Origin of the sequence: Nonomuraea sp. NPDC050383, from assembly GCF_044459125.1 — a bacterium.
Taxonomy (GTDB): Bacteria; Actinomycetota; Actinomycetes; order Streptosporangiales; family Streptosporangiaceae; genus Nonomuraea.
Genome location: NZ_JBITIP010000002.1, coordinates 510894 through 625403, shown reverse-complemented (window position 1 = coordinate 625403; position 114510 = coordinate 510894). Strand labels below are relative to the sequence as shown.

Genomic DNA, 114510 nt, shown 5'->3' with positions numbered 1-114510 from the left:
GCGCTGCACGACATCGACCCGGAGCGGCTGGAGGTGGCCGAGGCGGTGGCCCGGCGCATCGCCGCCGCCCGCGGCGCCCGCCCCGAGATCACCGCGAGCCTCGACCGGCGGGCCGCGCTCGACGGCGCCGACTTCGTGATCAACATGATCCAGGTGGGCGGGCACGACGCGACCGTCACCGACTTCGAGATCCCCGCCCGCTACGGCCTGCGCCAGACGATCGCCGACACGATCGGCGTGGGCGGCGTCTTCCGCGCCCTGCGCACGTTCCCCGTGCTGGACGCGCTGGCCACCGACATCGGCGCCGTCTGCCCGGACGCCCTGCTGCTCAACTACACCAACCCGATGGCCATGAACGTCTGGTACCTGGCGAGCAGGGTGCGGCGCGTGGTCGGCCTCTGCCACTCGGTGTACTGGACGATGCACGACCTGGCCGAGCTGCTGAAGGTGCCGTACGAGGAGATCACCTACCTGGCGGCGGGCGTCAACCACCAGGCGTGGGTGCTGCGGTTCGAGCACGAGGGCGCCGACCTGTACCGGCGGCTCGACGCGGCGGTGGAGGCCGATCCTCAGCTGCGCCGGCGGGTCCGGGTGGAGATGTACCGGCGGCTCGGGCACTACCCGACCGAGACGAGCGAGCACTCCTCCGAGTACGTGCCGTGGCTGCTGCACCACGACGCCGAGATCGACCGGCTGCGCATCCCGGTCGGCGCGTACGTCGGCATCAGCGAGGAGAACATCCGCGAGTACAAGCGCACCCGCGACACCGTGCGCCACGGCGGGGAGCTGTCCGTCGAGGGCACCGGCGAGTACGCGCCGCAGATCATCCACAGCCTGGTGACCGGCGTGCCGCGCGTGGTGTACGGCAACGTGGTCAACGACGGCCTCATCTCGAACCTGCCGCCCGGCTGCGTGGTCGAGGTGCCCTGCGCCGTGGACTCCTCGGGGGTCATGCCGACCCGGGTGGGCGCGCTGCCGCCGCAGTGCGCGGCGCTCAACCGGTCGTACGTGAACGTCAACGAGCTGACCGTGCGGGCGGCCGAGGAGGGCCGGCCGGAGCACGTGCGGCACGCGGTGATGGCCGACCCGAACGCCTCGGCCACGCTGTCGCTGGACGCGATCTGGCGGATGTGCGACGACCTGACGCTCGCCCACGGCGACCTGCTGCCGGAGTCCCTGCGCGTCACGCTCGCGGACTGACACCACCTCGCCCGGTCCACGCCCACCCAGCGCGCCCGCCCGGACAACCGGGCGGGCGTTCGCGCGTCAGCCGACGAGATCCACCTTGAGGCCGCGCTCGCGCAGGACCGCCACCACCGACGCGTCCGCGGACTCGCCGGTGATGAGCAGGTCCACCTCGGACAGCGGGCAGACCGGCGCCATCTCCACCTTGCCGAGCTTGGAGGAGTCGGCGACCACCACGCGGCGGCCGGCGGCGCGCAGCATCCGCTGCTTCATCTCGGCGTCGGGCAGGTTGACGTTCGTGACGCCGGCCTCCGGGTGGACGCCGCCGCAGCCGAGGAACACGGTGTCGGCCCGGATGCCCTCCAGGATGCGGGTGCCGAGCGGGTCGACCAGGGAGTGCTGCTGGCGGCGGAGGCTGCCGCCGGTGACGACGACGGCGAAGCGGGGCAGCGCCGGCTCCAGCTCCAGGGCCGTGCGCAGCCCGTTGGTGAAGACCGTGACCTCGGTGAGGTCGGCGCGGGCGACCAGCTCCCTGGCCACGTACGCGGTGGTCGTGCCGGCCCCCATGAGCACGCTCTCGCCCGAGGCGACCAGCCGCGCCGCCGCCTTGCCGATCAGCGCCTTCTCCACGGCGGCGGTGCCGAGCGACAGCTCGAACGACGGCTCGACGCGCGGCGGCGACCCGGCCGCGACCGCTCCCCCGCGCACCCGGCGCACCCGGCCCTGCTCCTCCAGCGCGTCGAGGTCGGCCCGGACGGTCACGGTGGACACGCCGAACGCCTCCGCGAGCTCGGCCACCCGGGCGAACTCCTGCTCCATGAGCATGCCCAGCATGCGCTCACGGCGCACCTCGGTCGGCATCGACTCCATCATCGGCGGATCGCCTCCGGCAGCAACTCCCCGTGCGCGTCGATCAGCTCGTCGCACATCGCCTCGATGGCGGGCAGCGGCAGCGTCGCCGCGGTGTTCGGGTCGAGCATCGCCGCGTGGTGGACGTGCCGCCGGTCGCCGTCGAGCACGGCGCGCACGGTCAGCTCCACGACGTTGAGGAACGTCCGGTGCAGCGCCACGAGCTGGATCGGCAGGTCGCCCACCGGCCGGGGGTGGATGCCCATGGCGTCGACCGTGGCGGGCACCTCGACGCAGCAGCCCTCCGGCAGGTTGCCGATCAGGCCGCGGTTGCGGACGTTGACGTAGACCTCCTTCTCCCGGCCGGTCAGCGTGGCGAGGATCGCGGCGGCGGCCGGCTCCTGGTGCTGCCACCTGATCAGCTGCGGCCGGCCGGCCGACAGCGCGCGGCGCGTCTCCTCGTACGCGTGCATGTCCTGGCCGAGGCGGCGCAGGTACTCCTCCATCTGCACGCCGAGGCGCTCTGTCTCCTCGGCGTGCCGCATGAACCACGGGACGTACTCGGCGGCGTGCTCGCTGGACTGCGTCGGGTAGTGGCCGAAGCGGCGGTACATCTCGGTCCGGACGTGCCGCCCCAGGTCGGGGTCGGCGGCCAGCAGCGCGTCGAGCTCCGGGTAGAGCGAGCGGCCCCCGGCCTCGAACCGCAGCACGAACGACTGGTGGTTGAGGCCGGCGCTGAGGAACGTCACCTCGTCCAGGTCGCGGCCGACGAGGTCGGCCAGGTAGGCGTGGGTGTCGCAGACGGCGTGGCACACCCCGGCGAAGCGCTCGAACGTGGTGGCCTCCTCCACCGCCCAGCCGATCATGGCCATGGGGTCGCTGCAGCTCAGCAGCCACGCGTCCGGGCACAGCTCGGCCATCTCGCGGCCCAGCTCGACGAAGAAGGGGATGGCGCGCAGGCCGCGGAAGATGCCGCCGACGCCGATGGTGTCACCGATCGTCTGGCGCAGGCCGTACCTGCGGGGGATCTCGAAGTCGCGCAGCGAGGCCGTGAACCCGCCCCGGTCGACGTAGCTGATCACGAAGTCGGCGCCGTCGAGGGCGCGGCGCCGGTCGGGGCAGGCGGTGACCACGGCCGCCGAGCCGGCCTCGGCGTCGAGCGCGCGCACCAGCGCCTCGGCCGTGGCCAGGTGGGCGGGGTCGTCGTCATGCAGCACGACCTCCAGGCGCCCCCGCAGCGAGGAGGCGAGGAACAGGTCGGAGAGCACCCTGCGCACGAGTTCGACGTTGCCGGCGCCGACGAAGACGATGCGCGCCATCCTCACCTCCCGCCGCTCGTGCGCGAAGTCCTGCGAAGACCCGCGAAGACCGAAGATCCGCGAAGACCTGAGACTCGCGAACACTACGGCACACCGGGCGGACGCGCACACCACACCTTACGGGCTGCCGCCGAGCCCGAGGCCGCTCGCGCGGGCCGCGTGTTCTCGCTCACATGGGATGATCGCCTGCCCAGGGCCCCGGAGTGCCGGTTTCGGCGGTGGAGCCGGGCCTCACACGTCCTCTACCAGGGACAAGAGCGACCCGGAATGTGAATGCTCTGTTTCCGAGACGTTATCGCACACCGTTGACAGGCAAATTGTTAGCGATAACACTCATGGCCTTAGGCACGTTGTCCTCAACGGCGATCAACGCAGGCGGGGTGTCACGAAATGCCACAAACCGGGCTTATCCTACCGCAGGTCGGTCCACGGCACGTGGGTTTCGGACCATTCCATCGGAGCGCCCACCTGGACGTTCCCGTGCCGGGGACACGACGACCCACCGCTCCCGCCGCGCCACTCGCGGGAGAGGTACCCCCCGCTGTGGCCGGAGGTCCGGCGGACCCTTCGCGTACGCGCAACCCCGCAAGGAGACACACACATGAGATTCGGACGGATCGCGACGGTCGTCTCAGCCCTCGCACTCACCGCCACCGTCGCGGCGTGCGGATCGAGTGAGAAGACCGTCGACAAGCAGGCGTCCTCCGGCACCACCAGCGGGGCCCTGATCGGCGTGACCATGCCGACCAGGTCCTCCGAGCGGTGGATCCACGACGGGGACAACGTCAAGTCCAGCCTGGAGAAGCTCGGCTACAAGGTCGACCTCCAGTACGCGGAGAACGACATCCCCACCCAGGTCAACCAGATCGAGAACCAGATCACCAAGGGCGCCAAGCTCCTGATCATCGCCTCGATCGACGGCACCGCCCTGACCACGCAGCTCCAGCAGGCCGCCGACAACAAGATCCCGGTCATCTCCTACGACCGCCTGATCCGCAACAGCCCGAACGTCGACTACTACACGACCTTCGACAACTTCAAGGTCGGCGTCCAGCAGGCCACCTCCCTGCTCGTCGGCCTCAAGGTGCTCAACGCCGACGGCTCCGAGGGCAGCGCCAAGGGCCCGTTCAACGTCGAGCTGTTCGCCGGCTCCCCCGACGACAACAACGCCACGTTCTTCTTCAACGGCGCCATGTCCGTGCTGAAGCCGTACATCGACAAGGGCACGATCAAGGTCAAGAGCGGTCAGACCGACTTCAAGACCGTCGCCATCCTGCGCTGGGACCCGGCCACCGCGCAGAAGCGCATGGAGGACATCCTCACCAAGACCTACTCCGGCGACAGCAAGGTCGACGGCGTGCTCTCCCCGTACGACGGCCTGTCCATCGGCATCCTGTCGGCGCTCAAGAGCAACGGCTACGGCACCGCCGGCCAGCCCTACCCGATCGTGACCGGCCAGGACGCCGAGCTGGCCTCCGTCAAGTCGATCATCGCGGGCGAGCAGTACTCCACCATCTTCAAGGACACCCGCGAGCTGGCCAAGATCACGGTCACCATGGCCGACACCGTCCTCAAGGGCGGCAAGCCCGCGGTCAACAACACCAAGGACTACGACAACGGCAACAAGGTCGTCCCGGCCCAGCTCCTCGACCCGATGATCGTCGACAAGAGCAACTACCAGAAGGCCCTGGTGGACACGAACTACTACACCGCCGCCCAGCTCGGCTGACCTCCACCGGTAAGGACCTTCGATGACCGATGACATCCTGCACATGCGGGGCATCACCAAGACGTTTCCCGGAGTGCGCGCGCTCCACGAGGTGAGCCTCTCCGTCCGCCGGGGCGAGATCCACGCCATCTGCGGCGAGAACGGCGCCGGCAAGTCGACGCTGATGAAGGTGCTGTCCGGGGTCTACCCGTTCGGCAGCTACGAGGGGCGGATCGAGTTCGACGGCGAGCTGTGCCGGTTCGGCGGCATCAAGGACAGCGAGGACGCCGGTATCGTCATCATCCACCAGGAGCTGGCGCTGTGCCCGCAGCTGTCCATCGCCGAGAACATCTTCCTCGGCAACGAGCGGGCCAGCCGCGGGCTCGTGGACTGGAACCGCACCAACCACCAGGCCGGCGAGCTGCTGCGGCGCGTCGGCCTGGAGGAGAACCCGGTCACGCAGGTGGCCGACATCGGCGTGGGCAAGCAGCAGCTCGTGGAGATCGCCAAGGCGCTGTCGAAGAAGGTGAAGCTGCTCATCCTGGACGAGCCCACCGCGGCGCTCAACGACCAGGACTCGGCGCACCTGCTCGACCTGCTGCGCGGCCTGCGCGACGAGGGCATCACCTGCGTGATCATCTCGCACAAGCTGAACGAGATCATCGACATCGCCGACTCGATCACGATCATCCGTGACGGGCAGACGATCGAGACCCTGGAGATGGCGAGCGGCCAGGTGACCGAGGACCGGATCATCTCCGGCATGGTCGGCCGCGACCTGGACAACCGCTTCCCGCCGCACGAGTCGCACATCGGCGAGGAGGTCCTGCGGGTCGAGGACTGGACGGTGCACAGCCCGTCGCAGCCCGACCGGCAGGTCGTCTCCAAGGCCAGCCTCACGCTGCGCCGGGGCGAGATCGTCGGCCTGGCCGGGCTCATGGGCGCCGGCCGTACCGAGCTGGCGATGAGCCTGTTCGGCCGCACCTACGGCGTCGGCATCTCCGGCCGCGTCTTCAAGGAGGGCCGCGAGGTGCACATCCGCAACGTGCAGGACGCGGTGCGGCTCGGCATCGCGTACGCCACCGAGGACCGCAAGCGGTACGGCCTCAACCTCATCGAGGACATCAAGCGGAACATCTCCTCGGCGAGCCTCGGCACCCGGCTCAGCAAGCGCGGCTGGGTCAACGAGAACGAGGAGTACAAGGTCGCCGAGGAGTTCCGCCGCAGCATGAACATCAAGGCGCCCAGCGTGCAGAGCATCGTGGGCAAGCTGAGCGGCGGCAACCAGCAGAAGGTCGTGCTGTCGAAGTGGATCTACACGGATCCCGACGTGCTCATCCTCGACGAGCCCACCCGCGGCATCGACGTCGGCGCCAAGTACGAGATCTACACGATCATCAACCAGCTCGCCGACGAGGGGAAGGCGGTGCTCGTCATCTCCTCGGAGCTGCCGGAGCTGCTCGGCCTGTGCGACCGCATCTACACGCTGTCGCAGGGCCGGGTCACCGGTGAGCTGCCCCGCGAGGAGGCGACGCAGGAACGCCTGATGCATCACATGACCATGGGACAGGAGTAAGTCCGGATGAGCAGCAGTACGACCCCCGCCGACCTCCAGGCGGGTTCGGGACGGGACGACAAGGGCGAGCAGAGCCCGCCCGGGCGGCTGAAGCTCGGCGGCCTGTCCATCAACATCCGCCAGAGCGGCATCTACATCGCGTTCGCGCTGATCGTGGTGCTGTTCTCGGTGCTGACCGACGGCGCCCTGCTCCAGCCGCAGAACATCTCCAACATCGTCGTCCAGAACTCCTACATCCTGATCCTGGCCATCGGCATGATCCTGATCATCATCGCCGGGCACATCGACCTGTCGGTCGGCTCGGTGGTGGCGGTCACGGGCGCCGTGTCGGCCGTGCTGATGGTGAACTACGGGGTTCCCTGGCCGATCGCGCTGGTGCTCACCCTGGTGGTGGGCGGCCTGATCGGGGCCTGGCAGGGCTACTGGATCGCCTACTTCGGCATCCCGTCGTTCATCGTGACGCTCGCCGGCATGCTGCTGTTCCGGGCGCTCACGCTGACCGTGCTCGGCAACCAGGGCATCGGCCCGTTCCCCGACGCGGTGCGGACCCTGTCGAACGGCTTCACCGACAGCTACCTGGGCAACGTCGGGCTCGGCCCGCTCGGCGGCGCCGACCTGTTCAGCCTGCTGATCGGCGTGCTGGCCATCGTCGGCATGGCCAGCGCCCAGTGGCGCACGCGCACCGCCCGCGCCGGCTACGGCCAGAGCGTCGACCCGCTGCCGGTCTTCGCCCTGAAGATCGTCGCCGCGGCCGTCCTCATCATGGCCGTGGTGGTGCAGCTCGCGCGCTTCCGCAACCTGCCGTGGGTGCTGGTGCTGCTGGCCCTGCTGGTGCTCGGCTACTCGCTGCTGGCCAACCGGTCGGTGTTCGGCCGCCGGATCTACGCGGTGGGCGGCAACCTCCAGGCGGCGGTCCTGTCGGGCATCAAGGTCAAGTCCGTGGTGTTCTGGATCTTCGTCAACATGGGCGTGCTGGCGTCCGTGGCCGGCATCATCTTCGCCGGCCGGCTCAACCAGGCCGGTCCGACGGCCGGCAACTCGTTCGAGCTGGACGCGATCGCCGCGGCCTTCATCGGCGGCGCGGCCGTCCAGGGCGGCGTCGGCAAGGTCGTCGGCGCCATCACCGGCGGCCTGATCATGGGTGTGATCAACAACGGCATGTCGCTCATCGGCTCGCCGAGCGAGCGCGTCATGCTGGTCAAGGGCATCGTCCTGCTCGCGGCGGTCGCCTTCGACGTGTGGACGAAGCGGCGGGCGGGCGCGGCCGCGCGCTGACCTGTCGCACCGGGTGAGGGGCGGGCCGGACGGCCCGCCCTTTCCCATGCCCGCCGTCACTTGACCGCGCCGCCGGTGATGCCGGAGATGATGCGCCGCTGGGCCACCGCGAACACCACCAGCAGGGGCAGGCTCATGAGGATGATGTACGCGAAGATCAGGTGCCAGTTGTTGAGGTAGAGGCCGGCGTTGGCCACCTGGAACAGGTTCAGCGGCAGTGTGTCGAGCCGGCCCCCGACGACGAAGAAGGCGTAGAAGACGTCGTTCCAGACGTACAGGCAGATGAGGATCGTGGCGGTCGCGAGCACGGGCCGCAGCATCGGCAGGATGACGGAGAAGAACACGCGCGCCGGGCCGGCCCCGTCCATGCGGGCCGCCTCCTCGATCGACAGCGGCACCGTGCGCACGAACCCGGTGACGAAGAAGATCACCGTGGACAGGTAGATGCCGACGTAGACGCCGACCATGCCGACGGCGCTGCCGGCCAGGCCGAGCTGCCGCAGCAGCAGCACGATCGTCACCACGGCCGGGGGCAGCACGATGCCGCTGATCGCGAACGCGTACAGGACGGCGTTGAGGCGGGTGGCCCGCCGGGCCAGCACCCACGACGCCATGGAGCCGAACGTCAGCACCAGCGCGACCGACGGCGCGACGACCAGCACGCTGCCGAGGAACGCCTTCGGCACGTCGCCCTGCTGCCACACCTGCGCCAGGTTCTCCCAGAGCAGCCACCGGGACGGCAGGGACAGGTCCGGCGACAGGGCCTCGCCCTGGGACTTGGCCGCCGTCACGACGACCAGCCACAGCGGCAGGCCCATGACGAGCACGACGAGGGCGACGACGGCCGGCGGCCGCAGCCGCGCCGCGACGCCCCGGGCGGGGGATGTCACAGGATCTCCTCCCTCTTGCGCAGGACGCGGATGACCGGGAAGGCCAGCAGCGCGACCATCAGGAACAGCACCAGGCTCATCGTGGTGGCCTGCGCGAACAGGCCCTGGCCGAAGGTGCGGTAGATGAAGATGTTCAGGATCTCGGTGCTGCGGGCGGGGCCGCCGCCCGTCGTGGCCTGGACGATGTCGAAGCCGTTCATGGAGCCCAGCAGCGCGGTGGCCACGTTGAAGGTGACCGCCGGCGCCAGCAGCGGGAAGCGGACCGACCAGAACGCCTGCCGGCCGGTGGCGCCGTCGATGCGGGCCGCCTCCGTGACGTCCTCGGGGATCGTCTTCAGCCCGGCCAGGTAGATGAGCATGGACAGGCCCATCCACTTCCAGGCGTGGATGACCGCGACGACGACCAGGGTCCAGGTGGTGTCGCCCAGCCACGGGATCGTCACCGGCGTGCCGAGCAGGCCGCCGAGCAGGTCGTTCAGGCTGCCGTCGGGCTTGAGCAGCGCCTGGAAGACGTAGCCGACCGCCAGCGCCGACATGAGCACCGGGATGAGGAACACCAGGCGCGCGGCCCGGTTGAGCCAGGTGTCGCGCTCCAGGAGGACGGCCAGGCCGAAGCCGAACAGGTTCTGGAACACCGCGACCAGGACGGCGTAGACCAGCGTGACGCGCAGCGCGCCGTACATGGTGCCGTCCGAGAGCAGGTCGGCGAAGTTGTCCCAGCCGACCGGGCGGATGTCGCTCTTGAAGCTGGACCAGTCGGTGAAGGCGTAGACGAAGTTGAACAGGGTCGGCAGGAAGAAGAAGACGAACAGGATCGCGAAGGCGGGCGCCAGGAACCACATGGGGTGGGTACGGCGTCCCGCTCCGGCGGGGGTGGCCCGCCGGCTCGGGCGCGCCTGGCGGGCGGGCACGGGCCGGGCGGCGGTGTCGGGTGCGCGCGTCTCGGTCGGCACGGGTCGCTCCTCGCCTGGGGGATGGGGGGTCAGAAGCCGGAGGCGCCGGCCGCCTTGGCGAGCTGGGCGAACTGCTTCTGCGTGGCCGCCGCCACCTGCTCGGGCGTGAGGCTGCCGGTGATCATGTCGGCCAGGTTGAGGTACAGGTCGGGGTTGGCCACGGCGAGCGCCTGCATCGAGCCGACCGCGCCGCCCAGCGACTTGTGCACGTCGAGCAGCGCCTGCGGCACGCCGGCCGGGGTGGGCACGTCGGTCTTCAGCGACACGGTCCTGCGCGCGGTGACGAACTCCTGGTAGCCGGGGCCCATCCAGTACGCGAGGAGCTGGCGGGCGGCGGCCTCGCGCTTGGCGTCGCCGGTCCTGAACGCGACCAGGGCGTTGGACTGGTCGGGGATGAAGGTGCCGACGTTGCCGGACGGGGAGATCGGGAAGAAGCCGATCTTCTTGTCCAGTGTCGCCGTGTCGGCCTTGGCCTGGAGCTGGCCGAAGAACGAGTTGACCTGGACGGCCATGGCCGCCTTGCCGGACAGCAGCGCCGCGCCCTGGTCCTCGAAGGTGGCGGTCTTGATGTCGGGGTTGAACAGTCCCTCGCCGATCAACGCCTTGTACTTCTTGATCGCGTCCAGGATGGTCTTGTCCTCGAACGTCTCCTTGCCGGTGTTGACCCGGTCCCAGAGGCCGTCGCGGGCCGCGTCGGCGAGCTGGACCTGCACCCACCACTGGGTCGCCCACTTGTCGCCGGCCATCTCGAAGAAGGGGGTGACGCCCTTGCCCTTGAGCGTGCGAGCGACCTGGAGCATCTCGTCGAAGCTCTTCGGCGTCTCCTTGACGCCGGCCGCGGCGAAGACCTCCTTGTTGTAGTAGACGCCCTCGACGGCCGGGCTGGTGACGAGCGCGGCGTAGCGGGTCTTGTCCAGCAGCCCCGTGATGTCGCGCAGTTCGGGCGACAGCGACGGCAGCCAGGGGGCGTCATCGAGGGGCTGGAGGTTGGCGCGGGCGTTCAGGGCGGTCAGCATGGACGCGGTGGGCTGCCAGAAGGCCAGGTCGGGCTTGTCGCCGGTGGCCACCTTGGTCTGCACGCCCTGCTCGTACGGGTCGGGGATGGTGACGACGTCGACCTTGGCGCCGGTGGCCTTGGAGAAGGCGGCCGTCACCTGCTCGGGGACGGTGGTGCTGTTCTGCGCGGCCCAGATGGTGAGGGTGACCCCGTCGAGCCGGCCCGTCGGGGAGGGCCAGGCCGCGGCGGTCGCGCCCGCCGCCGCGGGCGCAGGCCCGGAGGCGGGATCGCTGCACGCGGTGAGGGCGAGCAGTGCGGTGGCCGCGACGGTGGCGGCGGTGGTGACGCGCGGTGCCAGTTTCACGGTTTGGTTCCTTTGTCCGTGTCCGCCACTATCGTGCCGGACAATCCCATTGGGGGGCAGATGGGGTCTTACTGAGAAGAGAGCTCGCGGAGCTCCAGGACGCGGGCGGTCGGGGCGGCGACGGCGCAGGTCAGGGTCAGCTCGCCGGTCGCGGGGTTCCAGGAGTGCTCCCAGCCCGTCGCCTGGCGGGGGTAGGCGATGCGCACCGCAACCTGCCGGCCGGCGAGGTGCGGGAACGACAGGACGGCGCCCTCGTCCGCGCCCGGCCTCCGCCAGACGCCGACGTGTGTGACGTCGCCGGCGCGCAGGCCCAGCGCCAGCCACGGGTCCTCCCAGCCGGGCAGCCCGAGCGGCCAGCAGGGCGCCGACGCGACCAGGTCGGCCCGCAGCGCCTGGTGCAGCCGCACCCCCTCGCGCACGAGCGCCAGCCGCTCCGGGCCCATCGCGTCCAGGTGGCCCGACAGGTAGAGCCGGCCGAGGATGCCGGTGCACATCGTGAACGCGACCTCCTCGTCCGTCATGTCCGGCTGCGGGTACGCCCAGTTGGCCGCCTGCTCGGGTGTCATCGCCAGCGGCGCGGCCACGGCGATCGGCGGGTAGCGCAGGAAGTCCTCCTGGTCGCTGGTGGACTGGAGGTTCAGCCGCGACAGCATCGCGAAGTCCATCCGCATCGCGCCCGACGCGCAGTTCTCCAGCACCAGCCCCGGATGCCGGTCCAGGACGCCGTCGATCCAGGCCAGGTGGGCGCGGTTGTGGGCGAGCAGGCCCGCGCCGGCGCTGGTGGCGTCCACGTCGGTGCCCGCGCCCGGGTTGATGTTGTAGTCGAGCTTGAAGTAGCCGACGCCCAGCTCCCCCACCAGCCGGTCTACCACGCCGTCGAGGTGCTCGACGGCGGCGGGGTGGCGCAGGTCCAGGTGGTAACGGCCGTGCTCGGCCAACCGCTCGCCGCCGCGCTGCAGGAACGCCTCCTTGGGCAGCTCGTCGGCCATCGGGCTGCGCACGCCGATCACCTCCGGCTCCAGCCACAGACCGGGCGTCATGCCGTGGGCCCGGATGTGCCCGAGCACCTCCTCGACGCCGCCCGGGAACCGGGTCCGGGACGGCCGCCAGGCGCCGACGCTGTCCCACCAGCCGCCGTCCTCGTCGTACCAGCCGGCGTCCACGCAGAAGACCTCGGCCCCGGCGGAGGCGGCGGCCTCGACCAGCGGGAGCAGCCTGGCGGTGGTGGGGTCGCCCATGAGGGTGTTCATGTAGTCGTTGAAGACGACGGGCAGCGTGTCGCGGTCGGGGTGCGGGCGGCGCAGCGCGCGGCGGTGCGCGGTCAGCGCGGCGACCGCCTCCTCCAGCGGGTCCCCCTCCTCCGGGCCGGCGCCGTTCCCCGCCGCGACGGCCACCGAGACGGGGACCGTGGTGAACGACTCGCCGGGGGCCAGGGTCTGGCTCCACTGGTGGTCGAGGTCGGTGGGTCCGCTCACGGCGACGTACACGCCGTCCTGCCGGGCGCCCGTCTCCCAGCGCCACGCGCCGTTGTGCTCGATCTGCCACACCCACGTCTGGCCGGTGCCCCGGTCCACCAGGCCGCCCATCGGCACGTGCCGGCCGCTCGACCACGTGCCCGAGCTGGTCAGCGCGAACGCGCCCCGGCCGTGCTGACCGTGGCCCTCCAGCCCCAGGGCCGGGACCAGCTCGCCGAGGGGGCGCCGGGTCCAGCGGCTCTCCCCCAGCCACTCGCTGTCGGCGTACAGGACGTCGAGGTCGCCGGCGTGGCGGCCCAGGAAGCCCGCCGCGAACGAGGTGACGGCCAGCAGCAGCACCGGGGCCGTCCCCTGGTTGGTCACCCGGACCTGGGCCTGGCAGGCGGACACGCCCTCGTACGAGCGGAGCGTCAGCTCGGCGGCCAGGCCGGAGGCGTCGTCGCGCATCGCGAGCCGCAGCACGTGCCAGCCGCCCTCGCGGGACTGCTCGGCCCCCGCGTACCTCAGGCGGCAGCCCACGGCGGTCTCCGACAACCGCTGCGACGCCCGCGCCCGGCCCGCGCCCGGGAGCAGCACCTCCACCAGCGGCTGCGCCGGAGCCTCCGCGGGCCCGGCCGCCCCGCCCGGCGCCAGCCGCCGCAACGCCACCGCCCGGTCAGGGTGGATCTCCACCACCGCCGTCAGGGCGTCATGGCCCCAGCGCAAGGTCTGGATCACGTCAGCGGGCATCACACATCTCCTCGGATACGGTCCATGTGACCGGTCACATCACTCCCGTGGCGTAAGTGTGAGCGGTAACACGAACAAAGAGGAACCCTTCTTTGCCGGATTGTTACCACCGCGTTTCCGAGGCCGCAGCGGCTCCGGACGCGGAGCGGCGGAGGGGAGCGGTGGAGGCGGCGGAGGGGCGGAGCGGCGGAGGCGGCGGAGGCGGCGGAGGGGTGGAGGCGGCGGACGGGGGCCGTGGTCGCGGGTCAGGGGCTGCCGGTGGCGCCGGTCAGCGGAGCGGGCGTGGCGGGGCCGTGGACTCGCGGATGATCAGGCGGGGCGGGGTCAGCGTGAGGGTCGGCTGGGGCTGGGCCAGGAGCTCGGCCACCGCGGCGCGGAAGCACGCCTTGCCCAGCCCCGCGAAGTCCATCCGCACCGTCGTCAGCGCCGGCGTCCAGAAGGCCGAGCCGGGGATGTCGTCGAAGCCGACGATGCTCACGTCCCCGGGCACGTCCCTGCCCGCGTCGTACAGGGCCCGGCGTACGCCCTGGGCGATGTCGTCGTTGCCGCACAGCACGGCCGTCACCTCCGGGTCCGCGGCCAGGCGCCGTCCGGCCTGGTAGGCGCCGGCGACGTCCCAGCCGCAGTCGATCACGTCCGGCACCGGCGCGCCCGCCTGCCGCAGCGCGTCGTGCCAGCCGGTGTGCCGGCCGCCGGAGCGGCCCTCCGAGGGGATCGCGACGTGGTGGACGGTACGGTGCCCGAGCCCGAGCAGGTGGCCGGTGGCCTCGGCGGCGGCGCCGCGATCGTCCAGGGCGATGGCGACCCGGCCCGTGTCGGGGGCGGCCGGCTCGGTGGCGGCGACCGCGGGGATGTGCCGGGGCAGCGCCTCCAGCACCGCCGCACCGGACGGGTCGAACGCGATGACCACCACGGCCCCCGCGCTGGGGTCGCTGACGTAGTCGACGGTCTGCTTGACGTCGCCGGGCGCCTCCGACTCGACCACCCGCACCCCCACGGCCATGCCCTCCACCCGGGCCGCCTCCTCGATGCCCTGCAGCGTCGAGGCGTAGCCGTACAGCATGGTGTCGGACATGACGACGGTCACGCCGTGGGCGCGGCCGAGGCCGAGGGCGCGCGCGGCGCGGTTGGGGCGGAACCCGAGCCGGTCGATGGCCGCGAGCACGGCGGCGCGGGTGTCGGCGCTCACCCGGGGCGAGTCGTTGAGGACCCGGGAGACGGTCTGGTGGGACACGCCCGCGGCGGCGGCGACGTCGCGGATGCTGGGGACGGCGCCGCCACGGGAGGCCGCGCGTGCCTCGCGCCGGGGGCTGCTGGTCACGATCACATCGTAGGCCGCCGGGCACCGCGCCGCCGACCATCCCCGCCAGTCACTTTCACCCCTTCCGTCCAGCCAATATCTGAAAGTTCAGGACACGGGTGTCAGATGCCGACAGAATGCGGAGTCCATCCAGCCTTACCGCAAAACTGGAGGGAAACCCCATATGCGTAGACCCCTAGGGGTACTCGCCGGCCTCGTCAGCGTCGCGGCCCTGTCCGCGCCCGTGGCCACCGCTCACGCCGAGTCGGCGACCCTGGCCGCCTGCCGACTGACCGTGAACCAGCCCGCCCTCACCGCCGCCGGCCGGATCCAGGCGTCCGCCGCCCGGCTGGAGTGCACCCGTCCCGGGCTGGTCCGCGTCCGCATCCTGCGCGCCGTGCCGGGAGACGACCGGGTCGTCAAGAGCGCCGCCGCGCGGGGCCGGGTCAGCCGCGTCACCGTCGCGATGCCGTGCGTGCCCGGCACCTACTACGCCACGGCCACCGACTATCGCGGCCACGCCGGCAAGTCGAAGGCGGTCAAGCTCACCTGCTCCCCCGGCGCTACCCCGACGCCCACCGCCACCTCCTCGACCAAGCCGACCCCGACGCCGACCTCGACCTCGACCTCGGCGCCGACGACGAGCACCACGCCGTCCCCGAAGCCCACCAGGACGGCCACCCCGACCCCGACCGCCACCAGGACCCCGACCCCCACCTCCACCGCGACGTCCGGCACGGTCGGCACCGCGGACGAGAACGAGGTCGTCCGGCTGACCAACGCCGAGCGGGCCAAGGGCGGCTGCCAGCCGCTCAAGCACGACCCGCAGCTGCGCAAGGCCGCGTTCGGCCACTCGGCCGACATGGCGGAGCAGGACTACTTCAGCCACACCTCCAAGGACGGCCGCAGCTTCATGGACCGCATCCGCGGCGCCGGCTTCACCGGGGGCACGGGCTGGGCGGAGAACATCGCCATGGGCCAGCCGACCCCGGCCTCGGTGGTCCAGGCGTGGATGAACAGCTCCGGCCACAAGGCCAACATCATGAACTGCAAGTACACGCTCATCGGTGTCGGCGCCGCCAAGAACTCCAAGGGCCAGATCTACTGGACCCAGGACTTCGCCGCCCGCTGACCGCCGTGTCCTCCCCTGAGGGACGGTCCTTCCCCGCGCCCGGGCCAGGGCGCGTGAACGCCCCGCGACGGACTCCCGTCGCGGGGCGTTCCCCTTTCACCGTGGCTCCGCCCGGCGTTTGCCCTGGATCGCCGAGGGCAGCATCACCTGCGGAAACGTGAGGGACGGGGGTCTCATGGCGGCAGCTTTCGACGCCTCCGCCTACGGGCGGAGCATCGCCGACATCTACGACGCCACCGCCCGGGACCTGCCGACCGAGGCCGCCGTCGAGCGGCTGTACCGGCTGGCCGGTGGCGGGCCGGTGCTGGAGTTCGGGATCGGCACGGGCCGCATCGCACTGCCCTTGGCGGCCCGCGGGCTGACAGTGGCCGGGATCGACGGGTCGCCGGAGATGGTCGCGGAGCTGAGACGCAAGCCCGGGGGCGACCACATCCCCGTGGCCGTCGGCGACTTCTCCGCCACCCAGGTCGAGGGCCGGTTCAGCCTGGTGGCCCTCACCACGAACACGATCTTCGCGCTGCCGTCCCAGGACGCGCAGGTGGAGTGCTTCCGCAACGCGGCGGGGCATCTGGAGCCGGGCGGCAGGTTCGTCGTGGAGGCGTGGGTGCCGGACCTGACCGGCTTCGCCGACGGGTCGGCGCTGCGGCTGCTGTCCCTGTCGGAGGAGGCCGTCACGGCCGAGGCGGCCCGCCTGTCGCCCGCCACGCAGATGATGCACACGACCCGCGTCCGCATGACGGCCGAGGGGCTGCGGCTGCTGCCGGCCAACCATCGCTACGCCTGGCCCGCCGAGCTGGACCTGATGGGCCGCCTGGCCGGGATGACGCTGGAGTCGCGCTGGGCGGACTGGGAGGGCACGCCGTTCGGCGACGGCAGCCGGGCGCACGTGTCGGTCTACCGGCTGACCGGGGAGTCGTGATGCGCCTGCCCCGCCCCCGCGGACCTCTGACCGCGGCCCTGTTCGCCCGCCTCGCCGCCCCGCCGCCGGACCAGGACCGCTTCCGGTGCGCGCTGCCGGGGGAGCACGATCGCTTTCCCGCCGTCCCGCACCGGCCGGCGGGCGCCGACCTGGCCGACGGCGACCTCCAGCTCGCCCTGTTCGCCTGCTACGAGCTGCACTACCAGGGCTTCGACGGCGTCGATCCGCGCTGGGAGTGGGAGCCGTCCCTGCTCGCCTTCCGGGCCGCCCTCGAACGGCGCTTCGAGCAGGCGCTTGCCGGGGCGGTGCCCCGCCCCGCGGCCGTGCCGCCCGGCGAGGTACGGGCGGCGCTGGCCGAGCTGACCGCGCCCGGCTCGGGGCCGTCGCTGTCGGCGCACCTGCGGCGCCACGCCGGGCTGGCGCAGTTCAGGGAGTTCGTGGCGCACCGGTCCATCTACCACCTCAAGGAGGCCGACCCGCACACGTGGGCGATCCCGCGGCTGCGCGGCGGCCCCAAGGCGGCACTGGTGGAGATCCAGGCCGACGAGTACGGCGGCGGCCGGAAGGAGCGCATGCACGCGGAGCTCTTCCGGGCCACCATGCGCGGTCTCGGCCTGGACGACTCCTACGGCGCCTTCCTCGGCCGGGTGCCGGGCGTCACGCTGGCGGTCTCCAACGCGATGTCGCTGTTCGGCCTGCACCGCAGGCTGCGGGGCGCGGCGGCCGGTCACCTGGCGGCGCTGGAGATGACGTCCTCGCTGCCCAACCGGCACTACGCCGACGGTCTGCGGCGGCTCGGCGGGGACGCCACGGCCGCCCGGTTCTACGACGAGCACGTGCAGGCGGACGCCGTTCACGAGCAGATCGCCGCGCACGACCTGTGCGCGGGACTGGCGGCGCAGGACCCGGCGCTGTCCGGGGACATCCTGTTCGGCGCGGCCTGCGCGCTGGAGCTGGAGCGGCTGTGGGCGGAGCACGTCATGGCGTGCTGGCGGGACGGGGCGTCGTCCCTGGACCCGCCCGTACCCCACGAACAGAGCACGGACAGCGCGGGGAGCGCGGTGGCGAGCACCGCATGACGCGCCCGACCGGCACGATCGGCCCGGCGTCGCGGCCGGCGCTCGACTACGTGCTCCCCCTGCGATGGGACGACGACTCCGGCCTGGACGAGCTGACCGGCTACGTGCGTGAGCTGTCGCGGCACGCGCGGGTGATCGTGGTGGACGGCAGCCGGGACGAGCTGTTCGAGCGGCACGCGGAGCGCTGGCGCGGGCTGGTGACGCACGTGCGCCCCGATCCCGGCCTGCGGTTCGCCAACGGCAAGGTGAACGGCGTGACGACGGGCCTGCGGCTGGCCCGCGCCCCGCACGTGGTGATCGCCGACGACGACGTCCGCTACGACGCCTCGGCGCTGGCCGGGATGGACGCCCTGCTCGCGGGGGCCGACCTGGTCAGGCCGCAGAATCACTTCGACCCGCTCCCCTGGCACGCCCGCTGGGACACCGCCCGGACGCTGCTGAACCGGGCCGTAGGCGCGGACTACCCGGGCACGTTCGGGCTGCGGCGGTCCTTCTTCTGGGAGATGGGCGGCTACGACGGCGACGTGCTGTTCGAGAACCTGGAGCTGATCCGCACCGTCCGCGCCCACGGCGGGGTGGAGTACCACGCCCCCGGCCTGTACGTGCGCCGCCTGCCGCCGGACGCCTCCCGGTTCTGGTCCCAGCGGGTCCGGCAGGCGTACGACGACCTGGCGCAGCCCGCGCGGCTGGCGGTGTTCCTGTCGGTGCTGCCGGCGGTGGCCGCCGGGCTGGCCCGGCGGCGGTTCGGCACGCTGGCCCTGGCCGCCGGGCTGGTGGTGGGCCTGGCGGAGGTGGGCCGGCACAGGGCCGGTGGCCGCCGGGTGTTCCCGTGGAGCGCGTCCCTGTTCGCCCCGGTGTGGGTGCTGGAGCGGGCCACATGTGCCTGGCTCGCGGTGGCGTCCGCGCTGGGCGGCGGAGTGCCGTACGCGGGACACCGGCTGAGGTGCGCGGCGCACAGCGTGCGATGGCTGCGGTCACGGCCTGGCCCCCGGCCGGAGGACCTCTCCCCCGGCCGGGGCGACTACGCGGACGTCACCTGGTGAGCACGCGGCGGCGCGCCAGCAGGAAGCCGAGCGCGATCATGCCGACGCCGAGGATGAAGTGCAGCCAGTCGTCGGCCGTGTTCAGCGGGACGAAGTTGGCGGCGCTGTCCTTGGCGATGAGCAGCCCGTAGATCCACAGCAGCAGGTAGATGACGCCGCCGCCGATCAGGTAGCCCCGCGCGCCGTTCCAGGTGCGGGAGAGCAGGATGCCGGCGACGCCGAAGAGCAGGTGGACGATGTTGTGCAGGATCGACACCTGGAACACACCCAGCAGCATCGCGCCTGAGTGGTGGCTGGCGAATGTCATCTCGCTGTAGTGCGTCGTGATGCCCGGGATGAAGCCGAGCACGCCGACCAGCAGGAACACCGCACCCACGATGAGGGCGGCGCGCTGGATCGGAGTGCGGTCCGCTTTGGTACTCGGGGTGTTCATGAAGAGCCTCCCGGAGTGGGCGTGGCACTGTCACCGTTCGGCTACCCTCCAGCGTCGCGCTCAGTCACCACGGCCCGGACAACCGGGATGGGCACGTCATGTGAGCGCCCCGAGCCGCCGGTCGAGGAGCGCGCGTGACCGACTGCCGACGCGGCCGTGGGGTTGCCTCCGGGGGTCCCGGGTAGGCCGGGGCGTACTCATGCGTCGACAGCGAGGGAGCTCGACCACATGACCTTCAACCCGCTGCGGGAGCGTGGCATCCCACTGGACAGGCAGGTCCGCAACTGGCGTGAGCTGAACGTCACCCCGATCGACCCCGACCACTCCGACCCCTACACCCGGTGCCGCATCATCACGATGAACGGCATCGAGGTCGAGGCGATCATGTTCAGCCACCAGCTCGCCCGGCACTGCCCGGACCTGGAGCTCAAGCAGCAGCTCGCCCGGGTCCGCTACATCGAGGCCCAGCAGCAGAAGGCGGTGAACTGGCTGCTGCCCGGTCTCGCGTCGGTGCTGGAGACCACGATCGCGTACGAGCAGGTGGCGGTGGACCTGACGGCCTGGGTGGCGCGGATGGAGCCGGACCCGTACCTGCAGCAGGCCTACCAGTTCGGCGTGCTGGAGGACTTCGACCACCTCTACCGGTACGCGAACCTGTACGAGATGATCGAGCACCGCAGGGCGGAGAAGATCGTCGACCAGCTCACCGAGGTCATGCCGGGCCGCCCGACGTACCTGCACCACCGGGACCCGGTCGACAACGTGCGCGAGCCGTACGACAGAAGCTCCACGGCGCCGCTCTCGAAGCTGCACGCGCTGACCATCATGTCGGCCGAGCAGCAGACCATGAACTTCTACATGAACGTCGGCCCCACCTACATGGAGCCGATCGCCCGCCGGCTCTACCAGGAGATCGGGCTGATCGAGGAGGAGCACGTCACCCACTACGAGTCGCTGGTCGACCCGGGCGAGAGCTGGTGGGAGATGCTGCTCAACCACGAGTACAACGAGTGCTACCTGTACCACTCGTTCATGGAGACCGAGTCGGACCCGAAGGTGAAGGCCATCTGGGAGCTCCACCTCAACATGGAGCTGGAGCACCTGCGCCTGGCCGCGGAGCTGTTCAAGCGGCACGACGGCCGGGATCCCGAGGAGGTCGTGGCGCCGGCCCTGCCCGCGCCGGTCACGTTCGAGCCGAACAAGTCGTACCTGCGTGAGCTGATCGCCACGCAGATCGACTACACCACGCTCGGCACCGGGTACGTCCAGGACGCCCACGAGCGGTTCGAGAAGATGCAGGAGGCCGTGATGGGTGGCGAGAAGCCGCCGTCGGAGGAGGTCATCCAGGAGAACACCGACAAGTCGGGCCGCGAGTACCGGCTGGAGACCGAGGGCCCGCACCCGGTGGGCAGCCTGCGCGCCGACCGCTGATCCACCCGGCCCGCCTGTTCCCGTCCGGGGCCCGATCCCGGCCGGAACGGGCGCCGGGAAGGGCGTCGTCAGTGGCGGGCGGGCTCCACGGAGTCCGGCGGGGACGTCACGCGGCCCACGGCGGCGTCGATGCGGACGGCCGGGACGCCCTCCAGCAGCGGGATCGGCGGTTCGTACTCGTCGTCGTCCGGGATCCGCCACTCGTGGACCGGCGCCAGGCCCGGACCAATGAGCTCGAACCCCTCGGCCAGCCGCAGCACCTCCTCCCGCGTGCGGAACACCGACTGCGCCGGGGTGCCGGCCGTCGCGGTGCTGAGCTGGGCGACGGCCTCCGGGGCGCTGTCGGCCATGGCGTGGGTGAGGATCAGGTGGCTGCCCGGCGCCATCCACCTGCGGAAGTCGGCGATGATCCCGGCGGGGTCCTCGCTGTCGAGGATGAAGTGCAGGATGCCGACCATGAGCACGCCGACCGGCTGCGAGAAGTCGATCAGACGGGTGACGCGCGGGTCGCCGAGAATGGCGCCGGGCTCGCGCAGGTCGGCCTGGACGGCCTCCACGCCGGGCGAGCTGGCCAGCAGCACCTCGCTGTGGAGCCGTACGACGGGGTCGTAGTCGACGTAGACGACCCGGCAGTCGGGCACGATCTCGCGGGCGACCTCGTGGACGCTGGGCGAGGTGGGGATGCCGGTGCCGAGGTCGAGGAACTGCCGCACGCCCCGCCGGGCCAGATGGCGTACGGCGCGGACAAGGAAGAGCCGGTTGGCCCGGGCGACCTGGCGCGTCTCGGGGGCGACGGCCAGCAGCTTGTCGGCGAAGGCGCGGTCCACCGCGAGGTGGTCCTTGCCGCCGAGCAGGTAGTCGTAGACGCGGGCGACACTCGGGACGCGGGGGTCGACACCGGGCGGCACACGCTCCAGCTCGCTCACGGGGGCGCCTCCTTCGATCCGAATGCCGTACGGGTCGCGTCCGGACGCCATCCTACTGCGGCCCGCCGACAGGAAGATCGTCTCTCTGGATCCCCGCCGTAATCGGCGCAAAGAGCACACAAAGCGACGGATTCTCCCCATACACGCCAGAACCCGACGAAATCAGCAGCCAGTCCCTCTGCGCGAAAGCGGGCGGGCGGTCAGGCTCGGATGCGGACGACGGCGAGGGGGCAGGGCGCGTGGTGCAGCATGCCCTGGCTCACCGAGCCGAGCACCATGCCCGTGAACGTGCCGTACCCGTGGGAGCCCACGACCAGCAGATCGGCCCCGGCGGCGGCCTGCCGGAGCACGGCGACCGGATGCCCGTGGACGACCTCCTCGACCACCGCCACCTCCGGGTAGCGCTCCCGGCGGGCGGCGAGGGCCTCCTTCAGCGCGGCCGACTCGTCCCGCTCGCTCTCCTCGTCGGCCGGGTCGAAGCCGCCGGCCCGCGGCCAGACCCAGGCGTGGACGGCCCGCAGCCTCGCCCCGTGCAGCCGCGCCTCGGCGAAGGCGACGTCGAGCACCCGGGCGGTCGCGAATGACCCGTCCACGCCCACCACCACCTCGCCGCGAGGCGTCGCCGGCAGGTCGCGGACCACGACCACGTCGCAGGGGGCGCGCCCGGCGACGCCGTACGCCACGGACCCCAGGAGCATGCCGCGCACGCCGCCGAGGCCGTGGCCGCCGATGACCAGCAGCTCGGCGCCGGCCGCCGCCTCGACCAGGGCGGCGCGGGGGTCGCCGGGCAGCAGCTCGGTCTCGACGGCGACCTTCGGCTGCTCGCGCCGGGCGCGTTCCCCGGCCGCGGCCAGCACGGTCCGGCCGCCCTCGTGCATCCACCGGGCCACCTCGGCGTACCGGCCGGGGCGGGGCTCGCACGCCCACGACGGCAGGACGTGGACGACCTTCAGCGGCACCTCCCGCAGGGCCGCCTCGGCGGCCGCCCAGCCGGTGGCCTCCAGCCCCGCCCGTGATCCGTCCACACCAGCGATGATCATGGTTCCCCCCTCAGGGCCCTCCCCCGGCCCGCGCTCGGGGTCCTTCCCGCCCGCGCCGGCCGCCACGCGAAGGGACGCGCGCAGAGGCGGACGCGACACGCGGAGGGGGCGAAAGTGTCAGTAAAGACAGGTGGCCACGATCAGGGACCTTCTGCCCTACCGGAAGCCGGAGCCGCCGGTTAGCGTCGGAGCCATGATTCGTGTGTTCCTCGTCGATGATCATGAGGTGGTCCGGCGGGGCGTGGCCGCCCTGCTGGAGTCCGAAGACGACATCGAGGTGATCGGCGAGGCCGGCACAGCCGAGTCGGCGATCGCCCGCATCCCCGCCCTCAAGCCGGACGTGGCCGTGCTGGACGTGCGCCTGCCCGACGGCAGCGGGGTGGACGTGTGCCGGGAGGTGCGCTCCCGGCTGCCGGGGCTGGCGTGCCTGATGCTCACCTCGTACGCCGACGACGACGCGCTGTTCGACGCGGTCATGGCCGGCGCGTCCGGCTACGTGCTCAAGCAGATCCACGGCTCCGACCTGGTCGGCGCGGTGCGCACGGTGGCCTCCGGGCAGTCGCTGCTCGACCCCCAGACGACCGCGACGATGCTCCGGCGGCTGCGCGACCAGGCCACCCGCCAGGACCCGCTGGCCACGCTCTCGGACCAGGAGCGCCACATCCTCGACCTCATCGGCGAGGGCCTGACCAACCGGCAGATCGGCGAGCGGCTCTTCCTCGCCGAGAAGACCGTCAAGAACTACGTGTCCAACCTGCTGGCCAAGCTCAACATGCAGCGCCGCACCCAGGCCGCCGCGCTCGCCGCCCGCCTGCGGGCCGGCAGGCGCGACTGACCCCCGCAGGCCGGCCCAGATCGGCCCAGACCGGCGTCGGTCGGCGCCGATCGGCGCCGAGGAAGGGACCTTCGACCCTAAAAGAGGCGGCTCCAGCGACTGACTCTGGAGTCATGCAGACCTTCGACACGTCCGGACTGCGGGTGCTCACACGCGAGGAGTGCCTGTGCCTGCTGTCCCGCGCACTGATCGGGCGGATCGTGTTCACCGACCGCGCCCTTCCCGCGGTGCAGCCGGTCACATTCCGCCTCGACGGGGAGAGGGTGGTGATCCGCACCAGCCCGGGCTCGAAGCTGGCCGCCGCCACGCGGCACGCCGTGGTGGCCTTCGAGGCCGACGACTTCGACGTGGACCGGCGTACGGGATGGTCGGTGACCGCCGTGGGGCACGCCCACGCCGTGCAGGACCCGGACGAGATCGAGCGGCTCTCGGAGCTGCGGCTGACCTCCTGGGCACCGGGTGAGCGCAACCACTACATCGTGGTGGAGGTGGAGCAGGTGACGGGCCGTCAGATCACCCGTGACGACGAGGTCACCGGCCCGCAGGTCATACGGGGACGCTCCAACGGAGCCGGGCGCCGCCGCCCTCCGGAGAGCTGACCTCGAAGACGCCGCCCAGGCCGGCGGCGCGTTCCTCCATGTTGCGCAGGCCGCTGCGCCGCCCGCCGTCCGCGATCCCCACCCCGTTGTCGGTGACCCTGAGCGTCAGCCGGTCGTCCGCCACCTCCACCGCCACGTCCGCCCGGGACGCCTTGGCGTGGCGCACCACGTTGGACAGCGCCTCGCGCAGCACGGCCAGCAGGTGGTCGGCGACCTCGTCGGGCACGCGATGGTCGAGCTGACCCTCCATCCGCAGGCCCGGCATGAAGCCGAGATGGCCGCGCGCCGACTCCACCAGATCGACCACGCGGGCGCGCAGGCTCGGGGCGGCCACGTCGGGAACGTTCTGCAGCGCGAAGATGGTCGAGCGGATCTGCCGGATCGTCTCGTCCAGCTCGTCGATGGCGTGCTGGAGCCGCCCCGACGCCTCGGGGCGGTCCACCAGGCGCACGGTGCTCATCAGCGTCATGGCGATGGCGAACAGCCGCTGGATGACCACGTCGTGCAGGTCCTTGGCGATGCGGTCGCGATCCTCCAGCAGCGCCAGGCGCTCGGCGTCGCGGCGCGCCTCGGCCAGCTCCAGCGCGATCGCGGCCTGCCCGCCGAACGCCTCCAGCATGCGCAGCTCCGAGGCGCTGAACGGCAGCCGCCCGGACCGCTTGGCCAGGGCGAGCACGCCGCGCACGGCCTGCCCCGCGCCCAACGGCATGAGCAGCTCGGGGCCGAAGCCCAGCGCGCGCAGCGGCGACTCGTCGTCGAGCAGGTCGCCCGCGGTGACCGCGCGGCCGCTGGTGAACACCTCTCCGGCGGCGGTGGCGGTCAGCTCGAAGCTCAGCTCCGCCGCGCCGTCCGGCAGGTCGCCCTCGACGAACTCGGGCCGCAGCGTGCGGGCGTCGTCGTTGGGCAGCAGGATCTGCACCAGGTCGGCGTCGGTCATCTGCCGGGCCCGCGCGGCCATCATGGCGAGCACCCTGCGCGGGTCCGCCCCCGACAGGAGGCTCGTGGTGACCTCGGACGACGCCTCCAGCCACGTCTCGCGCCGCCGCGACTCCTCGTACAGTCGGGCGTTCTCGATGGCGACGCCGGCGGCGGTGGCCAGCGCGATGACGATGGCCTCGTCCTCCTCGTCGAAGTCGCCGCCGCCGCGCTTCTCGGTCAGGTAGAGGTTGCCGAACACCTCGTCGCGGACCCGTACGGGCACGCCGAGGAACGTGCCCATCGGCGGATGGCCCGGCGGGAACCCGTAGGACTCGGGGTGGTCGGAGATGCGGCCGAGCCGCAGCGGCCTGGCGTCCTTGATGAGCAGGCCCAGCAGGCCGAGGCCGTGGGGCCAGTGCTCGATCCGGGCGATCTCCTCCTCGGTCAGCCCCACGGGGATGAACTGGAGCAGCGTGCTCTCCTCGCCGACGACCCCGAGCGCGCCGTAGCTGGCGTCCACCAGGTTGGTGGCGGTCTCGACGATGCGCCGCAGCACGGTCTCCAGGTCGAGGTCGCTGCCGACGGACACGACGGCCTCGAGCAGGGCGTGGACGCGGTCGCGGGTGCTCAGCACCGCGTCGAGCCGCACCTGGAGCTCGGCGAGGAGCTCGTCCAGGCGCATGTTCGGCATCAGCGGCCGGTGCTCCTCGCGCGTCATACGATCAGTTTCGCACCCCGGCGCGCGAACGCCCACTACCGGGGGCGGGCCGGTCCGGCCCTCACTGCAGCATCTCGGGCAGCGACCGGCGGACGCTCTCCTTGTCGTCGAACGTGATGCCCAGCCGCATGATCATCTGCGGGTACTCGTCGGAGCACAGCTCGTGCCTCAGGAACTCGCGCAGGTGGTACGCCTCCAGCGCCTGCGTGTGGAAGGCCGCGCTGACGCCGTGCGCGCAGGCGTGCAGCAGCACCCGCTGCAGGGCCTGCCCGGCCGCGATCCACTGCTCGCGGGTGTCGCCCGTCGTGGTGAGCAGCGCCACCTGGCCGACGGAGCTGGAGCGGCTGAGATCGGCCTGGCTGCCCCACTCGTGCCGCCAGGCGTAGTCGCGCTGCGGGAAGTCGGGGTCCGTGGGCGGCGCCGTGCGCGGGTAGCCCTCGGCGGGCACGCCGTCCCTGCGGGAGCTGCCCGGCGGGCGGGCCCAGCGGATGACCTCCAGGGTGAGGACGCGGTCCTGCGCGTGCGCGCCCTGCGCGGCCTGGGTGAGGGCGGCGAGGATGGCCACCGCGACCGGAGCGCGGACCGGGGTGAGCTTGGCCCCCTCGTCCCGCGCCTCGCGGACCAGGCCCTCCACCAGCCGCTCGGGCACCGGCAGGTCGGTGAACCCGGCCCGGTGGGTGCGCCGCCGCTCGATCTGCCGCCCCATCGCGCGCACGCGCTCGTCGGGCTCGGCCGGCTCGCCCAGGGTGATCGTGGCGATCAGCGAGGGGCGGTCGGGGTCCGGCAGGACGCGTACGACGGGCTCGACGCCTTCGCAGCGCAGCGCCGTACGGATGGTGAACAGGGCGGCGCCGCAGCTGATGAGCAGCTCGCGGCCGGAAGGATCGCCCAGGCGCAGCTTGCGGTCCACGTCGGCGCGCAGGCTGATCTCGTTCCCGGAGACGGCGAAGCTCCAGGGCTGGGTGTTGTGCACGGACGGCGCCCAGCGGGCCGCTTCGAGCGCTCCCTGGATGGCGCGCTCCCTGTGCTCTGCCGTACTGATGATCATGGCGATACCTCCCGCTGGTGATGAGACCAGCGCATCACGGGACGGGACCCGCGGGGCAGGGCCGAAGGTCCCGGAGGCGGGGGCCGTGCGCCCCCGCCGACCCGGGGCCGGCCGGACCGGCGCTGAGCGGCGCCCGGCCTACCCGGCCTCCGGCTCGGACCCGGTGGGCACGTACTGGAGCAGGACCGTGCGGCCGTCGAGCGTGCGCGTCCCGGTCAGGCGCAGGCCGGCCCGCTCCTTCCGCAGGGGCAGCAGCGGCCGGCCGCCGCCGAGCACGACCGGGTGCACCACGACGTGGTACTCGTCGATCAGGCCCAGCCGCGCCAGCTCGCCCGGCAGCCCCGAACCTCCGAGGAGCAGCAGGTCCTTGCCGGGCTGCCGCTTGAGCGCGGTGACCTCCTCGGCGAGGTTCGCGCTGACGATCCGGGTGTTCCAGCCGGCCTTGTCCAGCGTGGTCGAGAAGACGACCTTCGGCATGGCCCGCCAGATCGGGGCGAACTTCAGGTCGTGCTCGTCGTCGGAGTGCTGTTCGGCGTCGGGCCAGTAGCCGGACATGACCTCCCACACCCCGCGCCCGTACAGGAAGGTGTCGACGCGGGCGGTCAGCTCGTCGGAGAAGCCGAACAGCTCCGGCCCCACGGCCGGCCAGTCGAACTCGCCGTCGGGGCCGTCGATGTGACCGTCGAGCGAGGTGTGGACGAAGTAGAGGATCTTCCGCATGGCGCAGGCTCCTTGATGCCGGTCTGGTCGCCGTCCGGGTGTGTCACCGGCCGGCCTTTCACCGCTTGGTCGGAGCCGTCCGCGGGTTCTTGGCATGCCCGCGACCCTGTTTCCAAGATTTTTCTCGTACGCCGCCGCGGCCGGTCAGAGGAGCGGCGGCACGATGAGGACGTCCTCCTGGTCGTGCTCCACCTCGCAGACGACGTCCACCACGCCCTCGACGCCGCGGATGGTCTCCGCCAGCGCGATGGCCTGCGACCTGCGCCGACACCTGCCGCGGACGGTGACCACGCCGTCCTCGATCTCGATCGCGTACGACGCCAGGTCCGGCACCTGGTCCCTGATGCCGGCCAGCAGCTCGTCCGCCGGGCGGGTGAAGACGCGCAGCACGTCGCGCTGGTGCAGGGTGCCGACGACGCGCCCGCTGACCGGGTCGATCACGGGGAGCTGCTTGACGCGCCGGTCGCGCATGAGCCGCGCCGCGTCCCGCAGGGGCATGCCGGGGGTGACGGTGATCGCCGGAGAGCTCATGAGCTGGGCCGCCGTGACCCCGGCCGCCTTGTGGTGGTCGCGGTGCTGCCTGCGCGACTCGAACATCGAGACGCTGCGCCGCAGCGGGTCGCTCTCCTTCAGCAGCAGGTCGTCCTCCGACACCACGCCCACGGGCCGCCGGTCGGCGTCGATCACGGTGACCGCCCCGACGGCGAACCGCTTCATCGCGCCGATGATCTCGCTGAACGACGCGTCCTCCAGGACGGCGATGGCCACGCGGCCCATGACGTCCTTGACTTCCATTGCCATGGTGTCCACCTCTCTTCCTCCTCCCACGCTCCTCCCCTCCCCCGCCGCCGGGCAGCGGCGAACGTCCCGCCGCACCGGACCGAAGGTCCCCGGCGCCCCGGCCCGGCGGGCGGCGGATGTCTCAGGCGCCGGGTGGCGGGGTACCGTCCCCGGCACGGCCGCCGCGCGGACGGCGACGGGCGCCGGCTCGCGTGGTGACCGACAGGGGGGACGGCCATGACCGGCGATCTCGGACGCCGCATCATCTACTACCGCGAGCAGCGCGGGCTGACGCGCGAGCAGCTCGCCGAGCGCGCCGGGATGGCGCCCGGCTACGTCGAGTACGTCGAGCAGCATCCCGACACGATCGCCACCGGCGCGCTGACCCGGCTGGCCGGGGCCCTGGGCGTCACCTCCGGTGACCTGCTGGGCGGCGGCGCGGACCGGCCGCCGGGCCCTGGCCCCGCCCAGGCGTCACCCACGCTGGAGAAGCTCGGCCGCGACGAGTGCGTGCGCCTGATCTCGCCGGGCGGCATCGGCCGGGTGGCCTTCAGCGGTCCGGAGGGGCCGGCCGTGATGCCGGTCAACTATCGCCTGCTGGAGGGCGCCGTCCTGTTCCGCACGGCCCACGGCGGCCCGATGGACCGGGCGATGCGCACGGGTGTGAAGGGGGTGGAGGTCAAGATCGGGTTCGAGGTGGACCAGATCGACGAGGCGCGGCGCGAGGGCTGGAGCGTGCTGGTGCAGGGCCCCGCCCACCTGGTCACGGAGGAGGAGCTGCCCGGGGTCACGGGGGCGGGGGTCACACCGTGGGCGGGCGGCGAGCGCGAGCTCTACATCCGCATCGTCCCCCACCAGGTCACGGGCCGCCGCATCCACGGCCTCTGACCCTCCCCGGCCACGCCGGCACCCGGGTTCTTCCCGGCGGTCACGGCCGGGGTGGGAGGACCGGCTCCAGGCGGAACATCCCGGTGATGACCTCCCCGGGAGCGTCCGAGACGTCGGTGCGGCCGGCGACGGCGTTCAGCACGTCCCTGGTCGTGATGAGGCCGACGAGGCCGCGCGTGGACACCACGGGCACCGCGTCGCAGCCCGCGTCCACCATGAGGCCGGCGATCCGCCGCAGCGTGTCGCCGGGGCCGACCCGGGGCCGGGGCTCGCGTCCCAGCATCGAGCCGACCTGGCGTACGGACTGTTCGGACGGCCCGCCGGACCAGGAGGCGGCCAGTTGCTCGCGCGACAGGACGCCGAGCACGTGCCGCCCGTCCACGATCGGCAGGTGGTGCACGCCGGCCCGGCGCATCAACTCCCAGGCCATCAGGGGCGACTCGTCCGGCGTGATGGTGACGAGCACGCGGCTCATCACCTGCTCGGCCGTGAGGGACGCGATGTCCCGGTCGGTGGTCATGTCCGTTCCCTCCAGGTCCGCTCCTTGCGCGGCCGTACCACCGCGACGGGGCATGCCACGTGGTGCAGCACGCCGTGGCTGACGGACCCGAGCACGGCGGAGACGAACCCGCCCAGCCCGCGCGAGCCGATCACCACGAGGTCGGCGGTGAGCGCCGCCTTCATCAGGGCCGACACCGGGTGCTCGCACACCTGGTCGTCGACGATCCGTATGTCGGGGTTCTTCTCCCGCCAGGGCACGACCCGCTCGGCGGCCATGCGCACCTCCTGCTGGTACGCGTCCTGGATCAGGCCCCCGTACCCGGTGGCGTACGGGGAGTAGACCGGCATCTGCCAGGCGTAGACCACGTGCAGCTGGGCGTTGCGCGCGCGGGCCTGCTCGACGGCGTACTCCATGGCGGCCTGCGAATGCTCCGAGCCGTCGTAGCCCACCACGACCTGGCCGTGCTGGACGACGGCGGTGCCGCGCACGACCACGACCGGGCAGGCGGCGTGGCCGGCGACGGCCATGCTCACCGAGCCGAGCACCATCCCGGCGAACCCGCCGAGGCCCCGGCTGCCCAGCACCATGCTCTCCGCCAGGATCGACTCGCCGACGAGGGCGTCGATCACGCCGCCGCTCAGCATGCCGCTGCTCACGTCGGCGTCCGGCACGAGGGCCCGCGCCCGGTCGGCGGCGGTCTCCAGCATCGCGGAGCAGTACTCCGTGCTGCCCGCGGGCGGCCCCCACTGCTCGCAGACGTGTACGACGCGAAGCGCGAGCCCGCGGCGCCGCGCGTCGACGGCGGCCCATTCCAACGCCGCCGTCGCCGGCGCGGACCCGTCCACGCCGACCACGATCCGTCCGGCCATAGCCCATCGCCTCCCGTCGGGACTCTCACCTCCAGCCTGGTCGCGGCCGGGGGAAAGCGCCCGGGGAAGAAGTCACCGATGCGAGGGTCATTGGTCCCATGCGGTCAGCCGGCCCAGCCGCGGCGCGCCGGGCGCGTCCCCGCGACGTCGTCGCGGGAGCGGTAGACGATGTACGGCCGCGTCAGGTAGCCGACCGGCGCGGTGAGCATGTGCACCAGCCGGGTGAACGGCCAGATGGCGAACAGGACGAGGGCACTCAGCGCGTGCAGCCGGAACAGCGGCGGCGCGCCCGCCATCAGCTCGGGCCGCGGGCCCAGCGCGAAGATCGACCGGAACCACGGCGAGACGGTGGCGCGGTAGTCGTAGCCGCCGCCGACGGCGTTCGCCATGACCGTCGCGGCCAGGCCGAGCACGATGGTCAGGGTGAGGACGGCGTACATGAGCTTGTCGTTCCTGGTCGTGGCGGAGAAGACCGGCCCCACGGTGCGGCGGCGGTAGACGAGGATCGCCAGGCCCGCGAGGGTGCAGAGGCCGGCGACCGTGCCCAGCGCGACGGCCGTCACGTGGTAGGCCGCCTCGCTGACGCCCATCGCCTCCGTCCACGACTTGGGGATCACCAGGCCGCCGACGTGGCCGAGGATGACGACCAGGATGCCGAAGTGGAACAGCGGGCTGCCGACCCGCAGCAGCCGCGACTCGTACATCTGGGATGAGCGCGTGGTCCAGCCGAACTTGTCGTAGCGGTAGCGCCAGACGTGGCCGGCCACGAACACGGTGAGCGCGACGTACGGGAGGACCGCCCACAGCAGCAGGTCCAGCGGGCTCACCGCGGCTCTCCCGCCACGTAGGGCTCCAGGCCGACCTGCTCCTCCGGCGGGCCCTCCTGCGCCAGCCGGAGGGCGGCGGCCCGCTCGCGCGCGGTCGCGGGCGGCAGGGTGGCCAGCACGGCGGCCACGACGTCGGCGTACGGCGAGCGCTCCTCCAGCAGCGCCCGGTGCAGCGTCTCCACGCCGGCCCGGTGCTCGCGCAGCAGCCGGCCGGCCTGGCGCACGCCGCCCCGCGCGGACAGCTCGCACACCACGGCGAGGTGGTCGGGCAGCTCGGCGCCGGCGGGCTCGAACCCCGCCTCGCGGAAGGCGTGCTTGAAGCGCAGCAGCGCCATGCCGCGCTTCCGCGTGTCACCGTAGGTGTAGTACGTCAGATACGGGCAGCAGCGGCGCTTCAGGTCGAACGTCGCCACGTAGTGCTCGGCCAGCCGCGGCAGCGGGGTCGCCGCCAGGTGGAGGAGGAAGGCCCGCAGACGCGAGGCGGCCTCTCCGGCGGGCAGCCGGTCCACGGTCATGGTGAGCAGGGGCAGCGCCTCGACCAGCTCCTGGTCCGGATAGCCGAGCAGCACCGACGCGGTCATGTGGATGGCGCGCTCACTCACGAGTCCTCCTTGCGCTTGGGGAACAGCCCGTCGGGCAGGCCCTTGCCGTCCCAGTTGAGCAGGTTGACGCGGCCGGCCCGGTCGGCCGGATCGACGAGGCCGCCGCTCTCCTGCCGGTCCTTGAGCGCGTGGAAGTTCTCCACCGCCACCGGGGCCGGCGTGCCGGACGCCTCACCGAACGGTCCCCCCATGCCGGGACCGCCCGCGTAGTCGAGGCTGCAGCCGGTCGCCGTCTCCTCCAGCGCCCTGCCCTGCTCGGCGTGGGCCTGCGGGATGACGTAGCGCTCGGCGTACGGGGCGAGGGCGAGCAGCCGGTGCATGCCCTCCACCTGGGCGCCGGTCAGGCCAGCGGCGGCGGCGATCGACTCGTCGGCCTCCTGGCCCAGATTGAGGCGGCGCATGTAGGAGCGCATGGCGGCCAGGCGGCGCAGCGCGGCCCGCACCGGCCCCGGGTCGCCGGCGGTGAACAGCTCGGCGAGGTAGCCGACCGGGATGCGCAGGGCGTCGATCGCGCCGAACAGGTTGCCGGCGTCCTCGCCGTCGTGGCCGGTCCCCGCCAGCACGTCCACCACGGGCGACAACGGCGGGATGTACCAGACCATCGGCATCGTCCGGTACTCCGGGTGCAGCGGCAGCGCCACGCCGTACTCGAAGATCAGCTTGTGGATCGGTGAGCGGCGGGCCGCCTCAAGCCAGTCCTCCGGGATGCCCGCGGCGCGGGCGGCGGCGACCACCTCGGGGTCGCGCGGATCGAGCAGGACGCCCTTCTGCGCCTCGTACAGGTCCTTCTCGTCGGGCACGGCGGCGGCCTCGGCGACCCGGTCGGCGTCGTAGAGCAGCAGGCCGAGGTAGCGCAGACGGCCCACGCAGGTCTCCGAGCAGACGGTCGGGATGCCGACCTCCACCCGGGGGTAGCAGAACGTGCACTTCTCGGCCTTGCCGGTGCGGTGGTTGAAGTAGACCTTCTTGTACGGGCAGCCGGTCACGCACATCCGCCAGCCGCGGCAGCGGTCCTGGTCCACCAGGACGATGCCGTCCTCCGAGCGCTTGTACATCGCGCCGGAGGGGCAGGAGGCCACGCAGGACGGGTTGAGGCAGTGCTCGCAGATGCGCGGCAGATAGAACATGAAGGCCCGCTCGAACTCCAGCTTCACCTGGTCCGACACCTTGCGCAGCACCGGGTCGGCGGCGGCCAGCTCGGGCGCGCCGGCCAGGTTGTCGTCCCAGTTGGCACTCCACGTGATCTTGGTTTCCTGGCCGCTGATGAGGGATCTCGGCCGGGCCACGGGCGTGTCGTCGGTGGCCGGGGCGGAGAAGAGCCGGTCGTAGTCGTAGGTCCAGGGCTCGTAGTAGTCCTGGATCGACGGCATGAGCGGGTTGGCGAAGATGGTGAGCAGCTTGCGCAGCCGTCCGCCGGCCCTCAGCCGCAGCCGGCCGCGCCGGTTCAGCTCCCAACCGCCCCGCCACCTGTCCTGGTCCTCGTACGTGCGGGGGTAGCCCTGACCGGGGCGGGTCTCGACGTTGTTGAACCAGACGTACTCGGTGCCCGTCCGGTTCGTCCACGCCTGCTTGCAGGTGACCGAGCAGGTGTGGCAGCCGATGCACTTGTCAAGGTTCATCACCATCGCGAGCTGAGCCATGACGCGCATCAGTAGTCCACCTCCTGCGAGCGGCGGCGGATCACGGTGACCTCGTCGCGCTGGTTGCCCGTGGGCCCGAGATAGTTGAAGGCGAAGGAGAGCTGGGCGTAGCCGCCGATGAGGTGGGTCGGCTTGACCAGCAGCCTGGTCAGCGAGTTGTGGATGCCGCCCCGGCGCCCCGACGTCTCACTCTTCGGCACGTCCACCACCCGTTCCTGGGCGTGGTACATGTACACGGTCCCCTCGGGCATGCGGTGGGAGACGACCGCGCGGGCGACGACGACCCCGTTGCGGTTGACCGCCTCCACCCAGTCGTTGTCCGCGACCTTCACCTTGGCGGCGTCGGCCGGGCTCATCCAGATGGTCGGCCCGCCGCGCGACAGGGTCAGCATGAGCAGGTTGTCCTGGTACTCGGAGTGGATGGACCACTTGGAGTGCGGGGTGAGGTAGCGCACCGTGATGCCGCCCTCCGCCCCGTCCCCGATGCCGGGCTCGCCGAACATCGCGGTCATGTTCAGCGGCGGCCGGTAGACGGGCAGCGCCTCACCCGCCTCGTGGATCCAGTCGTGGTCGAGGTAGAAGTGCTGGCGTCCGGTCAGGGTGTGCCAGGGTTTGCGGTGCTCGACGTTGACCGTGAAGGCGGAGTAGCGCCGCCCGCCGCTCTCGCTGCCCGACCACTCCGGCGAGGTGATCACCGGGACGGGGCGGGCCTGGGTGTCGGCGAAGGTGATCTGCCGGTGCTCGTCGGCCAGGCCGTCGAAGGACGTCCCGGTCCGGCGGGCGAGCGTGGTGAACCCCTGGGCGGCCAGCCGCCCGTTGGTGGTGCCGGACAGGGCGAGCACGGCCTCGCACATGGCGACGTCCGTGGCCAGGGACGGCCGGCCGTCCCCGGTGGTGCCGTTGACCCGGGCGAGCCGCCCGATCTCGCCGGACACGTCGTACGTCAGCCCCTTGGTGGAGGCGCCGAGCCGGTCCAGCAGCGGGCCGAGGGCGGCCATCCGGTCCGCCACCGCCCCGTAGTCCCGCTCGACCACGACGATCTTCGGGAAGTCCCGGCCGGGCACGGGCGTCTCGCCGGTGGCGCGCCAGTCGCGCACCTTCCCGTGCGGGGTGGCCAGCTCGTCGGGCGTGTCGTGCAGCAGCGGCACGGCCACCACGTCCCGGCGCGTGCCCAGGTGGGTCCTGGCCAGGTCGCTGAAGGCGCGGGCGATGGCGTGGAAGGCGGCGAAGTCGGTGCGGGTCTGCCAGGGCGGGTCGATCGCCGGGGTGAAGGCGTGCACGAACGGGTGCATGTCGGTGGACGACAGGTCGTGCTTCTCGTACCAGGTGGCGGCGGGCAGCACGACGTCGGAGAACAGGGTGGTCGAGGTCATCCGGAAGTCCAGCGATACCAGCAGGTCGAGCTTGCCCCGGGGTGCCTCCTCCGGCCAGGCGAGGTCCTCGGGCCGGTGCTCCGGCCCGGCCTCCGCGGCCCGCACGGACGCGTCGGTGCCCAGCAGGTGGCGCAGGAAGTACTCGTTGCCCTTGGCTGAGGAGCCGAGCAGGTTGGCCCGCCACACGGTCAGCACGCGCGGCCAGTTCGCGGGCGCGTCGGGGTCCTCGCAGGCGAACCCGAGCCGGCCCGCGGCCACCTGCCCCGCCACGTACGGCCCGGCCTCCTCCCCCGCCGCGGCGGCCTCGTCGGCCAGGTCGAGCGGGTTGCGGTCGAACGTCGGATACGAGGGCATCCAGCCCAGCCGCGCCGACTGCGCCAGCAGGTCGGCCGTCGCCCGGCCGGCGAACACGCCCTCGGCCAGCGGCGAGGACACCACGTCGGCCGGGTAGGTGTCGTAGCGCCACTGGTCGGTGTGCAGGTACCAGTAGGCGGTCCCGATCATCTGCCGGGGCGGGCGCGACCAGTCCAGGCCGAAGGCGAGCTGCGCCCAGCCGGTGATCGGACGGCACTTCTCCTGACCGACGTAGTGCGCCCAGCCGCCGCCGTTGACGCCCTGGCAGCCGGTGAGCGTGGTCAGCGCCAGGAACGAGCGGTAGATCGTGTCGGAGTGGAACCAGTGGTTCGTCCCGGCCCCCATGATGATCATGGATCGGCCGCCCGACTCCTCGGCGTTGCGGGCGAACTCCCGCGCGATGCGGGCCGCCGCGGCGGCCGGGACGGAGGTGATCGGCTCCTGCCACGCCGGCGTGTACGGCTCGGCCGCGTCGTCGTAGCCGGACGGCCAGCGGCCGGGCAGCCCGTCGCGGGCCACGCCGTACTGGGCCATCATCAGGTCGAACACCGTGGTGACCAGGTGGCCGCCGACCCGGCGCACCGGGACGCCGCGTTCCAGCACGCCGTCCCCGTGGCCGTCGAAGCGGGGCAGCGCCACCGTCACCGCCTCCTCCCCGTACAACGTGAGCATGGGCTCCACGTCGCCGAGGTCGAGGTTCCAGCGGCCCTCGCCCTCCTGGCCCCAGCGGAACCCCAGCGACCCGTTGGGCACGATCGCCCGTCCGGTCGCCCCGTCCAGCACGACGGTCTTGAACGCGGCGTTCTCCCCCTGCTCGCCCGGGCCGGACCGCTCGCCCAGGTCGGCGGCCGTCAGGAACCGCCGCGGCACGCAGACGTCGCCGCGCGGCTCCAGCGTCACGAGGAACGGCAGGTCCGTGTAGGCGCGCGCGTAGGCGGCGAAGGCCGGCACCGGGCGGTCGCGGAAGAACTCGGTGAGGATCACGTGGCCCATGGCCATGGCCAGCGCGCCGTCCGTGCCGGGATGCGGGGCCAGCCACTCGTCGGCGAACTTGGCGGCGTCGTTGTAGTCGGGCGCGAGCACCACGACCTTCTGGCCCCGATAGCGCGCCTCGGCCATGTAGTGGGCGTCGGGCGTGCGGGTGACCGGCACGTTCGAGCCCCACAGCATCAGGTAGGAGGCGTCCCACCAGTCGGCCGACTCCGGCACGTCGGTCTGGTCGCCGAACACCTGGGGGGAGGCCACGGGCAGGTCGGCGTACCAGTCGTAGAACGACAGCATCGAGCCGCCGATCAGCGAGACGAACCGGGCGCCCACCGCGTGGGAGACCATCGACATGGCCGGGATCGGCGAGAAGCCGGCCACCCGGTCGGGCCCGTAGGTCTTGACGGTGTGCACGTGCGCCGCCGCGACGATCTCGGTGGCCTCGTCCCAGGTGACGCGCACCAGCCCGCCCTTGCCGCGGGCCGCCTGGTAGCGGCGCCGCCGGTCCGGGTCGGAGGTGATCTCCGCCCAGGCGGCCACCGGATCCCCCAGCCGGGCCTTCGCCTCGCGGTACATCTCCACCAGGACGCCCCTGGCGTAGGGGAAGCGGACCCGCGTCGGGGAGTAGGTGTACCAGGAGAACGCCGCCCCGCGCGGGCAGCCCCGGGGCTCGTACTCCGGCCGGTCGCCGCCCACGCTCGGGTAGTCGGTCTGCTGGGCCTCCCACGTGATCACGCCGTCCTTGACGTACACCTTCCAGGAGCACGAGCCGGTGCAGTTGACGCCGTGGGTGGAGCGCACGACCTTGTCGTGGCTCCAGCGGTCGCGATAGAAGGCGTCGCCCCGCCTGCCGCCGATCTGGTGCAGCGTCCTGAGGTCGCCGGACACCTCGCCGGGCCGCAGGTGGCGGCCGAGCCTGAGGAGTGCGTCGCTGAGCGGCCCGTCGGTGCTTGCCATGGATGGTGCCCTTCTCGCTCTACGTCCGGTTCTCTCATGCCGGGGCCTGTCACTTCCGGGGGCGCGCGGCCGGGCGCAGGACGGCCCAGCAGTAGACGAACGCGCCGAACGCCATGGCCGCCAGCAACATCAGCCCGATCGCGTACGAGCCGGTGGCCTGGTAGATGAGCCCCATGACGATGGGCGGCAGGAAACCGCCCAGCCCGCCGGCGGCGCCGACGACGCCCGTGGCGCTGCCCACCGCCGAGGCGGGCACGGCGCGGCCGAGGATCGCGAACACCGCGCCGTTGCCGAGCCCGAGCGCCGCCGCCAGGGCCAGGAACCCGGCCGTGGCCAGCGGCATGCCCGGGGCGAAGGAGACGACGATCGCGCAGCCGAACACGGCCGCCAGCACCCAGCACAGCACCCGCTCGCCGCCCAGCCGGTCCGACAGCCAGCCGCCCAGCGGGCGGGCCAGCGTCGCCAGCACCACGAACCCGGCCGCGCGCGCCGCCGCGTCGGCGACCGTCAGACCGTAGACGGCCTTCAGGTAGAGCGGCAGGTAGACGCCGAAGGCGACGAACCCGCCGAAGGTCAGCGCGTACATCGCGGCCAGTTCCTTCGTGACGCGCAGCCGCACTGCCGCGGCGAACCTGTCCAGGAACGGCTCCGAGGCGCCCGTCGCGGCGGAGGGCGCGTCCCGGCCCAGGACGAGGAAGGCGATTCCGACCAGCACGAGCGCGACGGCGACCGTGACGAACGGCGTGACCCGGCCGAACTCGGCGGCCAGCCACGGCGTGGCGAACCCGGAGATCGCGGTCCCGATGTTGCCCATCCCGAAGACGCCCAGCGCGAGGCCGCGCCGCTCGGGCGGGTACCAGGCGTTGACGAACGGCACCCCGATGGCGAACGTCGCCCCGGTCATGCCGAGCACCAGGCCGCCGGCCAGCAGCGCGGGATAGCTCTGGGCGAAGGCCAGGAACAGCACGGGGATCACGCCGAGGAGGGAGACGACGCCGAACACCAGCCGCCCGCCGTACCGGTCGGTCAGCGCGCCGAGCACCATGCGGCCGAGCGAGCCGACGATGACGGGGACGGCGACCAGGAGCGATACCGCGGTCGCGCTCAGCCCCAGCAGCTCCTTGTAGACGGGCCCGAGGGGACTCAGCAGCGCCCAGGCCCAGAAGTTGACCGCGAACGCCGTCGTGGCGAGGATCAGTGCCTTCGTGCGTCCTGCGGTCGAGGAGCGGGACGCGACAGGTGGGACAACGGCCATCGGCGCCTTCCTTCGGATCTGGGGCGGCCTGGCGAGTTATGTCAGCTTCTTGCAGCCGCATCCGCCGCAGTCAGGGTCTTTGGTCCCTCTTTTCGTGCCCGAACGGCTCGGCGGCCGCCGCTTCAAGGCGTGCGCTTCGAGGCACGGGCTCGGAGGCACGGGCTCGGAGGCATGGGCGTCAGTCGGTGGTGATGCGGCGGCCCGTCACGCGCGACGGCGTGATCCGCAGGTACTGCCGGCGATCGCCGCCCGCCCACGGCTGGACGCCCGTCGCGGCCACCGCTGCCTCCTCCTCGTCCGTGACGTGGTGCAGCGAGCCCTGCACGAGCACGCTCCACCCGCCGCCGGTCAGCTCCTCGACGCTGTCCACCTCGAAGGCGACCTTGTACTCGACGCCCTCCATGCCGGTGCGCAGGTCGGCGTCCGTCGTGCCGCCGGGGGTCGTGCGGAAGACGATCGCGCCGACGTCGGACAGGCGGTAGTTCACCGGCAGCACCGTCAGGCCGTAGCGGCCCTCGAAGGCGATGCGGCCCACCCCGCCCGGCGAGATGAGGCGCAGGCACTCCTTCTCGTCCAGCTCCACCAGGTCCGCGCCCGGCGCCGCGGCGCCCGCGCCGGCCGGCGCCTCGTCCAGCAGCTCACGGACGGTCGCGTCCAGCGCCGCGGCCAGCTTGGCGGCCGTCTCGCGCGCGGCCGCGCCGGACTGCTCCTCCAGGTAGCCGATGTACGCGGCCTCCACGCCCGCCCTTGTGGCCAGCTCCTCGCGGGTCAGGCCCAGCGACTCACGCCGCTCGGCGATCCGGCGTCCGAGGCTCCCGAGATCCGACATGTAGCTCTCCATCTCCACGGCCTGATGTCTTCCCTCGGCTCACGGTAACGGGCCGATGCTCCGGATCGTGGTCATGACGACGCCCTGGTGACCTTCGTCCCCGATACCGGTGACCTCCGTCCCACCTGCGCCGCGTTTGCCACATTTGCCGCCTTGCCGACCGCGCCGCGGCGGGCGCGTCGCCGCGCCCGCCGCACCCTTCCGGCGTGCCCGGTCAGTGCCCCATCACCGGACGTGTGCCCGCGGCCCGGACGGGCAGGTGCTCGCGGATCAGCATGTAGCTCGCCACCAGCACCCAGATCGCCACGAGTATGGTCGGAACGAGCGACATCAGGGGCGCGTCCGGGGCCAGCGCCCTCGCCGTGCTGCCCACACCGAGCGCGGTCAGCAGCTTGATCGCCGCCACGACGATCGCGAACCAGGCCATCCACATCGGCAGCACATGCGTGCGCATGATCGCGGCGGCCGTCACCGCGAACGTCGCCGCCAGCGCGATGCCGCTGATCATGCTCATCACGGTCAGCGCGGTGTACGGGCCGGCCGCCAGGGCCAGCAGGGCACCGCGGTGCGTGGTGATGGCGTACGTCAGCCCGGCGAACAGCGACACTCCGAGGAACATGACCGTGGAGACGAGCACGTACCCCGCCAGGACCAGCGTCGGCGTGTCACTCGCGTCGTCGGCCCGGCGGAACGCCGTGGACAGCGCCACGCCGAACCACAGGAACAGCATCGTGGCGATCGCGTACAGCACCGACGCCGCCAGGACCTGGGTCCGGTACTCGAACAGGTATCCGGCGACGCTGGTCGCGGACTCGGCGACGCTCGGGGCGTTCCCCATGACCAGCCGGCCGATGAGCCCCACCACGATGGCGGCGATGCCGGCTATCCCGCCCCAGCGAAGCTCGTGGCTCTCCTTCATCATCGATTTCATCGACGAACCACCCCCCATCCCATCTTCAGCGGCCCCCCAGACGGAACGCCAGGACGCGTCCACCAACCTTTGCTGTTTCTTTGGCGCCGTCGCCGCCGCTGGTCCGGCGGCCGACTCCGTCCGAGCCTCACCCGCGAACATCAGTGTCAAAACCCCAGGACACCGGTAGAAAGGACGTCAAGGACTACGAGGAGTGAGCAGGTGCCGGACGACGGAGAGCGCATGCTGGGCGGCCTGGTCGCCGCCCACCACCTCGCCACGGTCGAAGACCTGACCGGCCTGGTCGCCGCGCACGCCGAGCCGGTGGGCTTCTCCGGTGTGCTCCTGTACGTCGCCGACCTCCAGCAGCAGTACCTCGTCCCCCTGCCGGGCCAGCGGCACGAGGACGGCACGCCGTTGGAGCGCATCCGGGTCGACACCACCGTGGCCGGTCGCGCGTTCCGCTCGCTGGACGTGGTCCAGACCCGGCCCAGCAGCGGCCCGGCCGCGGCCGAGCCCGAGGCGGGGCAGGCGCCCGCCGCGCAGGAGCCGCGCCGGATGTACCTGCCGCTGCTCGACGGCACCGAACGGATCGGCGTGCTCGTCGTCACGGTGCCCCGCGACGACGAGCGCGTCCGGTGGCTGGCCTCGCAGCTCGCGGCCCTGACCGCGCTCATCATCGCCAACAAGCGTGACACCAGCGACACGTACGCCCGGCTGGTGCGCGCCCAGCCGATGCAACTCTCGGCCGAGATGCTGTGGACGCTGCTGCCGATCCGGACGTTCGCCACCGACCGGGTCGTGGTCACCGCCGCCCTCGAACCCGCCTATCTCGCGGGCGGTGACGCGTTCGACTACGCGGTGACCGGCGACAGCCTGCACCTGTCGATGTTCGACGCCATGGGGCACGACACCGCCGCGGGGCTGACCGCCACGATCGCGGTGGGCGCCTGCCGCAACACCCGCCGCGAGGACGCGGACCTCGTGTCCATCAGCGAGGCCGTGGACGGGGCCATCTTCGAGCAGTTCGGCGGCACCCAGTTCGCCACCGGGGTCCTGGCGACGCTGGACATGGGCACCGGGCTGCTCACCTGGGTCAACCGCGGCCACCACCCGCCGCTGGTGCTCCGCCACGGCCGCCTGGTCGCCACGCTGGAGACCGCCCCCGACCCGCCGATGGGCTTCCGCCTGGGTGCCATCCACCAGCCGGCCCGCTACCAGCTCGAACCCGGTGACAGGCTGCTGGTCTACACCGACGGGGTGATCGAGGCGCGCAGCCCCACCGGGGTGGTGTTCGGCCTGGAGCGGTTCGTGGACTTCGTCGTCCGCCGGGAGGCCGACGGCGTGCCGCCCCCCGAGACGCTGCGCCGGCTCATCCAGACACTCCTCGAGCACCAGCAGGACCGCCTCCAGGACGACGCCACGGTGCTGCTCGTCGAATGGCGCAGCCAGCGCGAGCGCGAGCTCCTCCCCTGACCACGGACATCGCCGACGGCCCTTACCCGGGAGTGGACAAGGTCCCATACTGACTCCTGACTTGATCGTCAGGAGGGTGGATGCTGTACGGACGCGCCCGCGAGCAGGCCCGGATCGACGCGTTGACGGCGGCGGCCCGGGCGGGCCAGGGCGGAGCCGTCATTGTCAGGGGCGAGACCGGCATCGGCAGGTCCGCGCTCCTGGACCACGCCGCCACCCATGCCACCGGCTTCCTGCTGCTGCGGGCGACCGGAGTCGAGCCGGAGAGCGAGCTGCCGTTCGCGGCCCTGTACCCGCTGCTCCACCCGGTGCTCGCCCACGCCGGTCGGCTGCCCGCCGACCGGGCGGAGGCGCTGCGCGAGGCGGTGAAGGCCGCGCCGACGGAGGCGCCGGACCGGTCCCGGACACGGCTCGTGGGGCTGGCCGTGCTGGACCTGCTGGCGGACGTGGCGGCCGAGGCGCCGGTGTTGTGCCTGGTGGACGACGCCCACTGGCTGGACCGGGCGTCGGCGGAGGCGTTGCTGTTCGCGGCCAGGCGGCTGGGCGGGGAGCGCGTCGCCATGATCCTCGCCGCCCGCGACGACGTACCCAGCCGTACGCACCCGGCGCCCGCCCCCAGGACCACGGACGGAACGGCGGCCGGGACCTTCCCCGCCCTCCGGTCCGGCACCGGCACCTCGACCGGGGCCGGCACCTTGACCGGCACCGGGGTCGAGGAGCTGTGGCCGGCCGGACTCGACATGACGGCGGCCGGTGAGCTCCTCGCCGCCCGCGCGCCCGGCCTCCCCTCCCAGGTACGCCACCGGGTGGCCGAGGAGGCCGCCGGAAACCCGCTGGCGCTGGTCGAGCTCGCGGCCGCCCTCACCCCGGAGCAGCAGGCCGGCCGGCTGGGCCCACTACCCCTGACCTGCGAGTGCGGCCCCCTGTCCAGCCGGGTTCGAGCTGCGTTCGAGACGCCCGTCCACCGCCTCCCCGAAGCCACCCGGGCAGCGCTGCTCGTGGCGGCGGCCGACGACACGGGCGACCTCGACGTCATCCTGCGCGCCGCCGCCCGCCTCGGCGCCACGCCCGCCGACCTCGAACCCGCCGAACGCGACGAGCTGGTGCGGCTCTCGGCCACAGGGCTGACCTTCCGTCACCCGCTGTTCCGCAGCGCGGCCTACCGAACGGCACCGTACTTCCGCCGGGTGGCGGCGCACCGGGCACTGGCGGACGCGCTGGAAGGCGAGGCGCACACGACCCGCCGTGCCTGGCACCACGCCACCGTCACCGCAGGCCCCGAGGACTCCCTGGCCACCGCCCTCCACAACGCGGCCCTCCACCTCTTCCCCCACGCCGCCGACCCGCCGGCCATCGCTGCGTGCGAGTGGCACGCGGACGGGACGCTCACGGACGAGCAGCACGCGGAGGGAACGCTCACGGACGAGACTCATACGGCGAGCGCCCTGGGTGACGGAACGCTCGGGCCTCGGGCGTCCGGGGAGGGGGTGCCCGTGGTCGTGGCTTCCGTCGCGTACGAGCGGGCGGGCGAGCTGAGTGCGGAGCCGGGCCGGTCGGCGGAGAGGTTCGTGGCCGCGGCGGAGCTGGCGTTGCAGGCAGGGCTCACCGGGCGCTCCGCCGCCCTGGCCGGCAGAGCCGCGGCACTCCCCTCGGCCCCGGCCACCCGCGCCCGCCTCGCCGCTGTGCGCGCGGGCATCGAGAGCGTCCACGGCCGCCCCGAGACGGCAGCCCGCATCCTCCTGACCGGCGCCCATCACGCCCTCGCCGCGGAGACGGCACCGACACAGCTGCAGAAGAAGGCGACCCCCCGGCCGGCCCCTCGCACACCACCGCAACCCGCGTCCCCCCATGGGCCGACGACGGGTCAGACGACGGATCAGGGGCCGGCGGTGGAGCGCGGGCCGGAGGTGGATGGCGCCGCCGCTGTTGGCGCGCCGGTGGCGAGGCCGGCCGCAATGCGGTCGCCGGCGGTTCGGTTGCTCGCGGATGCGGTGCGGGAGGCCTCCTCCGCATGCCACGAGGTGCTCGCCGACGCCGCCGCCACCCGTCTGGCCGCGCTCACCACGCACCCGGCGGCCGCGACAGCAGCCGGCCCGCACCGCGACATCGCGGGAGTGTTCGCCGCCGGAATGGAAGTGATGGGGCGGATGGTGGCCGGGCGGGCGGCGACGGACCTCTCCCCTGTGCGTGCGGCGCTCCGGTCGGTACAGGTCTCCTCCGCGGACCACCCGGACCTGCTCGCCCCGGCCGCGTGGATGGGCGTCGCCTCGGGGGACGAGGTCGTGGGCCGCGAGCTGGCCGTCCTGCTCACCGAGCGGTGCCGCCGCCACGGGCTGATCGGTGTCCTCCCGGAGGCCCTGACCCTGCTCGCCCAGGCCGAGCTGTCAGCCGGCCGCCACGGTGAGGCGGAGGCGGCGGCCCGCGAAGGGCTTCGTGCGGCGTCCGCCGCCCGGCAGCCGTACCGGGCCGCCCACCTCCACGCCCTGCTCGCCTGGCTGGCCGCCGTGAACGGCGACGAGGAACGCTGCCGCCGGCTGACCACGCCGGCAGGGGCCGCCCCGGCTCTCCTCGCGGTGGACGGCCACACCGCCACCCTGTCCGGCGAAGCCGCCTGTGCCACCCGCATCCCTCACCTGGCCGAACTCGCTCAGGTCGCCGAGGGAGCTGGGGCCGCTCAGGCTGTCGGGACGTGGGCGTGGGGGCTGCTGGAGCTGGGGCTGGGGCGGCCGCGGCCGGCCGTCGAACGGCTGGCGGCTCTGTGGTCCGGCGCCTGTCACCATCCGCTCGTCGCGCTCCACGCCGCGCCCGACCTGGTGGAGGCCGCCGTACGGGCCGGGCTGCGCGAGCCGGCCGAGGAGCCGGCGGCCAGGTACGCGGACTGGGCCGCCGTCTCCGGCCGTCCTTGGGCCGGAGCGGTGGCCGCGCGGTTGGAGGGTCTGCTGGCCCATGACGACGAGGCGGGCCGGCACTACGCCAGGGCCGTCGCCATCCCGGCGGGGCAGCCGTTCCAGCAGGCACGGACCGAGTTGCTGTACGGAGAGTGGCTGCGGCGCGCGCACCGGCGGTCGGAGGCGCGGCGGTACCTGCGTGCGGCGTTCGAGACGTTCGGCGCGCTGGGCGCCACGCCCTGGGCACGCCGGGCGGGCGGCGAGCTCCAGGCCACGACCGAGCCGGCCCGCCGCCGCGGAAGTCTTCCGGGGTTGCTCGGGCGGCTCACCCCGCAGGAACGGCAGGTGGTGCGGCTGGCTGCTGCCGGGCTCTCGAACCGGCAGATCGGTGCGCGTCTCCTCCTCAGCCCCCGCACCGTCGGACATCACCTGTACAAGGCGTTTCCCAAGCTCGGCGTCGCCTCCCGGGGGCAGCTCGCCGAGCTGGGCATCCTCGCCGAGCCGGAGCCGCCGGCGGAGCTCGGCCCGTTCGCCGCGCTCGACGGGCCGGACCGACTTAGCCGCGTGACCGGGCCGACTTAGCCGGCGCTCCGGAACGGCCCTGAGCCGAGGATCCGACGGCCGATTCGCGCATGATCGCCCGGGCTCTACCGTGCTTGCGATCCCATGGAACGGAGTGCGTGGATGCACAGACTCCTCAGGTGCGGCCTGGCCGCGATCATGTCCTCGGTCGTGGCCGTGGCGGTGCTGGCCGTCACCGCGCCGCCCGCCTCGGCGGACCCCTCGCGCGGCGACGGGCACCGGGTGACCCTGCTGGTGCACGGGTTCGACCGCGAAGCCGACACCAACTGCGCGAGCTCCTGGAAGAACGCGCGGGACCTGCTCCTCGCCAACGGGTGGACCGACGTCCGCACCTTCGGCTACTACAACAAGAGCACGAACTGCGACATCAAGTTCAACGGCACCACGGACACCCGCATCCAGGAGATCGGCCGCCAGCTCGCCTGGACCGTCTACTCCTCCTACTCCAGCCAGGGCGTCCCGGTGGACATCATGGCGCACTCCATGGGCGGTCTCATCGCCAAGGCCGCCATCGAGGGGGTCAACAGGTACGGCGTGGCGGCCGCCGCCCCCGACATCGACGCCGTGTCGATGGACGCCCAGAGCCTCGGGGCGACGGCCGTGCCCAGCGGCTGGCCCCCGTACCTGTACATCGAGGACATCGTCACCCTGGCCACCCCGCACAAGGGCATCGACACGGCGCTGGTGGACGTGTGCAGCCTCACCCACGAGCAGTGCAGCGACATGCGGGACGGCAGCGGCTTCCTGAAATGGCTGGGCGCCCAGCCGCCCTCGCAGATGGGGACGGACTACACCTTCCTCGCGTCGTCGTACGACGACACGGTCGCGAAGGGCTCGGCCACGAACGGCAACACCGCCCACCACTGGGCCCTCTACACCAAGAACGCGGACGGCGGGACCCTGAGCCACACGGCGATGCGGACGACCACGACCGGCGAGTGGCAGGCCTCCTGGGGCGGCTCCAAGACCGCGTCCGGCTCGGGCAGCGCCTACGCCCCGCCGCTGGTGCGGGCCATGGAGGCCCTGTTCAGCCATGAGGGCGCCTGACGCGGGACCACAGAGGACAACCAGAAGCGGTTCTGAGGTGTCCTACCTGCCATGAAAGCGAACTTCCCGGTCAAGCTGCTGGCGGCGGTCGCCCTGACCGCCGCCTGCGGCGCCGTGACCACCCCCGCCTACGCGTCCGCCCCGACGACCTCACACAGCCCCGTGACCTCAGGCAGGGCAGTGACCTCAGGCAGGGCCGTGACCCCGGACGGGGCCGACGCTCCCCGGCTGATCGTCGACCGAGGCCGGCGGGGGCCGTGCCGGTGGTCCGTCTCCTACCCGGAGTACCGCGGCGCGGACGCGCTCACCGCGGCCCTCCGCAAGGACACGCGGGCCCGCCGCGACGCCTTCCTCAAGGGCGCCACCGCGCGCTTCTGCCCCGAGGGCGACCGGCTGACCGTCTCCCCCACGACCCTGGCGGCCTCCGGCGACGTGGTGGGCGTCCGGCTGACCACCCGGGTCGAGGCGGCCGGCGACGGCACGACCACCCGGACGTACTGGTACGACGGCAGGACCCACAAGATCGGCACGCTCCGCCTGCTGCGCCCCGGCGCGGTCGCCGAGCTGGGGGCGCTGGTGAAGCGGAAGCTGGCGGGCCGCCAGGGCATCGAGGCCGCCCGGCTGGACGCCGCCCTCCGTTCCCCCGCGACGGGGCTGACGGACGTGGCCTTCACCGGGAGCGGGGCCCTGCGGGTGCACTTCGACCGGGACACGGTCGCGGTGCCGCCCGCCGGGGCGATCGAGGTGACGATCGGCGCGGCGGACGTCACGCCGCTGCTGTCGGACTTCGGCCGCCGCGCCCGGCACCGTACGACAGGCGCAGCCGCGGGGTTCTGAGCCGGAGGAGAGGCCACTCCCTCAGCCATCGGGTGCTCGAAAACACTAACCAAGGCGATATGTCAGGTCCGATTCGGTTGGGGGGAGAAGGGCGGGAAAGCCGAGCCAGGCGGCCGTGACGGCGTCGCTGACCCGCCAGCGTGGCGGACCGAAAATGGGTTGATCCCACGTATTAGCCTGGTAGGGATGCCTCCCGATACACGTTCACCCCGCCGTCCGCTGCCCTTCTCACTCCCAGCCCTCTCGTCCAACGCCCTGTGGCGGATGAAGTCCTACCTCCGTCCGTACGTGGGCAAGCTGGTGTTCATCTGGCTCGTCGCGGTCCTGTCGATCGCCGCCAGCATCACGCTGCCGCTCATCGGCAAGGAGGTCGTCGACGGCCCCGTGCTCAGCGGCGACTCCGGCGCTCTGCTGCCCCTCGGCCTGCTCGCGCTGGGCGTCGGCGCGGCCGAGGCGCTGCTGATCTTCCTGCGGCGCTGGACCCAGATCGGTCCCGTGCTCGGCCTGGAGACCCGCATCCGCGACGACCTGTACGCGCACCTGCAGCGCCTGCCGATGGCCTTCCACGGCGAGTGGCAGTCGGGTCAGCTCCTGTCCCGCGCCACCACCGACCTGTCGACGATCCGCCGCTTCCTCGGCTTCGGCATGCTCTTCCTGGTCATGAACATCCTTCAGCTCATCACCGTCACGGTGCTGCTGCTGAACATGTACTGGCCGCTGGGGCTCCTCGTCGCCGCCTCCGCTGTTCCGATCGTGCTGGTGTCGAACCGCTTCGAGAAGCGCTACATCAAGATCTCCCGGCAGGTGCAGGACGAGCAGGGCGACCTCGCCACGCTCGTCGAGGAGTCGGCCATCGGCATCCGCACCATCAAGGCGTTCGGCCGGCGCCACCACGTCTACGACCGCTACGACGACGCCGCGCTCAAGGTGTACCGCACGTCGATGGACAAGGTGCGGCTTTCGGCCCGGTTCTTCACCTTCCTGGAGATGATCCCGAACTTCACGCTGGCCCTGGTGCTGCTGCTGGGCGCGCTGGCCGTGGGCTCGGGCGTGCTGACGCTGGGCACGCTGGTCGCCTTCATCACGATGATGCTCCAGCTCGTCTGGCCGATCGCCAGCCTCGGTTACATCCTGGCGATGGCGCAGGAGGCGATGACCTCCGCCGACCGGGTCATGGAGGTCATGGACACGAAGCCGGCCATCGAGGGCGGCACGCGGGTGATCGAGAACCCGCGTGGCCACCTGCGGTTCGAGGGCGTGGAGTTCCGCTTCCCCGGCGAGGCGCAGCCGGTCCTGCGTGACCTGTGGCTGGAGGTGCGGCCCGGCGAGACCGTCGCCGTGGTCGGCGCCACCGGCTCGGGCAAGACGACGCTCACCTCGATGGTGCCGCGGCTCGTCGACCCGACCGCCGGGCGCGTCACCATCGACGGGCACGACGTGCGCGACCTGACGCTGCCCGCGCTGCGCGAGGTGGTGGCCACGGCCTTCGAGGAGCCGACGCTGTTCTCGATGAGCGTGCGCGAGAACCTCACGCTCGGCCGCCACGACGCCACCGAGGAGGAGCTGGAGGACGCCATCCGCACGGCGCAGGCGATGTTCGTCCACGACCTGCCGTGGGGCCTCGACACCCGCATCGGCGAGCAGGGCATGTCGCTGTCCGGCGGGCAGCGGCAGCGGCTCGCGCTGGCCAGGGCCGTGCTGAGCAGGCCGCGGATCCTCGTGCTCGACGACACGCTCTCGGCGCTGGACGTCGAGACGGAGGCACTCGTCGAGCAGGCGCTGCGGCACGTGCTGCGTGACGCGACCGGCATCGTGGTGGCGCACCGCGCCTCGACCGTGCTGCTGGCCGACAAGGTCGCGCTGCTGTCGGGCGGCACGATCACGCACGTCGGCCGGCACCACGAGCTGCTGGCCGAGGTGCCCGCCTACCGCGAGCTGCTGGCCCAGGACGCCGACCTCGACCCGTCCGAAGGAGCGCTGCGATGACCGCCCCGGCGACCGGTCCGGCGACCACCCCCACCTCCCCCGAGCCCCCGGAGCCCCCGGAATCCAAGGGGTCCGACTGGCGCGGGGTCGCCTCCGAGGACCAGGACGAGCTGTCCGAGAAGGTGTCGGTGCTGCTGCGCGCCCGCTCGCGCCGGCTGCTCGGCGGCCTGCTGTCGCCCCACCGCAAGGCGATCGCGCTGCTCACCGGCATCATCGTCGTCTCCAACCTGTGCGGCCTGGCCATCCCGTACCTGGTGAAGGTGGGCATCGACGCGGGCATCCCGCCGATGCTCAAGGGGACCGGCCCCGGCACGCTGCTGACCGTCGTCGGCGTGATCCTGGCGGCGGCGGTCACGCAGGCGCTCACCCGGCAGGCGTTCCTGCAGCTGTCCGGAAAGATCGGGCAGGGCATCCTGCTGGAGCTGCGCAGGCGGGTGTTCGACCACTTCCAGCGGCTGTCGCTGAGCTTCCACGAGAAGTACACCTCCGGCCGCGTGATCTCCCGGCTGACCTCCGACATCGAGGCCATCGCCGAGCTGCTCCAGTCGGGCTTCGACAGCCTGGTCACCGCGGTTCTCACCCTGTTCGGCACGGCCGTGCTGCTGGTGGTGCTGGACGTGCACCTCGGCCTGGTGGCGCTGCTGCCGCTGCCCCTGCTGCTGCTGTTCACCCGCTGGTTCCGCCGCCAGTCGGCGATCGTGTACCGGCGCACCCGCGAGACCGTGGCGCTGGTGATCGTCCACTTCGTGGAGTCGATGACCGGCATCCGGGCGGTGCAGGCGTTCCGCCGCGAGCCGCGCAACCAGGAGATCTTCACCAAGCTCAACGACGACTACCGCGACGCCAACGCCCGCAGCATGCAGCTCATCGCGGTGTTCATGCCCGGCATCAAGCTCATCGGCAACCTGACCGTGGGCGGCGTGCTGCTCTACGGCGGCTGGCTGGCGCTGCACGGCGAGGTCACGGTCGGCGTGCTGGCCGCGTTCCTGCTGTACCTGCGCCAGTTCTACGAGCCGATGCAGGAGATCAGCCAGTTCTACAACACGCTCCAGTCGGCGGGCGCGGCGCTGGAGAAGCTGTCGGGCGTGCTGGAGGAGGAGCCGGGCGTGCCGGAGCCGCGCGACCCGGAGCCGCTGGCCGAGGCGCGCGGCGAGGTGCGCTTCGAGCACGTCAGGTTCGCCTACGTCGAGGAGATGCCGATCCTGCCGCAGCTCGACCTGACCATCCCGGCGGGCCAGAGCGTGGCGCTGGTCGGCGCGACCGGCGCGGGCAAGACGACGCTGGCCAAGCTCATCTCCCGCTTCTACGACCCGACCGGCGGCCAGGTGCTGCTCGACGGCGTGGACCTGCGCCGGCTGGACGAGCCGACGCTGCGCTCGGCCGTCGTCATGGTGACGCAGGAGAACTTCCTGTTCAGCGGCACGGTCGCCGACAACATCAGGTTCGGCCGGCCCGAGGCCACCGACCGGCAGGTACGCGAGGCGGCGCGGGCCATCGGCGCCCACGACTTCATCTCGGCGCTGCCCGAGGGCTACGACACCGAGGTCGGCAAGCGGGGCGGCCGGATGTCGGCGGGCCAGCGGCAGCTCGTGGCCTTCGCGCGGGCCTTCCTCGCCGACCCGGCGGTGCTGATCCTGGACGAGGCGACCTCCAGCCTGGACGTGCCCAGCGAGCGCCTGGTGCAGCGGGCGCTGCGGACCATCCTGGCCGACCGGACCGCGCTGATCATCGCGCACCGGCTCTCGACCGTCGAGATCGCCGACCGGGTGCTGGTGATGGAGCGGGGCGAGATCGTCGAGGACGGGCCACCGGACCGGCTCATCGCCGCGTCGGGCCGCTTCGCCGGGCTGCACCGGGCGTGGCTGGAGAGCCTGAGCTGACCGGCCGGGCCCGCGACACGGTGATGGAGAGGGCGCCCGCGCGCGCCACGGTTCCTCCCTCGCCAGGCGGCGGACGCGACGGCGCCGCCGCCACGGGTCCCGATGGGAGCGCGGGCGCCATGTCGAGTCTCGGCCAGGCGCGCACGCTGCGGCAAGACGCGGCTTGTGACACCTGGGGCCAGGAAATGCTCACCTGCTGTCACGTGACATGAGTCATCTTCACGTGTCCTCCGCCTCCGGGGACGGCCACGGGCCGCCGTTCCCGGAGGCGGAGGATCCCGTCAGTAGCGCGGCCGCTTGGGGACCGGGCTGAGCAGCGGCGTGTCGTCGGGCCGGGCCGGCTCCTGAGGCGGAATGAGCTCCGGATGGTGCCTGAGGTACCCCTCGGGGAACGTGGTGGCCTGCTGACAGTGGCAGCGTGGGCAGATCATGCCCTCCGTCGGCGGAGGCACGGCGACCCCGCCCTGCATCCAGACGACCCGTTCGTTGCCATGGCGGTCCTCGCCGTGTCTGACGAGGTACTCCTCTTCCCACACGTGCCAGCAGCGACGGCACTCGAACGGAACCACTCTGCGCAGTTCTTCCATGGGTTCACCCCCTAGACCGAGTGTCATCCCGGAGGGGCATGTCCGGCAAGCCGTCCATAACGTCCCGACCTGGGATGATCACGCGGTGAGCACGAACGCGAACGCACCGGCCACGGCGCACAGCGTCCCCGCCCACGCCAGCAGGGCGTCCACCCGGTCGTCGGTGGAACGGCCGCCGTGCAGCGCCGCCTGCACGCGCCGGAACCGCAGGCCGGTGCGCAGCAGCAGCACACCCCCGCAGAGGGCGGCCAGCGCGAACCCGATCGCGGTCATCACGGGCAGGGCGTGCCGCAGCGTCATCCCATGGCGCAGGGCCAGGCCGGCGGCGGCGAGCCCGCCCGTGGACAGCACCACGGCCGTGCGCACCCAGGCCAGCCGGGTGCGCTCGCTCTGCAGCCCCGAGTCCCAGATGTCGCCGACCTCCACGCGGTCCGCGGGCTCAGCGGGGTCCGACGGACGGTCAGGGCCTGACATGTCGGGGCGTGACATGTCAGGCCGCGACCACGATGCAGACCAGGGCGATCACGGCGACCGCGGTCACCCCGCACCCGAAGACGACCGCGAGGGCGGGCGGCGGCAGCGGCTCCTGCTTGCGCAGGGCGCGCTGGATGTTGCGCCAGCGCGGGTAGGCCATGCCGGCGGCCAGCGCGGACAGGGTGACCAGGACGATGGCCAGCAGGGTGCGCGCCCACGGCACGAAGACGCCTTCCGGCACCGCGGCCATGGCCACCCCACCCGCGCTGAGGGCCAGCGCGGTGCTGAGCCACGTCAGGAAGGTGCGCTCGTTGGCGAGCGTGAAACGCGGATCAGGCTCCATACTGCGAAGCTAATTCGTCCCCATTCCCCCTAGAGAAGGCGGGGTTGGAGCACGGCTCAGCTACACGCCTTGGCGACCTTCTCCAGGTAGGCGGCCGTGTCGTTGCCGACCTTCTGGGCGGCGTCGACCGCGTCGTTCACGTTCTTGACGTCGATGCCGCCCAGCGTGCGCGCGAGGTCGTCGGTGGCCTCCTTCAGCGTCGTGTTGGCCGCCTTGTCGGCCACGTCGTTCAGCTTCTTGGAGGCGTCGTCGAGGGCCTTGTCCATCGCCTGGGGGTCGTCCTTGAGCTTGCCGATCTGGCTGCCCAGGTCGGCGACGATCTTGGGGGCCTCCAGGCACGCCTGGGTCTTGTCGATCGTCTGGTTGACCTCGGCGCACCCCGCGGTGACGACGAGGGCGGCGACGGCGGCGAGGGACGCGAACCGGGTCTTGAGGGGGCTCATACCGGTGACCCTACCCAACGCCCTCCCGCCGCGGCCGGACTCACAGCTCGGCGCGACAGGGACCGTCGAAGGTGTGCGCCCTGGCGGTGGGGCCGACGTAGAAGTCCTTCACGGTGGTCACGCCGGTCGGCGCCCTCCCTCGGGACAGTGGTCCGCGTCACATCCGCGATGTGCACGACGACCATGGGCACATCCGCGGTGTGCGCCATGTCCACTGTCGCCCGGCCCTCAGGAAGGGGTGCGCAGGAGTGGAGTTCTAGGATTTCCCCTATGGCAACATGTGAACATCTTTCCCACGCCGGGGACCCGGCGGCCAGGACCCCGGACGGGTGCGAGGAGTGCCTGGCCACGGGCGGGCGGTGGGTGCATCTGCGCCGGTGTCTCGAATGCGGGCACATCGGCTGCTGCGACTCCTCGCCCAGCAAGCACGCGACCCAGCACTTCCACGTGGCGGCCCACCCGGTGGTCCAGTCGTTCGAGCCGGGCGAGCAGTGGCGGTGGTGCTACGTCGACAACCAGATGGGCTAGCTAACGCTCCAGGATGGCCTCCTCGAAGTCGAGCTGGGCCATCACCTCACGCATCACCTCGTCGTCCAGGCTGCGCTCGTCGCGCAGCCGGACGAAGACCTCCCGCTCCGCCTGCAGCATGTCGCGGCGCAGGCGCCGGTAGAGCGCGCTCGGCGTCTCCGCGCCGCCCTGCGCCGTGCCGCCGCCCAGCCGCTCCCAGGCGCTCAGCGAGCGCCGCCACGACTTCTCCTTGAGCTGGTCGATGACCTGCTTCTGGATCTCGTCCGGCTCGCCGTCGCCCTCCACCGCCCGGTCGAGCGCCTCCAGGCCCGCCGTGAGCGCCGCCTGCTGGGCGCTGGCCTCGGCCAGCGTGTCCTGGTAGCGCTCCTCCTCGCTGGACACGCGCAGCCGCCGGATCAGCGCCGGGAACGACAGCCCCTGCACCAGCAGCGTGCCGATCACGGTGGTGAACGTCAGGAACAGCAGCATCGTCCGGCCCGGCACGTCGGCGGGGATGGAGAACGCCGCGGCCAGCGACACCACGCCCCGCATGCCGGCCCAGCCGACGATCACCACCTGCGGGGTCGGCAGGGTGCCCTCGCCTCGTCCCAGCAGCCTCGGCACGTACGCCGCGGGCAGCATCCAGGCGAAGCGCACCAGCACCGTGGTCAGGAACACCACGACCGCGTACAGCACCAGCTCACCGGCGCCGTAGCCGCTGACGCCCCGCACCACCGTCACGAGCTGGAGGCCGATCAGCGCGAACACGATCGTCTCCAGGAAGAAGTCCGTGACCTTCCACACCGACGCGGACACCAGCCGCGTGCCGAACCCGCGCAGGTGCATCTGGTTGCCCAGGTAGAGGCCGACGATCACCACGGAAATCACGCCGGAGGCGTGGACCGACTCGGCGATGAGATAGGCGGCGAACGGGATGAGCAGCATGAGCGTGTTCTCGACCAGCGAGTCGCGGGTGTGCCGGAACAACCAGGCGAACACGAACGCCAGCGCCAGCCCGATCCCCACCCCGGCCACCGCCGCGTACAGGAACTCGCCGGCCGCCACCGCCAGGTCCACGGTGCCGCCCACGGCCGCGCCGATGGCCACCCGGTAGGCGGTCAGGGCGGTCGCGTCGTTGAACAGGCTCTCGCCGATGAGGATCGTCAGCGGCCGGCGCGGCAGGCCCAGCCGCCGGCCCACGGCGACCGCCGCCACCGCGTCGGGCGGCGCGACGATCGCGCCCAGCGCGAAGGCCGCCGCCAGCGGCAACTCGGGCAGCAGCAGGTGCACGACCAGCCCGACGGCGGCCGTCGTGGCCAGCACCAGGCCCACCGACAGCATCGCCACCGACCGCCGCACGTCGCGCAGCCGCAGGTAGGAGCTGTCCAGCGCGGCCGAGTAGAGCAGCGGCGGCAGGAACACGAACAGCACCAGCTCGGGGTCCAGCGGCACGGCCGGGACCACCGGCGACACGATCAGCCCGGCCGCCACCAGCAGCAGCGGCGCCGGCCAGCCCTTGCGCCGCGCAACGGCGGCCACGGCCACCGCGCCGCCGGCGATGAGGAGCAGCTGGAGTCCCGTGGTCGCGTTCACCGGGCTCGGCCTGGGGAGGTCGCGGGACGATGGGACACTTCAGGCCCTCCTCGGCAACGGGGTCGGGGCACTCGCCCCGCGCGGCGACGACCTTCCCGCCGCGGAACGCCGGGGGGAAGGATCGGCATCCATCATGCCGTGCCCTCGCGAATGGCCGGGCCGCGGGTCACCCGCCGGGCGGCCGCCCGTCACCAGTCGCGGCGGTCGTCCCGGTCGTCGTACTGCTGGTCGGGACGCAGGCGCTCGCCTGTGGAGAACATGGGGTCACCGACGTACGGGCGCGACAGCGGCTGGCCGTCCGGCTGCTGCTGGTACTGCTGGCCGGGCTCCGGGGTGCCGAGGGCGAGCAACGGGTCCACCGGGTTGGCGGTGGGCGGGGGATAGACCGGGTAGTCCTGGCCGGCGTAGTCGCGGGCCCCGTTGTGCTGTGCCGGATAGTCCTGCTGCCGGTACTCCTGGGCCCGGTACTCCTGGGCCTGGGGGTCCTGCTGCCGGTAGTCCTGCGCGCGGTGGTCCTGCCGGCGGCTGTCCTGTGCCGGGTACTCCGGGGCCTGGTAGTCCTGGGCCTGGTAGTCCTGGGACGGCCGGTCCAGCGACGCGTACCCGTCGCCGACGCGGTAGGAGTCGCCGCTGGTGTACAGGTCCTGAGCGGGGCGGTCGGTGTGCCGGGCGGCGGCCCGCTGCGGCATGGAGCGGGGCCTGCCCGCGCCGGGGATGCCGTGCATCGGCGTGCCGAGGCCGGCGGCGCCGAGGTCGGCTGCGGTGTCCGCGGCCTGGGCCGCGCTCCGCCCCTGATAGCCGCGGTCGTCCTGGGCGTACCGGTCTTGTGCGGCCCGGTCCTGGGCGGCTCTGTCGTGGGTGCGGGCCGCGTAGGGGTCGGACGCCTGTGACGGGAAGCCGAGCGGGTCGGTGGAGTGCGGCGGCGCCTGGCGTTCGCGGGGAAGCTGGTAGCCGCGCTCACCGGCGACCGGGTGCGGGCCGGAGAAGGGGTCCGGGTCGAGGCTGTACTGGGGGCCGCTCGGGGTGTCGTCGACGTACTGCGGGCCGGTGAACGGCTCGGAGCGCTGTGGCTCGGCGTACTGCTGCGGGGCGGCGTAGGAGCGTCCGGTGCCCGGGTCGGAGTACTGGGGGTCGGAGTACTGGGGGCCGGTGAAGGGTGCCCGCTCGCCGTACTGACCGGGCGAGGTGTCGCCGTACTGACCGGATGACGGGTCGCCGTACTGACCGGCGGCGGTGTCCGCGTACGGGGAGGAGTCGCCGTACGGGTCGCGCTGGGCGGGCGGATCGCTGTAGGAGGCGACCAGCTTGTCCTGGCGGGGCGGCGTGCCGCGGGCGACGAGCACGTCGCTGGGCGAGAGGGTGGCCGTCGGGCGCTCTTCGGGCTGCTGCTGGACCGGCGCCGGCGGGAGGGTCTGGGGGCGCTGGTACTGGCCGGTGCCCGGGATCACCTCGGTGCCCGGGTCGTGGGCGGGCACCGCCGGCTGCTCGCCGGTGGCCTCCGCGAAGCCCTCGTCGAGGGTGTCGAGCAGGCGCCCTACGTCTTCCATCGGCATGCGGAAGCTGGCGGTGCACATCTCTCCCCGCCAGAGGCTGAGGACCAGCGTGCCCTCGTGCCACGTGACCCGGAGGCACCTCTCCTGACCCCGGGCATCGAAGAAGACTTCACCGAACGACGGCAACGGGACAACTTCCGACATGGCAGACATACTGCTTTAACCAGCCTTTATTCGTCCACTCAACCCCGGATAACCCTACTTTAACCGGACTTCTCATCCTTATCCCGGACCCATCTGGTCACATAAGGCAGACCAGTTGGCGTCCCGGTCGTTCAGTGTGCCACGTGCCCCGCCGGGTGTGTCCCGCGAACGCCGGGATGCGCATGGCCGATCACACGGCGTTCTGCGCCGGGCACCCGCGAATGCGGGTAGCGTTTACTGCCGTGCCGGACTCCCATCTCCCGTCAGTGGACGAACTGCTCAGCATCGCGGTCAGCGCCGTCGGAGGGAGCGAGCGGCAGGGCCAGATCACCATGGTCCAGGCGGTCCAGCGGGCCATCGACCACAAGGAGCACCTGGCCGTCCAGGCCGGCACGGGCACCGGCAAGTCGCTCGCGTACCTCGTCCCCTCGATCCGGCACGCGATGGACGCCGACAAGCCCGTGGTGATCTCCACGGCCACCATCGCGCTGCAGCGCCAGCTCGTCGACCGCGACCTGCCGCGCCTGTCCGAGGCGCTGGGCAAGGAGCTCCCGCACGCGCCGACGTTCGCCATCCTCAAGGGCCGTCGCAACTACCTGTGCCGTTACAAGGCGACCGCCGGCTGGCCCGAGGAGGACGAGCAGGACCAGCTGTTCGACCCGCGCGAGGTCAGCGCCACGGGCCGGATGGTGCAGCGCATCCAGGAGTGGGCCGAGGAGACCGAGACCGGCGACCGCGACGAGCTGGTGCCGGGCGTCAGCGAGCAGGCGTGGCGGCAGTTCTCCGTCAGCGCGCAGGAGTGCCTGGGCGCCAGCCGCTGCCCCAGCGGCGCCGAGTGCTTCGCCGAGATGGCCCGTGCGCGCGCCGGCGAGGTGGACGTGGTCGTCACCAACCACGCGCTGCTAGCCATCGACGCCATGGGCGACCTGCCGGTGCTGCCCGAGCACGACACCGTGGTGGTCGACGAGGCCCACGAGCTGGTCGACCGGGTGACGTCGGTGGTGACCGGCGAGCTGTCCGACACCACGGTCATGCTGGCCGTACGACGGGTGGGGCGGCTCATCGAGCAGCCCGTCGCCGACCAGCTCATGGAGGCCGGCGAGGACCTGAAGGCGCTGCTGGCGGCGGCGCCGGCGGGCCGCGTCGACGAGCTGCCGCAGGTGCTCGGGATGACGCTCGCGCTGGTGCGCGACGCCGCCGCGCGCTGCCTGACGGCGCTCGGGCCACGCGGCGGCGACAAGGACGACCCCGACCGCGCCGGTCAGCGCAAGGCCGCTTTCACGGCGCTGGACGAGGTGCACGACACGGCGGTGCGAATGCTGGAGGCGTACGGCCACGCCTCGGAGAGCGACCGGGCCGAGGTGGTCTGGCTGGACGCGGGCACCGACCGGCGCCCGCCCACGCTGCGGGTCGCCCCGCTGGGCGTGGGCGGCATGCTGCGCGAGCGGCTGTTCGGCGACCGCACGGTGGTGCTCACCTCGGCCACGCTGGCCCTCGGCGGCACCTTCGACGGCATGGCCCGCCAGTGGGGCCTGGCCCGCCCGAGCGCGTCGGGCCCGGACACCGGCGCGGCGGTCGCGGGCGCGGACGCCGGGGCGGGAGCCGCAGGCGACTCCGGGGCGGGCTCGGGGGCGGCCGACAAGCGGGCCGCCAAGGCCGCCGAGTGGCGGGGCATCGACGTCGGGTCGCCGTTCGACCATCAGCGCTCGGGCATCCTGTACGTCGCCAAGCACCTCCCCCAGCCTGGCCGCGACGGCCTGCCCGAGGCGTACGTCGACGAGATCGCCGAGCTCATCGAGGCGGCCGGCGGGCGGACGCTGGGCCTGTTCTCCTCCATGCGGGCCGCCAAGGCCGCCACCGAGGCGCTGCGTGACCGGCTGGACGTCCCGCTGCTGTGCCAGGGGGACGACTCGACGATGCTGCTGGTCAAGCAGTTCGCCGAGGACGAGCCGACCTGCCTGTTCGGCACGCTGTCGCTGTGGCAGGGCGTGGACGTGCCGGGGCCGTCGCTGCGGCTGGTGGTCATCGACCGGGTGCCGTTCCCGCGCCCGGACGACCCGCTGACCTCGGCCCGGCAGCGGCACGTGGCGGCCAAGGGCGGCAACGGGTTCATGACGGTCGCCGCCACCCACGCCGCACTGCTGCTGGCCCAGGGCACGGGCCGGCTGCTGCGCTCACAGAACGACAGGGGCGTCATCGCGGTGCTCGACCCCCGGCTGGCCACGGCCCGCTACAGCGGCTTCCTGCTGGGCTCCCTGCCGCCGTTCTGGCGCACCACCGACCCGGCCGTCCCCCGCGCCGCCCTCCAACGCCTGTCCACGGACCCGTCCTGACCCGCCCTTCCTGACCCGCCCGGCCCGCCGGTCCCGACCGGGCCCCAGGGCCTGATCCGCTCCACCGGACGTCCGGCGTTCAGGTCCTCCTCACCAGGTGACCGGGAGTTCGTAGGCGCCGTAGATGACGGCGTCCTCCTTGAAGGCCAGGTCCTCGACCGGCGCGGCGAGCCGCAGGGTGGGGATGCGGCGGAACAGCGTGTCGAAGACGATCTGCAGCTCCATCCGGGCCAGGTTCTGGCCGAGGCACTGGTGCGGGCCGAAGCCGAAGGCGAGGTGGTGGCGGGCCCCGCGCTCGACGTCCAGTTCGCCCGGATTCTCGAACGCCGCCGGGTCCCAGTCGGCCGACAGGCTGGAGACGATGACGCCCTCGCCGGCCGCGATGCCGACCCCGCCGATCTCCACGTCTTCGGTGGCCACCCGGGAGACGACCGTGTCGGTGATGGTGAAGTAGCGCAGCAGCTCCTCCACGGCCATGGGCGTCTTGCCCGGGTCGGCCGTGATCAGGGCCAGTTGCTCCGGGTGGGTGAGCAGCCCGATCATGCCGAGCGAGATCATGTTCGCCGTGGTCTCGTGTCCGGCGGTCAGCAGCAGGAAGGCCAGGCTCACCAGGCCCTCGTGGTCGAGGGCGCCCTCCTGGCGTTGCCGGGCGATCTGCCGGCCGAACAGGTCGTCGCCGGGTTCGGACTCCTTGCGGGTGATCAGGTCGTCGATGTAGGCGCGAAGTTCGGCGAAGGCCCGCTGGCGGTCCTGCGGCGACGAGGTCCGGCGTACCGCCACGGTGGTGCGGCTCTGGAAGTAGTCGTGATCGGTGTAGGGCACGCCGAGCAGCTCGCAGATCACCAGCGAGGGCACCGGCAGGGACAGCGCCTGCACCAGGTCGACCGGGCGCCGGTCGGTGGCGAGCATGTCATCGACGAACCGGTCGACGATGCCCTGGATGCGCGGGCGCAGCGCGGCCAGCCGCTTCACGGTGAACTCGCCGATCACCGGGCGCCGGGCCGCGGAGTGCTCCGCGCCGTCCATGCCGATCATCAACGGCGGCTGGCTGCGGATCTGCTGCAGGGTCGCCGCGTCGACGTTGAAGATCGGGAAGCCGTCCTTGCGCCGGTCGGAGGAGAAGCGGCGGTCGGCGAGGATGGCACGGCCTGCCTCATACCCGGACACCCACCATGCCTCGCCGCCGTTCACCAGGCGGACCTTGCTGATCGGCGCCCGCTCGCGGAGCCGCTCGTACTCGGCGGGCGGGGCGAACGGGCAGCCACGCTCGACCGGCAACTCCAGGCCGGCGAGGTCGCCGGCCACGCTCTTCGTCATGAATGACCTCCCAGTGATGGATCTGGCTGAGTTCGTTGCGCCACCGACGAGCCCGGGTCGCTTCGAGGCCGCGGGCCGGCTCGTCGCCGGTGTTCATCGCAGGGTGAGGGGGATCTCGGATTCGACGCGGGTCAGCTTCTCCGGGTTGCGGACGTAGTAGAGGCCGGTGATGCGGCCGCTCTCGACCCGGATCGCTATGACGCCGTCGATCTCGCCGTCCGCGCGGAGGAGGAGTGCCGGGTTGCCGTTGACCACCGTGTGGTCGGCGGTGAGCGCGACTTCGGCCTTGCCGACGGCGCCGACGATGAAGCGGGCCACCTTGCCGGCCCCGACGATCGGCCGCGCCGCGGCCTGCCTGACGCCGCCGCCGTCGCTCACCAGCACGACCTCGGAGGCGAGCACGTCAAGGAGGCCCTGCAGGTCCCTGGTCTCCAGCGCGCGCTGGAACGACTCCAGAGCCGCCCGGGCCTGGTCCGGGGAGACCACCTCGCGGGGGCGGCGGGCCTCGACGTGCCGGCGGGCGCGGTGCGCGATCTGCCGGACGGCCGCGGGGCTCTTGCCGACGGCGTCCGCGATCTCGTCGTAGCCGACGTCGAAGGCCTCGCGCAGCACGAAGACGACACGCTCGGTCGGCGACAGCGTCTCCAGGACGAGCATCAGCGCCATCGACACGCTCTCGGCGAGCTCGACGTCCTCAGCCACGTCCGGCGCCGTGAGCAGCGGCTCGGGCAGCCAGGGGCCGACGTACGCCTCCTTGCGGCGCTTCATGGTGCGCAGCCGGTCCAGCGAGCGCCGGGTGGCGATCCGCACCAGGTAGGCGCGCTCGTCGTGCACCTGCTCCACGTCGACCTTCATCCACCGCAGCCAGGTCTCCTGCAGGACGTCCTCGGCGTCGGCCACCGATCCGAGCATCTCGTAGGCCACGGTGAACAGCAGGTTGCGGTGCGCGACGAACGCCTCGGTGGCGGTGTCCGTCCGGCCGCCACCGGCGAGCGGCCCGGCCGCGCCCGTCGTCGGCTCGCTGCGCTCGTTCATGGCCGGCTCCCGCCTCTTGCTCTCAACATGCTTTCCACACTGCTCTCACCTGGGCTCCACGCATAAGACGCCGGCCCCCACCGCGGTGTGACATCCGCGATCGGTGGTGTATGTCACATGACCGCCCTGTCACAAAGTCCGGGTCGCCGGCGCCTCATGGTCGTCAGGACGCCGCGTGGACGACCCTCGCGGCACCGCAGAAGGAACGGAAAGACATCATGAGCAAGGTCTGGCTCGTCACCGGTTCGTCCCGCGGCCTCGGCCGTGACTTCGTCGAGGCCGCGCTGTCACGCGGCGACAAGGTGGCCGCGACCGCCCGGAACACCGACAGCTTCGACGAGCTGGTCGCCGTCTACGGCGACGCGGTGCTCCCGCTCCGGATGGACGTGACCGACAAGGCCGCCGTCTTCGAGGGCGTCAAGCGGGCCAAGGAGCACTTCGGCCGTCTCGACGTCGTCGTGAACAACGCCGGCTACGCCCAGGTCGGCGCGATCGAGGAGCTGACCGAGCAGCAGCTGCGCGACCAGCTGGAGACCAACGTGTTCGGCGCGGTGTGGGTCGTTCAGGCCGCGCTGCCCTACCTGCGCGAGCAGCGCTCGGGACACATCGTCCAGCTGTCCTCCGCCGCCGGGCTCATCGCCATGCCGCTCGGCGGCGCGTACCACGCCTCCAAGTGGGCCCTGGAAGGCCTGAATGAGGCCCTCGCGCACGAGGTCGCCGACTTCGGCGTCAAGGTGACCATCATCGAGCCCGGCGGCTTCGCCACCAGGTCCGGCAAGAACCCCGATCCTCTCGACAACGGTCACCTGGCCGAGACCAACCCGGTCTACGACGGCCTCCGCCGGCGCCTCGCGGGCATGGTGGGAAACCAGCCCGCCGGCGACCCGGCCGCCGCGGCCCAGGCCCTCCTCAAAATCGTCGACTCCGACGCCCCGCCCCTGCGCGTGCTCTTCGGCCTGGGCTTCTACCCGATGCTCCAGCAGGCCTACGCCGACCGGCTCAAGACCTGGGCCGACTGGCAGGACCTCTCGGCGGAGGCCCAGGGCAAGCTCGCGAGTGCGTGAGCCGGTCCGACCTGCGTGCCGCGGTAGGTGTCAGTGCTCCCAGGGCGCGAGGTCCGGGCGCTTGGGGTCGAGGCCGTCGCCCGAGGAGGTGCCGCGCAGTCGCCGGCTCACCCAGGGCACCAGGTGCTCGCGGATCCACTGCGCGTCCTCGCGCCGCCTGGCCCGGGGGTCCGTCGTCCGCTCCGGCCACGTCTTGCGCCAGTCGTCGAACGGCACCCCCAGCACGTCCAGCACCCGGGCCGCGACCAGCCGGTGGCCGTCCTCGTTCATGTGCAGCCGGTCGTCGCTCCAGGCGCGCCAGTCGCGCAGACCCTGCATCGACCACTGGTCGACCAGCTTGCAGCCGTACAGGTCGGCGATCGAGCGGATGTGCAGGTAGAAGATGGCGAAGCGGCCGCGCAGGCGGCGCATCAGCGGCGTGTCGCGCGGGTCGACGCCCGTGAACAGCAGCACGTCGGCCCCGCTCGCCCGCAGGTCGCGCACGGCCCCGGCCAGGGTCTTGGCCATGACGTCCGGGTCGCTGCCCGGCCGCAGCAGGTCGTTGCCCCCGGCGCACAGGCTGACCAGGTCGGGCGCCATCTGCACGGCCAGAGGCACCTGCTGCTCGACGATCTGCCCGAGCAGCTTGCCGCGGACCGCGAGGTTGGCGTAACGGAACGACGGGTCGTCGGCGGCCAGGCGCTCGGCGACCCGGTCGGCCCAGCCGCGGTAGTGGCCGTCGTGGCCCGGGTCGTTGAGGCCTTCGGTGAAACTGTCGCCGAGCGCGACGAAGGAGCCGTAATGTCTCATGACGGTCTCAGTGGGAGATCTCCTGGTAGGCGGCTTCGAGCAGCTCCTCGGACGGGTCCTCCAGGCGGCCCGGCTTGGCCAGCCCGTCGAGGACCACGAAGCGCTGCTTGGCGCCGCGGTTCTTCTTGTCCAGCCGCATGTGGTCGCGCAGGCGCGGCCAGGCGTCGGCGCGGTAGGCCGTGGGCAGGCCGACGGCGGTGAGCACGGAGCGGGTGCGCTCGACCAGGTCGGCGCCGACCCGGCCGTCGAGCCGGGACAGCTCGGCCGCGTACACCATGCCGATCGCCACGGCCTCGCCGTGGCGCATGTGGTACTGCTCGGCCCGCTCGATGGCGTGGCCGAGCGTGTGGCCGTAGTTGAGGATCTCGCGCAGCCCGGCCTCGCGCAGGTCGGCGCCCACGACATCGGCCTTGACCTGGATCTTGCGCTCGATCAGCTCGCGCGTGTGGCGGCCCTCGGGGCGGGTGGCGTCGGCCGGGTCCTGCTCGATGAGGTCGAGGATGACCGGGTCGGCGATGAACCCGCCCTTGATGATCTCCGCGAGCCCCGCCACGTAGTCGGCCCGCGGCATGCTCCCCAGCGTCGCCAGGTCGCACAGCACGCCCGCGGGCGGCAGGAACGTCCCGACGAGGTTCTTGCCCTCGGGCGTGTCGATGCCGTTCTTGCCGCCGACGGCGGCGTCGACCATCGCGAGCAGCGTCGTCGGGACCAGCACCACCTGGAGGCCGCGCAGCCACGTGGCCGCCACGAACCCGGCCAGGTCGGTCGTGGCCCCGCCCCCGACGCCCACCACGGCATCGGAGCGGGTGACGCCGTAGCGGCCGAGCGCCGACCACAGCTGCGCCGCCACCTCGACGGTCTTGGCCTGCTCGCCGTCGGGCACGGGCAGCGCCACCACGTCGAACCCGGCGTCCGACAGTGACGCGCACACCGGACGGGCGATCTCCGGCAGCCCGGCCGGGTGGACCACCGCGACCGTGCGCACGCCCGGCTTGAGCAGCCCCGGCAGCTCGCTCAGCACGCCGGTGCCGACCACCACGTCGTACGGGCTGTCGCCGCGCACGGTGATCCTCGTCGCGGTCATGAGGCGAGCCCCTTCAGGATCTCGTCGGCCAGCTCCTCAGGGGCGCGCTGGTCGGTGACGACGGTCAGGACGGCGAGCCGCTCGTAGACGGGCCGCCGCTCCTCCATGAGCTTCTTGAGCCGGCTGCGCGGGTTGAGCACGAGCAGCGGCCGGGCCGAGGCCAGGCCGACCCGCTGCACCGCGTCGGCCAGCCCCACCTGGAGGTAGACGACGGGGTGGCCGGCGAGCAGCGCCTGCGTCTCCTCGTTGAGCACGGCGCCGCCGCCGAGCGACAGCACGCCGTCGTGCTCGGCCAGCGCCCGCCGGACGGCGGCGTGCTCGAGCTGGCGGAATCGCTCCTCACCGTCCTCGACGAAGATGTCGGCGACGGACTTGCCGGCGACGGCCTCCACGTCGGCGTCGGTGTCGCGGAAGGCGACGCCGAGCCGCTCGGCGAGCAGCCGGCCGAGGGTGGTCTTGCCGGACCCGGGCGGTCCGATCAGCACGGCTCTGGTCACTTGATCACCATGGAGGAGAGGTAGCCGGACAGGTTACGGGCGACTTCCTCGACGGAGTCGCCGCCGAACTTCTCGAGCGCGGCGTCGGCCAGCACCAGCGCGACCATCGCCTCGGCCACGACGCCCGCGGCCGGGACCGCGCACACGTCGGATCGCTCGTGGTGGGCCTTGGCGGCCTCGCCGGTCTTGACGTCGATCGTGGCCAGCGCCCGCGGCACGGTGGAGATCGGCTTCATGGCGGCGCTGACCCGCAGGACCTCGCCGTTGGTCATGCCGCCCTCGACGCCGCCGGCGCGGTTGGTGATGCGCCTGACGCCGTCCTCGGTCGTGTACTCGATCTCGTCGTGGGCGCGGGAGCCGGGGCGGCGGGCCGTCTCGAACCCGTCGCCGACCGCCACGCCCTTGATCGCCTGGATGCCCATGAGCGCGGCGGCCAGGCGGGAGTCGAGGCGGCGGTCCCAGTGGGTGTAGCTGCCCAGGCCGGGCGGCAGGCCGTAGGCGAGCACCTCGACGACGCCGCCGAGCGTGTCGCCGTCCTTGTGGGCCTGGTCGATGACGGCCACCATGGCGGCGCTGCCCTCGGGGTCGGAGCACCTGACCGGGTCGTCGTCGATCCGGGCCAGATCGCCCGGGCCGGGCAGGGTCTCGGCCGGGGTCCCGGCGCCGCCGATCTCGGTGACGTGGCTGAGGATGTCGACGCCGAGCGCCTGCTTGAGGAAGCGCCTGGCCACCTCGCCCAGTGCCACCCGGGCCGCCGTCTCACGGGCACTGGCCCGGTCGAGGACCTGCCGCGCGTCGTCGAAGCCGTACTTCTGCATGCCCGCCAGGTCGGCGTGGCCGGGACGGGGCCGCGAGCGCGGCGCGTTGCGCGCCAGCCCCTCCAGCTCGGCCGGATCGACGGGGTCGGCCGCCATGACCTTCTCCCACTTGGGCCACTCGGTGTTGCCGACGCGCACGGCGATCGGGCTGCCCATGGTGCGGCCGTGGCGGACGCCGCCGGCGATCGTCACCTGGTCCTGCTCGAACTTCATCCGGGCGCCGCGCCCATAGCCGAGGCGGCGGCGGCGCAGCGCCTCGTCGATGGCGGCCGTGGTCACCTCGACCCCGGCCGGCAGGCCCTCCATGACGGCAACGAGCTCCGGCCCGTGAGACTCTCCGGCGGTCAACCAGCGCAACATGCGTCCAAGTCTTCCACGTCCCGCCCAGTGGGATGGCCCACCGTTCACCAGCCGAGACGCGCACCCACCCGATCCGCCCTGGATCCGCCGTTTGTCCGCTCATCCGTCGAGGCAGACGGCCACCAGGGCGCCGAGCAGCATGAACGGTCCCAGCGGGAACTGGGTGTCGCGGGTGGCCCGCCTGGTCAGGAGGAGCGCGAGGGCGTACAGGGCGCCGAGGAGCTGCCCGGCGACGGCGGCCACGGCCCAGGCCTCCCAGCCGCGCGCGGCGGCGGCCATGCCGATGAGCCCGGCCAGCTTCACGTCGCCGAGCCCCATCGCGGCCGGCCTGACCAGCCACAGCACCCCGTACACGGCCGCGAGCGCCGCGGCGCCCAGCAGGGCGCGCGGCACCTCTGCGGTGGGCAGCAGGCTGAGGGTTAGCAGCGGGTACGAGGGCAGGGTGATCGCGTCGGGCAGCCGGGAGGTACGCCAGTCGATCAGCGCGAGGGCGGTGCCGGCGACGGCGAGGTAGACGTACGGCAGCCCGGCACGCCAGGCGACCAGGGCGGTGACGGCGGCGGTGGCGACCTCCACGGTCGGCGGCCAGGCGGGGACGGGCCAGGTGCGCAGGGCACGGCCGAACGCCGCCCGCGCCTCGGCACGGACGTCCAGGCCGGGGACGGCACGGGTGCCCGTGCGGGAGTCCGCGTCAGGAGCGGCATGGAGAGCGGCGTCGGGAGCGGCATGGGGATCGGCGTCGGGAACCGCGTCCGGAAAGGCGTCGGGGTCGGCGTAGGTGAAGCCTCCGGCCAGGACGCGGACGTAGCGGCCGACGAGGAGTCCGGCCAACGCCGCCAGTGCCACCAGGACCGCCACAGGCCGACCCTAGTGCGGCGACCGGGTCTCGCGCGGCCAGGTTGACGGACTCGACCGGCACCGGACGCGAGAACCACCGGACGCGAGAACCGCGGACGCGAGAACCGCCGGACGTCCCCACGACAGCCGGCAGGCGGACGGGCCGGTCAGCGAGCGGGCGGCGACATCGGCGCCCGGCGGGCCGGGACGTCAGGTCTGTTTGCGGGAGAACCAGCGGCGGCGGCGAGGGGCCGGTCGCACGCGGGCCACCGTCGCGCCCGCGAGCTGGTCGAGCGTGCCCGACGCGACCGCGGCCAGCGCCTCCAGCACCTCGCCCTCGATCACGAACGGCACCGGCCCCGCGACGTCCACGACCACGGCCGCCGCCTGCTCGTGGGCCGCCGCCTGGCACACCTGCGGGGTGCTGGCCTGCACCGGCCGGGCGTCGGGCCGCCACCGCGTCAGCGCGTCCGTGCCCGTGAACGCCAGCACGGCCTGCCTGCCGTCCTTGCCGACGAGCTTGGGCAGCGCCATCTCGCTCTCCTTCTCCTGCCGCAACCCGTGCTCGCCGACCTCGGACTCGGTCAGCAGGGCGACGACGGGGACCAGGAGCCGGGCCCCGGTGAGCACGGCCAGCACGTCGGCCGGGCCTGCCGTGCCGTCCTGGTAGGAGGCGAGCGCGGCGGCCAGCGCGGGCGCGGCGCGTCCGTCGTCGTCCGGGTCGAGAGGTCGCGGGATGGTCGGCACAGTGCCCGACACTACCCTCGCCCCCGGCCGGCGCCCGAACACACCCGCCCGCCCTCCACCGGCTCAGGTGCCCGAGCGGCTCACTGGATCGCTGTGAGCGCGGCGTTCCTGGCCTGGATGTCGTCCTGGGTCTCCGGCACCATCATGCCCAGGTTGTCGCTGATCTGTACCTTGACGTCGACCAGCTCGCGGTGCTTCTCCTCGTAGCGGCGGAAGGCCTCCCGGTGGTCTTCTCCGGCCGCCAGCTCCGTGGCGAGCAGGTAGGCGCCGGTCAGGGCCAGCTCAGCCCCGGCCCCCGAGGCGGGGGAGGCGCAGTAGGCGGCGTCGCCCACGAGGGCCACCCGGCCGGCCGACCACGACGGCATGCGCACCTGGCTCAGGGCGTCGAAGTAGAGGCCGGGGTCGGCCAGCGCGCCGTCGAGGAGCTGCGGCGCCCGCCACGAGGTCTCGCCGGCGAAGCTCTCCTTCAGCAACCGGCGCTGCTCGCCCAGGTCGTGGTGGTCGTAGTCCATCGGCTCGGCTCGCCGGAACATGAAGTACGCCTTGGCCTGGGCGTGGTTGCCCGAGCGGTAGATCCCCACCATCTTGCCCGGCGTGTTGAACATCGTGATCGTACGGTCCACGCCCAGGGCGGCATCGGCGTCGCCGAAGGCGAAGTAGTAGCCCTTGTAGTCGAGGAAGTCCGACTCCGGCCCGAAGGCCAGGCGCCGCACGTCGGAATGCAGGCCGTCCGCGCCGATGACCAGGTCGAACCGGCCGGTGCCGCCGCTCCGGAAGCCGACCGTCACGCCGTCGGAGTCCTGCGCCAGGCTCTTGATCGAGTCTCCGAAGACGTAGTCGACGTCGTCCTTGGTCACGTCGTGCAGGATCTCCACGAGGTCACCGCGCATGATCTCGATGTCGTTCGCGAGCTGCACGCCGGCCACCCGCTGCCCCGCGGCGTCCACGAACCGCATCTCGCGCACATCGGCCACCACCGCCCGGATCCGCGGCAGGATGCCCATGCGCTCGACCACGTCCAGCGCCTGGTCGCGCACGTCCACGCCTTGGCCGCCGACCCGCAGCCCGGACGTCCGCTCGACCACCGTGGTCCGGAAACCGTGCCTGGTCAGCCAGTAGGCCAGGGTCTGCCCGGCGATGCCGGCCCCCGAGATCAGAACGTTCTTGCTCACTGCGACTCCAAAGGTGTCGTCGTCGATGACGCACGCGGGGAACACCGGCCGGTGCGAAAAAAGGTGCGGGAGAAGGTGCGGGAGAAACGGGCCGGCTCAGCGGTCGGCATCGGGCCGGGCGGAGAGATCATGACGAAGAGTCACCACCATCCGGCGGGGGGCGTCATCCGCCCGCAGCCGCCGGGCGATCGCGTCGATGTCGCCCCACTCGGCGCGTTCGCCGTCCAACGGGGCGAGCCGGCCGTCCGCGAGCAGGTCCAGCAGATAGGCCAGGTCGGGCCCGAACCGGTCGCCGGCCCAGAATCCCTCGATGGCGCGCCGCCGCCCGACCAGCTGGTACGGGACGAACGTGGTCGGCTGCCCCGAGCTCGCGCCCACCTGCTGGATGAGGCCGTCCTCGGCCAGCAGGTCGAAGGCCTGTGCCAGCGCCGGCCCGCCGACCGAGTCGATCACGCCGTGGACGGGCGCGGACACCTGGTCCAGCCCGGTGACCACCTCGTCGGCGCCCAGGGCCACCAGCCGCTCCCGGCTGCCGTGATCACGTACCGCGGCGATGACGTGCGCGCCGGCGAGCCGGCCCAGCTGAACGGCGAAGTGTCCGACCGCGCCCGCGGCTCCGGTGACCAGCAGGCGGCGGCCGGTCAGGGCGCCCAGCCGCCGGATGGCCCGCAGTGCGCTCACCCCGGGCACCAGCAGGACGCCGGCCTGGCCGGGGTCGACCCGCTGCGGCACGATCGCCAGCTCGTGCGTGGGTACGGCACGCAGCTGCGCCCAGGCGTTCCCGGTCGCCAGTGTGGCGACCCGGGTGCCCGGCGCGGGACCGGTGCCGTCGTCGGCCGCCCGCCGCACCACGCCCACCGCGTCGAATCCCGGGATGCTCCCGGGCGGCAGCGTGGCCGCGTGGTCGAGGTTGCGGGCGACCAGGGTGAAACACTCCACCTCGATCACCACGTCGCCGGCCTGCGGGACCGGCTCTGGGGCCTGGCCCGAGCGCACACCCGTGGGGGTGTCTGGGGCGCTGAGCAGCGCATGCATGGAGCCTCTCCCAGCTCGTGATACTGAAATATGCGTTCCACTTAAAGATATGGAATGGCCATTTCAGATGTCAACCCAGCCGCCCAGGAAGCCCCACGCCGTCATCGCAGGCTGACCACGCCGGGAGGATTCGTCGTCAGTGGGTGGTGATGGCCGCGACCGGGCCGCCGCCCGAGGGGCCCTGGTGGACGGCGGCGACCGAGACGAACACCGCCGGGTCACCCGTCACCGAGGCCGCCACCCCGCCCACCGCCGCCTTGATCTGCCGGTGCCAGTGGACGTCGGAGTCGTCCAGCATGATGTTGCGCCTGCCACGTACCCGGCCCGAGGGGTCGGCCTCGCACTTCATGAAGACGTTCACCAGGCGGTCGCCCAGGTCGGAGGGGTGCGGGCGGTCGGGCAGCGCCAGACCGGAGTCACGGATCGCCGCCCAGATGCCGTCGGCGTCCAGGGCGTCCTTCATGACGCTGTGGCCGATCCGGTAGCGGCCGCCGATTCCCCGTACGTTGCCGACCAGCACGATCTGGGCGCGGTCCAGCTCCACCCCCGAGGAGCAGGAGGCGACCGACGAGTACAGGGACAGGTCCTTGTGGATCTGGTCGGCCCGGGGCGGCTCGATCTCGCCGAGGGCGACGGCGATGCCGAGGGCGGTGGTGGAGTTCGACAGGTCCATGGACGGGCCGGTCTCCTCGATGGCCGTGTCCTGGCCGCGGCTCCTCGCCTCGGTGATGGTGGCGAGGGTGAGCAGCGGGGTCTTGGTCTGGACGTAGTGCACGTCGCGCGGGTCGTCGATGCCGGCGATCTTCATGGCCTCCCGGACGCCCGCCGCGACCTTCTCCACCATGGCGGGGCGGCCGATGTCCTCCGGCAGGATCACGTCGCTCATCGCGACGCCGACGGACACGCGCGGCTCGTCCGACGGGACGGCCGCGGCCGGGTCGAGGGTGGCGAAGATCGTGGCGTGCGGGCTGAGGACGCCGTCGGTGCCTCCGGACCACACCAGGGGTACGGTCTCGGGGGCCGGGTGGCCCTTGGCCGCCAGCACGTCACGGAAGGCGCGGTCGGCGAGGATGCGGGTGTAGTCGTTCACGCCGCCGTTGCCCTCGGTCTTGCCGATGACGGCCAGCACCCGGTGCGCCTCGATGACGCCGGCGTCGATGAGCCGTTCCAGGCCGGAGGCGTCGGTCACGCTCTCGATCGGCACCTTGCGCACTTCTGTCGGATCCGGCATCGGTCGCCCCTTCTCCGCCCCTGCCCCGGTCGCTTCCCCAGGGCGAGATACCCGGCCGCCCGGCGGGCGCGTCTTCGGCCCGCGCAAACATCAGGCCAAACCCGCCGGTCCGTCCCTGGCGACGCTACTAACTGCCGCACCGCCCCTTCATGGGCAATATCCGCCAATGTCTGCCAATGTCTGCACATCTCGGGACGGACGGGTGGAGGGCGGGGCGGGCGGTAGGGTCGCGGCTGTGATGCGTGAAGCGGCCGTCAACGGAGTCAAGCTGTCCTTCCGCGAGGAGGGTGATCCCACGTCCCCCGCGCTCGTGCTCCTGCACGGCCGCACCGCCGACCACAACGACTGGAACGGCATCACCCAGCACTTCGCCGCCCGCCACCACGTCATCGCGCCCGACCTGCGCGGCCACGGAGCCAGTGAGCACCCCGGCTCCTACGCCGTCCCCGACATGGCCGACGACGTCGCGGCCCTGATCCGGCACCTGGGGATCGGCAGCGCCGTGGTCGTGGGCCATTCGCTGGGCGGGGTCGTCGCGTGCCTGCTGACCATCCGCCATCCCGGGCTGGTGGGGCGGCTGGTGCTGGAGGACCCGCCGCAGCCGTACCCGCTGCAGGGCCGCGCGCCGGTCGAGGAGGACGACTCGACGGGGTTCGACTGGCGGATGGTGCACGAGACGGAGCGGCAGCTCGTCACCCCGGACCCGGCCTGGCGCGACGGGCTGCGGGGGATCGCGGCGCCGGCCCTGGTGCTGTCGGGCGGGGCGGCCAGCCCGTTCCGGTCGGAGCTGGTGGCCGAGCTGATCCCGGGCGCCCGCCTGGTCACGATCGAGGCCGGTCACCTCGTGCACGTCTCGGCGCGGCGGGAGTTCCTGCGCGCGGTGGACGACTTCCTGGCCGAGCCGGGCGCGTGACGGCGTACGTGGGGATGGGCCGCGTCAGCTCAGGCAGGCACGGAACACCTGGGTCAGCCGGCTGACCACCTCCTCGCGCGCCCCGGGCGCGATCGGCCCGAACAGGTGGCGGAACCGCCCGCTCCCCAGGACGATCACCGTGGCGAGCGAGGCGCGCAGTTCGGCCTCGTCGCCACCCAGCCTGGTCCTCAGCGGCTCCAGGATCGCCGTACGGACCCGGTCGTGGGCCAGCTCGCGGATCTGCGGGCTGGACGCCGAGCGCTCCAGCGTGGCCAGGACGGGGCTGTCGCCCTCGGCGGCGAGCCGGTCGGCCACGTACTCGGCCAGCCGCACGGCCAGGTCCTCTCCCTCGTCCAGCACACCGGGGAAGCGCCCCTGCTGCGCCAGGACCTCGGCGAACAGCTCCCTCTTGGAGCCGAAATACCGGTTGATGAGGGCGATGTTGGCGTTCGCCGCGGCGCCCAGCATGCGCATGGTCACCTCGTCGTACCCGTGCTCGGCGAACAGGCGGCAGGCCGCGTCGAGAATGCGCCTGCGGGTGCCCTCCCGGCTCCTTGGTTCCACGCACACGACGATAGGGCGCACCGGCCACGTGTACGTCCCCTGACGAAGCGAATGCCGGGGAAGATGGATTACGGGTGGGTATCTTCTACGGTGCGTGGCGTGACCGTAATGTCATAAAGATCCGCCAGGGTGGAGGGGTGGCAACGAGGCTCGGCGATCACATGCGGGAACGGGTGGCGGCGTTCGGGCACATGGGGCCGGCGATCGTCCAGTCGGCCGTCGGCGCCGGGCTGGCCTGGACGGCGGCCATCCACCTGCTCGGCCATCCGCGGCCGTTCTTCGCGCCCATCTCCGTGCTCATCTGCCTCGGTGTCGGCCTCGGCCAGCGGCTGCGCCGCGTCATCGAGCTGGTGGTCGGCGTCAGCCTCGGCGTCGGCGTCGGCGACCTGCTGGTCGCCTGGATCGGCTCCGGCGCGTGGCAGCTCGCCCTCGTCGTCGCCCTGGCCATGGGCACGGCGACGCTCCTGAACGGCGCGCCGCTGTTCGTGGCCCAGTCCGGCTCGTCGGCGGTGCTCGTCGCCACGCTCGTGCCGGGAGCCGGCGGAGGCGGACTCGACCGGATGCTCGACGCCCTGACCGGCGGCGTCATCGCCATCGCCGCGGTGGCGCTGCTGCCGATCAGCCCGTTCACGCTCGCGGCCAGGCACGCCTCCGCGGTGCTCGACGCGCTGTCCACGGTCCTGGAACGGGCGGCCGACGCCATCGAGCGGGGCGACGCCGACCTTGCCGCCGAGGCGCTGGCCGTGGGGCGCGGCACCCAGTCGACCGTCGAGGACTTCCAGCAGGCGCTGGTCACCAGCAAGGAGGTCGCCCTCGTCTCCCCTCTGCACTGGCACCGCCGCACCCGGCTCGCCCGCTACCAGAAGGCCTCCGTCCCGATCGACCACGCGCTGCGCAACGCCCGGGTGCTGGCCCGACGCACCCTGGCGTCGCTGGGCGAGCCCACCCCGCCGCCCGTCTCGCTGGCCGCCTCCATGCGCGAGGTGTCGGAGGCGGCACTGCTGCTGCAGCTGGAGCTGGCGGCGGGCCGCGACCCCGTCCTGACCCGGCAGGCGCTCACCGCGACCGCCGGGCGGCAGCGGCCCGAGCGGCTCGGCTTCTCCGCCGACGTCATCGTGGCGCAGCTCCGGTCGATCGTGGTGGACCTGATGCTGGCCACCGGCGCCGACCCCGAGACGGCCGGCGCCGCCCTCGCCCCGGTCGAGGGCCCCGGCACGACGACCGACACGGAGAACTAGCCGGATGACAGCCGCTTGAGGCGGGTGACCGCCTCGTCGATGACCTCGTCCTTCTTGCAGAAGGCGAACCGGACGAAGTGGCCGCCCCGCTCCGGATGGTCGTAGAAGACCTGCGTCGGGATGGCGACCACGCCGGCCAGCTCCGGCAGCCGGCGCGTCAGCTCCAGCCCGTCGGTGAAGCCCAGCGGCCGGATGTCGGTCTGCACGAAGTACGTGCCCGCGGGCCGCAGCACCTCGAACCCCGCCGCCGCCAGCCCCTCCATCAGCCGGTCGCGCTTGTGCTGGAGCCCGGCCCGCAGCTCCGCCACCCACGCCAGCTCGTGACGCAGGCCGTGGGCGACCGCGAGCTGCCACGGCGCGCTCGCGGTGAACGTCAGGAACTGCTTGACCGTCGTCACCGCCCGCACCAGCTCCACCGGCGCGCACACCCAGCCGGTCTTCCATCCCGTGACCGAGAACGACTTGCCCACCGAGGAGATCATCACCGTGCGCTCGCGCATGCCGGGCAGCGTCGCCAGCGGCACGTGCTCCACCCCGTCGAACGTCAGGTGCTCGTACACCTCGTCGGTGATCGCGATCAGCCCCCGCTCCTGGCAGAGCTCCGCGATGACCGTCAGCTCCTCGCGCGTGAACACGGTGCCCGTCGGGTTGTGCGGGGAGTTGACCAGGATCGCGCGGGTGCGCGGGGTGACGGCGGCGCGCAGCTCGGCCGGGTCGAAGGTGAACCGCCCCTCGACCGGGCGCAGCGTCACCGCGGTCAGCCGCGCCTGGGCCAGCGCGATCGAGGCGGCGTAGGAGTCGTAGTACGGCTCGAACGCGATGACCTCGTCGCCCGGCTCGCACAGCGCCAGGACGGCCGCCGCGATGGCCTCGGTCGCGCCGACCGTCACCAGCACCTCGCCGTCGGCGTCGTAGCCGAGGCCGTAGTGGGCGGCCCGGTGCTCGGAGACGGCCTGCCGCAGCTCGGGCACGCCGGGGCCGGGAGGGTACTGGTTGGCGCCGGACCTGACGGCCCGCACCGCCTCCTCCAGCATCGAGGCGGGCCCGTCGGTGTCGGGGAATCCCTGCCCCAGGTTGATCGAGCCCGTACGCAGGGCCAGCGCGCTCATCTCGGCGAAGATCGTGGTGCCGAACGCGCGCATCCGCGAAACGAGTGGTTCCCTCACGGCACCACCTTAGTGTCCGCGCCCCCGCGACCGGCGGCTGCTGCTCTAGTCTCGACTCCGTGATCACCCGGGTCCTGCTCTCCCTCGCCCTGACGCTCACCCCGCCGACTCCCCCGGCGCCCACCCCGCAGACCACCCCGGAGGCCGGGGTCCAGGCCGGGATCGAGACCGGACAGTGCCCCGTCGCCGTGCCGCCGGGGACCACGTGCGGGTTCCTCGTGGTCCCGGAGCGCCGCGACGCGCCCGGCCGCACCATCAAGGTCGGGTACGCCGTCCACCGCTCCGCCGCCCCCGCCCGCAGGCCCGACCCGGTCGTCTACATGAGCGGCGGCCCCGGCTCCTCGTCGCTGCAGCTCACCGGCTTCCTCAGCCAGATGTTCCCCGACCGCGACGTGGTGACGATCGAGCAGCGCGGCGGCAGGTACTCCTGGCCCCGGCTCGGCTGCCCCGAGCTGGCGCAGGCCATGCTCGACCGCCTCACCCGGCCCGCCTCCCCCTTACCCCCCGCCGAGGCGGCCGCGCAGTGCCGCACCCGGCTCGAACAGCAGGGCGTGGACCTGCGCGGCTACACCACCAAGGAGATCGCCGCCGACGTCGTCGCCCTGCGCGGCGCCCTCGGCTACCCCTCCTGGAACCTGTTCGGCGTCAGCTACTCCACCCGGGTCATGGTGGACGCCGCCGCGGCCGACCCCGGGGCCGTGCGGTCCGTGCTGCTCGACTCGTTCCTGCCGCAGAGCGTGCCCTGGTACGACGACGTCCGGCGCAACCTCGACGACACCCTCACCCACCTCGGCCTGAAGGACCGCTTCGACGCGGCGGTCAGGCGGCTCGACGCGACGCCCGCGCGGGTCACCACCGTGGACCCGCTGCGCGGCGCCGAGGTGCCGGCCCGCCTGGACGGCGGCGACGTGGCGACCTTGATGGCCGAGGCGCTGCACGAGACCGGCGTGATCGCCGTCTCCGCCCCGCTGGTCACCGCCCTGGCGAACGGGCACGACGAGCCGCTGCGTCCCCTCACCGACGCGGTCGGCGACGGCCTCACCTCCCACGAGCTCGGCCTGTACGAGGCGGTGCAGTGCCAGGACGAGATCCCTACCAACGGCTTCGCCGCCCCGTCCCGCCTGTTCACGGTGGACGTCGACAAGGCCGTCTGCGACGCCTGGAAGCTGCCCGCCACCAAGCCGTCCGCCGCCACCACGCAGGCCCCGGTCCTCGTCGTCGCCGGCCGGTTCGACCCCACCACCCCGCCCCGCACGAGCGAGCCCGCCGCGCGGGCGCTGCCGCACGCCCGGTACGCCGAGTTCGACGGCGTCGGGCACGCGGTCTTCCTGACCAGCACGTGCGCCCGCGAGCGCATGGCCGCCTTCGTCGCCGACCCCGCCTCGGCCGGGACCGGCTGCGCCCGCCCCGAGACCGGCGTGCCGCCCCGGCTGGCCGCCGCCGACCTGCGCGTGACCGGCGCCCCCTACGCGATCTCGAAGGCGCCCTGGCTCGCGGCCCCGCTCGCGCTGTTCGCCCTCGTCACGCTCGCCCAGCTCGTCGCGGGCGCGTTGCGCGGCCGGGCGCTCACCGCCTTCGCCGGCCTGGCCGGGGTCGCGTCCGCCGGCCTGCTCGCGCAGTCGGCGTACGGGCTGGTCAGCCGGAACGAGACCGCCCTCGCCGTCGGCCTGCCCGCCGCCGTCGAGGCGTACGGCTGGCTGGCGGCCGTCGCGGTCGCGCTCACCCTCGCGAGCCTCGTCGTGCGCCGGACCCTCGGGCAGGCTGGAGCGGCCCTCGTCGGGGCAGGATTCCTCGTATGGTGGTTTGCCTGGTTCCTGTGACATGGGGGGATTCGTCCTGGCTGCCGTGACCCGCATCCGCGCGCTCGACGCCCTCCGCGGCTTCGCGGTGGCCGGGATCATGCTCGTCAACACCTGGCAGCACACGCCCCACAAGCCGCGCACCGGCCTCGACACCACGATCGAGATCCTGTTCCAGAGCCACTTCTACCCGATCTTCTCGCTGCTGTTCGGCATCAGCTTCGTGCTGTTCCTCCAGCGGGCCGGCCGGTTGAGGCTGCTGCCGCGCCTGTTCTGGCTGTTCTGCTTCGGCATCGCCCAGCACGCCTTCTACGAGGGCGAGGTGCTGACCGACTACGCCTTCTACGGCCTCGTCCTGCTGCTGCCCGCCTCGTTCCTGTCCGGCGGGGCGCCGATCCTGCTGCTCTCGGCCGGCGTGATCACCTGGGGAGTCCTCACCGGCGGCGGGATCATGCTCATCCCCGGCCTGTTCCTGCTCGGCATGGCCCTCATGCAGCTCCGCCCGCCCGCGTGGCTGCTCCCGCCCGTTCTCGCGGTCAGCGCCCTCGCCTCCGCCCTGCTCTCCGGAGCCTGGCTGACCAGCGGCGACTGGGCCAACGGCCCCCGTGACCCCCGCGTCTGGATCGTCTACACCCTCGCCACGCTCGCCGGCGCCGCCGCCTTCTCCACCGGGTTCCTGCTGCTCCTGCGCACCCGCTGGGGCGATCCGCTGTCGGCCGTCCTCGAACCGCTCGGCCGGATGGCGCTGACCAACTACCTCACCGGCACCGCCGTCGTCGTCCTCACCGCCCCCCTCGTGGCCGCCGACCCCACCCGCTGGTCGGTCGTGGCCGTCGCCGCCCTCACCGTCACCGCCCAGGCCCTGTTCGGCCGCTGGTGGCTCGCCCGCCACCGGTACGGCCCGATGGAGTGGATCTGGCGCTGCCTGACCTGGTTCCGCCGGGTGCCCAACCGGCTAGAGTCGGGCCGTGACCACCATCGCCCTGTGCCAGATCCCGGTCTCCCCTGACCCGCAGGCCAACCTCAAGAGGGTCCGCGAGGCGCTGGCCCGCGCCGAGGGCGCGGACCTGGCGATCTTCCCCGAGGCGACGCTCACCCGCTACGGCAGGCGCATCACCGAGCTGGCCGAGCCGCTCGACGGGCCGTTCGTCACCGGCCTGGCCGAGGCGGCGCGCGAGCACGGCACCGCCGTGATCGCCGGGGTGTTCGAGCCGGGCGGCGGCGACGGGCGCGTCCACAACACCGCCGTGGCGCTCGACGCCGGCGGCGAGCTCAGGGCCGCCTACCGCAAGATCCACCTGTTCGACTCGTTCGGCGCCAGGGAGTCGGAGCTGGTCGCCCCCGGCTCCGAGCCGGCCGTCGTCGAGCTCGCCGGGCTGCGCGTCGGCCTCGTCACCTGCTACGACCTGCGCTTCCCCGAGCTGACCCGGGCACTGGTCGACCGGGGCGCCGACCTGTTCGCGGTCATCGCCGCCTGGGGGTCGGGGCCGCTCAAGGAGGACCACTGGGTCACGCTGGTCCGCGCCCGCGCCCTGGAGAACACCATGTGGACGGCCGCCGTCGGCCAGGCCCCCAACCCGGCCGAGTCGTCCGACGGGTTCGGCGTCGGCCGCAGCATGCTCGTCGACCCCCTCGGAGTCGCCCGCGCCGACCTCGGCACGGCCCCCGGCGTCCAGCTCGTCACGGTCGACGCCGAGACCACCGCCGCGGCCCGCGCGACACTCCCCTGCCTCGAACATCGCATTCTTGGGGTCAACAGATCGTAAAATGAGCACGTGAGCAGAACGCACATGCAGAAAGTGGTCCCACCGCGTCTGCTCGTCCCCTACCTCTCGGGCAAGCGCACGGTGATCTCCGGGTACGTCTACCGCGTGCAGGACTGCGCGCGGCTGACCACGCCCCGCGACCTCTACTTCGGGCTCGACCTGTCCTTCGACGGGTCCGAGCTCACCGCCGAGGTGCCCGAGTTGTATGTGATGCGGTGGTACGCCCGCGACGTCGACAGCTACGTCGTCCCCTACGGCCCGCACATGGGCGGCGACTGGAGCGATGTGGCACCGTTCGCCGGCAACGGCTTCACCACCTCGACGCACCACGTGGTGCCCCAGTTCCACACCGTCCCCATGCCGATCCCGGCCGGTGCCGAGATCGTCCACCTCACCGACGAGGACGAGCGCCCCTTCGCCGCCTACGACGGGCTGACCTGGCGGCCGGCCGCATGAACGACGAGCTCACCCCCGTGGCCTCGGGGTTCATCGCCCGCTTCGGCGAGCACACCCTGCCCGCCGCGCTCGGCCCCGACAGCGACCAGGTCGTCCTGTTCAGCGAGGAGGAGCTCGACGGGTTCGAGGCGGCCTCCGGCTACTGGCGGCGCGAGGTCGGCCGCGACGAGCTCGAATGGCTCGTCCTCATCCGCACCGTCGGCGCCTTCGGCGGCGAGCCGTGCGTCGTCCTCGACGAGGACGACGACGGCCTGCACATCGCCTACCTCGGCCACAGCGGCATGAAGGCCGAGGCGCTCGGCTACTGGATGGTCGACCACGGCGCCTACGAGGTCGTCGTGCCCCGTGAGGAGGTCGTCTCCATCCGCGTCGAGCGCATCCCGGTCCCCTAGCGACCGGACACGGCGCCGCTCAGGCGCCCAGGTGACGATAACGGGACAGGCGGCCCGCCAGCCTGTCCCCCGTGGGCTGCCCGAGCAGCCCCGCGATCTCGTGCTCCAGCGCCCGCCCCACCCGCTCGCAGAACGCCCGGTGCTCGTACGCGGCGTCCGGCCGCTCCGGGATCACCCGGTCCACGATCCCCGAGCGGCGCAGGTCCGTGGCCCGCACCCCCTGCGCCTGGGCGATCTCCGGGGCGAAGTCCACCGACCGGTAGAGGATCGCCGAGGCGCCCTCCGGCGGCAGCGGCGACAACCACGCGTGCTGCGCGCACAACACCCGGTCCGCCGGCAGCAACGCCAGCGCCGCGCCCCCCGCGCCCTCGCCCAGCAGCAGGCAGACCGTCGGCGCGTCCAGCGTCACCATGTCGGCCAGGCAGCGGGCGATCTCCCCCGCCAGACCGCCCTCCTCGGCCGCCTTCGACAGCGCCGCCCCCGCCGTGTCGATCACCGTCACCAGCGGCAGCCCCAGCTCCGACGCCAGCCGCATGCCGCGCCGCGCGATCCGCAGCCCCGCCGGACCCAGCGGCGCGCTGGACCGCTGGCTGCGCCGGTCCTGCCCCAGCACCACCGCCGGCGCCTCGCCGAACCTCGCCAGCGCCAGCAGCAGCCCCGGGTCGTTCTCCCCCGCGCCGGTGCCGTTCAGCGGAGTCACGTCCGCGGCGGCCAGCTTCAGCAACGACCGCACCCCCGGCCGGTCGTCACGCCGCGACCGGCTGATCGCCTCCCACGCCTCGACCGGCCGCAGGTCCTCCTCCGGCGGCTCGCCCGGCGACAGCCCCGCCGTGTCCGCGCACAGCACCGACAGCGCCCGCGCGGCCAGCTCCCGCGCGTCCTCCGCCGGCACCACCGCGTCCACCAGGCCGTGCCGGAACAGGTTCTCCGCGAGCTGCACCCCCTCCGGGAACGGATAGCCGTGCAGCGCCTCGAACACCCTCGGCCCCAGGAACCCGATCAGCGCCCCCGGCTCCGCCGCCGTCACATGACCCAGCGACCCCCACGAGGCGAACACCCCGCCCGTCGTCGGATGACGCAGATACACCACGTGCGGCAGCCCCGCCGCCCGGTGCGCCTGCACCGCCGCGGTGATCTTCACCATCTGCACGAACGCGACCGCGCCCTCCTGCATCCTGGTCCCGCCCGAGGCCGGCGCCGCCAGCAGCGGCAGCCGCTCCCGCTCCGCCCGCTCCACCGCCGAGGTGATCCGCTCGGCCGCCGCCACGCCGATCGACCCCGCCATGAACGAGAACTCGCTCGCCACCACCGCCACCCGCCGCCCGTCCAGCAGCCCTTCACCGGTGATCACCGACTCGTCGTAGCCCGACTTGGCCCGCGCGACGGCCAGCTCCTCGGCGTAGGAGGAGCCCGGCGCGGCCGGATCGGCGGGCGGCGCGTCCCACGACGTCCACGACCCCTTGTCGAGGACCGTTTCGATCAGCGTGCGCGCGTCCGGACGGCTCACCAGGGCTCCTTCGGGTCGAGCGCTACGGCTCCTTCGTGCGTGTCGAGCACTATGGCTCCTTCGTGTCGAGCACCGCTGCAATGTTGACGCACATGTTGTCGAGGCAAATCCTGTTGACGCTGATTCGGGTGACACACATGCTGACGCACGAACGCGCCGGCCGGTGCCACCGACCGGCGCTCAACTCTCGCGCTCCTCCAGCCAGGCGAGCACCGCGTCCCCGTCACCGCCCAGAGCCGGCGGCGGCCTGTGCCGGACCGCCTCCAGCCCCTCGAAACGCAGCGGCGGGCCGGGCAGCTCGATCCGGCCCAGCACCGGATGCTCCACCTCCACCAGCAGCCCCTGCGACCGGGTCTGATCCCAGGTGTAGACCTCGTCCAGCGAGCGGATCGCGCCCGCCGGCACCCCCACCTCGGCCAGCCGCGCCAGCCAGTGCCCCCGGTCGTGGGCGGCCAGCGCCCGCTCCATGTCCGCGATCAGCTCCTCGCGGTGCGCCCACCGCTCCCGGTTGGAGGCGTAGCGCGGCTCGCCCGGATCGATGCCCAGCAGCGCGGCCACCTTGCGCCACTGGCCGTCGTTGGCCGCCGCGATCTGCAGCACGCCGTCCGCGCAGCGGAACGAGCCGTACGGGGCGATCGAGACGTGGTGGTTGCCGGCCGCCGCCGGGACCTTTCCGCCGACCGTCCACGCCGTGCCGTGGTAGGAGTGCACCCCGGCCACCGCCGCCAGCAGCGACGTGCGCACCACCCGGCCCCTGCCGGTCCGCTCGCGCTCGTACAGCGCCGCCACCACGCCGTACGCGCCGTGGATGCCGGCGAGCAGGTCGGCGATCGACGCGCCCACCCGGTACGGCTCGTCCGGCGAGGGGCCGGTCAGCGACATCAGGCCCGCCTCGCCCTGGGCGATCTGGTCGTAGCCCGGCCGGCCGCCCTCCGGCCCGTCGTGGCCGAAACCGGTGATCGACAGGACGACCAGGCGCGGGTTGAGCTCGTGCAGGCGCTGCACCGGGAAGCCGAGCCGGTCGAGTACACCGGTGCGGAAGTTCTCCACCAGGACGTCGCACTGCCGGACGAGCCGCTCGATCAGCTCCCTGCCCTCCGCCGACTTCAGGTCGACGGTGATGGACTCCTTGTTCCGATTCGCCGCCAGGAAATACGTCGAAATATCGTGATCAGGGCCGACGAACGGCGGCCCCCAGCCCCGCGACTCGTCCCCGCCCTCCGGATGCTCCACCTTGATCACCTTCGCGCCCAGGTCCCCCAGCATCTGAGCGGCGTGCGGCCCCGCCAGCGCCCTGGACAGATCCAGCACCACGATGTCGTCGAGAGGTCCGAGCAAGTTCATCCTCCAGCACGAGTTCCGGGGGTGAAAGGACCATTCTCCTCCCATTCCCCCTGCCTCACCTACTCTGGGTGCGTGCAATCTCTGACCCGCCGCATCGGGAGGCTGGACCCGTCGTGCGGGCCGGTCCGGCTGGTCGCCGTCGACGGCCCGGCCGGGTCGGGCAAGACCACGTACGCCCGGCGGCTCGCCGCCGCCCTCGGCTGCCAGGTCGTCCACAGCGACCACTTCCCCGTGCCGTGGGAGGAGGGGCCGGGTCCGTGGTTCGCCGCGCTGGAGGAGGGCGTGCTGCGCCCGCTCGCCGCCGGCCGTCCCGGCGCGTACCGCCGCTACGACTGGACGCGCGGCGCGTACGCCGAGACCGTCACCGTGCCCGTGGCGCCCGTGCTGGTCGTCGAGGGCGTCGGCACGGCCCGCCGCTCCGCCGCCCCGCTGATCGCGTTCACCGTGTGGGTCGAGGCGCCGCGCGACGTGCGGCTGCGGCGGGTGCTCGAACGCGACGGGGCCGAGCTGGAGCCGCGCTGGCACGCCTGGTTCGACGCGGAGGAGAAGTGGTTCGCCGAGGACGGCACCCGCGAGCGCGCCGACCTGGTGCACCGCACCTGAGCGGGCGCTGCCGGGCCGCCGCCTTTACAAAGTAGATTACGAGTCGAGGGCGCCGCTCATGCGCAGGAGCGTGTAGGCCGCCACCGACCCCGAGTCGGTGACCTCCCCCGCGCCGACCATGGCCTCGAACTCCTCCCGGCTCACCCACCGCTGCCGCATGTCCTGCTCGGTGTGCTCCCTGCGCGCAGGCCCCGGTTCGAGCCGCGTGGCCAGGTAGACGTGCATCTGCTGGGTGGCCACCCCGTGGGCGTTGTCCAGCGCGCCCAGCCACCGCCAGTGCGCCGCGCGCAGCCCCGTCTCCTCCGCCAGCTCCTTCCTCGCCTCCTCCTCACGGCTGCTCGCCTCCGCCGAGCCCTGCGGGAAGCTCCACGTCCGGCGGCGCACCGGGTAGCGGTACTCCTCGACCAGATGGAAGCCGTCGCGCTCCATCGGGATGACCAGCACGAAGTCCGGCTTGTCCATGTAGGCGTACAGGCCGCGCGAGCCGTCGGGCCGCTCGATCTCGTCCTCGCGGACGACCATCCACGGGTTGGAGTAGACGACCTTCGAGGAGATCTGCCGGATCGTGTGACCGTCCGTCACAGGTCGTCCACCTCCGCGTGGGTACGGCCGCCCGACAGCCGCGCGTACCCCGGTCCCCGGTCGAAGAAGCGGCCGGTGCTCGGCCGCAGCCGCGCCCGCAGCTCCGCCGTGCCCTCCTCGTCGATGCGGTCGCCGTCCAGCACCACGCCGTAGTCGCCGAGCGCGCCCGCGATCGACACCCTGCCGTCGCGCACGTCCGCCGCCACCGCCCTCGGGTCGCGATCGTACGGCGAGCCCCACCCGCCGCCGCCCGTCGTCCGGATGCGGATCACCTCGCCCGCCTGCACCGGGTAGTCGTCCACCAGACCGTCCATCTCCTTGCCGGCGATCTCCACCCGGAACGGCCGGCCGGCCAGGCCGCCGTTGACGCCCCAGCACGACAGGATGGACCGGTCGGCGATCGACATGTACGAGGCGTCGCGCAGCATCCGGATGTGCTTGTCGTAGCCGAGCCCGCCCCGGAACAGGCCCGGCCCGCCCGAATCGCACGCCAGCGCCAGCCGCTCCACCCGGAAGGGCCAGCGCGCCTCGGCGAACTCCACCGGGATGTTACGCGAGTCGGGCACCACATGGATGGTGTCCTCGCCGTCGGCGTACCACCGGCCGCCGGAGCCCCCGCCCAGGACCTCCCGCATGAGGTACGGCACGCCGTCCGCGCCGACGCCGTGGACGCCGGTGTAGCGGATCGTCTCCTGGTCGGCCGGCATGCGCCCGCCCGTGGCCTTGGCCAGCACACCGGCCAGGACACCCAGCAGGCGCAGGATGACGAACGTGCGGGCGTTGGTCGGGGCCGGGAAGACCGGCGTGAGCAGCGTGCCCTTCTCGGGGAAGACCATGTCGATCAGCGGGACGACGCCCTCGTTGACGTCGAGCTCGGCCATCCGCTCCGGCGAGTCGGCGAGGTTGCGCAGGATCGGGGCGAGCCACTTCTTCAGGAAGACGCCGTCGGCGTAGTCGCCCGCGTGGTTGATCGGCCCCTTCGCCTGCGGCGACGTACCGGTGAAGTCGATCGTCAGCGGGGTGCCGGCCTCGTGGTCCACGGTCAGCGTGATCCGCTGGGCGTGCAGGCGGGGCTCGTCCACGCCGTCGTGCTCGGCGTAGTCCTCCCACACGTACACACCCTCGGGGATCTTGGACAGCAGCTCCCGGCGGAACGTCTCCGTGGTCTTGCCGATGATCGCGTCGAAGCACTCCTCGACGGCGGCCCGGCCGTACCTGTCGAACAGCTCGCCGAGGCGGCGCGCGCCCATGAGGCAGGCCGAGCACTCGGCGTCGAGGTCACCGGCCAGCGAGTCCGGCATGCGGGAGTTGCGGGTCATGATGCGCAGCGCGGCCTCGTTCGGCACGCCCTGGTCGCGCAGCTTGATCGGCGGGACCATCAGGCCCTCCTCGTACACGCTGCGCGCGTGCGAGGGCATCGAGCCGGGCACGGAGCCGCCGATGTCGTCGTGATGACCGAACGCCTGCACGAACGCCACGACCTCGTCCTCGTGGAAGACCGGGACGGTCACGCACAGGTCGGGCAGGTGGCCGATGCCGCCCTCGGACAGGTAGACGTCGTTGTGGAAGTAGACGTCGCCGGGCCGCATCGTCTCGACCGGGAAGTCACGCACGACCGGCTGGACCAGCGCGCTGTAGGAGCGGCCGGTCAGCTTGCGCAGCCGCACGTCATGGATGCCGGCGCGGAAGTCGTGGGCGTCGCGGATCATCGGCGAGCGGGCGGTGCGCGCGATCGCGGTCTCGACCTCCTTCTCCACCGACGCCAGCGTGCCCTCCACGATCTCGACAAGAATCGGGTCAGCCGCGCTCTTCGGGCGCTCCTGCTCAACCGCGCTCTTCGGGCGCTCCACGCCGCACCTCCACATTGCCGTACTCGTCCACCGTCGCGGTGAACCCGGGATGGACGGGGATGGTCGAGCCGTACTCCTCGATCACCGCGGGGCCCTCGACCACGGCCCCGGCCTCCAGCGCGGCGCGCTGCAGGATCGGCGTGTCGTGCTCCTCCTCGAAACGCACCCGCCGCGTCGCCGGCTCCGCCTCGACCTTCGGGTACGGCCGGCGCCGGATCGGCGGCCGGTTGATCGGCCCGATGCCGGACACGCGAAGGTTGACCCATTCGACGCCCTGGCGGGGGTCGTCCCGGTAGGCGTAGCCGTACAGGCGCTCGTGGGCGTCGTGGAAGCGCTCGACGACCTGGGCGCGCCACGCCTCGTCGATCGGCCCCGGCGGGGCCGCGACGCGCACCTCGTACGCCTGGCCGTAGTAGCGCAGGTCGGCGCTGCGGGCATGGACGGGCTCGTCGAAGCCCTCGCGTTCGAGGGCGTCCGCCGCCTCGCCCTCCAGCTCGCCGAAGATCCGCGCCGCGGCCTGGAGCGAGAGGTCCCGGGTGACGTACGTACGCACGTAGTCGTTGCGGACGTCCACCGTGAGCAGCCCGAACGCGGAGACGTTGCCCGGCTCGGGCGGCACGATCACGGCGGGCAGGCCCAGGACGTCGATGAGCCGGCACGCCAGCAGCGGCCCCGACCCGCCGAACGTCACGAGCGGGAAGTCCCGCACGTCCAGCCCGCGCTTGACGGTGATCTGCCGGATCGCGTTGCTCTGGTTGAAGGCGCTGATCTCCAGGATGCCCGTGGCGGTGCGCTCGGGGCCGAGACCGAGCTTGCCCGCCAGCACCTCGATCCCGGCGCGGGCCGCGTCCACGTCCAGCGGGATCTCGCCGCCGAGCAGGTGCGGCGGGACGCGACCGAGGAAGACGTGCGCGTCGGTGACCGTCACCTCGGTGCCGCCCCGGCCGTAGCAGAGCGGCCCGGGGTCGGCGCCGGCCGACCTGGGGCCGACCTTCAGCGTGCCCTCGGGCGAGATCCACGCGATCGAGCCGCCGCCCGCGCCCACGGTCACGATGTCGATCATGGGGACCTTGACCGGGAAGCGGCCGACGGAGCCCTCGGTGGTGACGGACGGCTCGCCGTCGATCACCACGGCGACGTCCGTGGAGGTGCCGCCGCCGTCCAGGGTGATCACCGACGGGTGGCCGGCGTTGGCGGCCAGCATCGCCGCGCCGAGCGCGCCCGCGGCCGGCCCCGACAGCACGGTGGTGATGGGCTGGTTGACGACCTCGCGGGCCGACAGCACGCCGCCGTTCGACTTCATGACGGAGAACGGCATGCCGAGCCGGGCGGACAGGTCCGCGATGTAGCGCCGCATGACGGGCTTGACCGCGGCGTCGACCAGGGTGGTGACCGACCGCTCGTACTCGCGGTACTCCCGCAGCACGTCGCTGGAGACGGAGACGACCGCGTCGGGGTGCTCGCGGGCCAGCACGTCGCGCATGCGCCGCTCGTGCTCCGGGTTGGCGTAGGAGTGCAGGAAGCACACGCCGATCGCGGTGATGCCGCGCGCCCGGAACCAGCGGGCCACCTCGACGGCCTGGTCCTCGGCGAACGGGCGCACCTCGGCGCCCGTGTGGTCGAGCCGGCCGCCGACGGTCCTGACGAGGTGCACGGGGACGATCCGCGGCGGCTTGACCCAGAAGTACGAGTTGCCGTAGCCGTCGGGGACGCTCTGCCGGCCGATCTCCAGGACGAACTCGAAGCCCTCGGTCGTCACGAACCCGAGCCCCTCGATCCGGTCCTCCAGGAGCTGGTTGGTGGCGACCGTGGTGCCGTGGACCACCGAGGCCACGTCCAGCTCGCCCAGCTTGCGCACGCCCGTGACGAAGCCGTCGGCCGGGTTGGCCGGCGTGGAGGGCGTCTTCGTGGTGACGATCTCACCGGTGTCCTCGTCCACGGCCACGACGTCGGTGAAGGTGCCACCGGTGTCGACGCCGATGCGCACGTTACGCATCCCGCCTCCACGGCGACCGGGCGCTGTCTGTGACCACGCTTCCTCCTGAGGTTTCAGGGGAGAAATGTCCCACGAGGTCAGGGAACACGCCAAGCCCGATAAGGTGGCACCCCGTGACCGACCTGTCTGCCCTGTCCCCCGCTCCACCTGGTACCCGCGACGCGGTGCTCAAGTTCTTCTTCGGCCCCATGGACTGCGGCAAGTCCACGCTGGCCCTGCAGATGAACTACAACCACGGCCGCCAGGGCAGGCGCGGCCTGGTGCTCACCAAGCACGACCGCTCGGGCGGCCCCCAGGTCACCAGCAGGATCGGGCTCGGCCTGGAGGCGATCGAGGTCGAGGACTCCCTGAACCTGGTCGAGCTGGTCCGCGCGCACGACCGCGTCGACTACCTCATCTGCGACGAGGCGTGCTTCTACACGGTCGAGCAGATCGAGCAGCTCGCCGACGTCGTGGACGACCACGGGGTGGACGTGTACGCGTTCGGGCTGGCCTCGGACTTCCGCTCGGTGATGTTCCCGGCGGCGCAGCGGCTGTTCGAGCTGGCCGACGAGGTGTGCCGGCTCCAGGTCGAGGTGCTGTGCTGGTGCGGGCGCCCTGGCCTGCTCAACGGGCGGATCGTGGGCGGGGAGCTGGTGCGGACGGGCGAGCAGGTGGTGATCGGCGACACGGACCTGGCCGCCGACCGGTCACCGGTCCGCTACCAGGTCCTGTGCCGCCGTCACCACCGCTCGGGCCTGCTGGGCGAGGGCACGATCTGACTTCTCCGCGGTGCCAGACGGCCTGACTTCTCCGCGGTGTCAGACGGCGCAGGAGCCGTCGTCGCACGCCTCACCGGGGGCGGCGAGCAGCGTGACGGGGGTCTGCCCGGTGCGCTCGGCGACCTCGTCGATGGCGGCCGCGAACGTCTCCTCCGGCTGCGCGCCCGACACGGCGAACTTCTCCTCGAACAGGAAGAGCGGCACCCCGCTGATCCCGAGCCCCGCGGCGCGGTCGAGATGCTCCCTCACCTCGGCGGCGCCCTCGCCGGTGTCCCGCACCCCGGTCTCGGCGGCCAGCCCGGCGAGCACGTCCGGGTCGGCGACGTTCAGGCCGTCGGTGAAGTGGGCGCGGAACAGCCGCTCGGCCATCTCCTCGCCGCGCCCCTGGCGGGAGGCCAGCTCGACCAGCCGGTGCGCCTCGAAGGTGTTGGCGCTGACCGCCCGGTCGAAGCGCAGCTCGAGGCCGTCACCGGCCGCCGCCTCCACGACCCGGCCGGTCGTGCGCGCCACGTCGGGGCCGAACTTCCGCGCCAGCGCGTCGAGCAGCGGCTCGCCCTCGGCGGGGGCCTCGGGGCTGAGCTGGAACGGCCGCATCGTGACCTCCAGGGTGCCGCCGCGGGCGCGGAACCGCTCGGCCGCGCGGGCGAAGCGGGTATGCCCGATGTAGCACCACGGGCAGGCGACGTCCGAAAATATCTCCACCTTCATGTACGTCGGCAACCGCGCCGCGATGCCGGACATTCCGCCCGCGCCGCTCTCCCGTTCCGCCGGGGACGGCGGGCTCAGCCGGCGGTGAGCTCCTCCAGCCGGTACGGCAGGTAGGCCGAGTCGTCCACCAGCGCCGACGCGCCGCGCCACCAGCCGAACCACTCGCCGCTGCGCCACATCCAGTCGGCCCGCTCGATGGCCGCCACCACGTCGCCGACCGTCCGCCACGGCTCGCCCACCTGCTCCAGCGTGGCGCCGTGGCGTACGGCCCAGTCGCGCAGGATCCCGGCCGCGTCCTCCTCCACCTCGCGGGCGTACGGGTCGGGGTCCTCGCCCGGCAGCCGGTGCGGCCCCAGGCCGGCGGCCACGCCCCAGCTCCACTGCGCCTCGGCGGGCCGGGAGTAGCGCAGCGAGCGGAAATCGAGGTTCGAGCCGAGCTCCTCGTCGGGGCGGCGGGTGACGACCGCGTCGAGCCGGCCGCCGGCGTCGAAGTGCACGACCAGCCGGTCCCCGGGCCGCGCGTCCTCCGGCAGGGCGAACCGGTCCTCCGCCTGCCACGAGTTCAGGTCCACCTCCGCGACGGGGGGTCCCCAGAGCGCGTCGGCGGTGTCGTCGGCGATCCAGGCGGCCAGCATCTCCAGCGCGGTGAGATCGGTCCACGGCTCGATCGCCAGGGCCGTGCCGAGCACCTCGTCCGGCGCGGGCAGCTTGCCGCCGCGCGTCCGGCCCCACCACTGCGTGCCCAGGTCACGGGTGCCGACCACCAGCGCGGCGACGGCGGCCAGCTCGGCCGAGCGCCGGGTCAGGGCCGCGCCCAGCGCGAGATCGAGACAGCGGTCGACCCGCTCGTCGCCGAGCTCGGCGCGGGCGTCGCCGACCAGCGTCTCGGCCGTCGGTCGCTCCTCGCCGAGGAGGTCGCGCACAACTCTTCTGGCCTCGGTCCTTGCGTCTTCAGCATGTGCCTGCCGCATACCGCCACGCTACGCCGGGAGATCCTTTTCCGCGAGGGGCGGTCCGGCATTCCCGCAGGCCCCGCCCGCGCGCCCCGCTTTCCGGCCCTGCTCGGCGCCGGTTTCGGGCCCGCCGGCCGCCGCTGCGGTCCGCGCCGCCGTCAGGCCCGGGTCAGCCGTGCCGACCGCCCGAGCGGGCCAGGAGCCGGCCCACCGCCACGCCCGCCAGCGCCACCCCGGCTCCCATGCCGAACGAGGCCAGCATCACCCACGGACGCGTCTCCGTGCGGGCCCCGGCCGGCCGCTCGCGCGCCGGCCTGGCGTAGACCGCGCCCGCCGTCCCCGTTCCGGCGAGCCCCATGCCGGCACCCGCCGTCTCCGTTCCGGCGCGCGGCGGGGCGGACTCGGCGAGGGCCGGCTCGGCCGGGCCGCGCAGGACCTGGTCGACGGCCGAGAAGAACTCGCCGGCCGTCCGCCGCGCCACCGAGCCGAGCATGCGCTGCCCGACGCCGCCGATCATGCCGCCCACCACCGCGTCGGCGTCGTAGTCGACCCGGGTCCCCCCGTCCACCTCGCTCAGCCGTACCTGCACGGTGGCGTCGACCATGCCCGGGGCGCCCTGGCCGCGCGCCCGCAGCACGAAGCTCTCCGGCGCGAGCGGGTCGGCGAGCGCCACCTCGCCCTGGTAGACGCCCCTGACCGAGGCCACGCCCGCGTTGACCGTCATCCGGTACGTGTCGGGCCCGCTCTCCTCGAGCCGCTCGCAGCCCGGGATGGTGCGCACCAGCACCGCCGGGTCCCTCAGCGCGGCCCACACGCGATCTCTCTCGACGCCGATCACGGCGCTACCTGCGACCTTCACATCGCCACCCTAAGCACGGACCTCCCCCGCGATAAGGGCAACACCTGCCAGAAGCCGGTACGCGTCGCCGCCGGGGTCCGTCGCGCGGGGTAGCCCGGGATCAGCCTGCGGGCTGACGCGGCGGCCCTGCCAGGTGCGACATCCTCGGAGACACCGACGAAAGAGCGTGCTGTGACGAAGATCGCAATGCATTGCTCTACAGCTTGTAGTACTACTGGACGTAGATGCACTACGGCCTGTAGAGCGCCGGAACGGGCGAGGGGATATGGACGCACTAGACCTAGCGCGGTGGCAGTTCGGGGTGACCACCGTCTACCACTTTCTGTTCGTGCCGCTGACGATCGGCCTGGGCGTGTTCGTGGCGGGCCTGCAGACCGCGTGGCACCGCACCGGCAAGGAGCACTACCTCCGGCTGACCAAGTTCTTCGGGAAGCTGTTCCTGATCAACTTCGCCATGGGCGTGGTGACCGGCATCGTGCAGGAGTTCCAGTTCGGGATGAACTGGAGCGAGTACTCCACCTTCGTCGGTGACGTGTTCGGCGCGCCGCTGGCCATGGAGGCGCTGCTGGCGTTCTTCATGGAGTCCACGTTCCTGGGCCTGTGGATCTTCGGCTGGGAGCGGCTGCCCAAGCGGGTGCACCTGGCGTGCATCTGGGCCGCCGCCATCGGCTCCAACCTGTCCGCGTACTTCATCCTCGCGGCCAACGCCTGGATGAAGCACCCCGTCGGCTACGAGGTCGTCGGCGGCCGCGCCCGCATGACCGACCTGTGGGCCGTGCTCACCAACTCCACCGCCCTCGCCCAGGTGCCCCACGTGATCGGGGCGGCGTTCATCGTGGCGGGCGGCTTCGTGCTCGCGGTGAGCGGCTACTGGCTGCTGCGCACGCGCGAGGGCATGTGGCGCGGCGCCGCCCGGGCGGCGCTCGTCATGACCGCGCTCGCCGGGCTCGTCGTGGCCGGCAGCGGCGACATGTCGGGCAAGCTGGCCTACGAGCAGCAGCCGATGAAGCTGGCCTCCGCCGAGGGCCTGGAGCGTGACACCGCCGGCGCGGGCTTCACCGTCGTGCCCGGCATCGAGATCCCCAAGCTGCTCAGCTTCCTGTCCACCAACGACCCCGACGCGACCGTCCAGGGCACCGAGGACATCCAGCGGCGACTGGAGCAGCAGTTCGGCCCCGGCGACTACCGCCCCGACCAGACCGTGGTGTTCTGGTCGTACCGGGTGATGCTCGGCTTCGGCCTGTCCACCGTGGGGCTGTCGGTGCTCGGGCTCTGGCTCACCCGGCGCCGCCGGCCGATGCCCCGCCTCATGGCGCGCCTGTTCGTGCTGGCGCTGCCGCTGCCGCTGCTCGCGGTCACCGCGGGCTGGCTGCTGAGCGAGGTCGGCCGCCAGCCGTGGACGGTCGCGGGCGAGCTGCTGACCGCCGCCAGCGTCTCCCCCGGCGTGAGCCTCACCGAGGTGGCCCTCTCGCTGGCCCTGTTCACCGTCCTGTACGGCGGGCTCGCCGTGGCCGAGGCCGTCCTGCTCGTGCGGCACGTCCGCAAGGGCCCGGAGGAGGAACGGCCCGCGCCCGCCGAGGCGCCGGCCGAGCGGCTCGAACCGTCACTGATGTACTGAATCGTGCTGATGTACTGAGGAGAAGACCGTGATCGACCTGTGGTTCCTGGTCATCGCCTTCCTGTGGACCGGCTACTTCGTGCTGGAGGGGTTCGACTTCGGGGTCGGGATGCTGGCGCCGTTCGTGGGCGGCGACGACGCCGAGCAGCGGCAGAGCCTGCAGACCATCGGCCCGGTGTGGGACGGCAACGAGGTGTGGCTGATCACGGCGGTGGGGGCGATGTTCGCCGCCTTCCCCGCCTGGTACTCCGGGATGTTCAGCTCGTTCTACCTGCCCGTGGTGCTCGTGCTGGCCGGGCTGATCGTGCGCGGCGTCGGGCTGGAGTGGCGCGGCAAGGTCACCCACCCGGCGTGGTGCGACCTCGGCATCGTGGTCGGCAGCGCGCTGCCCGCCTTCCTGTGGGGGGCCGTCTTCGCCGGCCTGCTGTTCGACGGCGCGGTGGCGGCGCTGGTGGGCGGGGCGTTCACGCTGGCGATGAGCCTGCTGCACGGCGCGGTCTTCCTCGCGCTGCGCACCGAGGGCCACGTGCGGCGGCGGGCCCGGGTGGCGGCGCTGGCCACCGGCGTGGTGGCGCTGCCGCTGGGCGTGGTGGCCCTGTCCGGCATCGCCTCGGCGAACGGCTCGGCGACCGGCGCGGCCTCGGCGACCGGCGCGACCTCGGTGCCGGCTCAGGCGGCGGCGCTGGTGGCCATGGCGGTGCTGGCGGCGGCGGTCGCGCTGATCTGGCGGCGGCGCGAGGGCTGGGCGTTCACGGCCACGGCGGCGGCCATCGCGCTGACGTCGGTGGCGGTGTTCGCCCGGCTCAAGCAGGCGCCGCTGCCCGGCCTCACCCTGGCCGAGGCCGCCTCCGCCCCGTACACCCTCACCATGCTGACCTGGATCGGGCTCATCACGCTGCCGTTCGTGCTCGCCTACCAGGCGTGGACGTACTGGGTGTTCCGCAAGCGGGTGGCCCTGCCCCGCTGAGCGCCGCCCGCCCGCCCGCGACGGGCGCCTGAGGGTGCTCGCGCGGGCCGGCCCGGTGTCCGGGGCCGCCGTCAGTAGCCGCTGTTCCCGTCGTCCTCCGCCGAGGGCGCCGGCGTGGGCGACTTGGTGCGGTGGTCCTTCAGGTGCAGGTCGCCGTTGAGGGGCTTCTGCAGCGCACGCAGCACCTTGAGGCTGGACAGGACCGTCCACCGGGGCCCGACGAGGTGCGGGTTGTACTCGGGGGCCCGGTCCATCCACTCGTCCTTGCCGTGCTCGGTGCTGAAGGTGTTGACGAAGAACTCGCCGACCTTGGTCTTGCAGTAGCCGGTGCGGATGTCCACCGCGTCGACCTGGATCTTCGGCTTGCAGCCGACCTTGGCCGAGAGCTGCTCCACCGTGTAGATCTTCTCGGGGGCGGCGGGCTTGGCACCGCCCTGCTGGACTCCGGCGGCGAGCCGGCCGCCACCGGTACCGCCACCGCCGGACGAGCAGGCCGCGACGAGTCCGACCAGCAGCGCAGAAGCGGCCAGACGTGGAAGTGTCGTCATGTGCCGAGATACGCACCCTTTGCGTGGGCGGTTCACCTCATTCCGCCGACATATGTCCGGGAACGGGCCGCCGTCAGGTGAGGACGACGCAGCCGCGCTCCCGCAGCCGGCGCAGCGGCTCGGGCTCGGCGCCGGAGGGATCCAGGAGCTCGTCGGGGTCGAGCTTGTTCCAGCGCAGGTCGAGCTTCTCCAGCGCGGGCAGCTCGGCGAGCGTGCCGGGCAGGCGCCGCAGCCGGTTGTTGCGCAGGTCGAGCGCGGTGAGCCGGCTCAGCCGCCCGATCTCCGGCGGCAGCTCGGTGAGGAGGTTGTCGCGCAGGTCGAGGAGGCGCAGCCCGGCCAGCTCGCCGATCGACGGGGGCAGCGCGGTCAGGCGGTTGCCGCGCAGGTGCAGCTCGCGCAGCCGGCCCAGCCGCCCGATGGCCCGGGGCAGCTCCGCCAGCCGGTTGCCGTACAGCCGCAGCTCCACCAGCGACGCCATCCCGCCGATCTCCTCGGGCAGGCGGGTCAGCCTGTTGTCGGTGAGGCCCAGGTACGCGAGCCGGTCCAGCCTGCCGAGCCACGCGGGGGCCTCGGTGAGCAGGTTGTCGCTCAGGTACAGGTAGCCGGTCAGGCCGAGGTCGCCCAGCTCGGCCGGGAGCGAGGTGAGGCGGTTGTGACCGAGGTCGAGCATGCGCAGGCGGGTGAGCCGGCCGATCGCGGGCGGCACCTCGGTGAGCAGGTTCTCGGCCAGGTTGAGGGACTCCAGCCCGGTCTCGTCCCACAGGCCCGGCGGGAGGGCGGTCAGCCGGTTCCCGCCGGCCGACAGGTGCCGCAGCCGCCCGCCGAACCGGCCGGGCAGGGCTTCGACGGCGTTGCCGTACAGGAAGAGCGTCTCCAGGCCGGGCGGGCACTCGGGGACGGCGCTCAGGCGGTTGCCGTCGAGGTGCAGCGTGCGCAGCGCGGTCAGGCCGGTGAGGCGGGGCAGGGTGGTGAGGCGGTTGCCGTCGAGCCTGAGCTCCTCCAGCGACGGGAGCGCGCCGATCCAGGCGGGCAGCTCGGTCAGCTCGTTCCACGCCAGGTCGACGAGGCGGACGGCGGCGAGGCCGGCCGCGTCGCCGGGGACGTGGGTCAGGCCCGCGCCGGGGGCGCGCAGCGCGGTCACGGTCCGGGTGTCGTCTTGCGGGGTCATGGCCGCCGATCATCCCACGGCGTCACCTGGGCGCGTGACGCCGTGGGCACGCAGCTCGAACAGCTCCGACGGCGAGATCGGCATCCGGTCGATGGTGATGCCCTCCGCGTCCTCGATGGCCGAGGCGATGACCGCCGAGACCGGGATGACGCCCGCCTCCCCCGCCCCCTTCACGCCGAGCGGGTTGAGCGGCGACGGCGTCTCCAGGTGGGCGGTCTCGATCCGGGGGACCTCCGTGGCGTACGGCATGAGGAAGTCCATGAACGAGGCGTTGAGCAGCTGCCCGTCCCCGTCGTAGACCATCCGCTCGTACAGCGCGCCGCCGATGCCCTGCGCGACGCCGCCGTGGATCTGCCCCTCGACGATCATCGGGTTGACCAGCCGCCCGCAGTCGTGCACCACCGCGTACCTGACCACCCGGATCTCGGCCGTCAGCGGGTCGGTCTCCACGATCGCGGCGTGCATGCCGGCGGCGAAGGTGGACCTGATCGGCGAGTAGTAGTCGCGTCCCTCCAGCCCGGGCTCGTCGCCCTCGGCGACCGGCGGCCGGTCGGGCGAGGAGGCGCCCGCGAACTGGGTGGCCCGCACGACCTCGTCGTCGAAGGCGTAGCGCAGCGGGTTGGCCAGCACGGCGACCGTGGCCAGCGGGATCGACGCCGACGGCGTCCCCACCACGTGGACGACGCCGTCGGTGATCTCCAGGTCGGCCGGGTCGGCCTCCAGCGCGTCGGCCGCGATGCGCAGCGCCTTGGCCCGCACCTTCCGGCAGGCCAGCGCGATGGCGTTGCCGCTGACGACGGCCGCGCGGGAGGCGAACGTGCCCACCGCGTACCCGAACCTGCGCGTGTCGCCGGTCACCACCGAGATCCGCTCGATGGGCACGCCCAGCTCGGTGGCGGCGATCTGCGCGAACACCGTCTCGTGGCCCTGTCCCTGCGAGGTGAGGCCCGTGGAGACGTGGACGCGGCCGTCGGAGGTGACCTGCACGTGGCCGCCCTCGTACGGGCCGACGCCGGTCCCCTCGACGTAGCAGCCGATCCCGATGCCGCGGCCGGGCCGCCGCTCGAAGGCGTCCCAGCCGATCAGCTCCTTGAGCATGGCGAGCATCCGCGGGTAGTCGCCGCTGTCGTAGATCAGCGGCCGGCCGTCCTGGAAGATCATGCCCTGGTCGTACGGGAACTCGTCCGGCTCGATGAAGTTGGCCCGCCGCACCTCGGTGCGGTCCTTGCCGAGGTGGCGGGCGATCCGGTCCATGGTGCGCTCCATGCAGAACACGCCCTGCGGCCGGCCGGCCCCCCGGTACGGCGTGACCTGCACGGTGTTGGTGTAGATCGCGGAGAACTCCACCCGGTAGGCGCCGATCTTGTACGGCCCGAGGAGCTGGGTGGAGGTGACGATCGGCACGATGATCCCGTACGGCGTGTAGGCGCCGTGGTCGTGCAGGATCGTCACGTCCAGCCCCAGCACGCGCCCGTCGTCGTCGAACCCGACCCGCACGTACTGCACCTGCGCCCGCTCGTGCGCCGAGGAGACGAAGTGCTCGCGCCGGTCCTCCGTCCACTTGACCTCGCGGCCGAGCCTCATCGCGGCCCACGGCACCAGGATCTCCTCCGGCCACGGGTGCACGATCTTCACGCCGAACCCGCCGCCCACGTCCGGCGCGATCACCTCGACGTGCGGCAGCGGCAGACCGAGCGCGGCGGCCACCGCCATCCGCACGCTGGTCGAGGTCTGGGTGCTGGAGTGGACGCGCAGGTCGGTGCCGTCCCAGCGGGCGTGCACGCCGCGGCCCTCCAGCGGCATGCTGGCGCTGCGCTCGACGTCCAGCCGGAACGCCAGCGTGTGCGGCGCCTCCTCGACGGCCTCCCGGGCGCTCCTGCCGTCGCGGGCCGGGACCTCCTGGACGAGGCGGGCCCCCACGTTGCCGGGCACGTCGTCGTGGACGAGCCGCGCCCCGAGCGCCGCCTCCTCCAGGCCGACGACCGGCTTGAGCGGCTCGTAGTCGACGTTGATGAGCGCGCAGGCGTCCTCGGCGAGGTAGCGGTCGGCGGCCACCACCATGACGACCGGCTCGCCCACGTGGCGGACCACCTCGCGGGCCAGCGGGTACGCGGTGCGGCCGTGGGTGAGCGCGGGGTGCGGGATGAGCAGCGGCAGCGGCCGTCCCACACGCTCGGGCAGGTCCTCCCAGGTGTAGATCGCGACCAGGCCCTCGACGTCGAGGGCGGCGGAGACGTCGATGTCGCGGATGCGGGCGCGGGCGTGCGGGGAGCGGACGAACGCGGCGGCCAGCGCGTCCTGGCCCAGGTCGTCGACGTAGCGGCCCCGGCCGGTCAGCAGCCGGCGGTCCTCGCGCCTGCGCACCGGCTCGCCGAACAGCCTCGTGCTCACGGCGTCTCCTCCGCCAGCAGCTCGGCGGCGCGGTGGACGGCCTTGACGATGTTCTGGTAGCCGGTGCAGCGGCACAGGTTGCCGGAGATGCCCTCCAGCACCTCGTCGTCGGCCGGCGCCGGGTTGTCGCGCAGCAGCGCGGTGACCGTGCAGAGGAAGCCCGGGGTGCAGAAGCCGCACTGGAGGGCGTGGCACTCCTCGAACGCCCGCTGCACCGGCGACAGCCCGTCCGGCCCGGCCAGCCCCTCGACCGTGGTGATCTGCCCGCCGTCCACGGTCACCGCGAGCGTCAGGCAGGAGCGCACCGGCTCGCCGTCGAGCAGGACCGTGCAGCAGCCGCAGACGCCGTGCTCGCAGCCGACGTGGGTGCCGGTCAGGCCGAGGTCGTGGCGCAGGCAGTCGGACAGCAGCCGCCGCCCCGGCACCCGCGCCCGGCGGGCGGTGCCGTTCACGACCAGCGTGATCTCGTGCTCCACCGCTCTCCTCACCCTTCGTTCACGACGGGTCCTCATGGCAGGCGGTGGCGCGGGCCGCCGCCTCCCTCAGCACCCGCTCGGCGAGGACGCCCACCAGGTGCAGCCGGTACGCGGCGCTCGCGTGGATGTCGTCCTCCGGCTCCACGGCCCGCCGCACGGCCGCCGTGACCGCCTCCCACGGGACCGTGGCCGCGGGCCGCCGCCCGCACTCCTCCGTCACGTCCGCCACGACCGGGACCGGGCCGACGCCGACGCACGCCACGCGGGCCGCGGCCACGTGCAGGTCCTCGTCCAGCGTCACCACGGCGCACACGCCGGCCAGCGCGTAGTCGCCGTGCCGCCGGGCCACTTCCGCGAACGCCGACCCGGACCTGGGGGGCAGCGCCGGGAAGAACGCCGACACGGCCAGCTCCCCGGCCTCCACCGCCGACTCCAGCGGCCCGGTGAAGAACGCGTCCGCCCCCACCTCCCGCACGGCCGCCCCCGCGCCACCGATCCCGCCGGGTCCACCGGGTCCGCCAGGTCCACCGTGTCCATCGGACATGCCCGAGCCGCTGATGCCGTTCGGGGCGCGGCGGGCCAGGCGTACGGACCCGCCCAGGACGGCCAGCACGGCCGGCAGTTCGGCGGCCGGGTCGGCGTGGACGAGGCTGCCCACGACCGTGCCGCGGTTGCGGATGACCGGGTGGGCGACCAGCCGCAGCGCCTGCCCCAGCAGCGGGTGGACGCCGGAGCGCGCCACCTCGGCCTGCCGCGCCAGCGCCCCCACGGTCACGCCCCCGGGGCCCGCCTCGATCGTGGACAGGCCCGGCAGGCGGTTGACGTCCACGACGTGGGCGGGCGCGGCCAGCCGCATGTTGAGCAGCGGGATCAGGCTCTGCCCCCCGGCGAGCACCTTGCCGTCCACCTCGGCCAGCAGGTCCAGCGCCTCGCGCAGGTCGCGCGGCGCGTGGTAGGCGAACGGCGGCGGCTTCACCCCGCGTCCCTCCTGTCCTCGGCGGCCGACTCTCCCGCGGCCGTCTCCCCCGCACCGGTCCCGCCCGCACCGGTCCCGCCCCCGCCCGTGGCCCCCGCGGCGGCGGCTCCGCCGGGCGCGGGCAGTGGCCGACCGGCGATCACCCGCAGCAGGTGGTACCCGCCCACCAGCACGATGGTGCCGAGCGCGATCCCCTCCAGCCGGAACTCCGAGCTGATCAGGAACTTCACCGGCCCGACCGCCAGGATGATGCCGGCGCCGATGGGCACCATGTTCAGCGGATCGGCGAAGTCGACCCGGTTCTCGACCCAGATCTTGGCGCCGAGGAGTCCGATCATGCCGTACAGGATGACCGTGACGCCGCCCAGCACGCCGGACGGCGTGGCGGACACCAGCGCGCCGAACTTCGGGCTCAGCCCGAACGCGATCGCGAAGACGCCGGCGATGTAGTAGGCGGCCGTGGAGTAGACCTTGGTGGCGGCCATGACGCCGATGTTCTCGGCGTAGGTGGTGGTGGGCGAGCCGCCGACCGCGCTGGTGACCACGGTGGCGATGCCGTCCGCGGCGATGGCCCGGCCCACGTACGGGTCGACGTCGGTGCGGGTCATCTCGCCGACGGCCTTGACGTGGCCGATGTTCTCGGCGATCAGCGCGATGACCGCGGGCAGCACGAGCAGCGCGGCGGAGAGGCGGATGTCGGGCAGGTGGAAGTCCGGCAGCCCCACCCACGGGGCCGACGCCACCTTGGACAGGTCCACGCGGAAGTGCGGCGCGAGGGTCAGCGTCCCGTCGTTGTAGGCGGGCACCTTGCCGAACACCCGGTCGGCCGCCCACGACAGCACGTACCCGATCACCAGCCCGATGAGGATGCCGATCCGGCCGACGAACCCCTTGACCGCCACCACCAGCACGAACGTCACCAGCATCGTGACCAGCGCCATCCACTGGTCCTGCGGCCAGTACACGTCGGCCACCACGTACGCCAGCCCGAACCCGATGAGCATGACCACCCCGCCGGTCACGACGGGCGGGAACATCTTGTGGATGATGCCGACGCCGAGGAAGTGCACCGCCACCCCGGCGAGCGCGAGCACGAGCCCGGCGACGAGGATGGCGCCGGTGACGATCGCGTCGGCCCCGGCGGTGTCGCCCCCGAAGATCGCCCTCAGCGCGAGCACCCCGCCCACGAACGAGGCGCTGGTGCCGAGGTAGCTGGGGATCCTGCCCTTGACGATCAGCAGGAACAGGATCGTGGCCACGCCGGACATCATGATCGCGACGTTCGGGTCGAGGCCCATGACGAGCGGGAAGACGAACGTGGCGCCGAACATCGCGACGACGTGCTGCGCGCCGAAGCCGATCATGCGCGGCCAGGTCAGCCGCTCGTCCGGCCTGACCACCTCGCCGGGAGCCAGATGCTTGCCGTCACCGTGTTTGGTCCAGCCGAAAACCATGAAAGCCCCTCTTCAGCCGGGCCGTCGGGCAGTGGCCGCCCCGCAGGCTCCTCCGCGGCGGCTCTCCCCTGTGCGGTCTTTCCCGTGCGGATCTTTCCGTTGCGGGCACATTAGGCCCGTCGTGGCACTCCTACACGGGCATGATCTGCCAAATTCACGTACAGCACCAGCATTCCCCTCACTCACGCCGCCGCACCTGAACGGTGAGGTCAGTTCCAGTGCGGCGGACGGTGGTAGAGGGCGCCGTCCCCGGTCCGCACCACGTCGGGAAGCTGCGAGCGCCGGATGACCGCCGCTCCCAGCGGAAACCAGGCGTCGCTGACCTGCCGCAGGCCGTCGGCGCTCTTGCCCGGCGGGAACACCGAGACGACCCTGGTCTTGGCGTCCCGCCGCTCGTCCATCTCACGGACCGCCTCGACGGCGGCGCACAGGTCGGAGTCGGCCGACACGAGCATCACCACGTCCACCCGCCCGAGAGCGACATCCGCGACCATGGCGCTGGCGATCGCGACGTCCGTCTTCTTCTCCTCGTACGACCGCCAGGTGGCTCCGCATCTGCGGCACTGCTTGATCTGCTCCTGGAACCGGCCGAGCACCACCTCGGTGCCGCGGCCGCGCAAGGCCGCGAGGTAGGCCCTCTGCCGGGCCACGGCGTCCGGGTCGGCGCGGACCACAGCCGTGAAGTAGGTGACGTGCTGCAGCTGCTGCCCCTGACGCAGCAGATTGCGCGCCAGCTCTCCGAGGTCCAGCCAGAGGTCACGGCGGCGGCTCAACGTCCGCAGGCCGTAGTACAGGTTGTAGCCGTCGACGTAGACGCCGACGCGCGCGATATCCCCGTTCGGCTTGTCACCCATGGCCACCGTCCCTAACATGGAGTCATCAACGCCCGGGGCTACGTTCCCGGGCTCTACGACCCCCGGATCTCCGGGGGTCGTTTCTTTTCGCTCGCATGCGCGACACTAGTCAACAGCGGGTAATGATGTGGTGACTTTTCGTGAACGGTGTTCGGGTCAGCGGACCTGGATGGTGAAGCCCTCGCCGCTCACCACCTGGCCCGAGCGGATCTTGCAGGTCTTGCGCAGCTCCACCTCGCCGTCCACCAGCACCATGCCCTCGGCGACGAGGTGCTTGGCCATGCCGCCCGTCTCGGTGACGCCGCAGTACTTCAGCAGGTCGCACAGCGGGATGTAGTCGGAGCGCAGTTCGAATTCCACGGCACCCAAGCCTAGACGCGGCTAGATGCCGCGCATCCGCAGGACGTGCAGAGCGAGCGTCAGGTTGAGCCGCAGGTGGGGGTCGTCGGTGAAGTTGCCCAGCAGGCGCTCCAGCTTTCCGATGCGGTAGCGCAGCGTGTTGTAGTGGAAGTGCAGCCGCCGGGCCGTCTCGGCCACGTTGAGGTTGGTCTCCAGGAGCACCTGGAGCGTGCGCCGCAGGTCGGCGTTCTCGGCGTCGTCGTCGGTGGCGAGCGCTCCCAGGGTCTCGCGGACGAACGCGTGCAGCTCCGCCGTGTCCTTCACCAGCGACAGCAGCCGGTAGACGCCGAGCTGGTCGAAGTGGGCGACCGCGCCCGGCCCGTGCAGCTGGCGGCCGACGCGGGCCGCCTTGAGCGCCTGCGTGTACGCCTCGGGCAGCGCCGCGACGCCCGGCGACGGCCGTGACGTGCCGGTGGAGAACGTGGCCGGAGGCGTGTCGGCGAAGGCGGACGCCGCGTCCTTGGCCACCCTGGCGGCGTCCACCGCGGCGTCGAGCACGACGACCACCTCGTGCGAGAAACCGGCGACGGCGCCGCGCGGGTCGTGGCGGCGCGTCGCCGTGGTCCAGCTCGTGACCAGGCGGTCCTGGGCGGTGCGCTCGTCGCTGTCGGGGTCGAGCTCGGCGACGAGCACGGTGACCGGCCGTTCGAGCTCCCAGCCGAACGCCCGGGCGCGCGCGGTCACCCGCTCGGCGGAGCCGGCGCGGCCGGTGAGGACGTCGCGCAGGAAGTCGGCGCGGTACTTGCTCTCGACGGCGGTGACGGCCTCCTGCCGGGTGACGACGAGCGCGGCGACGGTGGCGGCGCGCTCCAGGATGCCGACGTCGCTGTCGCGGATGGCGCTCGACGGGCTGTGGGCGACGATCCGGCCGTGGTGGTGGCCGCCGGCGACGACGGGCACCGACACGAAGTCCCGTCCCCGCCCGCCGCTGCTCAGCGGTGGGCCCGGCCGGGGAGCGGCGGCCGGGACGGCGGGGCCCTCGCGGGCGATCGACTCGCGCAGCACTGCCACGTCGTCCGGCGGCCCCGCCGTCGCCAGGACGCGACCCGTCCCGTCCACGGCGGCCACGGCCACGTCCAGCAGCCCCGCCACGCCCTCGGTCACCTCGTCCAGCCCGCCGCCGGCCAGCACCACCTGGACCAGCGCCCGGTGCGCCTCCTCGCCCCGCGCGAGCACGGCCGCCTGCCGGTTGAGGATGTCGGTCAGCACCTGGTTGAGGATGTCGTCGAAGCCGACGTCGTCCGGCAGCAGGATCAGCGGGAAAGCGAGCCGGTCCGCCTGCTCCACCATCTCGTCCGGCAGCTCGTCCACGTACCGGCCGAGCTTGATGGCCAGCGCCGACAGCCCCCGCTCGTCGAGGTCGGCGACCAGCCGGTCGAGCGACTGGGGGGTGTTGCGCAGCGGGTAGCCGGTGGTGAGCAGCAGCTCGTGCGGCTTGACCCAGGCCAGGACGTCGGGCACCTCCATGACGTTCAGGCGCTGCACGATGCGTCCGAGGCCGCTCTCCCCCGCGATCAGCCGGGCCTGGGCGAGCGTCGAGACGCCGAGCACCTCGTCGACGGACAGGCCATGGATGATCGTTCCCGTGCTGGCCGGGCGAACCGGGGGCTCCATGGGGTGATTGTCACCCGGAAGCGGTCTGTCAGGAAGAGCCAACCTTCCCGCGCAGTGTTGGCAAATTTCTCCGTACGGCGTGATTGAACGGCCGTTCTACCGTCAAGGCCCAAGGTCGGGGAGGAGGTCCGGTGACCATCGGTACCCGCGCGAGACGGCCGCGCGTCCACGCGACCGGGGCCGCGAGTACGGCGGTCCGGCCGCTGCTCGACGCGCCGCGACGCCCGGCGCGCGTCCTCGCTGCCTTCCCGGCCGGGACCTACCTTCAGGTCAGGACGGACCGGGAGCCGTCGGTCATCGCGGTGCTCGGCATCGGCGCGACCCGGCTGCCCAACGCGGTGCTGCTGGCGGGCGAGCCGCCGCGCCTCACGGTGGGTGACGACGCGTCGGTGGGCGACGGGGCGGTGCTGCTGGGCCGGTTGAGCCTGCGCGCGTCCCGCTGGTGGGACCCGGCCCCGCCGCTCGGCGAGGCGGACCCGGCACGGCTGCGCGACACGGCGGCCGGGCTGACACCGGGCGAACCGGCGCTGGCCGGCGAGGACGCCGTGGAGCTGCTGGCGTCCGGATGCGCGAGCGGGAGGCTGACGGACGTGCTGACGGCCGCCGAGCGGCTCGTCGGACTCGGCCCCGGGCTCACTCCGAGCGGGGACGACGTGCTCGCCGGGCTGCTGGTGGCGCTGCGGCTCCTCGGCGCGGCCACGGGCGCCGCCCGGGCGGTGTGGCTGGCGGACCGGCTCGCGGCCACGGTCACGTACGACGCCCGGACGCGCACCACGCCCCTGTCGGCCACGCTGCTGCACTGCGCGGCGCGGGGACAGGCGTGCCCGGAGGTGATCGCGGTGCTGCGGGCGCTGGTGGGACGGCACCCGCTGGAGCCGGCCGTGCGCCGCCTGCACGCCCTCGGCCACACCTCGGGCTCCGACCTCGCCCAGGGGATCACGATCGGCGTCCACGCCGTCCTCGCCCTGGCCTCGCGCCCTCCCGTCGCCGCCGGTCCGGGCGGTGCCGGGTGATGGCGGGAACCGGTGAGGCGGCGGTGGTGCGCGCCGGGATCTACCACGATTCGGTGGCGCTCATGCGGGTCAGCAAAGCCCTGGCCGAGCTGCCCGGCATGGAGGTCGCCCTGGTCGCCATGGCCACCGAGCTGAACCTCGCCATGGCCCGCGACCTCGGTTTCAGCACTCCCCCCGCCGGGCCGTCCGACCTGCTCGTCGCGCTGCGCGGCCGGGACGTGGCGCTGGCGGAGCGGGAGCTCGACCGCCTCCTGGCGGACCTGTCCTCCTCGCGCGGCGCCTCCACGTACGGCGCCTCCTCGTACGGCACCTCCTCGTACGGCACCTCCTCGTACGGCACCTCCTCGTACGGCGGGGACGGAGAGGTGCCGCCCCCGCGCACCACCCACTCGGCCGCCGGGCGGGCGCGGGAGTCCGCCGGGGTGGTGCTCGTGTCGGTTCCGGGTGAGCACGTGCTGCCGGAGGCCCTGGACGCCGTCGAGGCGGGCCTCGACGTGATGATCTTCAGTGACGGCGTTCCCGTACGGCAGGAGGTGCTGCTCAAGCGGCTGGCCGCCGAGCGCGGCGTGCTCGTCATGGGCCCCGACTGCGGCACCGCCGTGATCGCCGGGGTGGGCCTGGGATTCGCGAACGTCCTGCGGCCGGGCCCGGTCGGCGTGGTCGCCGCGTCCGGCACGGGCGCGCAGCAGGTGACGTCCCTGCTGGACCTGGCCGGCACCGGTGTCAGCCACGTGCTCGGCGTCGGCGGCCGGGACCTGTCGGCCGAGGTGGGCGGCCTGTCGGCGGTACGGGCGCTGCGGCTGCTGGACGAGGACCCGGCCACGGAGCTGATCGTGCTCGTCTCCAAGCCGCCGGACCCGCAGGTGGCGCGGGCCTTACAGGATGTGGTGGAGACGCTGCGGACACCGGTCGTGCCCGCGCTGCCCGGACACGGCGACCTGACCGACGCGGCGGAGCGGGCGCTGCGCGCGCTCGGCAGGCCCGTGCCCGCCTGGCCGTCGTGGCCCGCGCCCGCCCGCCCGGCTCCCGGCTCACGTGTGGTCAGGGGACTGTACGCGGGCGGCACCCTCTGCGCGGAGGCCGCCGCCATCGCGGGCGGCCCACCCCGGGGCGAAGGGCCACAGGACGGCCCGAGCGCGGGCCGGGGGGAGTTCACCGACTTCGGTGACGACGCCTACACCCGGGGCCGCCCCCACCCCATGATCGACCCGGCGCTGCGGCTGGAGGCGCTCGCCCGCGTGCGCCCTGGCGACGTGGCGCTCCTGGACGTCGTCCTCGGCCACGGCTCGGACCCCGACCCGGCCGCGTCCCTGGCGCCGGCCCTCGCCCGCTGCCCCGCCTCCGCCGTCGTCGTCGCGCTCGTCGGCACCGAGGGCGACCCGCAGGGCCTGCACCGGCAGGCGGCCGCGTTCCGCGACGCGGGCGCGTCCGTCTTCGTCTCCAACGCCCAGGCCGCACGGTACGCGAGGGACCTCCGATGACGCTGCTCTCCGGCCCGCCCCACGTGATCACGGCCGGCGCGAGCCTGCTGCGCGAGGCCCTGGACGCGCAGGCCGTGACCACCACGCCCGTGGACTGGCGGCCCCCGCTGCCCGGCACCGCCGGCGCGCTGGCGCGGGTGCTGGCCGACCCGCGCCGGCCCGCCGCCAACGAGCGCGCCGTCTCCCGGCTGACCTCGGCCCGGCCGCTGCTGGTGAGCGTGCGGCGCGCCTCGGAGGTGCTGGACCTGCCGCAGCCGATGTTCCTGCACGCGGGACCGCCCCTGGACTGGGAGCGGGCGTCCGGCCCGATGCGCGGCGCCCTGATCGGCGCGATGCTGCTGGAGGGGTACGCCCACGACGAGCACGACGCCCGCGCCCGGCTGGAGTCGGGCAAGGTACGGCTGGAGCCCTGCCACCGGCACCGGACCGTCGGGCCGATGGCCGGCGTGGTGAGCCCGTCGATGTGGATGTTCGAGGTGCGGGACGACGTCCACGGCGGCGTCGCGTACTGCTCCCTGAACGAGGGGCTCGGCCGGGTGCTGCGCTACGGCGCGTACGGCCCGGAGGTGCTCGACCGGCTCGGCTGGATGGACCACGTGCTGGGGCCGGTCCTGTCGGCGGCGGTCGAGCTGGCCGGGCCCGTCGATCTGCGTGCGCTGATCGGGCAGGCGCTGCAGATGGGCGACGAGCTGCACAACCGCAACCGCGCGGCCACGTCGCTGCTGCTGCGGGAGCTGGCGCCGTTCGTGGTGGACGCGGCGCCGGGGCACGCCGCCGAGGTGCTGCGGTTCGTCGGGGGCAACGACCACTTCTTCCTGAACGCCGCCATGGCCGCCGCCAAGGTCGCCACGGACGCGGCCCGCGACGTGCCGGGGTCGTCGCTGGTCGTGGCGATGGCCCGCAACGGCACCGACTTCGGGGTGCAGGTGTCGGGACTGGGCGACCGGTGGTTCACGGGCCCGGCGGGGGTGCCCGACGGTCTCTACCTCGGCGCGTACGGACCGGCGGACGCGAACCCCGACATCGGCGACTCCACGATCACGGAGACGTCGGGCCTGGGCGGGTTCGCGATGGCGGCGGCCCCGGCCATCGTGCGGTTCGTGGGCGGCGAGGTGGCGGACGCGGTGGCGGCCACCCGGGGCATGTACGAGATCACGCTGGCCGAGCACCCCGCGTACCAGATCCCGGCGCTCGGCTTCCGGGGGACGCCGGTCGGGATCGACGTGACGCTGGTGGCGCGGACCGGGCTGCTGCCGGTCGTCAACACCGGCATCGCCGGGCGGGTGGCGGGCACCGGACAGGTCGGCGCGGGGCTGGTCAGCCCGCCGGCGGAGGCGTTCACGAGCGCGTTGCTCGCCCTCGCAGATTCAGCACTTGATCCATTTGATCAGTGACATTTCCCCATGTAATGCCATTTGTCAGCATTTCATGGCTGCTTCCGTTCCGGAATCGCGTCCCTATATCGTGTCGAACCTCATAACCTGGAATCGCGGCGCGACGAATGTGACCGATGGGGCGGAAGATGGGGGCGGAGATGGCAGCCGACCGGTTGCTCGGCGGGCCCGGCACACAGGGGGACGTGTCGCGGAGTCAGGGTCGCTTGATCGGCCGGCGCTACAGGCTGATGTCGCCGGTGGGCCGGGGCGGCATGGGGATGGTGTGGCAGGCCCACGACGTCCTGCTCGACCGGGACGTGGCGGTCAAGGAGCTGATCCTGCCGTTCGGGCTGGACAACGCGGGCACCCAGGTGGCGCACCGGCGGATGCTGCGCGAGGCCCGCTCGGCCGCGCGGCTGACGCACCCCGGCATCGTGACCGTCCACGACGTGGTGGAGGAGGGCGGCCGGCCCTGGATCGTCATGGAGCTGTTCCGTGCCTGGTCGCTGGAGCAGGCCGTACGGCAGAGCGGCCCGCTGCCGGTGGTGCAGGCGGCCGAGATCGGCATCCGGGTGCTCGACGCGCTGCGTCACGCCCACGCCGCCGGGATCCTGCACCGCGACGTCAAGCCGGGCAACGTGCTGCTCACCGCCGACCGGGTGGTGCTCACCGACTTCGGCATCGCCGCCATCGAGGGCGACGTCACGATCACCCAGACCGGGCTGCTCATGGGCTCGCCCGCGTACCTGCCGCCGGAGCGGCTGTCGGGGCAGCCCATCACGGCCGCCGCCGACCTGTGGTCGTTCGGCGCGACGCTGTACGCGGCCGTCGAGGGGCGTCCTCCGTACGAGGGGCCGGACGCGATCGCCGTGCTCGGCGCGGTGCTGACGCAGGACCCGATCCGGCCGCAGCGCGCGGGTGCGCTGCTGCCCGTCATCGAGGGGCTGCTGCGCAAGGACCCGGCCGAACGCCTCACCGCGGCGCAGGTCGGCGACGTGCTCGAACGCATCCTGCTGGCCCACGGCTCCACCCGGCCGCGCAACCCGGAGACACCCTCGCCCCTGCCCACGCAGGCCGACCCGACGCCGGCCGGGCTGCTGCCGCCGCTCGACCCGCCGTCCGGGCCGATGCCGTCGCGGATCGTCGAGACGCCGTCGGGGCCGGTGCGCGTGCCGTACGACCCGGGCCTGGGTGACGCCGCGGGGCCGTACGCGGCGGGACACGACCCGCTGTCGAGCCCGTCCGGGGCGCACCGCACCGACCAGCTCCCGTCGCCGGCCCCGGCCGGCGGCTTCGACGCCTTCGGTGCGGCCTCGGGGCCGCTCCGGCCGCCCGCCGCGGATCCCCACGGTCCCGGCGCTCCCGCCGGTCCTACCGGTCCCCGCGGGTCCGGGGTTCCGGCGCCGGGCGAGGCCGGGGAGGGCGCGGGCCGCTCCGGTCTGGCGAGGCGGCTGGAGGCCGCCGCCGGCACCGACGAGCGCCTGGACGCCGCGGCCCTGTTCGGCGACCCGCCGGGACCGCACCCCGCCACCGGCGCACGGCCGGGACCGCAGCCGATCCTGCCGCTGACCACCGACAGCCGAGCCGCCCCCTGGCCGCTGGCGTCGGAGGACCACCTGCGCGACCACTCCCGCGACCTGTCCGGCGCCGTGGCCCGCGGCTCCCGTGACCCGTCCGGCGGCCTGCCGCGCGGCGGTTCGCGCGCCCCGTCCGACGGCGGTTCGCGGACCCCGTCCGGCAGCGGACCGCGCGGCCGCCCGAGCGCCGTGCCCGGCACCGGCCGGCGGCCGGCCAGGGGCAGGCGGCAGCCGGAGGCCGACCAGGGCGCGTGGGTCCGGGGCGGACGGCCGACGCCCCGCCTCATCGTGGCCGCCGTCGCGGCCGCCGGCGCCGTCACGGCGGCCGTCCTCGTGCTCTCGCCGGGCTCCGGCACGGACTCGCCCGCGGGCACCCGGTCCTCGGCCGCGACCCCGGGCGCCGCCTCGGAGCCCGCCGCCACGGGGGCGCCGCTCCAGGCGGCGACCGTGCCGGAGGGCTACAAGGAGCACACGCCGCCCGGGTTCAAGGCGGCCGTGCCCACCGCGTGGAAGCCGGCCACGTCCGGGGACGGCACGACGTTCGCGGGGCCGAAGGACTCCGGCATGCGGATCGTGATCGAGCCGGCGCCGTCGCAGCCGGACGGCGGCCTGGCCGAGCTGGGCCGGGCCGAGTCGGACGGCGGCGTCGAAGGCTACATCCAGGTGCAGCTGCAGGCCACGCAGTTCCGCACGTGGAAGGCCGCGGACTGGGAGTACACGTACACGCGCTCCAACGGCGTCCCGATGCACGCGCTGACCCGGTACGTCACGATCGACGACAAGTCGGCGTTCAAGATCACCTTTGACATGCCCGAGCTGACCTGGGACGACCAGGCCCAGACCCGCAAGGTGTTCCTGGAGACCTTCCGCCCGACGTCCTGACCTCCCGGCCACCACGAACGGCCCCACGCAACGGCCCCACGCACGGCCCCCACGGACGGCCCGGCGGGACGGCGCAGGCCGTGCGGTACGGTCACCGCATGAGGCTGGCGAGCATCCATTTCTACCCCGTGAAGTCCACCGGCGGGCACCAGGTGCGGCGGGCCGAGGTCGAGCCGTGGGGGCTGGCCGGCGACCGGCGTTACCTCGTCGTCGGCGAGGACGGCGAGATCCTGACGGGCCGTGTGCACGAGCGGCTGCTCGCCTGCGTGGCCGAGCTCGGCCCCGACGCGCTCACGCTGACCGGGCCGCACGCGCCGCCCCTGCGCGTGGTCCCGCCGCGCGGGGCGGCCGGCGGCCGCGTCAGGGTGGTCATGGCGAAGATCCCCGTGGAGCTGTCCGACTGCGGCGACGAGGCGGCGGCGTGGCTGTCGGCGCTGATCGGGGTGCCCGCCCGGCTGGCCTGGCAGGACGACCCCACCCGCCGTCCCGTCGATCCCCTGTACGGCCGCGCCGAGGACCGTGTGAGCCTGGCCGACGCCTACCCGCTGCTGCTCACCACCACGGCCTCGCTCGACCAGCTCAACGACTGGGTCGCGCGGACCGCCGCCGAGCGGGGCGAGGAGCCCCGGGCGCCGCTGTCGATGCGCCGCTTCCGGCCGAACGTGGTGATCGACGGCGTGCCCGAGCCGTTCGCCGAGGACACCTGGAAGCGGGTGCGGATCGGCGAGGTCGACTTCCGGGTCAGCAAGGGCTGCGACCGGTGCGTGTTCACGACGATCGACCCGGTGACGCTCGTCCGGGGCAAGGAGCCCACGCGTACCCTCGCCCGCCACCGCCGCTGGGACGGCAAGGTCTGGTTCGGCGTCAACCTCATCCCGGACCACCGCGGCACCCTCGCCCAGGGCGATCCGGTGACCCTCCTCTGACCTTTCCCGACATTGGAGCTGCGCACCGCAAAGGCGCCTTGTCCTCTTTATGGGGATCTTGTGGGCTATGGGAGACTTCACAGGTGAGCAGCGCCCCCACGCAATCCCCGATCTCCCCCCATGACGACATTCGCGGAATTCAGCGCCGTACCCTCGCCGTCCTGTCCGGCGCGCAGATCGTCGGCGGCGTGGGCGTGGCGGTCGGCCTGGCGCTGAGCTCGGTGGTGGTGGACGAGCTGTCCGGCTCGACGGTCGTCAGCGGCTTCGCGGGCACCGCGACCGTGCTCGGCGCGGCGCTGCTGGCGCTGCCGGCGGCCAGGGCGGCCGCGCGCGGCGGGAGGCGGGCGGGCCTGTCGCTGGCGTACGTGGCCGCGCTCGCCGGCTGCGTGCTGTCCGTCGCCGCCATCGCGATCCGCAACTGGCCGCTCCTGCTCGCCGGGCTCGTCCTCGTCGGCGGCGGCAGCGCCGGCAACCTGGCCGCCCGCTACTCCGCGACCGACCTGTCCCCCGAGGGGCACGCCGCCCGGCACCTGTCGCTCGTGGTGTGGGCGGCCACGTTCGGCTCCGTCGCCGGCCCCAACCTGGCCAGGCCCGCCGACCAGATCGGCGTCGACGCGGGGCTGGCGGAGAAGGCCGGGCCGTTCGCGTTCGCGGCGCTCGCGTTCGCGCTGGCGCTCGTCATCGTGGTGGCCGGGCTGCGTCCCGACCCGCTCAAACTGGCCCGCGAGCGCGACGGCGCCCGCCCCGTCCCCGCCGGTCGCGTGCGGACGATCCGCCCCGCCTGGGAGACGCTGCGCTCCACCCCGATGGCCCGGCGGGCGCTCGTCATGGTCGCGGTCAGCCACACCGCGATGGTCTCGGTGATGTCGATGACCCCGGTCAAGCTGCACCACGACGGCTCGAACCTGGACGTCATCGGCCTGGTGATCAGCCTGCACATCGCCGGCATGTACGTCCTGTCACCCGTGGTCGGCTGGCTGTCCGACAAGGCGGGCAAGGTGCCGGTGCTGCTGCTCGGCATGTCGCTGCTGCTGAGCTCCGCGGCCCTGGCGGGCACGGCCGGGCACCGCGTGTGGCAGGTCACCACCGCGCTGGTCCTGCTCGGGCTGGGCTGGTCGTGCGGGCTGGTCGCCGGGTCGGCACTGCTCAGCGAGTCGGTGCCGGTGGAGCGCCGGCCCGCCGTCCAGGGCCTGTCGGACCTGCTGATGAACGTCTGCGGCGCCACCGGAACGGTCGTGGCCGGCGCGATCGTGGGCGGGCTGTCGTACGGGATGCTCGGCCTGGTGGTGGGCGTGATGGTGACGCTGGCGGCGCTGTGGCTGGCCGTCGCCCACGCCCGGACGCGCCGCGGCGAGCCGGTGCCGGCCGTCCACGGCCGCGGCCGCTGAGTCCCTGCAGGACGGCGCGGGAGGAGCCCGCCACTCAGGGAGACACCCGGTGGGTCACTTGGCGTCGGCGTAGGACGTGACCGCCACCGCCTCCATCGGGAAGCGCACCGGCGTGCGGCCGAACACCAGCCGCGTCGCCTCCGCCGCCGCCGCGGCCACCGCGTCGATCACCTCTTGGGCCTGCTCCAGGGGGCAGTGCACCATCACCTCGTCGTGCTGGAAGAACACCAGCCTGGCCGGGTCCGGCAGCAGCCCGCGCAGCACCGCCATGAGCGCGAGCGCCCACTCGGCGGCCGTGGCCTGGACCACGAAGTTGCGGGTGAACCGGCCGCGGTCGCGCGTGGCCCGGCCGCCCTCGGGGCCCGAGACGAGCCCGCGCCAGCGCTCCGACGGGGGCGGGCAGGTGCGGCCCAGCCAGGAGCGCACCAGCCGCCCCTCCTCGCCCGCCTTGGCGGCGTCCTCGACGAACTGGTAGGCGTGGGGGAAGCGCTGGCGCATCATGGCGAGCAGCTTGGGGGCGTCGCCGCTGGTGCCGCCGTACATCGCGGACAGCATCGCGATCTTGGCGTGGCCGCGGTCACCGCCGAACGCCTGGGCCAGCGCGGAGTACAGGTCGATCTCGCCCGCCGCCCTGGCGAGCCCCACGTCGCCGGCCATCGCGGCGAGCACCCGCGGCTCCAGCTGGGCGGCGTCGGCCACGACCAGGGTCCACCCCTCGTCGGCCACGACCACCCGCCGCATCACCTTGGGGATCTGCAGCGCCCCGCCGCCCGAGGTGGCCCACCGCCCGGACACCACGCCGCCCACCACGTACTCGGCACGGAACCGCCCGTCGCGCACCCACTGGTCGGCCCACGTCCAGCCGTGGAAGCTGTGCAGGCGGGCCAGCTCCTTGTAGGCGAGCAGCGGCGCGACGGCGGGATGGTCGACCTGCTTGAGCTCCCAGGAGCGGGTGCTCTTCAGCGCCACGCCCGCCCCCTTGAACGCCTTGACCAGCTGCTGCACCGAGTCGGGGTTGACCGGGTGGCCGAACGCCGCCGACACCTCGTCGGCCAGCGTCTGGAGCCGGGCGGGCCGCATCCCGTGGACGGGTCTCGGCCCGAGCAGGTCGGTCAGCAGCGCGTCGTGCACGTCGCGCCGCCACGGCATGCCGTCGTGGCCCATCTCCGCGGCGATGAGCGCGCCCGCCGACTCGGCGGCGACCAGCAGCCTGAAGCGGCCGGGGTCGGGCAGCGCCTCGATGCGGCGCAGCTGGTCGGCCAGCACCTCGGCGAGGGCGTCGGCGCCCAGCGGCTCGGGCGCGAACAGGGTGTCGGGCTCGCTCGGCCGCTCCTCGGGCACCGGAAGACCGTGCAGGCGGGCGTGGGCGGCGCGGGCGGAGCGCGGCTCGCCGTGGCGCCCCTCGAAGCCCAGCAGCAGCCCCTCGGTGAGGGCGAGGTCGTGGCAGCGGGAGACGCGCACGCCGGCGCGCAGCAGCGGCGGGTAGTCCTCCCGGGCGTCGGCCCACACCCAGCGGGGCCGCTCCCCCTCCAGCTCCCGCACGGTCCCCGCGAGATCACCGGAGGAGCCCGGCCGATCGGAAGACCCCACGGGGAGCACCGTCTCCCCCGCAACCACCACGTACACGCCCCCAGCGTGCCAGGCGCCTACGACAAGCAGAACGCCCGGCCATGGTCAAAAGAGTGCCGCCTGGCGCAGATGAAGCCTGACCCGCCCGTTCGGTCCGCTGATGCGCCTGCTGGGGCCCAGGGTCCGGAGTCATCGAACACCCGTACATTCAGCGCGCGCTCATGGCACCTTTGACCTCGTGCAGCTTCGTTACCGGTACCGGATCTACCCGAGCGCCGCTCAGCGCACCGCGCTGGCCAGGGCATTCGGGTGCGCGCGAACGGTGTTCAACGACGGGCTGCGCGTCCGGAGCGAAGCACACGCGGGCGGCTTGCCATACATCTCGGACGGAGACCTGTCGAAGCAGATCATCACACAGGCCAAAAGGAGGCCGGAGCGGGCGTGGCTTGGCGAGGTGTCGGCGGTGGTGCTCCAGCAGGCGCTGGCAGACCTCAACTGCGCCTATCGCAACTTCTTCTCCTCAATTACTGGCCGCCGCAAGGGGCCGAAGGTCTCGCCTCCCCGGTTGCGTTCGCGAAAGGACAGCCGCCAGACGATCCGCTTCACCAGGAACGCCCCCTTCCGTATCACGGCGAGCGGGAAACTGCGCCTGCCCAAGATCGGGGATATGGATGTCCGCTGGTCGCGGTCTCTGCCCTCGGCGCCGTCAAGTGTCACGGTGATCAAAGACGCGGCAGGACGATATTTCGCCTCGTTCGTGGTGACGACGACGGACACGCCGCTGTCGGAGTCGCCCCGCGAAGTCGGCATCGACCTGGGCTTGACTCATTTCGCGGTGCTCTCGGACGGCCGCAAGATCGCTAATCCGCGATTCCTGCGCCACGCTGAGCGCCGGCTGAGCAAGGCGCGGAGAGCACTCTCGCGCAAGACGCGAGGGTCGGCGAACAGGAGAAAAGCAGTCACCAAGGTCGCGCGTGCCCATGTGCGGGTGGCCGACGCTCGCCGCGACTGGGCGCATAAGCTCTCCACGCAGATCATCCGCGACAACCAAGCGGTCTACGTGGAGAACCTGTGCGTGTCCGGCCTGGGACGCACCAAGCTGGCGAAAAGCGTTCATGACGCTGGATGGTCGCTTTTCACGGCGATGCTCGCCTACAAGGCAGAACGATACGGGCGGCACTTCGCCAAGATCGACCGCTGGTGGCCCTCATCGAAGCTGTGTGGGGTCTGCGGGGCTCTGACCAAGTCCCTGCCCCTCAACGTCCGGTCTTGGAAATGCCCATGTGGGGCCGTCCATGACCGCGACGTCAATGCGGCGAAGAACATCCTGGCCGCCGGACGGGCGGACAGATCAAACGCCTGTGGAGACCGGGTGAGACCACCGCTCGCGGAGGCACTGGTCGATGAAACAGGAAGCCTTCGGGGTGCCTCACCAACGGCACGGACGAAAGTCCCCGCACTTCCGTGCGGGGAGCACGTCAAGACA

At 72.9% G+C, this 114510-nt stretch carries 100 protein-coding genes (3 of these 100 only partly in view); 39 read left to right on the top strand and 61 right to left on the bottom strand.

Features of this window, described 5'->3' with window-relative positions:
• On the top strand, positions 1–1200 hold the 3' portion of the coding sequence (locus tag ACIBG4_RS07595) for an alpha-glucosidase/alpha-galactosidase (RefSeq protein ID WP_397201127.1). 105 nt of this gene lie to the left of the window's left edge; 1200 of the gene's 1305 nt are visible here — the last part of the coding sequence; its start codon lies off the left edge, out of view; the stop codon is at positions 1198–1200.
• Between the two features lie 66 nt (positions 1201–1266).
• Here the strand turns inward: ACIBG4_RS07595 and ACIBG4_RS07590 are convergent, their stop codons facing one another.
• Both ACIBG4_RS07590 and ACIBG4_RS07585 read right to left on the bottom strand, forming a co-directional pair.
• Positions 1267–2046, bottom strand: a complete 780-nt coding sequence (locus tag ACIBG4_RS07590) for a DeoR/GlpR family DNA-binding transcription regulator (RefSeq protein ID WP_310712700.1) — start codon at positions 2044–2046, stop codon at positions 1267–1269.
• 8 nt (positions 2047–2054) lie between these two features.
• Positions 2055–3353 carry an alpha-glucosidase/alpha-galactosidase gene (locus ACIBG4_RS07585; RefSeq protein WP_397201126.1) on the bottom strand — a complete coding sequence of 433 codons (1299 nt, stop codon included), beginning with the start codon at positions 3351–3353 and terminating at the stop codon, positions 2055–2057.
• 601 nt (positions 3354–3954) lie between these two features.
• Between ACIBG4_RS07585 and chvE the strand changes: the two genes are divergently transcribed.
• The 3 genes from chvE to mmsB are packed head-to-tail and all read left to right on the top strand — an operon-like array spanning position 3955 to position 7912.
• Entirely contained in the window at positions 3955–5082 is a 1128-nt protein-coding gene (gene chvE / locus ACIBG4_RS07580) for a multiple monosaccharide ABC transporter substrate-binding protein (protein ID WP_310712697.1), read from the top strand.
• Between the two features lie 22 nt (positions 5083–5104).
• On the top strand, positions 5105–6637 hold the full coding sequence (mmsA, locus tag ACIBG4_RS07575; RefSeq protein WP_310712695.1) for a multiple monosaccharide ABC transporter ATP-binding protein: 1533 nt from the start codon (positions 5105–5107) through the stop codon (positions 6635–6637).
• A gap of 6 nt (positions 6638–6643) precedes the next feature.
• The gene (gene mmsB / locus ACIBG4_RS07570) at positions 6644–7912 is read left to right on the top strand and encodes a multiple monosaccharide ABC transporter permease (RefSeq protein ID WP_310712694.1); all 1269 of its coding nucleotides are present in this window, start codon (positions 6644–6646) and stop codon (positions 7910–7912) included.
• 56 nt (positions 7913–7968) lie between these two features.
• Here the strand turns inward: mmsB and ACIBG4_RS07565 are convergent, their stop codons facing one another.
• The 5 genes from ACIBG4_RS07565 to ACIBG4_RS07545 all read right to left on the bottom strand — a co-directional run bounded on the left by ACIBG4_RS07565 (position 7969) and on the right by ACIBG4_RS07545 (position 14641).
• On the bottom strand, positions 7969–8802 hold the full coding sequence (locus tag ACIBG4_RS07565) for a carbohydrate ABC transporter permease (RefSeq protein ID WP_310712692.1): 834 nt from the start codon (positions 8800–8802) through the stop codon (positions 7969–7971).
• Complete coding sequence (locus ACIBG4_RS07560; protein ID WP_397201125.1) at positions 8799–9755, bottom strand: carbohydrate ABC transporter permease; 957 nt, start codon at positions 9753–9755, stop codon at positions 8799–8801. The genes ACIBG4_RS07565 and ACIBG4_RS07560 overlap by 4 nt, the downstream gene beginning before the upstream one ends.
• A gap of 29 nt (positions 9756–9784) precedes the next feature.
• Entirely contained in the window at positions 9785–11116 is a 1332-nt protein-coding gene (locus ACIBG4_RS07555) for an ABC transporter substrate-binding protein (RefSeq protein WP_397201124.1), read from the bottom strand.
• A 68-nt stretch (positions 11117–11184) separates the two neighbouring features.
• Positions 11185–13320: an alpha-galactosidase gene (locus ACIBG4_RS07550; RefSeq protein WP_397201123.1), complete on the bottom strand. Its 2136-nt coding sequence runs from the start codon at positions 13318–13320 to the stop codon at positions 11185–11187.
• Positions 13321–13588: 268 nt separating this feature from the next.
• On the bottom strand, positions 13589–14641 hold the full coding sequence (locus ACIBG4_RS07545) for a LacI family DNA-binding transcriptional regulator (protein WP_397201122.1): 1053 nt from the start codon (positions 14639–14641) through the stop codon (positions 13589–13591).
• A gap of 163 nt (positions 14642–14804) precedes the next feature.
• On the opposite strand from ACIBG4_RS07545, the gene ACIBG4_RS07540 reads away from it, so the two are divergent.
• The 4 genes from ACIBG4_RS07540 (at position 14805) to ACIBG4_RS07525 (ending at position 18793) form a co-directional block, all read left to right on the top strand.
• Positions 14805–15752, top strand: a complete 948-nt coding sequence (locus ACIBG4_RS07540; RefSeq protein WP_397201121.1) for a CAP domain-containing protein — start codon at positions 14805–14807, stop codon at positions 15750–15752.
• A gap of 175 nt (positions 15753–15927) precedes the next feature.
• A complete protein-coding gene (locus ACIBG4_RS07535; RefSeq protein WP_310712682.1) occupies positions 15928–16671 on the top strand; it encodes a class I SAM-dependent methyltransferase in 744 nt (247 codons plus the stop codon).
• Positions 16671–17750, top strand: coding sequence for an iron-containing redox enzyme family protein (locus ACIBG4_RS07530; RefSeq protein WP_397201120.1), 1080 nt, complete (start codon positions 16671–16673; stop codon positions 17748–17750). The genes ACIBG4_RS07535 and ACIBG4_RS07530 overlap by 1 nt, the downstream gene beginning before the upstream one ends.
• Complete coding sequence (locus ACIBG4_RS07525) at positions 17747–18793, top strand: glycosyltransferase (RefSeq protein WP_397201119.1); 1047 nt, start codon at positions 17747–17749, stop codon at positions 18791–18793. The genes ACIBG4_RS07530 and ACIBG4_RS07525 overlap by 4 nt, the downstream gene beginning before the upstream one ends.
• On the opposite strand, the gene ACIBG4_RS07520 is transcribed toward ACIBG4_RS07525, so the two are convergent.
• Positions 18783–19226 carry a DUF4383 domain-containing protein gene (locus ACIBG4_RS07520; protein WP_397201118.1) on the bottom strand — a complete coding sequence of 148 codons (444 nt, stop codon included), beginning with the start codon at positions 19224–19226 and terminating at the stop codon, positions 18783–18785. The two genes, ACIBG4_RS07525 and ACIBG4_RS07520, sit on opposite strands and share 11 nt — an antisense overlap.
• Positions 19227–19454: 228 nt before the next feature.
• Here ACIBG4_RS07520 and ACIBG4_RS07515 point away from each other — a divergent pair, with 228 nt between their 5' ends.
• The gene (locus ACIBG4_RS07515) at positions 19455–20657 is read left to right on the top strand and encodes a hypothetical protein (protein ID WP_397201117.1); all 1203 of its coding nucleotides are present in this window, start codon (positions 19455–19457) and stop codon (positions 20655–20657) included.
• 68 nt (positions 20658–20725) lie between these two features.
• On the opposite strand, the gene ACIBG4_RS07510 is transcribed toward ACIBG4_RS07515, so the two are convergent.
• Together ACIBG4_RS07510 and ACIBG4_RS07505 are read right to left on the bottom strand one after the other, a co-directional pair.
• A complete protein-coding gene (locus tag ACIBG4_RS07510; RefSeq protein ID WP_397201116.1) occupies positions 20726–21583 on the bottom strand; it encodes an SAM-dependent methyltransferase in 858 nt (285 codons plus the stop codon).
• A 200-nt stretch (positions 21584–21783) separates the two neighbouring features.
• Entirely contained in the window at positions 21784–22623 is an 840-nt protein-coding gene (locus ACIBG4_RS07505; protein ID WP_397201115.1) for a universal stress protein, read from the bottom strand.
• Positions 22624–22816: 193 nt separating this feature from the next.
• Between ACIBG4_RS07505 and ACIBG4_RS07500 the strand changes: the two genes are divergently transcribed.
• Both ACIBG4_RS07500 and ACIBG4_RS07495 read left to right on the top strand, forming a co-directional pair.
• Positions 22817–23458, top strand: coding sequence for a response regulator transcription factor (locus ACIBG4_RS07500; protein ID WP_310712669.1), 642 nt, complete (start codon positions 22817–22819; stop codon positions 23456–23458).
• Positions 23459–23571: 113 nt separating this feature from the next.
• Positions 23572–24057 (top strand): pyridoxamine 5'-phosphate oxidase family protein, encoded by a 486-nt coding sequence (locus ACIBG4_RS07495; RefSeq protein WP_397201114.1) that lies wholly within the window; start codon positions 23572–23574, stop codon positions 24055–24057.
• Here the strand turns inward: ACIBG4_RS07495 and ACIBG4_RS07490 are convergent.
• The 4 genes from ACIBG4_RS07490 to ACIBG4_RS07475 form a co-directional block, all read right to left on the bottom strand.
• Positions 24005–25693, bottom strand: a complete 1689-nt coding sequence (locus ACIBG4_RS07490; protein ID WP_397201113.1) for a GAF domain-containing sensor histidine kinase — start codon at positions 25691–25693, stop codon at positions 24005–24007. The two genes, ACIBG4_RS07495 and ACIBG4_RS07490, sit on opposite strands and share 53 nt — an antisense overlap.
• A 61-nt stretch (positions 25694–25754) precedes the next feature.
• Complete coding sequence (locus tag ACIBG4_RS07485) at positions 25755–26741, bottom strand: Acg family FMN-binding oxidoreductase (protein WP_310712665.1); 987 nt, start codon at positions 26739–26741, stop codon at positions 25755–25757.
• Positions 26742–26879: 138 nt separating this feature from the next.
• Positions 26880–27461 carry a dihydrofolate reductase family protein gene (locus tag ACIBG4_RS07480; RefSeq protein WP_397201112.1) on the bottom strand — a complete coding sequence of 194 codons (582 nt, stop codon included), beginning with the start codon at positions 27459–27461 and terminating at the stop codon, positions 26880–26882.
• Between the two features lie 144 nt (positions 27462–27605).
• Entirely contained in the window at positions 27606–28262 is a 657-nt protein-coding gene (locus tag ACIBG4_RS07475) for a CBS domain-containing protein (protein ID WP_397201111.1), read from the bottom strand.
• A 216-nt stretch (positions 28263–28478) separates the two neighbouring features.
• Here ACIBG4_RS07475 and ACIBG4_RS07470 point away from each other — a divergent pair, with 216 nt between their 5' ends.
• Positions 28479–29129, top strand: coding sequence for a pyridoxamine 5'-phosphate oxidase family protein (locus ACIBG4_RS07470; protein ID WP_397201110.1), 651 nt, complete (start codon positions 28479–28481; stop codon positions 29127–29129).
• 40 nt (positions 29130–29169) lie between these two features.
• On the opposite strand, the gene ACIBG4_RS07465 is transcribed toward ACIBG4_RS07470, so the two are convergent.
• From ACIBG4_RS07465 to ACIBG4_RS07425, 9 genes are all read right to left on the bottom strand, one after another.
• Entirely contained in the window at positions 29170–29649 is a 480-nt protein-coding gene (locus ACIBG4_RS07465) for an HPP family protein (RefSeq protein ID WP_397201109.1), read from the bottom strand.
• Entirely contained in the window at positions 29646–30500 is an 855-nt protein-coding gene (locus tag ACIBG4_RS07460; RefSeq protein ID WP_397201108.1) for a universal stress protein, read from the bottom strand. The genes ACIBG4_RS07465 and ACIBG4_RS07460 overlap by 4 nt, the downstream gene beginning before the upstream one ends.
• 104 nt (positions 30501–30604) lie before the next feature.
• Positions 30605–31318, bottom strand: a complete 714-nt coding sequence (gene narI / locus ACIBG4_RS07455) for a respiratory nitrate reductase subunit gamma (RefSeq protein ID WP_397201244.1) — start codon at positions 31316–31318, stop codon at positions 30605–30607.
• A 5-nt stretch (positions 31319–31323) separates the two neighbouring features.
• Positions 31324–31929, bottom strand: coding sequence for a nitrate reductase molybdenum cofactor assembly chaperone (gene narJ, locus ACIBG4_RS07450; RefSeq protein WP_397201107.1), 606 nt, complete (start codon positions 31927–31929; stop codon positions 31324–31326).
• Positions 31926–33578, bottom strand: coding sequence for a nitrate reductase subunit beta (gene narH / locus ACIBG4_RS07445; protein ID WP_397201106.1), 1653 nt, complete (start codon positions 33576–33578; stop codon positions 31926–31928). The genes narJ and narH overlap by 4 nt, the downstream gene beginning before the upstream one ends.
• The gene (locus tag ACIBG4_RS07440) at positions 33578–37237 is read right to left on the bottom strand and encodes a nitrate reductase subunit alpha (protein ID WP_397201105.1); all 3660 of its coding nucleotides are present in this window, start codon (positions 37235–37237) and stop codon (positions 33578–33580) included. The genes narH and ACIBG4_RS07440 overlap by 1 nt, the downstream gene beginning before the upstream one ends.
• 49 nt (positions 37238–37286) lie before the next feature.
• Positions 37287–38492: a nitrate/nitrite transporter gene (locus ACIBG4_RS07435; protein ID WP_397201104.1), complete on the bottom strand. Its 1206-nt coding sequence runs from the start codon at positions 38490–38492 to the stop codon at positions 37287–37289.
• A gap of 178 nt (positions 38493–38670) precedes the next feature.
• A complete protein-coding gene (locus ACIBG4_RS07430; protein ID WP_397201103.1) occupies positions 38671–39321 on the bottom strand; it encodes a helix-turn-helix domain-containing protein in 651 nt (216 codons plus the stop codon).
• Positions 39322–39535: 214 nt separating this feature from the next.
• Entirely contained in the window at positions 39536–40252 is a 717-nt protein-coding gene (locus tag ACIBG4_RS07425; RefSeq protein WP_310712656.1) for a hypothetical protein, read from the bottom strand.
• A gap of 201 nt (positions 40253–40453) precedes the next feature.
• Here ACIBG4_RS07425 and ACIBG4_RS07420 point away from each other — a divergent pair, with 201 nt between their 5' ends.
• The 6 genes from ACIBG4_RS07420 to ACIBG4_RS07395 all read left to right on the top strand — a co-directional run bounded on the left by ACIBG4_RS07420 (position 40454) and on the right by ACIBG4_RS07395 (position 50927).
• Positions 40454–41707 carry a PP2C family protein-serine/threonine phosphatase gene (locus ACIBG4_RS07420; protein WP_397201102.1) on the top strand — a complete coding sequence of 418 codons (1254 nt, stop codon included), beginning with the start codon at positions 40454–40456 and terminating at the stop codon, positions 41705–41707.
• A gap of 80 nt (positions 41708–41787) precedes the next feature.
• Complete coding sequence (locus ACIBG4_RS07415; protein ID WP_397201101.1) at positions 41788–45177, top strand: AAA family ATPase; 3390 nt, start codon at positions 41788–41790, stop codon at positions 45175–45177.
• 102 nt (positions 45178–45279) lie between these two features.
• Complete coding sequence (locus tag ACIBG4_RS07410) at positions 45280–46224, top strand: esterase/lipase family protein (protein WP_397201100.1); 945 nt, start codon at positions 45280–45282, stop codon at positions 46222–46224.
• Positions 46225–46275: 51 nt separating this feature from the next.
• Positions 46276–47061 (top strand): hypothetical protein, encoded by a 786-nt coding sequence (locus tag ACIBG4_RS07405; RefSeq protein ID WP_397201099.1) that lies wholly within the window; start codon positions 46276–46278, stop codon positions 47059–47061.
• A 264-nt stretch (positions 47062–47325) separates the two neighbouring features.
• Positions 47326–49047: an ABC transporter ATP-binding protein gene (locus ACIBG4_RS07400; RefSeq protein ID WP_397201098.1), complete on the top strand. Its 1722-nt coding sequence runs from the start codon at positions 47326–47328 to the stop codon at positions 49045–49047.
• Positions 49044–50927, top strand: coding sequence for an ABC transporter ATP-binding protein (locus ACIBG4_RS07395; protein ID WP_397201097.1), 1884 nt, complete (start codon positions 49044–49046; stop codon positions 50925–50927). The genes ACIBG4_RS07400 and ACIBG4_RS07395 overlap by 4 nt, the downstream gene beginning before the upstream one ends.
• A 281-nt stretch (positions 50928–51208) precedes the next feature.
• On the opposite strand, the gene ACIBG4_RS07390 is transcribed toward ACIBG4_RS07395, so the two are convergent.
• The 4 genes from ACIBG4_RS07390 to ACIBG4_RS07375 all read right to left on the bottom strand — a co-directional run bounded on the left by ACIBG4_RS07390 (position 51209) and on the right by ACIBG4_RS07375 (position 52774).
• Positions 51209–51514, bottom strand: a complete 306-nt coding sequence (locus ACIBG4_RS07390; RefSeq protein WP_357623656.1) for a hypothetical protein — start codon at positions 51512–51514, stop codon at positions 51209–51211.
• Positions 51515–51592: 78 nt separating this feature from the next.
• A complete protein-coding gene (locus ACIBG4_RS07385; protein WP_397201096.1) occupies positions 51593–51988 on the bottom strand; it encodes a DUF202 domain-containing protein in 396 nt (131 codons plus the stop codon).
• A gap of 16 nt (positions 51989–52004) precedes the next feature.
• On the bottom strand, positions 52005–52331 hold the full coding sequence (locus ACIBG4_RS07380) for a DUF202 domain-containing protein (RefSeq protein WP_310712647.1): 327 nt from the start codon (positions 52329–52331) through the stop codon (positions 52005–52007).
• A gap of 56 nt (positions 52332–52387) precedes the next feature.
• A complete protein-coding gene (locus ACIBG4_RS07375; RefSeq protein WP_397201095.1) occupies positions 52388–52774 on the bottom strand; it encodes a hypothetical protein in 387 nt (128 codons plus the stop codon).
• 270 nt (positions 52775–53044) lie between these two features.
• On the opposite strand from ACIBG4_RS07375, the gene ACIBG4_RS07370 reads away from it, so the two are divergent.
• Positions 53045–53302 carry a UBP-type zinc finger domain-containing protein gene (locus tag ACIBG4_RS07370; protein WP_397201094.1) on the top strand — a complete coding sequence of 86 codons (258 nt, stop codon included), beginning with the start codon at positions 53045–53047 and terminating at the stop codon, positions 53300–53302.
• Here the strand turns inward: ACIBG4_RS07370 and ACIBG4_RS07365 are convergent, their stop codons facing one another.
• Positions 53303–54874: a Na+/H+ antiporter gene (locus ACIBG4_RS07365; RefSeq protein WP_310712644.1), complete on the bottom strand. Its 1572-nt coding sequence runs from the start codon at positions 54872–54874 to the stop codon at positions 53303–53305. It abuts the gene before it with no gap.
• Between the two features lie 188 nt (positions 54875–55062).
• Positions 55063–56571: a hypothetical protein gene (locus tag ACIBG4_RS07360; RefSeq protein WP_397201093.1), complete on the bottom strand. Its 1509-nt coding sequence runs from the start codon at positions 56569–56571 to the stop codon at positions 55063–55065.
• A 221-nt stretch (positions 56572–56792) separates the two neighbouring features.
• Here ACIBG4_RS07360 and ACIBG4_RS07355 point away from each other — a divergent pair, with 221 nt between their 5' ends.
• Positions 56793–58904, top strand: coding sequence for an ATP-dependent DNA helicase (locus ACIBG4_RS07355; RefSeq protein WP_397201092.1), 2112 nt, complete (start codon positions 56793–56795; stop codon positions 58902–58904).
• A 90-nt stretch (positions 58905–58994) separates the two neighbouring features.
• Here the strand turns inward: ACIBG4_RS07355 and ACIBG4_RS07350 are convergent, their stop codons facing one another.
• Both ACIBG4_RS07350 and ACIBG4_RS07345 read right to left on the bottom strand, forming a co-directional pair.
• Positions 58995–60221: a cytochrome P450 gene (locus tag ACIBG4_RS07350; RefSeq protein WP_397201091.1), complete on the bottom strand. Its 1227-nt coding sequence runs from the start codon at positions 60219–60221 to the stop codon at positions 58995–58997.
• 93 nt (positions 60222–60314) lie between these two features.
• Entirely contained in the window at positions 60315–61256 is a 942-nt protein-coding gene (locus ACIBG4_RS07345; RefSeq protein WP_397201090.1) for an RNA polymerase sigma-70 factor, read from the bottom strand.
• Positions 61257–61474: 218 nt separating this feature from the next.
• Here ACIBG4_RS07345 and ACIBG4_RS07340 point away from each other — a divergent pair, with 218 nt between their 5' ends.
• The gene (locus ACIBG4_RS07340) at positions 61475–62320 is read left to right on the top strand and encodes an SDR family NAD(P)-dependent oxidoreductase (RefSeq protein WP_397201089.1); all 846 of its coding nucleotides are present in this window, start codon (positions 61475–61477) and stop codon (positions 62318–62320) included.
• Between the two features lie 30 nt (positions 62321–62350).
• On the opposite strand, the gene ACIBG4_RS07335 is transcribed toward ACIBG4_RS07340, so the two are convergent.
• The 9 genes from ACIBG4_RS07335 to ACIBG4_RS07295 all read right to left on the bottom strand — a co-directional run bounded on the left by ACIBG4_RS07335 (position 62351) and on the right by ACIBG4_RS07295 (position 70890).
• Positions 62351–63109 carry an SGNH/GDSL hydrolase family protein gene (locus ACIBG4_RS07335; protein ID WP_310712639.1) on the bottom strand — a complete coding sequence of 253 codons (759 nt, stop codon included), beginning with the start codon at positions 63107–63109 and terminating at the stop codon, positions 62351–62353.
• Between the two features lie 7 nt (positions 63110–63116).
• The gene (gene aroB / locus ACIBG4_RS07330) at positions 63117–64193 is read right to left on the bottom strand and encodes a 3-dehydroquinate synthase (RefSeq protein ID WP_397201088.1); all 1077 of its coding nucleotides are present in this window, start codon (positions 64191–64193) and stop codon (positions 63117–63119) included.
• Positions 64190–64690: a shikimate kinase gene (locus ACIBG4_RS07325; RefSeq protein ID WP_310712637.1), complete on the bottom strand. Its 501-nt coding sequence runs from the start codon at positions 64688–64690 to the stop codon at positions 64190–64192. Before ACIBG4_RS07325 ends, aroB begins: the two co-directional genes overlap by 4 nt.
• Positions 64687–65868 (bottom strand): chorismate synthase, encoded by a 1182-nt coding sequence (aroC, locus tag ACIBG4_RS07320; RefSeq protein WP_397201087.1) that lies wholly within the window; start codon positions 65866–65868, stop codon positions 64687–64689. Before aroC ends, ACIBG4_RS07325 begins: the two co-directional genes overlap by 4 nt.
• A 99-nt stretch (positions 65869–65967) precedes the next feature.
• On the bottom strand, positions 65968–66726 hold the full coding sequence (locus ACIBG4_RS07315; RefSeq protein WP_397201086.1) for a prepilin peptidase: 759 nt from the start codon (positions 66724–66726) through the stop codon (positions 65968–65970).
• 189 nt (positions 66727–66915) lie between these two features.
• Positions 66916–67452 (bottom strand): SseB family protein, encoded by a 537-nt coding sequence (locus ACIBG4_RS07310; RefSeq protein ID WP_397201085.1) that lies wholly within the window; start codon positions 67450–67452, stop codon positions 66916–66918.
• Positions 67453–67532: 80 nt separating this feature from the next.
• Positions 67533–68624 (bottom strand): FAD-dependent monooxygenase, encoded by a 1092-nt coding sequence (locus tag ACIBG4_RS07305; RefSeq protein ID WP_397201084.1) that lies wholly within the window; start codon positions 68622–68624, stop codon positions 67533–67535.
• Between the two features lie 96 nt (positions 68625–68720).
• Positions 68721–69659, bottom strand: a complete 939-nt coding sequence (locus tag ACIBG4_RS07300) for a zinc-binding dehydrogenase (protein WP_397201083.1) — start codon at positions 69657–69659, stop codon at positions 68721–68723.
• A 136-nt stretch (positions 69660–69795) separates the two neighbouring features.
• A complete protein-coding gene (locus ACIBG4_RS07295; protein ID WP_397201082.1) occupies positions 69796–70890 on the bottom strand; it encodes a ring-opening amidohydrolase in 1095 nt (364 codons plus the stop codon).
• A gap of 238 nt (positions 70891–71128) precedes the next feature.
• Here ACIBG4_RS07295 and ACIBG4_RS07290 point away from each other — a divergent pair, with 238 nt between their 5' ends.
• The gene (locus tag ACIBG4_RS07290) at positions 71129–71803 is read left to right on the top strand and encodes an alpha/beta fold hydrolase (RefSeq protein ID WP_397201243.1); all 675 of its coding nucleotides are present in this window, start codon (positions 71129–71131) and stop codon (positions 71801–71803) included.
• 24 nt (positions 71804–71827) lie between these two features.
• Here ACIBG4_RS07290 and ACIBG4_RS07285 read toward each other — a convergent pair whose 3' ends face one another.
• Positions 71828–72367, bottom strand: a complete 540-nt coding sequence (locus ACIBG4_RS07285) for a TetR family transcriptional regulator (RefSeq protein WP_397201081.1) — start codon at positions 72365–72367, stop codon at positions 71828–71830.
• 137 nt (positions 72368–72504) lie between these two features.
• Here ACIBG4_RS07285 and ACIBG4_RS07280 point away from each other — a divergent pair, with 137 nt between their 5' ends.
• Entirely contained in the window at positions 72505–73605 is a 1101-nt protein-coding gene (locus tag ACIBG4_RS07280; RefSeq protein ID WP_397201080.1) for an aromatic acid exporter family protein, read from the top strand.
• Here ACIBG4_RS07280 and ACIBG4_RS07275 read toward each other — a convergent pair.
• Positions 73602–74771, bottom strand: coding sequence for a pyridoxal phosphate-dependent aminotransferase (locus ACIBG4_RS07275; protein WP_397201079.1), 1170 nt, complete (start codon positions 74769–74771; stop codon positions 73602–73604). The two genes, ACIBG4_RS07280 and ACIBG4_RS07275, sit on opposite strands and share 4 nt — an antisense overlap.
• A gap of 59 nt (positions 74772–74830) precedes the next feature.
• On the opposite strand from ACIBG4_RS07275, the gene ACIBG4_RS07270 reads away from it, so the two are divergent.
• The 5 genes from ACIBG4_RS07270 to ACIBG4_RS07250 are packed head-to-tail and all read left to right on the top strand — an operon-like array spanning position 74831 to position 79184.
• Positions 74831–76591, top strand: coding sequence for an alpha/beta fold hydrolase (locus ACIBG4_RS07270; RefSeq protein ID WP_397201078.1), 1761 nt, complete (start codon positions 74831–74833; stop codon positions 76589–76591).
• A 1-nt stretch (position 76592) separates the two neighbouring features.
• Positions 76593–77579: a DUF418 domain-containing protein gene (locus tag ACIBG4_RS07265; protein WP_397201077.1), complete on the top strand. Its 987-nt coding sequence runs from the start codon at positions 76593–76595 to the stop codon at positions 77577–77579.
• The gene (locus ACIBG4_RS07260) at positions 77539–78336 is read left to right on the top strand and encodes a carbon-nitrogen hydrolase family protein (protein WP_355448248.1); all 798 of its coding nucleotides are present in this window, start codon (positions 77539–77541) and stop codon (positions 78334–78336) included. The genes ACIBG4_RS07265 and ACIBG4_RS07260 overlap by 41 nt, the downstream gene beginning before the upstream one ends.
• Positions 78337–78345: 9 nt before the next feature.
• Entirely contained in the window at positions 78346–78792 is a 447-nt protein-coding gene (locus ACIBG4_RS07255; protein WP_397201076.1) for a hypothetical protein, read from the top strand.
• Positions 78789–79184 carry a hypothetical protein gene (locus ACIBG4_RS07250; RefSeq protein ID WP_310712622.1) on the top strand — a complete coding sequence of 132 codons (396 nt, stop codon included), beginning with the start codon at positions 78789–78791 and terminating at the stop codon, positions 79182–79184. Before ACIBG4_RS07255 ends, ACIBG4_RS07250 begins: the two co-directional genes overlap by 4 nt.
• Positions 79185–79203: 19 nt before the next feature.
• Here the strand turns inward: ACIBG4_RS07250 and ACIBG4_RS07245 are convergent, their stop codons facing one another.
• Positions 79204–80691 carry a carboxyl transferase domain-containing protein gene (locus ACIBG4_RS07245; RefSeq protein ID WP_355448242.1) on the bottom strand — a complete coding sequence of 496 codons (1488 nt, stop codon included), beginning with the start codon at positions 80689–80691 and terminating at the stop codon, positions 79204–79206.
• 180 nt (positions 80692–80871) lie between these two features.
• On the bottom strand, positions 80872–82035 hold the full coding sequence (locus tag ACIBG4_RS07240; RefSeq protein WP_397201075.1) for a CaiB/BaiF CoA transferase family protein: 1164 nt from the start codon (positions 82033–82035) through the stop codon (positions 80872–80874).
• 72 nt (positions 82036–82107) lie between these two features.
• On the opposite strand from ACIBG4_RS07240, the gene ACIBG4_RS07235 reads away from it, so the two are divergent.
• Complete coding sequence (locus tag ACIBG4_RS07235) at positions 82108–82638, top strand: AAA family ATPase (RefSeq protein WP_355448236.1); 531 nt, start codon at positions 82108–82110, stop codon at positions 82636–82638.
• A gap of 36 nt (positions 82639–82674) precedes the next feature.
• Here the strand turns inward: ACIBG4_RS07235 and ACIBG4_RS07230 are convergent, their stop codons facing one another.
• Genes ACIBG4_RS07230 through ACIBG4_RS07220 form a run of 3 tightly spaced genes read right to left on the bottom strand, consistent with a single transcriptional unit; the run spans position 82675 to position 87066 of the window.
• Positions 82675–83220 carry an NUDIX domain-containing protein gene (locus ACIBG4_RS07230; RefSeq protein WP_397201074.1) on the bottom strand — a complete coding sequence of 182 codons (546 nt, stop codon included), beginning with the start codon at positions 83218–83220 and terminating at the stop codon, positions 82675–82677.
• Positions 83217–85070 (bottom strand): hydantoinase B/oxoprolinase family protein, encoded by a 1854-nt coding sequence (locus ACIBG4_RS07225; RefSeq protein WP_397201073.1) that lies wholly within the window; start codon positions 85068–85070, stop codon positions 83217–83219. Before ACIBG4_RS07225 ends, ACIBG4_RS07230 begins: the two co-directional genes overlap by 4 nt.
• Positions 85045–87066, bottom strand: a complete 2022-nt coding sequence (locus ACIBG4_RS07220; protein WP_397201072.1) for a hydantoinase/oxoprolinase family protein — start codon at positions 87064–87066, stop codon at positions 85045–85047. Before ACIBG4_RS07220 ends, ACIBG4_RS07225 begins: the two co-directional genes overlap by 26 nt.
• Positions 87067–87179: 113 nt before the next feature.
• Here ACIBG4_RS07220 and ACIBG4_RS07215 point away from each other — a divergent pair, with 113 nt between their 5' ends.
• Entirely contained in the window at positions 87180–87827 is a 648-nt protein-coding gene (locus ACIBG4_RS07215) for a thymidine kinase (protein WP_397201071.1), read from the top strand.
• Between the two features lie 39 nt (positions 87828–87866).
• On the opposite strand, the gene ACIBG4_RS07210 is transcribed toward ACIBG4_RS07215, so the two are convergent.
• The 3 genes from ACIBG4_RS07210 to ACIBG4_RS07200 all read right to left on the bottom strand — a co-directional run bounded on the left by ACIBG4_RS07210 (position 87867) and on the right by ACIBG4_RS07200 (position 90347).
• Complete coding sequence (locus ACIBG4_RS07210) at positions 87867–88568, bottom strand: DsbA family protein (RefSeq protein ID WP_397201069.1); 702 nt, start codon at positions 88566–88568, stop codon at positions 87867–87869.
• A gap of 41 nt (positions 88569–88609) precedes the next feature.
• Positions 88610–89458 (bottom strand): hypothetical protein, encoded by an 849-nt coding sequence (locus tag ACIBG4_RS07205; protein ID WP_397201068.1) that lies wholly within the window; start codon positions 89456–89458, stop codon positions 88610–88612.
• Between the two features lie 199 nt (positions 89459–89657).
• Entirely contained in the window at positions 89658–90347 is a 690-nt protein-coding gene (locus ACIBG4_RS07200) for a carbon monoxide dehydrogenase subunit G (protein WP_397201067.1), read from the bottom strand.
• Between the two features lie 265 nt (positions 90348–90612).
• On the opposite strand from ACIBG4_RS07200, the gene ACIBG4_RS07195 reads away from it, so the two are divergent.
• Positions 90613–91965 carry a cytochrome ubiquinol oxidase subunit I gene (locus tag ACIBG4_RS07195; protein ID WP_397201066.1) on the top strand — a complete coding sequence of 451 codons (1353 nt, stop codon included), beginning with the start codon at positions 90613–90615 and terminating at the stop codon, positions 91963–91965.
• A gap of 28 nt (positions 91966–91993) precedes the next feature.
• A complete protein-coding gene (gene cydB / locus ACIBG4_RS07190) occupies positions 91994–92932 on the top strand; it encodes a cytochrome d ubiquinol oxidase subunit II (protein WP_397201065.1) in 939 nt (312 codons plus the stop codon).
• 71 nt (positions 92933–93003) lie between these two features.
• Here cydB and ACIBG4_RS07185 read toward each other — a convergent pair whose 3' ends face one another.
• The 9 genes from ACIBG4_RS07185 to ACIBG4_RS07145 all read right to left on the bottom strand — a co-directional run bounded on the left by ACIBG4_RS07185 (position 93004) and on the right by ACIBG4_RS07145 (position 102812).
• Positions 93004–93480, bottom strand: a complete 477-nt coding sequence (locus ACIBG4_RS07185) for a hypothetical protein (RefSeq protein ID WP_310716931.1) — start codon at positions 93478–93480, stop codon at positions 93004–93006.
• Between the two features lie 73 nt (positions 93481–93553).
• Complete coding sequence (locus tag ACIBG4_RS07180; RefSeq protein WP_397201064.1) at positions 93554–94648, bottom strand: leucine-rich repeat domain-containing protein; 1095 nt, start codon at positions 94646–94648, stop codon at positions 93554–93556.
• 9 nt (positions 94649–94657) lie between these two features.
• Positions 94658–97039 carry an aerobic carbon-monoxide dehydrogenase large subunit gene (cutA, locus tag ACIBG4_RS07175; protein ID WP_397201063.1) on the bottom strand — a complete coding sequence of 794 codons (2382 nt, stop codon included), beginning with the start codon at positions 97037–97039 and terminating at the stop codon, positions 94658–94660.
• Complete coding sequence (locus ACIBG4_RS07170) at positions 97036–97515, bottom strand: (2Fe-2S)-binding protein (protein ID WP_397201062.1); 480 nt, start codon at positions 97513–97515, stop codon at positions 97036–97038. Before ACIBG4_RS07170 ends, cutA begins: the two co-directional genes overlap by 4 nt.
• Before the next feature lie 19 nt (positions 97516–97534).
• Positions 97535–98491: an FAD binding domain-containing protein gene (locus ACIBG4_RS07165; protein ID WP_397201061.1), complete on the bottom strand. Its 957-nt coding sequence runs from the start codon at positions 98489–98491 to the stop codon at positions 97535–97537.
• Entirely contained in the window at positions 98488–99945 is a 1458-nt protein-coding gene (locus tag ACIBG4_RS07160) for a uracil-xanthine permease family protein (protein ID WP_397201060.1), read from the bottom strand. Before ACIBG4_RS07160 ends, ACIBG4_RS07165 begins: the two co-directional genes overlap by 4 nt.
• A gap of 209 nt (positions 99946–100154) precedes the next feature.
• Positions 100155–100799 carry an NYN domain-containing protein gene (locus tag ACIBG4_RS07155; protein ID WP_397201059.1) on the bottom strand — a complete coding sequence of 215 codons (645 nt, stop codon included), beginning with the start codon at positions 100797–100799 and terminating at the stop codon, positions 100155–100157.
• 156 nt (positions 100800–100955) lie between these two features.
• On the bottom strand, positions 100956–101159 hold the full coding sequence (locus ACIBG4_RS07150; RefSeq protein ID WP_310716916.1) for an RNA-binding S4 domain-containing protein: 204 nt from the start codon (positions 101157–101159) through the stop codon (positions 100956–100958).
• A gap of 21 nt (positions 101160–101180) precedes the next feature.
• On the bottom strand, positions 101181–102812 hold the full coding sequence (locus ACIBG4_RS07145) for a PucR family transcriptional regulator (protein ID WP_397201058.1): 1632 nt from the start codon (positions 102810–102812) through the stop codon (positions 101181–101183).
• Positions 102813–102943: 131 nt separating this feature from the next.
• On the opposite strand from ACIBG4_RS07145, the gene ACIBG4_RS07140 reads away from it, so the two are divergent.
• The 6 genes from ACIBG4_RS07140 to ACIBG4_RS07115 all read left to right on the top strand — a co-directional run bounded on the left by ACIBG4_RS07140 (position 102944) and on the right by ACIBG4_RS07115 (position 111455).
• On the top strand, positions 102944–103825 hold the full coding sequence (locus tag ACIBG4_RS07140) for a DUF2877 domain-containing protein (protein WP_397201057.1): 882 nt from the start codon (positions 102944–102946) through the stop codon (positions 103823–103825).
• A complete protein-coding gene (locus ACIBG4_RS07135; protein WP_397201056.1) occupies positions 103825–105306 on the top strand; it encodes an FdrA family protein in 1482 nt (493 codons plus the stop codon). The genes ACIBG4_RS07140 and ACIBG4_RS07135 overlap by 1 nt, the downstream gene beginning before the upstream one ends.
• The gene (locus ACIBG4_RS07130) at positions 105303–106700 is read left to right on the top strand and encodes a DUF1116 domain-containing protein (protein ID WP_355453945.1); all 1398 of its coding nucleotides are present in this window, start codon (positions 105303–105305) and stop codon (positions 106698–106700) included. The genes ACIBG4_RS07135 and ACIBG4_RS07130 overlap by 4 nt, the downstream gene beginning before the upstream one ends.
• 206 nt (positions 106701–106906) lie before the next feature.
• Entirely contained in the window at positions 106907–109141 is a 2235-nt protein-coding gene (locus ACIBG4_RS07125) for a protein kinase (RefSeq protein ID WP_397201055.1), read from the top strand.
• Between the two features lie 98 nt (positions 109142–109239).
• Positions 109240–110067 (top strand): MOSC domain-containing protein, encoded by an 828-nt coding sequence (locus ACIBG4_RS07120; RefSeq protein WP_397201054.1) that lies wholly within the window; start codon positions 109240–109242, stop codon positions 110065–110067.
• Between the two features lie 83 nt (positions 110068–110150).
• Entirely contained in the window at positions 110151–111455 is a 1305-nt protein-coding gene (locus ACIBG4_RS07115) for an MFS transporter (protein WP_397201053.1), read from the top strand.
• A gap of 54 nt (positions 111456–111509) precedes the next feature.
• Here the strand turns inward: ACIBG4_RS07115 and ACIBG4_RS07110 are convergent, their stop codons facing one another.
• Entirely contained in the window at positions 111510–113045 is a 1536-nt protein-coding gene (locus ACIBG4_RS07110) for a bifunctional 3'-5' exonuclease/DNA polymerase (protein ID WP_397201052.1), read from the bottom strand.
• Between the two features lie 217 nt (positions 113046–113262).
• On the opposite strand from ACIBG4_RS07110, the gene ACIBG4_RS07105 reads away from it, so the two are divergent.
• Positions 113263–114510: the 5' portion of an RNA-guided endonuclease InsQ/TnpB family protein gene (locus tag ACIBG4_RS07105; protein WP_397201051.1), read on the top strand. 81 nt of this gene lie beyond the right edge of the window; 1248 of the gene's 1329 nt are visible here — the first part of the coding sequence; its start codon is at positions 113263–113265; the stop codon falls past the right edge of the window.
• On the bottom strand, positions 114503–114510 hold the 3' portion of the coding sequence (locus tag ACIBG4_RS07100; RefSeq protein ID WP_397201050.1) for a metallophosphoesterase family protein. The gene runs 1501 nt beyond the window's last position; the window shows 8 of its 1509 coding nt (coding positions 1502–1509); its start codon lies off the right edge, out of view; the stop codon is at positions 114503–114505. The two genes, ACIBG4_RS07105 and ACIBG4_RS07100, sit on opposite strands and share 89 nt — an antisense overlap.

Coding starts and splice junctions, on each gene's coding strand:
- ACIBG4_RS07120 (WP_397201054.1), top strand. CDS start 109,240: ATGAGGCTGGCGAGCATCCATTTCTACCCCGTGAAGTCCACCGGCGGG.
- ACIBG4_RS07550 (WP_397201123.1), bottom strand. CDS start 13,320: ATGCCCGCTGACGTGATCCAGACCTTGCGCTGGGGCCATGACGCCCTG.
- ACIBG4_RS07355 (WP_397201092.1), top strand. CDS start 56,793: ATGCGGGTAGCGTTTACTGCCGTGCCGGACTCCCATCTCCCGTCAGTG.
- ACIBG4_RS07475 (WP_397201111.1), bottom strand. CDS start 28,262: ATGGCAATGGAAGTCAAGGACGTCATGGGCCGCGTGGCCATCGCCGTC.
- ACIBG4_RS07240 (WP_397201075.1), bottom strand. CDS start 82,035: ATGAACTTGCTCGGACCTCTCGACGACATCGTGGTGCTGGATCTGTCC.
- ACIBG4_RS07250 (WP_310712622.1), top strand. CDS start 78,789: ATGAACGACGAGCTCACCCCCGTGGCCTCGGGGTTCATCGCCCGCTTC.
- ACIBG4_RS07160 (WP_397201060.1), bottom strand. CDS start 99,945: ATGGTTTTCGGCTGGACCAAACACGGTGACGGCAAGCATCTGGCTCCC.
- ACIBG4_RS07590 (WP_310712700.1), bottom strand. CDS start 2,046: ATGCCGACCGAGGTGCGCCGTGAGCGCATGCTGGGCATGCTCATGGAG.
- mmsB (WP_310712694.1), top strand. CDS start 6,644: ATGAGCAGCAGTACGACCCCCGCCGACCTCCAGGCGGGTTCGGGACGG.
- ACIBG4_RS07295 (WP_397201082.1), bottom strand. CDS start 70,890: ATGCCGGATCCGACAGAAGTGCGCAAGGTGCCGATCGAGAGCGTGACC.
- aroB (WP_397201088.1), bottom strand. CDS start 64,193: ATGACCGCGACGAGGATCACCGTGCGCGGCGACAGCCCGTACGACGTG.
- ACIBG4_RS07370 (WP_397201094.1), top strand. CDS start 53,045: ATGGCAACATGTGAACATCTTTCCCACGCCGGGGACCCGGCGGCCAGG.
- ACIBG4_RS07360 (WP_397201093.1), bottom strand. CDS start 56,571: ATGTCGGAAGTTGTCCCGTTGCCGTCGTTCGGTGAAGTCTTCTTCGAT.
- ACIBG4_RS07390 (WP_357623656.1), bottom strand. CDS start 51,514: ATGGAAGAACTGCGCAGAGTGGTTCCGTTCGAGTGCCGTCGCTGCTGG.
- ACIBG4_RS07350 (WP_397201091.1), bottom strand. CDS start 60,221: ATGACGAAGAGCGTGGCCGGCGACCTCGCCGGCCTGGAGTTGCCGGTC.
- ACIBG4_RS07425 (WP_310712656.1), bottom strand. CDS start 40,252: ATGAAATCGATGATGAAGGAGAGCCACGAGCTTCGCTGGGGCGGGATA.
- ACIBG4_RS07380 (WP_310712647.1), bottom strand. CDS start 52,331: ATGGAGCCTGATCCGCGTTTCACGCTCGCCAACGAGCGCACCTTCCTG.
- ACIBG4_RS07185 (WP_310716931.1), bottom strand. CDS start 93,480: ATGACGACACTTCCACGTCTGGCCGCTTCTGCGCTGCTGGTCGGACTC.
- ACIBG4_RS07525 (WP_397201119.1), top strand. CDS start 17,747: ATGACGCGCCCGACCGGCACGATCGGCCCGGCGTCGCGGCCGGCGCTC.
- ACIBG4_RS07440 (WP_397201105.1), bottom strand. CDS start 37,237: ATGGCAAGCACCGACGGGCCGCTCAGCGACGCACTCCTCAGGCTCGGC.
- ACIBG4_RS07430 (WP_397201103.1), bottom strand. CDS start 39,321: ATGTCGGATCTCGGGAGCCTCGGACGCCGGATCGCCGAGCGGCGTGAG.
- ACIBG4_RS07495 (WP_397201114.1), top strand. CDS start 23,572: ATGCAGACCTTCGACACGTCCGGACTGCGGGTGCTCACACGCGAGGAG.
- ACIBG4_RS07345 (WP_397201090.1), bottom strand. CDS start 61,256: ATGAACGAGCGCAGCGAGCCGACGACGGGCGCGGCCGGGCCGCTCGCC.
- ACIBG4_RS07520 (WP_397201118.1), bottom strand. CDS start 19,226: ATGAACACCCCGAGTACCAAAGCGGACCGCACTCCGATCCAGCGCGCC.
- ACIBG4_RS07465 (WP_397201109.1), bottom strand. CDS start 29,649: ATGACCACCGACCGGGACATCGCGTCCCTCACGGCCGAGCAGGTGATG.
- ACIBG4_RS07135 (WP_397201056.1), top strand. CDS start 103,825: ATGGCGGGAACCGGTGAGGCGGCGGTGGTGCGCGCCGGGATCTACCAC.
- ACIBG4_RS07485 (WP_310712665.1), bottom strand. CDS start 26,741: ATGATCATCAGTACGGCAGAGCACAGGGAGCGCGCCATCCAGGGAGCG.
- ACIBG4_RS07195 (WP_397201066.1), top strand. CDS start 90,613: ATGGACGCACTAGACCTAGCGCGGTGGCAGTTCGGGGTGACCACCGTC.
- ACIBG4_RS07535 (WP_310712682.1), top strand. CDS start 15,928: ATGGCGGCAGCTTTCGACGCCTCCGCCTACGGGCGGAGCATCGCCGAC.
- ACIBG4_RS07335 (WP_310712639.1), bottom strand. CDS start 63,109: ATGAGACATTACGGCTCCTTCGTCGCGCTCGGCGACAGTTTCACCGAA.
- ACIBG4_RS07460 (WP_397201108.1), bottom strand. CDS start 30,500: ATGGCCGGACGGATCGTGGTCGGCGTGGACGGGTCCGCGCCGGCGACG.
- ACIBG4_RS07300 (WP_397201083.1), bottom strand. CDS start 69,659: ATGCATGCGCTGCTCAGCGCCCCAGACACCCCCACGGGTGTGCGCTCG.
- ACIBG4_RS07500 (WP_310712669.1), top strand. CDS start 22,817: ATGATTCGTGTGTTCCTCGTCGATGATCATGAGGTGGTCCGGCGGGGC.
- ACIBG4_RS07265 (WP_397201077.1), top strand. CDS start 76,593: ATGGGGGGATTCGTCCTGGCTGCCGTGACCCGCATCCGCGCGCTCGAC.
- ACIBG4_RS07435 (WP_397201104.1), bottom strand. CDS start 38,492: ATGGCCGTTGTCCCACCTGTCGCGTCCCGCTCCTCGACCGCAGGACGC.
- ACIBG4_RS07480 (WP_397201112.1), bottom strand. CDS start 27,461: ATGCGGAAGATCCTCTACTTCGTCCACACCTCGCTCGACGGTCACATC.
- mmsA (WP_310712695.1), top strand. CDS start 5,105: ATGACCGATGACATCCTGCACATGCGGGGCATCACCAAGACGTTTCCC.
- ACIBG4_RS07405 (WP_397201099.1), top strand. CDS start 46,276: ATGAAAGCGAACTTCCCGGTCAAGCTGCTGGCGGCGGTCGCCCTGACC.
- ACIBG4_RS07395 (WP_397201097.1), top strand. CDS start 49,044: ATGACCGCCCCGGCGACCGGTCCGGCGACCACCCCCACCTCCCCCGAG.
- ACIBG4_RS07290 (WP_397201243.1), top strand. CDS start 71,129: ATGCGTGAAGCGGCCGTCAACGGAGTCAAGCTGTCCTTCCGCGAGGAG.
- ACIBG4_RS07505 (WP_397201115.1), bottom strand. CDS start 22,623: ATGATCATCGCTGGTGTGGACGGATCACGGGCGGGGCTGGAGGCCACC.
- ACIBG4_RS07155 (WP_397201059.1), bottom strand. CDS start 100,799: ATGGGTGACAAGCCGAACGGGGATATCGCGCGCGTCGGCGTCTACGTC.
- ACIBG4_RS07490 (WP_397201113.1), bottom strand. CDS start 25,693: ATGACGCGCGAGGAGCACCGGCCGCTGATGCCGAACATGCGCCTGGAC.
- ACIBG4_RS07130 (WP_355453945.1), top strand. CDS start 105,303: ATGACGCTGCTCTCCGGCCCGCCCCACGTGATCACGGCCGGCGCGAGC.
- ACIBG4_RS07145 (WP_397201058.1), bottom strand. CDS start 102,812: ATGGAGCCCCCGGTTCGCCCGGCCAGCACGGGAACGATCATCCATGGC.
- ACIBG4_RS07375 (WP_397201095.1), bottom strand. CDS start 52,774: ATGAGCCCCCTCAAGACCCGGTTCGCGTCCCTCGCCGCCGTCGCCGCC.
- chvE (WP_310712697.1), top strand. CDS start 3,955: ATGAGATTCGGACGGATCGCGACGGTCGTCTCAGCCCTCGCACTCACC.
- aroC (WP_397201087.1), bottom strand. CDS start 65,868: ATGTTGCGCTGGTTGACCGCCGGAGAGTCTCACGGGCCGGAGCTCGTT.
- ACIBG4_RS07400 (WP_397201098.1), top strand. CDS start 47,326: ATGAAGTCCTACCTCCGTCCGTACGTGGGCAAGCTGGTGTTCATCTGG.
- ACIBG4_RS07385 (WP_397201096.1), bottom strand. CDS start 51,988: ATGTCAGGCCCTGACCGTCCGTCGGACCCCGCTGAGCCCGCGGACCGC.
- ACIBG4_RS07540 (WP_397201121.1), top strand. CDS start 14,805: ATGCGTAGACCCCTAGGGGTACTCGCCGGCCTCGTCAGCGTCGCGGCC.
- ACIBG4_RS07340 (WP_397201089.1), top strand. CDS start 61,475: ATGAGCAAGGTCTGGCTCGTCACCGGTTCGTCCCGCGGCCTCGGCCGT.
- narH (WP_397201106.1), bottom strand. CDS start 33,578: ATGCGCGTCATGGCTCAGCTCGCGATGGTGATGAACCTTGACAAGTGC.
- ACIBG4_RS07415 (WP_397201101.1), top strand. CDS start 41,788: ATGCTGTACGGACGCGCCCGCGAGCAGGCCCGGATCGACGCGTTGACG.
- ACIBG4_RS07180 (WP_397201064.1), bottom strand. CDS start 94,648: ATGACCCCGCAAGACGACACCCGGACCGTGACCGCGCTGCGCGCCCCC.
- ACIBG4_RS07470 (WP_397201110.1), top strand. CDS start 28,479: ATGACCGGCGATCTCGGACGCCGCATCATCTACTACCGCGAGCAGCGC.
- ACIBG4_RS07585 (WP_397201126.1), bottom strand. CDS start 3,353: ATGGCGCGCATCGTCTTCGTCGGCGCCGGCAACGTCGAACTCGTGCGC.
- ACIBG4_RS07515 (WP_397201117.1), top strand. CDS start 19,455: ATGACCTTCAACCCGCTGCGGGAGCGTGGCATCCCACTGGACAGGCAG.
- ACIBG4_RS07530 (WP_397201120.1), top strand. CDS start 16,671: ATGCGCCTGCCCCGCCCCCGCGGACCTCTGACCGCGGCCCTGTTCGCC.
- ACIBG4_RS07210 (WP_397201069.1), bottom strand. CDS start 88,568: ATGTCCGGCATCGCGGCGCGGTTGCCGACGTACATGAAGGTGGAGATA.
- ACIBG4_RS07410 (WP_397201100.1), top strand. CDS start 45,280: ATGCACAGACTCCTCAGGTGCGGCCTGGCCGCGATCATGTCCTCGGTC.
- ACIBG4_RS07220 (WP_397201072.1), bottom strand. CDS start 87,066: ATGCGTAACGTGCGCATCGGCGTCGACACCGGTGGCACCTTCACCGAC.